This is a genomic window from Sphingomonas sp. R86521 (genome assembly GCF_042466235.1).
In the GTDB taxonomy this organism is placed as follows: Bacteria; Pseudomonadota; Alphaproteobacteria; order Sphingomonadales; family Sphingomonadaceae; genus Sphingomonas.
Genome location: NZ_JAXHBY010000001.1, coordinates 626,075 through 739,720, shown reverse-complemented (window position 1 = coordinate 739,720; position 113,646 = coordinate 626,075). Strand labels below are relative to the sequence as shown.

Sequence of the window (113,646 nt, the reverse complement as noted above, 5' to 3'; positions counted from 1 at the left end):
TGGAGCGCTTCAGCTGCAAGATGGCGATCGCCCCGACCGCGTCGATCAGCATCATCTGCGGCGGCACCAGCGCGTGCATCGAGCCGATCCCGGCGAACATCTACACCCACAAGACGCTGTCGGGCAGCTTCTCGGTCCGCAACCCGTATCTCGAAAAGCTGCTCAGCGAGAAGTCGAAGAACAGCGACGCGGTGTGGAACTCGATCCTCGAACAGGGCGGTTCGGTCCAGCATCTCGACTTCCTCTCGACCGAGGAAAAGGACTGCTACAAGACGTCGTTCGAGATCGACCAGCGTTGGCTCCTGGAACTGGCGGCGGATCGCACCCCGTACATCGACCAGGCGCAGTCGCTGAACCTGTTCATCCCGGCGGACGTCGAGAAATGGGACCTGCTGATGCTCCACTTCCGCGCCTGGGAGCTCGGCATCAAGTCGCTCTATTACCTGCGCTCGAAGAGCGTCCAGCGCGCGGGCTTCGCCGGCGGGGTCGAGGCCGACAACACCATCGACCTGCGCCAGATCGAGGTCGAGTCGAAGGATTACGACGAGTGCCTCGCCTGTCAGTGACACCGCGTTGCGCCAGTAACTGAACGACCGCACGACGGGGCATCTCAGGATGCTCCGTCGTCTGTCGTTGTGCACGATCGCACCCCTGCCTACGGCAGCGCCTCCGATCATGAATTTTACGGCACAAAGGAGAAATTCCGCACCGCCAGCGTAGCTACCCGGGGACCGCGCAAGACCGTGCGCGTCGGCAGAGCTGGAGACTACCGATGACGACGGCAACCAGGGCGGCAACGCCCAAGCCGGGCCATCACCCGAAGCCACCCGGCCACCCGCCGACGCGAACGCTCGATGCGCTCAACTTCTTCCTCGCCGATGTCCGCGACGGCCTCGGCCCCTATCTCGCGATCTACCTGCTCGTCGTCCGCGGCCCGTCGCACGGCTGGAACGAGGCGACCGTAGGGATGGTGCTCACCATCGCCGGGATCGTCGGCCTGTTGTCGCAGACGCCGGCCGGCGGCCTGATCGATCGCAGCAGGAACAAGCCCCGCATCGTCATCGTCGCGGCGTTGCTGGTCACGCTCAGCAGCCTGTCGCTGCCGATCGTCTCGGGCTTCACCATGGTCACGATCACGCAATCGATCGCCGCGGCGGCGGGCGCGATCTTCGCGCCGGCGATATCGGGGATCACGCTGGGCCTGGTCGGGCCGAAGCTGTTCGCCCGGCGGGTCGGCCGAAACGAAGCGTTCAACCATGCCGGCAACGCGGTCTCGGCGGCGATCGCGGGCGTCCTCGCCTGGTCGTTCGGGCCGGTGGTGGTGTTCTGGCTGATGGCGGCGCTGACCGTGGCGAGCATCGTCGTCACGCTTCGCCTGGACAACCGCGACATCGACAACGCGGTGGCGCGCGGGCTCGACTGCGAACCCGACGACGATTGCGAGGAACCGAGCGGCTGGAAGACGCTGATCGAGAACCGCCCGCTGATGATCTTCGCCGCTGCGGCCTTCACCTTCCACCTCGCCAACGCGGCGATGCTCACCTCGGTCAGCCAGCTGCTGGGGCGCACCGTCGGCACCGACAAGGCGACCTCGCTGACCGCGGCGTGCATCGTCGCGGCGCAGCTGGTGATGGTGCCGGTCGCGGTCGTGGTCGGCCGCAACACCGACCGCTGGGGCACCAAGCCGATGTTCCTCGTCGCCTTCGCCGTGCTCGCGGTCCGCGGCGCGCTGTATACGCTGTCGTCCGATCCGTGGTGGCTGGTCGGCGTGCAGGCGCTCGACGGCATCGGCGCAGGGATATTCGGCGCGCTGTTTCCGGTGATCGTCGCGGACCTGACCACCGGGTCGGGCCGGTTCAACGTCAGCCAGGGCGTGGTGTCGAGCGTGTTCGGGCTCGGCGCCGCGCTGTCCGCCTCGCTGGCCGGCGCGATCATCGTCCGCGCCGGCTATACCGCGAACTTCCTGACGCTCGCGGCGATCGCCGTCGCCGGCTTCGTGCTGTACCTCACCGCGATGCGGGAAACCCACAAATGAGCCGGACCCGGGTCGGGAAGCCCCAGTGACGCTCGCGACCTATGCGACTTGGGGCATCTGCGTCGCCGCCACCGCCGCGGTGATCGCGCGGCCGTTTCGCTGGCCGGAGGCGATCTGGGCGGTCGCTGGCGCGATCCTGCTGCCCCTGCTCGGCCTGATGCCGGTCGCCGCCGCGCTCCACGCGATCGGCAAGGGCACCGACGTCTATCTGTTCCTGATCGGGATGATGCTGCTCAGCGAGACCGCCCGCGCGGAGGGGCTGTTCGACTGGGTCGCGGCGACCGCGGCGATCCATGCCCGCGGATCGACCGCGCGGCTGTTCGCGCTGGTCTATGTCACCGGGATCGTCACGACGACGTTCCTGTCGAACGACGCCACCGCGGTCGTGCTGACCCCGGCGGTCTATGCGGCGGCGCGAAAAGCGAAGGCCGACCCGCTGCCGCTGCTGTTCGCCTGCGCGCTGATCGCCAACGCCGCCAGCTTCGTGCTGCCGATCTCGAACCCCGCCAACCTGGTGCTGTACGGCGGCAAGATGCCCCCGCTCGGCCAGTGGTTCGCCTCGTTCGCGCTGCCGTCGGTCGCCGCGATCGTCGTGACCTTCCTCGTGCTGCGCTGGATCGAGCGCAAGCGCCTCGCCGGGGCATGCGTGAGCGATGTCGATCGGACCCCGCTGACCACCGGCGGCAAGGCGGCGTTCGTCGGCATCGTCGCGACCGCGATCGTGTTGCTGGTGGTGTCCGCGCGCGATGCCGAACTCGGCCTGCCGACCGCGATCGCAGGCACCGTCACGACGCTGGCCGTGTCGGCGCTGTCGCGCTCCTCGCCGATCGCACTGGCGCGGCAGATATCGTGGAGCGTCCTGCCGCTGGTCGCCGGGCTGTTCGTGCTGGTCGAGGCGCTCGACCTGACCGGCATGATCGGCCAGGTCGCGCAGGCGATCCGCGTCGCCTCGGCCAACCCGGCACAGGCCTCGGCGGTCGCCGGGACCATCCTCGCGTTCGGGTCGAACCTGATGAACAACCTGCCCGCCGGCCTCGTCGCCAGCACCGCGGTCGCGCAGGCGCAACCGCCGCGGCTGGTCGTCGATGGGCTGCTGATCGGCGTCGACCTCGGTCCCAACCTGTCGATCACCGGCAGCCTCGCGACCATCCTGTGGCTCCAGGCGATCCGTCGCGAAGGCCAGGACGTCGGCTTCTGGCGCTTCCTGAAGGTCGGGGCGATCGCGATGCCGCTGGCGCTGATCGCCGCGCTCGGCGCCCGGATCGCGCTGGGATAAGCCCACGAAAAAGGGGCCCGCCGCAACCGGCGAGCCCCCTTCCGTAAGCGTAGCGATCCGGATCAGAACCGGACGGTAGCGCCCACCGCCAGGTTGCGCCCGAGCGAGTCGTAGCGCGCGGGGATCGTGTTGCTGCGCGCCAGGCTGATCTGGTACGAGTTCGCGAGGATCGGCGGCGACTTGTCGAGCAGGTTGTTCGCGATCAGGCGCAGCGAGAAGTCCTTTGCGACCGCGAAGTTGAACGACAGGTCGAAATAGCTGACCGGCGCGATACGGTAGAAGGTCGAACGGACCTGATCCGGCGTACCGCCGATCGCGGCATCGCCCGAATTGGTGGCGCTGGTCAGCGAACCGACATAGCGCCAGTTGAACGAGGTCCCGAAGAAGCCGTCCGCCGTGGTGTACGTCGCGCGCAGGCCGTGCGACCATTTCGGCAGCAGGTCGTTGCAGCCGTTGCTGTAATAGCCGGCGCAGTTGCGCTTGGGCTGCAGCGGCGAATCCTGGCCACCGGCAAAGGTGGTGAGCGACCCGTTGAAGGTCAGGTCGAGCTTCCCCGCGCCGCCCAAACCGACCGCGTACTGCGCCTGAAAATCGACCCCGCGCGAGATCGACTTGTAATAGTTGGTCGTGCCCTGGCGGATAAAGCCGCTGGTCGGGTTGCCGCCGGCCGCGGCGTACAAGATGCCGGTGCCCGGCTGGCGGACGATGCCCGAGCAGAAGAACGGGTCGCCGTTCGAACGCTGGCAGCCATCGGTGTAGTAGGTGTCCTGGTTGAAGCCGAGCGAGTTGTTGATCCTGATCTGGTAGCGATCGACCGACAGCACCAGCCCGCGGATGAAGCGCGGCTTGACGATCAGGCCGTAGGTCAGCGTGTAGGCGGTCTCCGGATCAGCGGTGAAGCCACCCGACCGAACCGTGCACTGGTTGCCGTCACCCTGCTTGCAGAGCAGAGTCGTGCTGCCATACAGCGCGTCGGAAAGCCCGGTCGCGCGGCAGACGTCGCGCGACGCGATCGGCGAGCCATAGGTGATCTTGCCGGTCGCCGGATCGGTGGTAACGGTCGGCGCGCAGAAGTCACCCTGCGATCCGCCCTGCAGGCCATAGCTGATGTTGCGGGCCTGGCCGACCTCGACCACGGTCGGCGCGCGCTGCGCCTTGTTGTACGATCCGCGGAACGTCAGGTCGCTGACCGGCGCGTACAGCCCCTCGATCTTCCAGGTGTTGAAGGTCTTGGGATTGCTGGTGTATTTCGACACGCGATAGCCGCCATTGACCTGCAGCAGGTGCGCGAACGCACGCTCCTCGATCAGCGGCGCCTGGACTTCGATGTTCGATTCCCAGACCCCCTGCGAGATGCTGGAATCGGTGCCGCCATTCTGGTCGCGGTACGCCTGGTCGGCGGAGCTGCGGAAATTGTCGTGGCGATATTCGACGCCGAGCGCGATCGCGACGCCCTGGTTCGCCAGCGGCGAGGTCACGCCGTACTTGCCGAGATCGCCGGTGACCGACCCGATCACGTTGTACAGCGTGCCGACGCCCTTGGTCGCGCCGCCCGGCATCGTGAACAGATAGCTGGCGAGCGGCGAACCGGCGGTGCCGGCGCTGAACGCGTCGAGCGGCAGACAGCCCGACGCTGCACCGACCGCGCAGGTCGGGACGCCGTTGACGTTGACGACGTTCAGCGCGTTGTTGACGCGGCCGAAGTCGGGGATGTTGCCGGACTGGACGCGCTGGATGTTGCGGGCGAAGACGCCGCCGATGTCATAGGTCCACGCATCGCCCGACTTGCCGCGCAGGCCGGCGGTCGCACGGATGCCCGTGTTCGTGTAGACGTCGGGGATGTCGGCCAGATCGTTGAAGCGATAGCGCAGGTCGATCGGCGCGAACGCGCGGGTGCCGGCCTGCGCGCCGCAGATCGCGGTCGCCTGCGATGCCGACAGATACGGGTTGTTGCAGTTGACCTGGTACGGCGTGGTGCCCTCGCCGTACGCGGTCGAGCTCAGGATGCGCGCCGGATAGGCGTTCTGCGACTTGTCGCGGAACCAGATCCCCGATCCATAGACTTCCATGTCGGGGGCGATGTCGGCGCTGACGAAGCCGCCGGCGTTCCAGCGCTCCGACGCGCGCTGATAGGAATAGCCGTCATACGGGTTGGCGGCGTTGCCCGCGCCGACGCCGTAGGGGACGAAACCGGTGCCACCGTTCGGATCGTTGACCAGCTGCGCGCCGCTGTTCGGACCGCTCTGCGGCACGATATAGCCGCTGCGCGAGTAGGTCGACAGCGAGCACGACAGCGGGCCGTCCTTGCCGGTCTGGATCAGCTGGCACGCCGAGCTCGAACGCGCGTCGTAGGGCACGATGTCGGTGTGGCGATAATTGACGAAACCGGACACCCGCAGCGCGCCGCCGAGCAGCTTCTTGCCCGCGGTCAGCGTGATGTCGGTCCGGCCGCCGTCGTTGGTCAGGCCGGTCGGGCTGCCGAAGCTGTTGGCGCGCGCCAACGGCGACACGATCGTGTCCTTGTTGTTGTGGTTGTAGAAATTATAGTTGCCGTCGATCTGGACGCCTTCGAAATCCTTTTTCAGGATGAAGTTGACCACACCGGCCACCGCGTCCGAACCATAGACCGACGACGCGCCACCGGTCAGCACGTCGACGCGCTCGAGCAGCGACGGCGGGATGATGCCGACGTCCTGGCCGTTCTGGGTGCCCAGGCGCTTGCCGTCGATCAGCACCAGCGTGCGCTCGAAGCCCAGGCTGCGCAGCTTGATGCGCTGGCGCCCGTCCGAATCCTGATAGGTCTGCTGGTTGTCGGGCGAAATCTGCGGCAGCCGATTGAGCACGTCCTCGACGTTGACCGGGGCCTGCGCCCGGATGTCCTGCGCGGTGACCGAGGTGATCGGCGCGGCCGACGTCATGTTCGGACGCTGGATCCGCGATCCGGTGACCACGATGGCGTCGCTCGGGGTATCGTCTGCGCCGGTGGTCGCCGCCGTCGCCGCGTCGGCCTGCACCTTCGATTGCTCGGGAGTGGTCGCATCCTGCTGCGGAACGTCCTGCGCAAAGGCCGGCATGGCCCCGAGGAAGAGCGAACCGGCAAGAGCGATCCGCGACACGGACTGACTGAAGATCATAGCTAAACCCCTTTGCCGGCCGCACACACGCGCTTGATCCGGTCCCGGGCTCGAAATTCTGCAAATCGGTTCGGCGGTCAATACCCAAACAATACCTTTCCAATACATTTGCGATAGTATGTTGCAAAATGGCGTCAGTGCTGGCGGACCGCTTCACGCTGAGATAGCATTGCCGGCATCGAGACCATGACCGGCAGCCAGGGGACCAAAGCGATGACCACCAGACGATCCGTGCTGACCGCGATCGGCGCACTTGGCGCCCTTCCCCTCACCACCGCCGCTGCCCGCGCAGCAAAGCCGGGGGCCGGCAAGCCGACTTCGATCCTGTCGACCTGGGATTTCGGCGCCGCCGCCAATGCCGCGGCGTTCGCGAAGCTGCGCGCGGGCGGGTCGCTGATCGACGCGGTCGAGGCTGGCGCGATGGTGCCCGAAGCCGATCCGACCAACCACAGCGTCGGCTATTCCGGCTATCCCGACCGCGACGGCCACGTTACGCTCGACGCGGTGATCATGGATGATGCCGGCGGTGTCGGCGCAGTCGCCGCGCTGGAAAACACGATGCACGCGATCTCGGTCGCGCGGCGGGTGATGGAGCGGACGCCGCATACCATGCTGGTCGGCGAAGGCGCGACGCGGTTCGCGCGCGACCAGGGCTTCCCGCAGCAGTCGCTGTTGACGCCGGAGTCCGAAAAGGCGTGGCGTGACTGGCTCAAGACCGCGAAATACCAGCCCGAGGCGAACAGCGAGAACCGCATCACCCGGACGCCCGGCGGCGCGCTCGATCACGACACCATCGGGCTGCTCGCGCGCACTGCCGACGGCCGCATGGCCGGCGCCTGCACGACGTCGGGGATGGCGTTCAAGATGCGCGGCCGCGTCGGCGATTCGCCGCAGGTCGGATCGGGCCTGTACGTCGAGGCGGGGATCGGGGGCGCCACCTCGACCGGGCTCGGCGAAGAGGTCACGCGGGTGGCAGGATCGGCGCGCGTCGTCGCTTCGATGCGCACCGGCGCTACCCCGCAACAGGCGTGCGAAGAGGTCGTCCGCCACATCGCCAAGCTGCGCGGCGACGCGATCCGCGGCGTCCAGGTCGGCTTCCTCGCGCTCGACGCCCACGGCGTGATCGGCGCGTTCTGCCTGCTGCCCGGCTTCACCTATGCGGTGACCGACGCCGATGGCATGACGACGGTGCTGAAGGCGCCATCGCTGTTCCAGGCCTGACCATGCATATCCCGCTGGCACTGGAAGTCTGCGTCGAGGACCTCGCCGGTATCGACGCCGCGGTCGCGGGTGACGCCGACCGCATCGAACTGTGCGCGGCGTTGGCGGTCGGGGGACTGACTCCGCCCGCGTCTTTGGCCCGCGCTGCCGCGGATGCACCGCTGCCGGTCCACCTGCTCTGTCGACCACGCGAAGGCGACTTCGTCTACTCGTCGGCGGAACAGGCGCTGATCGCAGACGACATCCGCACCGCCGCGGAGGCCGGACTGGCTGGCGTCGTGATCGGGGCGTGCAACGGCGACGCGCTCGACACCCGATTGCTCGCCCTGCTCGTCGCGCGGGCCCGCGCGGCCGGCGAGGCCCGCGGCACCCCGTTGTCGCTGACGCTGCACCGCGCGTTCGATCTCTGCGCCGATCTTCCGCTGGCGATGGAGGCAGCGATCGGCCTCGGCTTCGATCGCATCCTGACGTCCGGTGGCACGCCCAAGGCGGTCGACGGCGTCGCCATGCTCGCGCGCCTGCACCGCCAGGCCGCGGGCCGGATCGTCATCCTCGCGGGCAGCGGGGTGTCGCCGGCGACGCTTCCTGCGATCGTCGAAACCGGAGTCCGCGAAGTCCATGCCTCGTGCCGACGCCCGGATCCGATGCCCGCGGACCCGGCGGCGCTGCGCTTCGGCTTCGTCTCGCCGGACCATGCCCGAACCGACGCCCATGTCGTCCGGTTATTGGCGGCAGCACTAAAGACCTGACGCGACTTGAGCAGTACCAATTTATAACATAGTACCTATCGGCATCAGCGACCCCGGGTTGCCTCACCGCCAGCACAGCGAGACGACATGATCGACGCCCCCGCCGCCGAAACCACGCTGATGTACAGCGAAGCCGCCGAAGCCGGAACCGCGGTCGCGCGCATGCTCGCCGCCAATGCCCAGATCTTCGCCGAACTCGGCGCAAAGCTGCGCGCCGCGCCCCCCGCGGTCGTCGTCAGCTGTGCGCGCGGGTCGTCGGATCACGCCGCGGTGTACGGCAAGTATCTGATCTGGGCCGGTACCGGCATCCCCGTCGCCGCCGCCGCGCCGTCGATCGTGTCGGTCCGCCGCGCCCGCCTGCGCGCCGAGAACACGCTGTGCATCGCGGTCTCGCAGAGCGGCCGCAGCCCCGACCTGCTCGCGACCGTCGCCGCGATGAAGGCATCGGGCGCGCATGTCGTCGCATTCGTCAACGACGAGTCCTCGCCCCTGGCCGCGATCGCCGACACTCTGGTCGCGCTGAAAGCCGGTCCGGAAAAGTCGGTCGCGGCGACCAAATCCTATATCTGCACGCTCGCCGCCTTCGCCGCGCTGACCGCCGAGTGGACCGAGGACACCGAACTGCGTGATGCCGTCGCCGCGCTGCCGCAGGATCTTGCGCGCGCCTGGGCGCTCGACTGGTCGGCCGCCATCGCGCCGCTCCGCGACAGCACCAACCTGTTCGTCATCGCCCGCGGCGCAGGCTTCGGCGTTGCCAACGAAGCCGCGCTGAAGATGAAGGAAACCTGCGCGCTGCACGCCGAATCGTTCAGCGCGGCGGAAGTCCGGCACGGCCCGATGCAGCTGGTCGAGGACGGCTTCCCGCTGCTCGCACTCGCCACCTCGGATGCGGTCGGCGACGGCGTCCGCGATGCCGCCAGCGAATTCGCGGGCCGCGGTGCCAGCGTTCTGCTGGCGGATTCGCGTGCCGACGGCACCACCCCGGATATCGCCACCGGTGTTGCGCTTCCTGCGCTCGCCGCGCACCCGTCGATCGAACCGATCCTGATGATCCAGAGCTTCTACAAGATGGTCAACGCGCTGTCGGTGGCGCGCGGCTTCAACCCCGACGCCCCGTCCCATCTTAGCAAGGTCACGCGCACGCTATGACGAGCGTCCGGTTTACCAACGGCACGATCGTCACCGCGGCCGGGCTGCTGAGCGCGGCGACGCTGGTCGTCGAACACGGGCGGATCGCGCGGATCGAACCGGATACGACGGGCGACGACACGATCGACCTGGACGGCGGCTGGCTGATGCCCGGCTTCGTCGACACCCAGGTCAATGGCGGCGGCGGCGTGCTGTTCAACGACACGCCCAGTGTCGAGGGCATCGCCGCGATCGGCGCTGCGCATCGCCCGTTCGGCACCACCGCGTTCCTGCCGACACTGATCAGCGACACCCCCGACGTGATCGCGCGCGGCCTCGATGCGGTCGATGCGGCGATCGTGGCGGGCGTCCCCGGCGTGCTCGGCATCCACATCGAGGGCCCGGTGATCAGTCCGGCGCGCAAGGGCATCCACGACCCGGCGCGGTTCCAGGATCTCGACGACGACTTGCTCGCGTTGCTCACCCGCCCGCGTCTAGGCCGGGTCATGGTGACGCTGGCGCCCGAACGCGTGACCGCGGCGCAGATCGCGACGCTGACCGCCGCCGGCGTGCTCGTCAGCATCGGCCATAGCGACGCCGACCACGCCACCACCAGCGCCGGCATCGCCGCCGGGATCACCGGCGTGACGCACCTGTTCAACGCGATGTCGCCACTGGTCCACCGCGCGCCGGGCGTGGTCGGCGCGGTGCTCGACGACCAGGCGGTGTATTGCGGGATCATCGTCGACGGCTTCCATGTCGACGATGCAGTGCTGCGGATTGCCCTGCGCGCCCGCCCGCACGACCGCTTCATGCTGGTATCCGATGCGATGCCGTGCGTCGGTGCGGTCGAGAAGTCGTTCGTGCTGCAGGGCCGCGCGATCCGGGTCGAGGGTGGCCGCTGCGTCGGTGCGGACGGTACGCTGGCGGGGTCCGACCTCGACATGGCGGGCGCGGTCCGCAACACCGTGACGCGGCTCGGCGTGTCGGCGCAGACCGCCGCGGCGATGGCGTCGACCTATCCCGCCGCGTTCCTCGGGCTGTCGGACACCCGCGGCGCGCTGGCGCCGGGGCTGGCGGCCGACTGGGTGCAGTTGACCCGCGACCTGTACCCCGTGAACACCTGGATCGGCGGCGCGTCCGCCACCTGATCCGCCGATTTCGGTATCTGAGGAAGACCCAATGGCCGCCATCACCCTCACCGCCCCGATGCAGGGCTGGGCGATGCCCGTCGCCGATGTCCCCGATGCGGTGTTCTCGGACCGGATGCTCGGCGACGGCGTCGCGATCGACCCGACCGGCGACATGCTGGTCGCGCCCTATGACGGCGTCATCCTCAGCCTGCTCGACAGCGGCCACGCGATCACGCTGCGCACCCCCGAGGGCGTCGAGATCCTGGTCCATATCGGGCTCGACACCGTCGCGCTCGAGGGTCGCGGCTTCACCCCTTGCGTCGCGGTCGGCGACCATGTCGCGGCCGGCACCCGGCTGATCCGCTTCGACCTCGACCTGCTGGTCCGCGAGGCGCGCGCGGTGGTGACGCCGATCATCGTCCTCAACAGCGATGCGTTCACGATCACGCAGTGCGTAACCGGCCGGATGGTCGCGATCGGCGAGCCGCTGCTGACGCTGGAACCGCGGATTGCGGACCAGCCCGCCGAAATCGTCGACATCGAGGCTGGCGAAACCCACAGCCTGACAATCACCGTGCCCCTGCCGCACGGCATCCACGCCCGCCCCGCCGCGCGCATCGCGACGCTGGCGAAGCGCCACGACGCCGCCATCACGATCGGTTGCGGCGACAAGACCAGCGACGCGCGCAGCCCGATCGGCCTGCTCGCACTCGGCGTACGCTGCAACGACACCATTACGGTGTCCGCCCAGGGCCCCGGGTCCGTCGAAGCGGCGACCGCGATCGCGACGCTGATCGGCAGCGGCATGGACGAACCCGCCGAGGCTCCCTCCAAGACCGGGGCCGCCCCCGCCCCATCGCAACCCCGCCCCCTTCCCGCCGGTGCTCTGGCCGGCGTCACCGCCGCCCCCGGACTCGCGATCGGACAGGCGCACTGGTTCCGCCAGCCCGAGATCGAAGTCCCCGAACACGGCGAAGGCATCGCGGTCGAGGAAGCCCGCTTCGCGCAGGCCGTCGCCACGCTGACCGATCGGCTCACCGCGCAGGCCGCCCGCGCCGCCGGACCCGAGCGCGCGATCGTCGAGGCGCATACCGCACTGCTCGGCGACCCCGCACTGCGCGACGCCACCGGTGCGCTGATCGCTGCGGGCAATAGCGCAGGCCATGCCTGGCGCCACGCGATTCGCCCGCTTGCCGACGCGCTGCGCGCCGGGTCCGACCCGCGCCTCGCCGAGCGTGCCGACGACATGCTCGACCTCGAACGGCAGTTGCTGGCGCTGATCGTCGGCGTCGACCTCGCGCCGCCGGTGTTCCCGCCCGACACCATCCTGCTCGCCGACGACCTGCTGCCGTCGCACGTCCTCGCGCTCGACCGCGCCACCATCACCGGGCTGTGCGTCGCACGCGGCGGTCCGACCTCGCACGTCGCGATCCTCGCGGCGACGATGGGGCTGCCCGCTTTGGTCGCGATCGGCGATGCGCTGGCGGGCGTGCGCGACGGCGCGATGCTGGTGCTCGACGCCAGCGACGGGTTCGTCCGGATCGATCCCGACGCCGACACCGTCGCCGCCGCACAGGTCCAGCTGGTCAAGGCGACGGTCCGGCGTGCCGAGGCGCTGGCCCGCGCCGGCGAGCCATGCCGGATGGCGGACGGCACCCGGATCGAGGCGTTCGCCAATCTTGGATCGGTCGGCGACGCCCGGCTTGCGGTCGACAACGGCGCGGAAGGGTCGGGGCTGCTGCGCACCGAATTCCTGTTCCTCGAGCGCGATGCCGCCCCCGATATCGCCGAACAGACCGCCGAGTATCAGGCGATCGCCGATACGCTCGGTGGCCGTCCGCTGATCGTCCGGCTGCTCGACATCGGCGGCGACAAGCCCGCGCCCTATCTGCCGATGGCGGCCGAGGAGAACCCGGCGCTGGGCCTGCGCGGGATCCGCGTCGGGCTCGCGCATCCGACGCTGCTCGAGGGTCAGGTCCGCGCCATCCTCGCGGTCGCACCGCTCGGCCAGTGCCGGATCATGGTGCCGATGATCGCCAGCCTCGGCGAACTCCGCGCCGTCCGCGCCGTGGTCGACCGGGTCGCCGCCGAACTCGGCCTCGCCGATCCGGTCGCGCTCGGCGTGATGATCGAGACCCCCGCCGCCGCCGTCACCGCCGACCTGATCGCCGCCGAAGCCGACTTCCTGTCGGTCGGGACCAACGACCTGACCCAATATGCGCTGGCGATGGACCGCGGCAATCCGGCGGTGGCGGCGGGGATCGACGGGCTTCACCCGGCGGTACTGCGACTGATCGCGCAGACCTGTGAGGGCGGCCGACGTCACGGCCGCTGGACCGGGGTGTGCGGCGGCCTCGCTTCCGACCTGCTCGCGATCCCCATCCTGATCGGGCTCGGCGTCACCGAACTATCGTCGGCGCCGACGATGATCCCCGAGGTCAAGGCGCTGGTCGCGACGCTGACGATGGAGGCGTGCCGCACGCACGCCACCGCCGCGCTCGCGTGCCAATCCGCCGCCGCGGTCCGAACGCTTGCCCGGGAGTTCCACGCATGAAATCGATCCTGGAAGCGCTGCAGCCGCTCGGCCGCGCCTTGATGCTGCCGATCGCGGTGCTGCCGATCGCCGGGCTGCTGCTGCGGCTCGGCCAGCCCGACCTGCTCGACATCGCCTTCCTCAGCGCGGCGGGCGACGCGATCTTCTCGCATCTCGGACTGTTGTTCGCGATCGGCGTCGCGACCGGGTTCGCGCGCGACGGCAACGGCGCAGCGTGTCTCGCCGGCGTGGTCTGCTTCCTGGTCGCGACCGAAGCGGGGAAAGTGTTCCTGGTCGCCCCGCCCGCGGTCGTCGCGGGGCTCACCGGACCCATGGTCGACCTTGCGATAGCGGCGTGGAAGGCCAAGGCGATGGCGCGGCTCGACGTCCCGATCGGCATCCTGTCGGGGCTCGCCGGCGGGCTGCTCTACAATCGCTTCGCGGCGATCGCGCTCCCCGAATATCTCGCCTTCTTCGGCGGACGGCGGTTCGTCCCGATCGTCAGCGGCGTCGCGGGGCTGATACTCGCGCTCGCGTTCGGCCTAGGGTTCGGCGTGCTCAACGCTGGCGTCGACCAGTTCAGCCTCGCGATCAGCGGCAGCGGCGCGGTCGGCCTGTTCCTGTTCGGGCTGCTCAACCGGCTGCTGCTGGTCACCGGCCTGCACCATCTGCTCAACAATTTCGTCTGGTTCGTCGCGGGCGATTATCACGGCGCACACGGCGAGGTGCATCGCTTCTTCGCCGGCGATCCCAGCGCCGGCGGGTTCATGGCAGGGTTCTTCCCGGTAATGATGTTCGGCCTGCCCGCCGCGTGCTTGGCGATGTATCACAGCGCGCGGCCCGACCGGCGCAAGGCGGTCGGCGGCATGCTGTTCAGCCTCGCGCTGACGTCCGCCCTGACCGGCGTCACCGAACCGATCGAGTTCAGCTTCATGTTCCTCGCGCCGGTGCTGTTCGCGGTGCACGCGGTGCTGACCGGCCTTTCGATGGTGCTGATGGACGTGCTGGGCGTGAAGCTCGGCTTCGGCTTCTCCGCCGGGCTGCTCGACTACATCCTCAATTTCGGCAAGGCGACGCGGCCGTTGATGCTGCTGCCGGTCGGCGCGGCCTATTTCGCGATCTATTACGCGCTGTTCCGCTTCTTCATCCGCCGCTTCGATCTGGCGACGCCCGGCCGCGAAGCCGAGACGGTCGCAGCGCCGGTGGCAACGGTCCAGCCCGGCGGTCGCGGCGCAGCGTTTGCGCGCGCACTCGGCGGGGCGGCCAATCTGACCACGGTCAGCGCGTGCACCACCCGGCTGCGGCTGATCGTCGCGGATCAGTCCGCGGTCGACGACGCCGCGCTGAAGGCACTCGGCGCACGCGGCATCCTGCGCCCCTCGAACGCCGCGTTGCAGGTCGTGCTGGGCCCGATCGCGGACGTGGTCGCGGTAGAAATCCGCGACGCCCTCGCGCTCGGCGACGAGCCGGCGCCCGCAGACGAAGTCGCCACGACTTCGCCCGACGTCGCCACGACGACGCTATCAGCCGAAGCCTATGCGGCACTTGGTGGTGCCGCCAACGTCCGCACCGCGAGCCGCCACCCGGGCCGGTTGCGGATCGAGGTCGGCGACGCGGCCTTGGTCGACGACGTCCGCCTCGGCGCGCTCGACCTGCGCGGGATCGTCCGGCCGGCGGCGGGGCAGGTCCATCTGCTCGCCGCCGAAGACAGCCTGGCGCGGCTGGTGCGCGCGGGCTAGCGCGCCCGCGGTTCCAGCGTCACCGGGCCGAGTATCCCCGATGGCGCGCCGTCTGCGGCCTCGACAAGCAGGACGACCGTCCTGGCCCCCGCACCCGCCAGCACTGCCCCGGCGAACGGCGCGATCGCGGCCTCCGCCTTGGTGCCGACCCGCTGGCCATCGATCCACAGCTCCGCCTTGCCAGCGACCGCGGCGAAGCGGATCACCCCGCCCTCCGATCCGACCCGGCGCCACGGCGTCACGCTGGTACGATAGATCCGCCACCGCCCCTCGGCCGCGGGCTGCGCCGGCGTTCCGCTACGCACGAATGCCCAGCTGTTGTTGTCGCCGTCGATCGGCGCCAGCTCAGGATCGGGTCGCGCGGCGAACGCCGGCGACCGCCGCCACTCCCGGATCGCCATCGCCGATACCGTCACCGGCACCTGCTCGCGCGGCGCAAGGTTCGCACGATCGATGACCAGCCGCGCCGGCTTCAAGCCCGCAGCCGCGGCGCGGACGACGATGCGACCCCGCCCGGTCCCCGCCTGCACGACGATCTGCGCCAGGCCATTGAACAGCGACCGCGCACCGCCCTTTTCCGGCTCGTGGCTGTTGGGATCGCCATTGCCGACACCGATGATCGTAGCGCCCTCGACCGTGAAGCGCGTCGCCAGGTTCGCGGTCGGCACGTGGCGCCCCGCGGCGTCGATCGCGTCGATCGTCACCGCTTGCGTATCCTCGTCGTCGCCCGCCATCACGCTGCGCGCCGGGGTCAGCCGCAGCGCGACCGCCGCGCCAACAGTTTCGTGCGCCGCGGTCGCCACCACTCTGCCGCCACGCAGCGCGATCGCCTCGATCCGGCCGGGCGCATAGGGCACGCTCCATTCATTGCCCATGATCCGGTCGACCGCCTGCTCGCCGACGACGCGGCCGTTGAGCTTCAGGACGACGCGCTCGGCGTTGCTCATCACCAGGATCGGCACCGCCTGCCCCTCGCGCCCCGGCCAGCTCCAGTGCGGCGTCAGGCTGACGACGGCGGTATCGTCGACCCAGTGCGCGCGCTTGATATCGAACGCGGTCTTGGCGAATCCGCACAGATCGAGGATCCCGAAAAAGCTCGAGATCGTCGGCCATTCGTGCGGCGTCGGCTCACCGTGATAGTCGAACCCGGTCCACACGAAGCCCCCCGCCACGAACGGCCGGTCGGCGATCTTCTTCCAAGTCGCTCGGTGGGTATCGCCCCAGCTCGCCGCCTCGACGTCGTAAGACGACTGGACGTGCGCCGCGGCGTCGGTCGCGAACGCACCGCGCGTTTCATACGCGCTGGTATCCTCCGAGCTCGTGATCGGCTTGGTCGGGTTGAGCGCGTGGAACTTGTCGTAGTCGCCCTGGTAGTAATTGAACCCGGTGACATCGACGACGCTCGACACGTTGACCGGATCGAAGAACGCACCGTTCATCGCCGCGGTCACCGGCCGGCTGTCGTCGAGCGTCTTCACCGTCTTCGCCATCCGCCGCAGCATCTCGACGCCGGCCTCGGTGCCCTGCATCGGTTCCTCGTTGAACACCGACCACAGGATTACGCTGGGATGGTTGCGGTCGCGCCGGACCATCCAGGCGAGCTGCGCCATGTAATCGGGCGCCGGGTTGAACTGGCGGTTCTCGTCCATCACGACGAAGCCCATCTCGTCGCACAGATCGAGGATTTCGGCGGCGGGTGCGTTGTGCGAACAGCGGATCGCGTTGCACCCCATCGCCTTCAGCCGTTCCAGACGCCAGCGCGCCAGCGCGTCGGGAATCGCGGTGCCGACGCCGGCATGGTCCTGGTGCAGGCACACACCCTTCAGCTTCACGGGCGCATCGTTGAGGAAGAACCCGCGGTCGGCGTCGAACCGGATTTGCCGAAACCCGATCCGCGTCCGCCGCTCGTCGACCACCACGCCCGCGCGCGAAACCCGCGTTACCAGCGTGTACAGCGTCGGCCGCTCGATCGACCACAGCTGCGGCGCGGCGACCGCCAGCCGCATCGTCGCGACCGCGCGGTCGAGCGGCGCCACCGTGCCGACCGCGCTGCCCGTGGCGACCTGCGCACCATCGGGGCCAAGCAGCACCGTCTCGATTGTGACATCCGCCGACACCCGGTCGCTGCTGCCGATCGTCACTTCCACCGGCACGTGCCACCCGTCGGCATCGCGTCGCGGATCGCCGTGGACGCCGTCGGTCACGATCGCCACCGGCGCGCGGCGGATCAGCCAGGCATGGCGGTACAGCCCGGCGCCCTCGTACCACCAGCCCTCCATCGCCTCGGCATCGACCCGCACCGCGATGACATTGTGGTCGTCGCCGAACCGCGCGAACGGCGTCAGGTCGATCTCGACGCTGTTATACGCGGACCAGTTGTGCGCGACGACGCTGCCATTGACCCAGATCGTCGCGTTGGTCGCGATCCCGTCGAACCGCAACAGGATGGTCTTGCCGCGATCCGCCGCCTCGAGGCGCAGCGACCGCCGGTACCAGCCGATGCCCCGCGTGCGAAACCCTTGCGAGATGCTGGCGGTTTCGACGAACGGCTGTTCGGACGCCCAGTCGTGCGGCAGCCGCACCGGGCGCCAGTCCGAATCGTCATACGCCATCGCAGCCGCGCCCAGCGCGTTGCCCGCCTTGACGCTCAGATAGGTCGCATTGTGCCCGACCGGCTTCGGCGCGACGACATCGCCCTCGTTGAACAGCCAGCCGCGCTCGATCAGCATCCGCGACGGGTCCGGATCGAACCGCGCCGGCGGCAGTGCGCGCGACGGTCGCGGCATCGGCAGCGCACCGGCCTCGCCCGACGCGATCGGCGCCGCCTCGCCCGTACCGATCGCCAGGGTCGCGCCGGCACCCGCCGTACCGATGAGAAGCTCGCGACGGTTCATAGGCAATCCCGGTTAGATATCGGCGAGTTCGGCGACGAAGTCATAGGCGTCGCCGCGGTAATAGGACCGCGTGAACTCCGCGGGGCGGCCATCGCGCAGGAACCCGCGGCGCTCGATCAGCAGCCCGGCATGCCCCGCATCGACGCCCAGCATCCGCGCATGCTCGCCACCGAACGGCACCGCACGCAGCCGCTGCAGCGCGCGCACCGGTCGGCTCCCGGCCTTCTCCAGCGCGGCATAGAGCGAGTCCTCGACCACGCCGACCGAGGGCAGGCAATAGCCCGCGATGGTCGAGAATTCGAGCGCCATCGCCTCGTCGTCGGCAAAGCGGATGCGGTTGAAACGGAACACCGGCGCGCCCGGCGAAAGCCCCAGCGCCATCGCCTCCTCGGGATTGACCTGCCCTGCCGAGCGCGAGATCCAGCTGCTGCTCGGCGAACGCCCGCGCGCCGCCATGTCCTCGCTGAACGACGACAGTTTCGAGAAGCTCTTCTCGACGCGGCCCGCGACGAACGTGCCTGCGCCGCGGCGTCGGGTCAGCAGGCCTTCCTCGACCAGTCCGCCGATCGCCTTGCGCACCGTGATCCGCGACACGTCGTACTCGATCGCCAGGTCGCGCTCCGCCGGGATCGCGTTGCCCTGGACCAGGATCGCCTCGCCGATCGCGTTGCGGATCAGGTCCTGCAGCTGGAGATACAGCGGCGACGGATTGTCCGCCCGAAAACGTCCGATCTCGTCGGAAAACGCCATTGTCACTCCCCCAACCGGTCGCCCTCCACGAACGACCCTCCCCATGATAGGATCGAGCCTATCCAATGCGGGGGCAGCGGGCAACCAAGGTGACATTTACCCTAGATTGGTACTTAGTTAATGCCAATTCGCCAAGCCATCGATCAAGGGCGAAACCAAAAACCGGTTGTGCGTGGACCTATATTGGTTACGTTTGTGGGCAACGATCAGAGACAGGGGACGTGACCGTGCGGGATAGTTTGATGGATGCGGCGCGCCTGGCGATCGCCGTCACGATGGCCTGCACGGCGGGCGCCTCGATCGCCGACGCGCAGACCGGCGACCGCCTCCCACTCGTTCCCGCCCCTTCCGCCGTGACCCCCGGCATCGGCAGCTTCGCCATCGCCAGCGGGACCACGATCGCGGTCCCATCGGGCGACGCAGGCGCCACGGCAGCCGCCCGCCTGCTTTCCGCGCATGTTCTCACCGAACGCGGTCTCACGCTGCGCACCGCTAGCAGCGGAACGATCCGCTTCGTGCGCGACGCCGCCATCAAGGGCACGGAAGCCTATCGCCTGACCGTCGCCCAGACCGGCGTGACCATCGCTGCATCCGGAGACGCCGGACTGCTGTACGGCGCGATGTCGCTAGCGCAGCTGACCAGCCCCGACGACCGCTTCGGCCAGCCCGCCCGCGTCCCCGCGATGACGATCGTCGACGCCCCCCGCTTCGGCTGGCGCGGGCTGATGGTCGACACCGCGCGGCACTTCCAGTCGATGCCGTCGCTGTACGCGATCGTCGACCAGATGGCGTCGGTAAAGCTCAACACGCTGCACCTTCATCTGACCGACGACCAGGGCTGGCGGTTCGAGGTGAAAGCCTATCCGAAGCTCACCAGCATCGGCGGCTGGCGCACCCCGCCATCGACCGGCGGCGCGCCCGGCCCGCGCGTCGGCGGCTTCTACACCCAGGACGAACTCCGCAAACTGGTCGCCTATGCGCATGAGCGCGGCATCGTGATCGTCCCCGAGATCAACGTCCCCGGCCACGCCCAGGCGCTGGTCGCCGCCTATCCCGACCTCGGCGTGATCGGCGACGTGCCGCAGGTCAGCAACGAATGGGGCGTGAACCCCTATCTGTTCAACCCGAACGCCAAGGGCATCGCCTTCGTCAAGGCGGTGCTCGACGAGGTCATGGCGGTGTTCCCCGGCAGCTATATCCACCTCGGCGGCGACGAAGCGGTCAAGGACCAGTGGGAGCGCAGCCCGCAGGTCCAGGCACAGATCAAGGCGCTCGGCCTCAAGGACGAGAACGGCCTGCAGAGCTGGATGGTCGATCAGTTCGGCGAATATCTGGCGAGCAAGGGCCGTCGCCTGATCGGCTGGGACGAAATCCTCGAGGGAGGCCTGCCGCCGTCCGCGTCGGTGATGTCGTGGCGCGGCGAAAAAGGCGCGGTCGATGCCGCCAACGCCAACCACGACGTCGTCCTGACGCCGGCCCCGACGCTCTATCTCGACAGCCTGCAGAGCGACCGCAGCGACGAGCCGCCGGGCCGCCTGTCGATCTCGACGCTCAAGGACGTCTACAGCTACGAGCCGATGCCGGCAGGCATCGCCGCGGACAAGGCGCACCATGTGCTCGGCGCGCAGGGCAATGCCTGGGCTGAATACATCGTCACCCCCTATCAGATGCAGCATCTGCTGTTCCCGCGCGCCGCGGCGATCGCGGAGATCACCTGGTCCGCCAAGGCCAAGCGCGATTTCCCCGGCTTTATCGACCGCATTCAGCCGCAGATCCGGCGCTGGCGCCGTTCGGGCGTCGAGGTCGCGGACAGCGCGTTCGCGGTCAACTACACGCTCGGCGGCACACGCGGCGACGCGCTGCGCACCAACCGCACCAGCGTGACGCTGGCGACGCAGGCACCGTACGGCACGATCCGCTACACGCTCGACGGGTCGACCCCGACGGCGAAGTCGCCTGCCTATGCCGCGCCGCTCGCGGTGAAGACCGGCGTCTCGATCCGCGCCGCCGCATTCGATACCGCCGGCCTCCCGGTCGCCGCACCCCGCCTGTTCGACACCGGCCGCCAGGCGCTGTTGCAGCGGACCGCGTCCGAGATGATCGCCTGTCCGAAGGGGTCGCTTGGGCTGCGCGTCCCGCTGACCTCGGAGGCGCAGGCCAACGCGCCGGTGTTCAACGTCAATCTGTTCGACACCTGCACCGCCTATCCGGCCGCGCCGATGGACGTCGCCAAGGGCTTCACGATCGACGTCGCCCGGCTGCCACGCCATTACGGCCTCGCGCACGACTTCAAGGCGGTCCGCCAGCACTACAACGTCACCCCGCATGGCGAGCTGATCGTGCTGGTCGGCTGCACCGTGAAGGACGCCAAGCCGATCGTCGCCGCGACCTTCCCGCTGCCCGATCCGAACACCGCGCCGACGCAGTTCCGCTTCAAGGGCGATCTGCCCGCGCTGACCGGTGATCGCGACATCTGCCTGCAGTTCACCTCGCCGACGTCCGATCCGTTCTACGCGGTCGAGCGCATGCAATTGACGGAGACACGCTGATGCGTCGCTGGTTCGCGCTTCCGCTGATCGCGCTGGCAAGCCCCGCGTTCGCCGCCCCGAAAACCGTCGTCGCGCTCGATTCCGGCTGGCAGGTCCGGATCGACCCGGCCGATCGCGCCGCCACCGCGGCGCACGCGCGCGAGGCGAAATGGCTGGCGGCGACGGTGCCGGGATCGGTCCAGGAGGATCTGATCGCGGCGAAGCGCGTCTCCGATCCGTACCAGGGCACCAACGAGGCTGCGATCCAGTGGGTCGGGCTGACCGGCTGGCAGTATCGCCGCGTGCTCGACGTCACCCCGGCGATGCTCGCGCGCGGCCATCTCGACCTGGTGTTCGACGGGCTCGACACCTTCGCGACCGTCAGCGTCAACGGCCGCGTCCTGCTGCGGACCGACAACGCGCATCGCCGCTGGCGGATCGACGCCAAGTCCGCACTGAAACCCGGCCGCAACGAACTGCTGGTCGCGATCGCCTCGCCGATCCGCACGCTGCAGCCGATGGTGCTCGCCGAAAAGAAGTCGCTGCCCGGCGAATATGATTCCGCGTTCGGCGACGAGCCCAAGGGCCGCCAGACCTCGCCCTATATCCGCAAGCCCAAATACCATTACGGCTGGGACTGGGGCCCGCGCATCGTCGGGATCGGGCTGTGGCGGCCGGCGCGGATCGAGGCATGGGACGATGCCCGCATCGACAGCCTGCGCATCGACCAGGATTCGCTGAGCGACGCCGAAGCGCGACTGACCGCCAAGCTCGACGTGGTCGCCGACACCGACGTCCGCACCACCTTCCGCGCGACGCTGGTCGGACCCGACGGCACCCCGCAGACGATCCAGCGCGACGTCACGCTCGCGGCCGGCCGCAACCTCGTCACGGTGCCGTTGACGGTCGCCCGCCCGCAACGCTGGCAGCCGGTCGGCTACGGCGCGCAGCCGCTCTACCGGGTCGACGCGGCGCTTGGCGGCGACGATGCGGCCTCGCGCACGATCGGCCTGCGCACCGTCGCGCTGATCCGCGACGGCGGCGGGTTCGGCTTCCGCGTCAACGGCACGCCGATCTTTGCCAAGGGCGCGAACCTGATCCCGTTCGACATGTTCCCGAACCGCGTCACCGGCACCTATATGCAGACCATCCTGCAGGGCGCGCGCGACGCCAACATGAACATGATCCGCGTCTGGGGCGGCGGCTATTATCTCGACGACGCGTTCTACGACCTCGCCGATCGCATGGGGCTGATGATCTGGCAGGACTTCATGTTCGGCGGCTCGGTCACCCCGCCCGACGCGGCGTTCCGCGACAACGTCCGGATCGAGGCGGAGGAACAGGTCACCCGGTTGCAGTCGCATCCCTCGGTCGTGCTGTGGGCCGGCGGCAACGAAGTGTTGTCGGGCTGGGAGAACTGGGGCGACCGCAAGGCGTATAAGAAGGCGGTCGGGCCGGACGAGCAGGAACGCGTCGGCACCGGCATGGCGGTGCTGTTCGATCGTGTGTTGCGTGAGGCGGTGACGACGCGGTCGCCCGGCGTACCCTATTGGCCGGGATCGCCCTCGGCCGACTACGAGGCGCCGACCGACACCGACGCCAATGGCGACCGGCATTTCTGGGACGTCTGGTCGGGCTCCAAGCCGGTCGAGCGCTATCTCGACAGCTGCCCGCGCTTCATGTCCGAATACGGCTTCCAGGCGATGCCCGACCTAGCCACCATCCGCGAGTTCGCCGGCAAGGGCGCACTCGCCGCCGACAGTCCGGTGCTGAAGGCGCATCAGAAATTCCTGGCGGGCGAAGGCAATGAGCGCCTGCTGATGTACCTGCGCGACCGGTTGCGCCCGGCACGCGATTTCGCGGACCTCGTCTATTTGACGCAGGTCAACCAGGCCGAGGCGATCCGGCTCGCGGCGCTGCACCACCGCGCCTGCCGGCCGGTGACGATGGGGTCGCTGTTCTGGCAGCTCAACGACGTCTGGCCCTCGATCAGCTGGGCCAGCATCGATCATGCCGGTCGCTGGAAGCTGCTCAACTACGCCGCACGCCGCTTCTTCGCACCCCAAGCGATCGTCGCCGAACACAAGGACGGCGTAACGCGGATCTCGCTGCTGTCCGATGCGACCACGCCGATCGATGCGCGCTGGCGCCTCCGCGTGTTCGACATGGACGGCCGTGTCCTGAAGGACACCAGCACGGCCGCGACGCTGCCGCCGCTGTCGTCGACCCTGGCCGCGACGCTCACCGACGCCGCGCTGTTCGCCGACGCACCGCCGGCTTCCAGCTACGGTGTCGCGGAGCTGCTGGTCGGCGACACCGTCACCAGCCGCGCGATCGTCGAGCGCGGGTTGCCAAAGGACATGGCCTATCCCGATCCCGGCCTAACGGTGCGCTGGCAGGGCAGCGACGCGACCGTCACCGCCACACGCCTCGCCCGCGCGGTGATGCTCGATTTCGGCGCGGTCGCGGCCCAGCCGTCCGACGACGGCTTCGACCTGCTGCCCGGCGAGAGCATCACCGTCCACGTCGCATCCAAGGCGTCCGCCGCGACGCTGCGCAAAGCCCTGACCCTGAGGACCCTGGCGAAATGATCTGGCTGTTGCTCGCCGCCGCCGATCCCGCGGTCGCAGATCCCGTCACCACCGCCGTCGCGGCAATGTCGCTGGAGGAGAAGGCGGCGCAGTTGCAAAGCACCGCGCCCGCCGATCCGAAGGCTGGCCTGCCCGCCTACGACTGGTGGAACGAGGGGCTGCACGGCCTCGCCCGCAACGGCCACGCCACCGTCTTCCCACAGGCGATCGGCATGGCCGCGACCTGGGATACCGCGCTGGTCGCGAAGATCGGCGACGTCGTCGCGACCGAGGCGCGCGCCCGCTTCAACGCGCAGGACGTTGGTGCGAACCGCCGGATCTACGAAGGGCTGACGATCTGGTCGCCCAACATCAACATCTTCCGCGACCCACGCTGGGGCCGCGGCCAGGAAACCTATGGCGAGGACCCCTATCTGACCGGCCGCCTAGGCGTCGCGTTCATCCACGGGCTCCAGGGCCCCGACCCGCTCCACCCGAAAGTCGTCGCCACCCCCAAGCATTTCGCGGTGCACAGCGGCCCCGAGGCCGGGCGCGACAGCTTCGACGTCGATCCCAGTCCCTATGATCTGGAGGCGACCTACTTCCCCGCGTTCCGGCTCGCCGTCACCGAGGGCAAGGCGCAGTCGCTGATGTGCGCCTACAACTCGATCCACGGCGTCCCCGCCTGTGCCTCCGCACCGTTGATGATCGACCGGCTCAGGCGCGACTGGGGGTTCAAGGGCTTCACCGTGTCGGACTGCGATGCGGTGTCGAACATCAGCCTATACCACCACTACCGCCTCGACGCCGCAGGCGCAGCCGCCGCCGCGATCAAGGGCGGCACCGATCTCAACTGCGGCAGCGCCTACGCCGCCCTCCCCGCCGCGGTCCGCCAGGGCCTCGTCACCGAAGCGGAGGTCGACACCGCGCTGATCCGCTCGCTCGAAGCCCGCCGCGCGCTCGGCACGGTATTCGGCGCCGCCAACCCGTGGCGCAGCATCGGCACCGACCAGGTCGACACCCCCGCGCACCGAGCCCTCGCCCTCGACGCCGCGCGGAAATCGATCGTCCTGCTCAAGAACGACGCCAACCGCCTGCCGCTGAAACCCGGCGTTCGGATCGCGGTGATCGGCGCGGACGCCGACGACCTCGGCGTGCTGCAAGGCAATTACCACGGCACCGCGGTTGCCCCCGTCACCCCGCTGGAGGGCATCCGCAAGCAGTTCGGGGCCGCCAACGTCCGGTACGCGCAGGGCTCCTTGCTCGCCGACGGTGCCGCCGTGCCCGTCCCCGAGACCGTCTTCGCGGGCGGCCTGAAGACCGAATATTTCGCCGCACAAGCCGGCGTCGGCGCACCGACGCTCACGCGCACCGATCGCCACATCGACATCGACCACAACCGCGCGAGCCCGGCCCCCGGCCTCGCCAAAACCTTCGGCGTCCGCTGGACCGGGACCTTCACGCCCCCCGCCGCCGGCACCTATCCGCTGGTCGTCGACGTCCCCGCCTGCTGGAAGGACTGCGCGACGCACGACGCGGTCCGGCTCTGGATCGGCGACCGCCAGCTCTCCGCCGGCGAGGTCAAGAAGGGCCGCGTCGAGGTCACGTTGACCAGCGACGGCAAGCCCGTCCCGTTCCGCCTCGAACTCGATCACCGCAGCGACGACGAGGGCATCCGCCTGCTCTGGAGTCCCCCCGCACAGCCGCTGCTCGACCAGGCCGTCGCCACCGCGCGCGACGCCGATGTCGTGGTCGCCGTGATGGGCTTGTCGCCCGATCTCGAAGGCGAAGCACTCTCGGTCAGCGTCCCCGGCTTCGTCGGCGGCGACCGCACCGACATCGGCCTCCCGCTCGCACAGGTCCGCCTGCTCGAAGCGCTAAAGGCCACCGGCAAGCCCATCGTCCTCGTCCTCACCAGCGGCAGCGCCGTCGCGGTCGACCCGACCTCCGCCGACGCGATCCTCGCCGCCTGGTATCCGGGACAAGCCGGCGGCACCGCGATCGCCGAGACGCTGGCCGGGCTCAACAACCCGTCGGGCCGCCTGCCGGTCACCTTCTACAAGACCACCGGCGACCTGCCCGCGTTCACCGACTACACCATGAAGGAGCGCACCTATCGCTACTTCACCGGCACGCCGCTCTGGAGCTTCGGCCACGGCCTGAGCTACACCAGCTTCGCCTACGCCGCGACCAAGCCCGCGCTCAGCGTCGCCGCCGGACAACCGCTCACCGTCACCGCCAAGCTCTCGAACGCGGGCAACCGCGCCGGCGAGGAAGTGGTCCAGGCCTACCTCGTAGCGCCTCCCGCAAAGGCCGGCGGATCGACCACCCCCGTCCTCCAGCGCCAGCTCGTCGGCTTCGGCCGCGTCGCGCTGAAACCCGGCCAGTCGCGCACCGTGCCGATCACGATCGATCCGCGATCGATGAGCAGCGTCGCGCGCGACGGCACGCGGACGATCGTCCCCGGCGCCTACCGCCTCTATATCGGCGGCGGTCAGCCTGGCGACGGCGCGGGCCAGTGGAGCGACCTAACGATCACCGGCGCGACGGTGGAGTTGCCCAAGTGACCGCCTCGACCATGGACCGCCGTACCGTCATGGCCGGCGGCGCAGCCGGCCTCGCGCTCGTCGGCAGCCCAGCCTTCGCCGCCCGCCCCTCGCTGCCCAGCAAGCGCCCCGCGCTCGCCGACCGCAACTTCACCAGCCGCTCGGTCGAGCGCGAGATCGCGCGTGTCTCGGCCCGGATCGGCGACCCGAAACTGCGCTGGATGTTCGGCAACTGCTACCCGAACACGCTCGATACCACCGTCCGGATGTCGACGATCGACGGCGCGCCCGATGCGTTCGTCATCACCGGCGACATCCCCTGCCTGTGGCTCCGCGACTCCTCCGCGCAGGTCCGCCCCTATTTGCACCTGGCGGCACAAGACCCGGCACTGCGCACCCTATTCCGCGGGCTGATCGCGCGGCAGGCGCGCTCGATCCTGATCGATCCCTACGCCAATGCGTTCATGCAGGATCCCGCCGCGCGCACCAACCTCAGCTGGGCGCTGCACGACCAGACCGAGATGAAGCCGGGCGTCGCCGAGCGCAAATGGGAGATCGATTCGCTCTGCTATCCGATGCGCCTCGCGCACGGCTATTGGCAGGCGACCCGCGACCCCGCGCCGTTCGACGCGCGCTGGGCCGCCGCAGCCCGCCTCAGCATCGCGACCTACCGCGAGCAACAGCGCAAGGACGGCCGCGGCCCCTATCGTTTCCTGCGCGCCTCGACCCGCAACATCGAGACGATGCCGCTCGAAGGCTGGGGCAATCCGGCGCGCGCCAACGGCCTGATCCAGAGCGGCTTCCGCCCCTCCGACGATGCGTGCCAATATCCGTATCTGATCCCCGCCAATCTGTTCGCGGTCACGACCTTGCGCGAACTCGCCGTCGTCGCCAGCGAAGCCGCCCACGACACCGCACTCGCCACCGAAGCCACCGCGCTCGCCACCGAAGTCGAGGCCGCCTTGGTCGCGCACGGCCGCATGCGCCTCCGGGACGGCCGCGAAGTCTGGGCGTACGAGGTCGACGGCTTCGGCAACGCGATCTTCATGGACGACGCCAACGTGCCGTCGCTCTCCGCGCTCGCCTATATGGGGTGCGTCGCGCCGACCGATCCGCTGTGGCGCCGCACCGCAGACGCCGCCTGGAGCGACGCCAACCCCTATTTCTTCAAGGGCGCAAAGGCGGAGGGCATCGGCGGACCGCATGTCGGGCTCGGCCAGGTCTGGCCTATGTCGCTGATCATCCGCGCGCTGTCGGCCTCCGACGACGCGACGATCCGCGCGTGCCTGCGGATGATCCGCGACACCGATGCCGACACCGGCTTCATCCACGAAGCCGTCGACCAGGACGATCCCGCGAAATTCACCCGGTCGTGGTTCGCCTGGGCCAACGGGCTGTTCGGCGAACTGATCGTCCACCTCGCCGCCACCCGTCCGTCGCTGCTGGCGGCATCGCTGTGAGGCTGACCCGCCGCAGCCTGCTCGCCTCGACCGGTGCCGTCGCGGTCGCCGGCCTCGCGCCGCCCGCCGCCGCCCGCGCCCCCGCATCGCGCGCCGACCTGTGGATCGGCACCGGCGGCGACGGCCATACCTATCCCGGCGCCACCGTGCCGTTCGGCATGGTCCAGGTCAGCCCGGACACCGATACCGAGAACTGGGCGAACTGCTCGGGCTATCACCGCGGCGACCCGTCGATGATGGGGTTCTCGCATACCCATCTGTCGGGCACCGGCATCGCCGACATGATGGATGTGCTGGTCGTCCCCGGACGCGGACCGGTGCACCTGTTGCCCGGCGACGCCGCCATCCCCGGCAGCGGCTATCGCCAGACCTACGCGCAGGAAACCGCCGAGCCCGGCTATTACGCGGTCACGCTCGGCAACGGCGTCCGCTCCGAACTGACCGCCGAAGCCCGTGTCGGCTGGCAGCGCCACACCTTCCCCAAGGGGCCCGGGCATATCCTGGTCGACCTCGGCAACTACCGCGACAGCCGCCCCGGCGAAGGCCCGCTGATCGACCAGGGGCTGATCGAACTCGACACCGACGGCACCATCCGGGGCAGCCGCCGCACCTTCCGCTGGGCCAAGGGCCGCCGCATCCATTTCGCGCTGCGGGTGACGCCGAAACCCGACCGCATCACGCTCCACACCGGCCTGCAGCAGGTCGACGGCGCGATCGCCAGCGCCGACCGGGTGCGTGCGGTGCTGCATTACGACGATGCCGGCGCCAAGCCGATCGTCGTGCGCACCGCGGTCTCCGCGGTCGACCTCGCCGGCGCGCGCACCAACCTCGCGGCGTCCCTGTCCGCCGATTTCGACACCGCGCGACGCCAGGCGGTCCGCGGCTGGGCCACCGCATTGCGCGCGATCGAGGTCGAGGGTGGTACCGACGCCGCGCATACCATCATCGCGACCGCGCTGTACCATTCGATGCTGGCGCCGACGTTGTTCTCGGATGTCGACAACCGCTACCTCGGGCTCGACGGCGCGATCCACAGCGTCCCCAACGGAGAGGCCGCGTACAGCAGCTATTCGACCTGGGACACGTATCGCGCGCTGCACCCGCTGCTGACGCTGGTCGCACCCGATCGCGCGAAATCGCTGGTCCACGACCTGATCCGCCAGACCCAGCAAAGCCCCTACGGACCACCCTGTTGGCCGCTCCAGGGCGTCGAGACCGGGACGATGATCGGCGCGCATTCGCTCGCGGTGATGGCAGAGGCCGCGGCGAAGGGCATCGACGCCGATTATGCCGCGGCCTGGCCCGCGATCCGCGCGCGCGCGTTCGACCCGTCCGGCCCCGACCTCGCCAACAGCCGCGGCCGCGCAACCTATATCGCACGCGGCTACCTGCCCGCCGACCAGATCGATGAATCGGTCAGCCGGACCCAGGAATACGCCTATGACGATTGGGCGATGGCGAATCTCGCCGATCGCGCCAAGGCGACCGACGACGCCAAACTGTTGCGCGAGCGCAGCCGCAATTACCGCAACGTCCTCGACCCCGCGATCGGCTTTGCGCGGCCGAAACTCGCCGACGGCAGCTGGCTGACGCCCTATGACCCGATCCAGCTCGGCCATACCAAGCGCTACCGCGACTTCACCGAAGCGAACGGCTGGCAGACCAGCTTCCTCAACCAGCACGACATCTACGGCCAGATCGCGCATTTCGGCGGCGACGCGACGTTCGCGACCCGGCTCGACGCGCTGTTCGCGGCGCCATCGACTCTGCCAAAGGATGCGCCGCCGGACATCTCCGGGCTGCTCGGCCAATATGCGCACGGCAACGAGCCCGATCAGCACGTGCCGTATCTCTACGCCTATGTCGGCCAGCCGTGGAAGACGCAGCGGCTGGTCCGCACGCTGCTCGACACGATGTACCACGCCGCGCCCGACGGGATCATCGGCAACGACGATTGCGGGCAGATGAGCGCTTGGTTCGTGCTGTCCGCGCTCGGCTTCTACCCGGTCGATCCGGTCGCGGCGGTCTATGTGTTCGGGTCGCCGCTGTTCACGCGGGCGAAGGTCCGGCTGGGCGGCAAGACGCTGCGGATCGAGGCGCCCGGCAACCGCGCCGACACCCCCTATGTCGCCGCGGTGGAATGGAACGGCCGTCCCTGGACCAGGAGCTGGATCGCGCATGCCGATCTGGTCCGCGGCGGGACGCTGCGCTTCACGATGTCGGCAACCCCCAATCCGGCGTTCGGCGCGAAGCCCGCGGACCGGCCGCCCTCGTTCGGCAAGCCTGCCGAGTGATCCCTTGGAGACGATGATGACCGACGTTTCGCGCCGCCTGCTGCTCGCCTCGGGCATTGCGGCCACCGCCGTTCCCGCGCTCGCCGCTACCCGGGCGACGCCGCCCGAACCGTGGGGCGCGACGCCCTCGAAGCGCCAGCTCGCCTGGCATGCGCGCGAGCAATATGCCTTCGTGCATTTCTCGATCAACACCTTCACCGATCGCGAATGGGGCTTCGGCGACGAGGATCCGAAGCTCTTCGATCCGTCGGACTTCTCGCCCGACCAGATCGTCGCCGCGGCCAAGGCGGGCGGCATGCGCGGGATCATCCTGACCGCCAAGCATCACGACGGCTTCTGCCTTTGGCCGACGATGCTGACCGAACATTGCATCCGCAACAGCCCCTACAAGGGCGGCAAGGGCGATGTCGTCGGCGAGATGGAGCGCGCCACTCGCCGCGCCGGTCTCGATTTCGGCCTCTATCTCTCGCCCTGGGATCGCAACCACGCGGAGTACGGCCGCCCGGCCTATGTCGAGTATTTCCGCAAACAGGTGGTCGAACTCTGCACCCGCTACGGCGCGCTGTTCGAATTCTGGTTCGACGGCGCCAACGGCGGCGACGGCTATTACGGCGGCGCGCGCGAGACGCGAAAGATCGACGCGCCGAAATACTATAACTGGCCGTCGATCATCGCGCTGGTCCACCAGCATCAGCCGATGGCGTGCACCTTCGATCCGCTCGGCGCCGACGTCCGCTGGGTCGGCAACGAGGACGGCGTCGCCGGCGATCCGTGCTGGCCGACGATGCCGAACCATCCCTATGTCCAGACCGAGGGCAATTCGGGGGTGCGCGGCGCGCCGCTCTGGTGGCCGGCCGAGACCGACGTCTCGATCCGCCCCGGCTGGTTCCACCACGCCGACGAGGATTCGAAGGTCAAGACACCCGCGCGCCTGCTGACGCTGTACGACGAATCGATCGGACGCGGCACCAACCTCAACCTCAATCTACCGCCCGATCAGCGTGGCCGGCTTGCAGACATCGACGTCGCGGTGCTGCGGTCGTTCGGCGCCGCGCAGGCCGCGACCTATGCCACCGATCTCGCCCGCGGCGCCGTCGCCAGCGCCAGCCACGTCCGCGGCCCGGGCTTCGTCGCCGCCAACGTCCTCGACGGCGATCCGACCCGCTACTGGTCGTCACCCGACGGCATCACCACCCCCACGCTCACCCTCGACCTGCCGCCGGGCCGCGGGTTCGACCTGATCCGCCTCCGCGAATATCTCCCGCTCGGCCTCCGCGTCACGCGCTTCGCCGTCGACGCGCAAGTGGGTGGCAAGTGGCAGATGCTCGCCGAGAAATCCTGCATCGGCCCGCAGCGCATCATCCGCCTGCCGAAACCGATCGCCGCGCGCCAGCTCCGGCTGCGCATCCTGGAGGGACCGGCCTGCCCCGCGATCAGCGAGATCGCGCTGTTCCGCCAGGTCGCGCCCGCACCCGTCGCCGCGGTCAAGCCGACGGACTCCGGCATGCTGTCCCCCGCGCGCTGGACGATTGCCGCAGCGTCCGCGCCGGGTGCCGAAGCCCTGCTCGACGACGACACCGCCACCGCGTGGAAAGCCCCCGCCCCGACCCCCGGCGCGCCCGCCTCGGTGACGATCGATCTCGGCGCGGCGGAGACGCTCGCCGGGTTCGTCCTGACGCCGTCGCGCGCGGTCATGGCCAACACCGCACCGCCGCGGGGCTACCGCGTCGAGTCCAGTCCGGACGGCAAGGCCTGGCACGCGGTCGCCGCCGGTGAACTCCCCAACATCGCCTACGCGCTTGCCGCCCAGCGAATCGCATTCGGCGCCCCGCTGACCACCCGCTGGCTGCGATTCACCTTCGCCGAGACCGCCGTCCCCGCACAGAAACTGGCGATCGCCGGACTCGGCGCGTTCCGGCCGAAGCCACCCGCCTGATCCTGCCGCCACAAGAACAGGAATAGAACAAAACGAATCGGGGTCGGCGGCTCCAGGCAGTCCGCCACCCTCGACCCCGGATAAAGCCGCTAGCCGATATGGTATCCGTCCCCGCCGACCCACTACTAGCAGTAGTGGCCGGCGCCGACCACTCGTGCGAAAATTCGGAAATACGGGCTAGCGGTACCCCCCGAAACTGCGTAGGAAATAGGGCGTCGCCACTGTGGGATTCCCAGACCCGGATTGACGGTTTTTTCTCGAGCAAGTCGGAGGTGGAGTGTGCAGCGTAGCCAGGATTCCTCGCGTCCGACGCAGGCTCCCGTCCGTCCCGCAACCGCCCGCGACTCGTACGAAAAAGGGCGTCCCGGCATGATCCGGAACGCCCTTGTCGATCTCACCGCCGCAGCGGCGAATGCCCCTCTCCCGACGGAAGAGGGGGCTGGATCAGGCTTCTTCCTCGAACGTCACGGCGACGTCGGCGTTCGCGCTCAGGCGGACCTTGCCGTCCTCGATATCCGCGACCAGGCCGAGCGAGATGTAATGGTGATGCCCTTCATGCTTGCCCGAACCCTCGACGACCTGCGCGCCGGAATCCTTCTTGGTCAGCTTGATGCGGTTGCCCTCGACGTGATCGACGGTGCCGACATGGACGCCGTCTGCGCCGATGACTTCGGCATGTTCCTGGATCTGGCTTGCATCGACCATGGGTCTTCTCCTGTGTTGGTGTCGGGTGCAGAACGCGCGCACGCGGGATTGGTCGCATGACCTGGCAGGTCATGATCATGTTCGCCGTCGCGGGCGTGCTCGGCGTGGTCGGGATAGCATGCCTGGTCCGGCTCGCCTCCCCCCGGGTTACCCAGGGCCAGGTCTATGCGTTCCGGATGATCGGCATCATGCTCACCTCGGGCGCGATCGTCCTCGCGATGTCGGCCGCCGCGATGCACTCCTGGGGTGCACAGCCATGACCGACACGGTGGAAACCATCGCCAAGCTCATGGCCGGCATCGGCGGCCTGATCGCGCTGTTCGGCGGCGCCGGGCTGCTGGTGTTCGGCGACCAGCTGCGCGCGCGCGACCAACGCGCCGGTCGCATCGGCCCCGCCTATCCCACCCGCGAGAAACAGCGGCGCCAAGCTTATATGTTCGTCGGCATCGGTGCCGTCGGCGTTCTCGTCATTACCCTGTTCTGATCCGAAAGGCGTACCCATGTCCCTTCTCGAAGCCCGCAAGCAGTACAAGCCGTTCGAATACCCCTGGGCGTTCGAATTCTGGAAGCGCCAGCAGCAGCTCCACTGGCTCCCCGAGGAAGTGCCCCTGGGCGAGGATTGCCGCGACTGGGCGCAGAAGCTCACCGAGCACGAGCGCAACCTGCTGACGCAGATCTTCCGCTTCTTCACCCAGGCCGACGTCGAGGTGCAGGACTGCTATCACGAGAAATACGGCCGGGTGTTCAAGCCGACCGAGATCAAGATGATGCTGGCCGCGTTCAGCAACATGGAGACGGTGCACATCGCCGCCTACAGCCATCTGCTCGACACCATTGGCATGCCCGAGAGCGAATACGGCGCCTTCCTCGAATATGCCGAGCTGAAGGACAAGCATGACTACATGCAGAGCTTCGGCGTCGACAATGACGAGGATATCGCGCGCACGCTGGCGATGTTCGGCGGCTTCACCGAGGGCGTCCAGCTGTTCGCGTCGTTCGCGATGCTGATGAACTTCCCGCGCTTCAACAAGATGAAGGGCATGGGCCAGATCGTCACCTGGTCGATCCGCGACGAGACGCTGCACTGCGAGGGCATCATCAAGATGTTCCACACCTTCTGCGCCGAGCGCCAGTGCCTGACCAAGGCGGTGAAAGACGACATCGCCGACGTCTGCCAGACCACGATCCGCCTCGAGGACAATTTCATCGATCTCGCGTTCGAGATGGGGCCGGTCAACGGCATGACCCCCAAGGAGATCAAGAAGTACATCCGCTACATCGCCGATTGGCGGATGAACCAGCTTGGCCTCAAGCCGATCTACATGATCGACGAACACCCGCTGCCGTGGCTCGCCCCGATGCTCAACGGCGTCGAGCACGCCAACTTCTTCGAAGCGCGCGCGACCGAATATTCGAAGGCGGCGACCAAGGGCCAGTGGAACGACGTCTGGGACTCCTTCGACAAGCGCCAGACGGCGAAGAAGGGTCCTGCGGCGAACGAGGATCTGGGCGACGGTGGAGACATGTTCTCGTTGGCAGGGGTTGCGGCGGAGTAAGTCGCGCCGCGCGAGGAGTTAGCGCAAGCTAACTCCCGCTCCCGGCGGCGCTACAAGCCGACCGACGACATGGGCTTTGCCCAGCCCTAAAGAACTTGCCGACAATGTCGCGGCCGCAAAGGCAAAGCGGGGACCGCCTAAAAAGGAAAAGCGGGGACCGCCTAAGCAATCCCCGCCAGTTAAAGTGGACGACAAGCCGCCTAGGCGGCCACCGGAAACGCTAGGTCAAGACCGGCGGTAGTAGGACTTGACGCGCTCGATGCGGAATCGTTTGATGCGGTAGTGACCGCTAACAATGCGCTTCACTGGCATGCCCTTTCAGGTTGCCCAGAGCGGCGGAATATGCGAAACGGTGCGTGCAACGGCGGTCCGTTCCGAAGGCGCATATCGTCGCTCGGGGTTGATCTCAGGATGGGCGGCCCTCGGGTCGCCCGTTTTGCGTTATGGCCTAACTCACATTCGCGCCTCCACTCTTAATGTCTCGAACCGGACGGTTGAGGAAAGAGCATCGGAGAATTTGCGGTGCCGACGCCAGTCGCCTCGTCCGTCTTCTCTTCTCGTTCCATTGCCGCGGCCTCGGATGGAGTCGCGTACTTCCCGTTATTTTTAACTACACCGTTGCGCGCCACCATTCTGCCTAAGACCGTGTAGAGGTACTGCGGATTCCGAGCGATTTTCTCATCGAAGTCTTCGTTGCCTTTAAGGCGATCAACGATTTGCTTGGGCGTCAGATATCCTTGGCCTGTCAGCGTCTCCAGTACCAGTTCCGGTGTGGTAGGCTTCCGCGTATCCTGAGCCATCTCCAATGCGGAGATACCAATTCCCCCAGCTTCAACGCGCTCCCTAAAATCGAGCGAGTAAAAGGTATCACCCACCCTCTCAATTTCTCCCCTACTAGTTAGCCGCGAAACGGCGTTGTAAAAGCCATTGGCGTTCCGCGCGAGGCGTTCTGCGAATTCAGTTTCGGCAATCGACGCCTTCAAGGAATGCATCGTTTGCGGACCTGTTGCCTTGGATAGGATCGAGAGAACGAGGTCGGGCCAAGTCTTAGGATTTTCGAGCGCCAGCGCCTTGGCGGTAACTGGGGCAGCGATCTTCTCAACATCAAGGTCGGGGAACATCTCCGAGACCGCCTGTAGCTTTCCGTCTAGTTCGGTCAGCGTTTCTGACAGCACTGCGACCTTAGCGGCGACTATGTCGCGTTCGACTTTCCACTCCCGCACTTTCGAGATGGTAAGCAGTGATTCGGGCGGAGCGGTGACCATGACCTCACCGCTATGCCGCACCGGCCCCCAACGCAAGGGGTAGGGCGGAGGTAGGGGTGAGAAAGACGACTGTGATAGGATGCGGTTTGTTCTCATAAGACGGCACTGCTGGTTAGGCAGTCTCGCTTATCAAGCCCGGCTTGTTGATGTTACCCACCACCTGTAACCGGCCTTGGCCGAGCGAGGAGCGCATCCGGTCATTCCCGGCTCTGCGCGGCGGGGTGGTGGGCCTCGGCGAGCCGGTTATCGGAATAAGGGGCGGGCGGAATGAACTGGAAAGAGGGCACGCGTAGAATATCGATTCTAGTTGCTGCCGCGTGGTTTGGATGCGGCGCTATCTTGACCGCTTTATTATACGCCCGTTGGCGCTACATCTATTCCCGCGAAATCGCGGGCGATATTTTGGGCGTTACCTCCGATGAAACATTCGGAGCTTTCATTTGGTGTGGGGTGCTCGTCGTTACACTCCCCTTAATTGGGGCAGCTGTTGGCTGGGTATCTTACCGTCTCGCAAGATGGATACATCAGGGGTTTCGCGACGATCAGTAATGGGTCAAGCACGTATATAGGCCCCTTTCAGGAAGGGGAGCGATGCCACAGCGTCGTCGCGTATGGTGTCCGACAGCATCCGAGGGGTCCTGGACTCAAGACACCCCCCAAAAAATCCGCTGTCCTACACGCCCGAACGCGCGCAACTGGTCCAGCTTCTCGACCAGATGGAGCGGACCCATGAGAGCGGACAAGATGGCAGCCGGCGAGCGGACCGGTCGCATCGTCACCACCTTCGGCCACGAAGAATATGTCTACGACGACGAGCCGCCGCCCCCGGTCGCTAAACAGGCACCGCGCGAGATCACCGAGAGCGTGGAGATCGTCGAGCTCCGCCGCCGCCACGACGGCTGGACTGCGGCCCGCCAGCGGCTGTTCCTCAACACGCTCGCGAACACCGGCAGCATCTCGACCGCCGCGATCGCCGCCGACATCACACCGCGCTCCGCCTATCGCCTGCGCAACCATCCGAAGGGAGTCGCCTTTGCGCGCGCGTGGGACGCCGCGATGATCCGCGCGGGCGGACGGCTGATGGCGGTTGCGTTCGAACGCGCGACGTCGGGCACGCGCGCCAGATCTGGCGCGAAGGGCGGATCGTCGCGGAATATGCGATCCCCTCGGACCGCATGCTGATGTTCCTGCTGCGCAACCTCAACCCCGCGCTGTTCGATGCCGGCGGCGACATGGCCGCACGCGCCCGCTCGGTCGACGCGGCGCAGGCGGCGTTCGCGCCCGCGATGACCGGGCTGATCGACACCGACGTCGACGCCGACCTGCTCGACGACGACGATTATCGCCCGCATCGACCGACCGAGAACCCCGCCTGACGATAAGAGGGGCCTTCGAAAACACGCCCGCGGGCGTGACCTTTGTGACCTTTCACGCCCGGCCGCACCACCCCGCCCGCTTGCCGCCGGCGTAATCGCGCGCGAGTCCCTCGCCGACCAGCACCGCGCCCAGCGATGTGCCGCCCCGCTCCACCCGCCGCAGCTTCCGGCCATAGCGATCGACGTCGCGCCGGATCGGCACCAGCGTGAACGGCCCGGCGTTGAGCAGCGCCTGCATCCGCAGCGTCGCCGCACGCCCCGCCCGCGCCTCGGAGGCGCACCGCGACGGGTGGGTTTCCGGCGTGTCGATGTCGGCGATGCGGATCTTCTCGCCCGCCATCCAGAAGGTGTCGCCATCGACCACGCAGTCGATCCGCTTGCCCGATCCGCACAGCGTGAACCGCGCGGCGACCGCATCCGGTCCGCCATCGGGCGCGCGGGCTACCGGCGCACTGCCGGTCCGCTCGACCGCCACGACCGCCAACGCGAGCGCCACACCGCCGAGCAACACGCCCCGCGCCTCCCGCAAACTCGTCCGCCAGATACCACGCCGCCCCGCCCGGCCCCCCGCCCGGCTGCGCGTCGAAACGCGAAGGAATTCAATCGGATGCTCCATCGCCGCCGCGCTAGGCGGGAGCGGTTACCGATCGGTGTGCAATGCGACGAAGTGCCCGGCAGGTGAGTCGATCCGTTCCCTCCTCCTTCGGAAGTGGGCGATCGAAGCGTGCCTACCGGCGCTCCCCTCCCTGGAAGGGAGGGGTCGGGGGTGGGTCGGTTCGGGGCGGGCGCTGCGTTCCCACGAGAACAACCCACCCCCAACCCCTCCCTTCCAGGGAGGGGAGAAGGGCGCGCCCTCCCGGCCTGCCAGCTTACGCCTTGACCAACCCGATCTCGACCAGCCGCTGGTGCAAATAATCATGCGCCGTGATCGGCGTCGGATAGCGGTTCGGCCGGTCCGCGGTCACCGTCCCCGGCAGAGTCTCGATCAGGAAGTCGGGCGCCGGATGCAGGAAGAACGGCATCGAATAGCGCGAATGGCCGCGGCGCTCGGGCGGCGGGTTGACGACGCGGTGCGTGGTCGACGGCAGCACGTGGTTGGTCAGCCGCTGCAACATGTCGCCGACATTCACCACCATCGCGCCCTCGGGCGGCTTGATCGCCAGCCACTGCCCGTCGCTGCCGAGCAGCTCGAGCCCGGCCTCCTCGGCGCCGAGCAGCAACGTGATCAGGTTGATGTCCTCATGCGCCCCGGCCCGCACGCCCTCGGCATCGGCGGGGATCGGCGGATAGTGCAGCAGCCGCAGCACGCTGTTGCCATCCTTGACCGCCGGGTCGAACCAGTCCGGTGCCAGCCCGAGGTGCCGCGCGATCGCCGACAGCAACCGGTCGCCGGCGGCATCGAACGCCGCGAACAGCTCGACGAACACCGACTTGAAGCCCTCGGGCCGCTCGGGCCAGATGTTCGGCGCCATCTGGTCGGCATAGCGGTGCCCCCCCGCCAACTCACGGCCGACGTGCCAGAATTCCTTGAGGTCGACGACCTTGGCGTCCTTGGCGATCTCGGTCTTGAACGGCGTATAGCCGCGCGCGCCGCCGCCGCCGGGGACATGGTAGCGCCGCTTCTCGTCCTCGGGCAGCTCGAACAGCAACTTGGTCTCGGCCCAGGCGCGGTCGATCAGCTCGGCAGGGATGCCGTGGTCGGCGATCACCGCAAAGCCGTACCGTTCGAACGACCCGCCGAACGCCGCGGCAAAGCCGTCGGGGTCGCTGTCCTGCATGGCGAGGCTGAGGGTCGGAACCTGGGCGGCGGGGGTATCGAGCATGATGGCGGCGTCCATATCTGGGGAACGCATCATATAGGCGGGCCGCGCGGCCTTTGCCAAACGTCCTCGCGCCGTCATCCACCCACCACGTCCGTCATCCTGTCCACTCTTCGTCATCCTGACGAAAGTCAGGACCCAGAGCCAAGAGCACCGCCGCCCGTAACTCTGGGTCCCGGGTCAAGCCCGGGATGACGGAGGAAGAAGCGGCCGACGGCGGGCCGCAGCGGCGGCCGGCGCCCGCCGCTACGGCGCGGCGCAGCAACGGCAAAGGGTTCCGCACCGCGCCCCGTCTCTGTAAGGCCCGCGCATCATGACCTCTGCCCCCTCTACCGACTCGCCGACGATGCGCGGCGCGCCGATCGGCTTCGTCGAATTCGTCGCGCTCGTCGCCTCGCTGATGTCGCTGACCGCGCTCGGCATCGATTCGATGCTCCCCGCGCTCCCCGCGATCGGCGAGACGCTGGGCGTCGCCAGCGCCAATTCGCGCCAGTTCGTCGTCACTGCCTTCGTGATCGGCTTCGGCGTCGCGCAGCTCGTCCACGGACCGCTCGCCGACCGCTTCGGCCGCCGCACCGTGCTGCTCTGGGCGCTCGCCGCCTATGTCGTCGCCAACCTCGCCTGCGCGATCGCGGGCAGCTTCACGCTGCTGCTGGTCGCCCGCGTGCTGGGCGGCGCGATGATCGCCGCGGCGCGCGTCGCCACCATCGCGCTGGTCCGCGACTGCTATCACGGCCGCGCGATGGCGCGCGTGATGTCGATCGCGTTCATGGTGTTCATGATCGTCCCCATCCTCGCGCCCAGCTTCGGCTGGCTGGTGCTGCAGTTCGGCGACTGGCGGCTGATCTTCGCGACCATCGCCGCGCTGACCACCGCGGTGTGGATCTGGTTCCATATCCGCATGCCGGAGACGCTGGCGCCCGAGAACGTCCTGCCGATCACCCCCGCCCGCATCCTCGCCGACTGGCGCGTCACGCTGACCGACCGCCAGTCGCTCGGCTACATGCTCGCCTCGACCGCGTTGATGGGCGGGCTCTACGGCTATCTGAATTCGATCCAGCAGATCATGGCCGATGTGTTCGCAAAGCCCGCCTTGCTGCCCGTGATCTTCGCCGCCAGCTCGGTGACGATGGCGGTAGCCAATCTGCTCAACTCGCGGATCGTGATGCGGCTCGGCACCCGGCTGATCAGCCACGGTGCGCTGACCGGGCTGATCCTGGTCTCGCTGTTCCACCTCGCCGCGATCCTGCTCGGCTGGGAAAATCTGGTCAGCTTCACCGTCTTCCAGGCGCTGACGCTCGGTTGCTTCGGCCTTGCCACCTCGAATTTCTCGGCGATGGCGATGGAGAATATGGGCCGCATCGCCGGCACCGCCTCCAGCGTCCAAGGCTTCGTCAGCGTCACCGTCGGCGCGGTTGCGGGCGCGCTGATCGGCCAGGCGTTCGACCGCACCACCATCCCGCTGGTACTGGGTTTCCTGATCGCCGGACTGGTCGCGCTGGTCGCAGTCGCGGTCACCGAACGCGGCCGCCTGTTCCGCCCGGCGCAGACTTCCCGCCCGGCCTGACGGAACCGCCGCCGCCCTCGCGCCGTTCGTTTCGCATGGACCCGCATCCCGCGGCCGAGGAGTGAGACATGGGCGGACATCAGGTACCAAGCGCCGGCTCGGGCGACGACGGCTACGACGAAGAAGGCTATGACGAGAGCCAGCGCGCCGAGATCCTCGAGGTTACCGGGAACGGCCCGACCGACGGCGTGATCATGACCAACCTCAATCCCGACATCGGCGACGACGATGCCGAGGACGAGGGTATCGACGACCTCGACATGGATTCCGAGGAGGTCGGCGAAACCGATGCCAGCGTGACCATGGACAAGGACGACCAGGACGAAGACGACGTCCAGGACGAGCTCGACGATGGCAGCATCGACGACGACGACCTCACCGATGCCGACGACGTCGCCCTGAAACCGTAAGAGGGGGGTCTCGCGCCCCCGTCCCACGCGCTTCCGACGTAGGGGAGACGCCATGCGTATCGCGATCATCATCAGCCTGGCGGTACTGACCGACCTGTCGGCCTGCTCGCGTAAGCCGGCCAAGCCTGCCGATGTCACTGCGGTCGCGGCGACCCGGGCAAAGGCCAACATCGACGCATACGCCGCGGCCAAGGCGAAGAAAGTCCGCCCTGTGCCCAAACCGCTGCAACCGTGACCGTCCCAGGATCAAGGCAAAACCTGACGGTTTGCCTTGATTAGGCCGCACGACACTCCGGAAAGCCTTCTCGGTGCCATGGTTCGTTAACTTTGGCGAAAGGAACCGTGACCGATCGGCCACAGCTGGGATTTGTTCCCGTCCGCCGCTGTTTAAGATGCAACATTAGTGTCATTCGCCGGTTTGGAGGTACCTGGACCAGGCGCGGATCGCGACCGGACCACGGAACCGCAGTTTAAAAAAAGGTCATACATCCATGCGTAAGCTATCCCTCGCCGTCGCCCTCGCCGCTGCCACGATCGCGGTCCCCGCGTTCGCCCAGGACACCACGATGCCTGCGCCCGACAACAGCGCACAGCCCGGCGAAGCCGCTGCTCCGGACGGCTCGAAGGCCTTCGGGATCGAGCCGTATGTCGGCATCATGGGCGGTTGGGAGCAGTTCGACAACGAGAGCGGCCATCGCCTGCCCCAGGCTCTGAACGCCGACGGTTCGCTCCGTCGCCACTACAAGCCCGCCGGTGCGCTGGTGCAGGGCGTCGTTGGCGTCAACATTCCGCTCGGCCCGATCTTCGTCGGTGCAGAAGGCAACGTCATCAAGGGCGTCGATGGCAACATCGACTGGGAATACGGCGCAGCCGGCCGTGCGGGCTTCCGCGCTGGCGACAGCGGCCTGTTCTACGCGAAGGCCGGCTACCAGTGGGTCAACTTCGACCATTTCTCGGCACGCTCGACCCGCGGCGGCGACACCGGTCGTGACTATGGCGCAGTGACCTACGGCATCGGCGCAGAAGTCGGTCCGCAGGACATCGGCCTCAAGGGCATCACCGGCAACGCTGGCTTCCGCATCCGCGCCGAAGTCAACACCTGGGGCAAGGCTCAGAGCCTGCGCCCGATGCTCGGCATCATCACGCACTTCTGAGCCTAACAGCTCTCAAATGCCGAAAGGGGCGGGACCGAAAGGCCCCGCCCCTTTTTCGTTGCGTTCAAGTCGGGCGATTGCGCCTCAAGTCCGTCACCCCAGCGTAGGCTGGGGTTTCCCCGTAAAAGGGCGCAGCGCCCGCCCCACAAAGATCCCAGCCTCCGCTGGGATGACGGGCAGTCAGTCGAACCCGTTCTCTAAAAACCGTTCCGCGACCGCACAGTGCATTGCGATGCCATGCGCCATCACCCGCTCGTCGATCGTCATCCGGGTATTATGCAGCGGCGGGTTGGTACGCGGATCGCTGCCCTCGGGCGCCGCACCGATGAACGCCATCGCGCCCGGCAGCTTCTGCAGCACGTACGAGAAATCCTCCGCGCCCATCATCGGCGGCATCACCGCCCAGCCCTTCTCTCCGTTCAGACCGGTCGCACACGCCTTCATCAGCGCGGTCGCACGCGGATCGTTGACGGTGACCGGATAGCCCTCCTCGATCCGCGCCTCGCCGACCGCGCCGTGTGCTGCCGCAATGCCCTCGACCATCCGCGTGAACGCCGCGCGCAGCTGCTCGCGAGTCCGCTCCGACAGCGTCCGCATCGTGCCGAGCATCTCGACGGTCGACGGGATCACGTTATGCGCGGACCCCGCGTTCAGCTTGGTGATCGACAACACCGCGGGATCGGTCACCGCCACCTGCCGCGCGACATAGACCTGCAGCGCGGTCACGATCTCGCACGCGATCGGCAGCGGATCCAGGCAGTCGTGCGGCATCGCCGCATGCCCGCCGCGCCCGGTGATCGTCGCACGCAGCGTATCGGTCGACGCCATCAGCGTCCCCGCGCGGCTGACCACCGTTCCCATCGCCATGTTCGGCGAGATGTGCAGTGCGAACCCGGCCTCGGGCAGCGGATCGTCGAGCAGCCCGTCGGCGATCATGTGCCGCGCGCCATGATGCCCCTCCTCGCCCGGCTGGAACATGAACACCACGGTCCCGGCGAGCGTCTCGCGTCGTGCACACAGAGCCTTGGCCGCGCCGACCAGCATCGCGGTATGCGAATCATGCCCGCACGCATGCATCGCGCCGTCGGTCCTCGACGCAAACGGCAGCCCGGTTTCTTCCTGCATCGGCAGCGCATCCATGTCGCCGCGCAACAACACGGTGCGCCCGTTGCCACCGGCATCGCCGCCCCGACCGCCACGCAGGATCGCGACGAAACCAGTGGTCGATGTTCCCTCACGGATATCGAGCGGCAGGCCGGCCAGCGCCGCCTTGATCTTGTCCGACGTCCGCGGGCAATGCAGCCCGATCTCCGGATCCGCATGGATCGCACGCCGCAGGTCGATCGCCTCGTCGAGCGACGCCTCGCCAACAGCGGCCCAGCCGGTTGCGGTCTCGAAATCCAGGCTCATCACGCACTCCCTGTTTCCCCGCGAAGGCGGGGATCCAGACTGGGCTCCTGCCTTCGCGGGAGAACAATCTTCTCGGTACAGTCTACCCCCGGAACAGCCCCCCTAAAACCCCGCGCAGCACCGTCCCGACCAGACCACCGCTCGCTGACGACCGTCGCCGCGTCGTCCCGAACACCTGCTTGCCGATCTCGTTCGCGACCTGCCGCCCGATCGAAGAACTCGCGGCACGCGTGGCGGAGGTCGCCATCTTGGTCCACGGCGAATTGGCCGCATCGCGCGCCGCTTCGCGGTCCTGCCGATCCGCCTCCTTCTGCTGCGCCGCCTGCTCCCGCGCCGCGACCTTGGCGGCCTGCGCATCGACTTTCGCCTGCGCGGCCTCCGCCTTCTCTGCCTCTGTCGTCGCCTTGGCCGCAGCCGCAGCAGCCCCCGCCGCCTGCGTCTTCGCGGCGAGCAGTTCCTCTGCCGACTCGCGGTCCACCAGCGTGTCGTACTTCGTCCCGATCGCATCGGTCTGGATCATCACGCCCCGCTCCTGCGGCGTGATCGGCCCGACCCGGCTCGCGGGCGGCTTGATCAGCGTGCGTTCGACCGGCGTCGGCGATCCATCCGCCTGCAACAGCGACACCAGCGCTTCGCCGACCTTAAGCTCGGTGATCGCCGTGACGACATCGACGCCCAGATTGGCGCGGAACGTCTCCGCCGCCGACTTCACCGCGGCCTGATCGCGCGGCGTGAACGCCCGCAGCGCATGCTGCACGCGGTTGCCGAGCTGCCCAGCCACCGTGTCCGGAATATCGATCGGGTTCTGCGTGATGAAGTACACGCCCACGCCCTTCGACCGGATCAGCCGGACGACCTGTTCGATCTTGTCGAGCAGCGCCTTGGGCGCGTCGTCGAACAGCAGATGCGCCTCGTCGAAGAAGAAGCAGAGCTTCGGCTTGTCCGGGTCGCCGACCTCGGGAAGCGTCTCGAATAGCTCGCTCATCAGCCACAGCAGGAACGTCGAATACAGCTTCGGGCTCGCCATCAACCGGTCCGCGGCGAGGATGTTGACGATCCCCCGCCCGCGATCGTCGACGCCAATGAAGTCCGCCAGCTCCAGCGCCGGCTCGCCGAAGAAATGCTCCGCGCCCTGGCTGCGGAGCTGCAGCAACGACCGCTGGATCGCGCCGATCGACTGTTTCGACACATTGCCATAGGTCGTCGTCAGTTCGTCCGCGCGGCCCGCACAGTCGACCAGCATCGCCTGTAGGTCGTCGAGATCGAGCAGCAGCAGCCCTTCCTTGTCCGCGACGTGGAAGGCGATCTGCAACACCCCCTCCTGGACGTCGTTCAGGTCCATCAGCCGCGCCAGCAGCAACGGCCCCATCTCGCTGATCGTGGTGCGGATCGGATGCCCCTGTTCGCCGTACAGGTCCCAGAACTGCACCGGGTTGTCGGCATAGACCCAGTCGGTGTCGCCGATCTCCTTGGCGCGAGCGGCAAACGCATCGTGCGTCTTCGCGGTCGGCGATCCCGCCATCGCCAGCCCCGACAGGTCGCCCTTCACGTCGGCGACGAAGCACGGCACGCCGTTCGAGGAAAAGCCCTCGACGATGCCCTGCAACGTCACCGTCTTGCCGGTCCCGGTCGCCCCTGCGATTAGCCCGTGGCGGTTGGCGCGCTTCAGATCGAGGATCTGCGGTTTACCCGCTGCACCAACACTGGCCCCGATAAAGATGCCGTCGCTCATTGCCGTCTCCGTTTGTCTTTACGCGAACCTAGCCCTGCGCGACTGCCCTGCACACAACGAAAAAGGCCGCCGCTTCCTTCCGGAAACGACGGCCCTTGTTCAACCCGATCGGGGTGGATCAGCTCTTGATCTTGATCGGCAGGAACTGCGCCGGACCGCGCCCGCGCTTCACCTGCGCCAGCACCTGCGGACGCCCCGCGGACTTTGCCGCCGCGACCGCCGCCTGGACATCGGCAGCGGTACGCACCGGCGCACCGTTGATCGAGACGATCACGTCGCCGCGCTTCAGCTTGCCTGCAGCGTCGCTGTCGTTCGCGACCGCCGCGATCACGACGCCCTGCGTGGTCGCCTCGACGCCGACCGCCTGCGCGATCGCCGGGGTCAGCGGCTGCACGCTCAGACCCAGGCCACCGCCGGCTGCCGGTGCGACGGTTGCGCCGTCGCCGTCGTTGTCGTCACCGTCGCCGCCAAAGCCCTGCGCATCGCCGCCCAGCGTCGCCGCCAGCTTGTCGGCGCTAGGCCGCGGTGCGACCACGACGTTTGCGACCACCGGCTTGCCGTTGCGCAGGATATCGAGGCGCGCGGTCGCGCCCGGCTTCACGTTCGACACCAGATAGGACAGCGACTGGTCGACCGTGACCTGCTGCCCGTTGACCTTGGTCACGACGTCGCCCGCGCGAACGCCGGCGCGCGCCGACGGGCCGCCCGCGGTCACGTCGTTGATCAGCTCGCCCTGGTTCTTCGGGATGCCCAGCGCTGCCGCGGTATCCTCGTTGATCGTGCCGCCCGGCTGCAGCTGCACGCCGATATAGCCGCGCTCGATCGTGCCGCCCTTCATCAGGGTCGCGATGATCGGCTTCGCGGTCGCCGCGGGGATCGCGAAGCCGATGCCGATATTGCCGCCCGACTGGCTGAAGATCTGCGAATTGACGCCGATCACGTTGCCGTTGAGATCGAACATCGGGCCGCCCGAATTGCCCTGGTTGATCGACGCATCGGTCTGGATGAAGCGGTCATACGCGCCGCCCTGCCCGGTGACGCGGTTGATCGCCGAGATGATCCCGGCGGTAACCGTGCCGCCCAGACCGAACGGCTCGCCGATCGCGACCACCCAGTCGCCGACACGCGCGCCGGCCGAATCGCCGAACTTCACGAACGGCAGGTTGGCCGCATCGATCTTGAGCAGCGCCAGATCGGAATCGGCGTCCTTGCCGATCACCTTGGCGACATATTCCTTCTTGTCGCTGAGCGTGACCGTGATCGAGTCCACCGTAGCGCCCTGCGCACCCGGCGAGATCACGTGGTTGTTAGTCACGACATAGCCGTCCGGCGAGATCAGGAATCCCGACCCCAGCGACGCGCCCTCGCGCTTGACCGGCGCGCCACCCTGGCCGCCGCCACCGCCGAACAGGTCGCCGAACGGCGTGCCTGCGAACGGATTGGCCTGCTGCTTCTGGACGATGGTCTGCTTGGTCGAGATGTTGACGACCGCCGGCTGCAGCTTCGCGACCATGTCGGCAAAGCTCATCGGCGCGCCGGGCTTGGGCGAGACCGCCTGGATCGCGCCGGGCTCGTTCTGCGCGACCTGCGCGGTGCCGGGCTGCAACGCGAGTGTCGCGGTCGCACCGCCTAGAAGAAGCGCACTGGTAATGGCGTAGGCGTAACGCACTGGAATGTTGTCCTCTCGTTTGATCGGTCGAGACATACGGCTGTTCGCCAAGTCATGCTGAACGATACTTGAATATGAACGGGTCGTCAGACGTTCAACGCCCGCGGCCCTCGAATTCCTTGAGGTAAGAATTGTTCGGCGAAAGAATGATCGACGTCGATCCTTCCGGCTTGGTGCCATCGGCGCCGAACGTATGGCGGTACGACTGCATCGCGCGGTAGAAATCGTAGAAGTCGGCGTCCTTGCCAAAGCTCTCGGCATAGATCCGCGCGGAATCGGCATCGGCCTGTGCGCGGACGATCTGCGCCTGCTTCTGGCCCTCGGCACGGATCGTGATCGCCTCCTGCTGGCGCGCGCTCTGCATGCGCTTGAGCGCGCTATCCAGCGGCAGACCGACCGGCAGGTTCGCCTGCTTGATGCGGACGTCGACGATCTCGACGCCGTACTGGCTGGCGACGCGCTGCAGCCCGATCTGGATATTGTCCATCAACTGCCCACGCTCGGGGCTGAGCAGTTCGACGAACTGCCGCTTGCCGAGCTCGTTGCGCAGCGCCGAGCCGAAGATCGGCCGCAGCTGATCGGGGATCCGATCCTCGCTGCCGACCGCGTTGCGCATCTTCCGCGGATCGACGATCCGATACCGCGCATAGGCATCGACCTCGAGCCGCAGCTGGTCGGTCGACAGCACCAGCGTGTTGTCGAGCTCCAGGTCCTGCACGCGCTTGTCGACCCAGACGATCCGATCGATGAACGGGATGCGCGCGATCAGGCCCGCACCGGTCTGGCCGAACGGCACGCCCGGCTGCCAGACGTTGACGGTACGGATCGGCTGGCCGAACCGCAGGATCACCGCCTGCTTGGTCTCCGGCACGATCGCGAAGGTCGCGGCGGCGAGGATCACCAGCACCAGCGCGACGAAGCCCAGCACCACCGGGTTGCGATAGAACGCGGTCACTGGGCTGCTCCCGCCTGGGTCGCGGGTGCGACCTCGGGCTCGGGCAACCGCTTGGCGTTCGACAGCGGCAGATACGGCACGACCCCGCCGGGAGTCTCGACGATCGTCTTGTCGGTCTTGGCCAGCACCGCCTCCATGGTCTCGTAATACATCCGGCGGCGGGTCACTTCGGGCGCAAGCTTGTACTGCTCGTACACCTTGTCGAACGACGCTGCCTCGCCCTGCGCGCGCGCCACGACCTGCTGCGCATAGGAGCGCGACTGGTTGAGGTTGGCGATCGCTTCCTGCTGCGCAGCGGTCACCGCGTTGAAGTCCTCGACGATCCGTGCCGGCGCCGCGGCCTGCTTGATCGCGACGCCCTGTATCCGGACACCCGACTTGTAGTCGTTGAGGATCGCCTGAGTCAGTTCGGCAACGCGCTGTTCGATCACGGTCCGGCCGGTGCCGATCGCCTGGCTCAGCGTCGTCGTCGCAACCACCGCGCGCATCGCGCTCTCGGCGGCGGCGCGCACGGTGTCCTGCGGCTGGGCCAGCTGGAACACGTAATCGCGCGGATCGGCGATGTCCCAGCGTACCGAATACGCCAGGTCGATGATGTTCTGGTCGCCGGTCAGGGTCAGGTTCTCACCCTCGCCGACGGGAAAATTGTCGGTGCGGATCTTCTGCACATCGACCACGTCGACGTCCGCGAACGGTGCCGGCAGCGTCACCCGCAGGCCGGGCTCCAACGTCCCGGCATATTGCCCGAAATAGGTCACGACGCCGCGCTGCTGCGGGCCGATCTGGTGCACCGACGTGAACAGCACCCAGGCGACAAGGATGACCACGACGCCGATCGCCCACAGCGTGCGGGCGTTGGCGCCCGAGGGCAGCCCCCCGAAATTGCCGCCGCCGCCGTTGCCGCCGCCACCGGTGTTGCGCGCCTTGCGCAGGAACTCGTCGAGCGCACTCGGCTTGACCGCACCCTTGCGGCCACCCGGCGGCGTCGCCCAGGGATTGCGCGGGCCGCCCGTACCGCCGCCGTTTCCATCATCGCCGGACCCGCCCCACGGGCCTTTTGGAATTTCTGCGGCAAGGATAGGGGGACGCCGGAACCAGCGCGAGAAGATCGTCATCATGCCTTTATAGGACCGCGGCGGCGGAAAAACAGTGCCAAGCGCGCGCCGCGACCCTATCTGCCGGACCATGATCGACATCGAAGCGGTAAAGGCGGCGATCGCCGCAGTAGCCGGCGCGCGCGCCACGGTCCGTTTGGAGGGTGCCCGGCTGGGCGTCGTCATCGACGCCACCGGGCTCGACCCGCAGGCGCGCGATGCCCTTGAAGCAACCGTGCGCATGGCCGCGACCCAGCCGGGCATCGCCGAGGTCCGCATCGCGATGACCGCCGAACGCAGCACCCGCCGCCTGATCGCGGTCGCCAGCGGCAAGGGCGGCGTTGGCAAATCGACGCTCTCCGCCAATCTTGCGATCGCGCTGTCGAAGGCCGGGCGTCGCGTCGGCCTCGTCGACGCCGACATCTACGGCCCCTCGCAACCCCGGCTGATGGGCGTCGAGGGCACCCGCCCGACTGCCAAGGACAAGGTGCTCGATCCGGTCCCGACCCCGTACGGCGTACCGCTGCTATCGATGGGCCAACTCGTCGAACCCGGCCGCGCACTAGCCTGGCGCGGACCGATGGCGGCCGGCGCGCTCGGCCAGCTGGTCGAGGCGGACTGGGGCGCTGTCGACACCCTGGTGCTCGACCTCCCGCCAGGCACCGGCGACGTCCAGCTGACGATGGTGCAGAAATACCGCCCGGCAGGCGCGGTGATCGTATCCACCCCGCAGGACCTCGCGCTGATCGACGCCCGCCGCGCGATCGACCTGTTCGAGAAAGCGGGCGTGCCGATCATCGGGCTGGTCGAGAACATGGCCGGTTATGTCTGCCCGCATTGCGGCGAATCCTCCGACCCGTTCGGCAACGGCGGCGCGGAAGCGGCGGCCGCCGAACTCGGCATTCCCTTCCTCGGTCGCGTACCCCTGACGATCGCGCTGCGTACCGCATCGGATGCCGGCAAGCCCCCCGCCGCCGAGCCCGGCGATACGGTATTCGCGCCGTTGGCGGCACGGCTCGTCGCATGGCTCGCTACGCTATGAAACCGGACGGGCGGTTCGACGTTCATGGATTACCGGTCGTACCTGACGCGTAGAGTCACGGTACGAGCGGACCAGTTTCCTAGATGGGAGGCATCGATGCCGCTTACCGCCGATGCCGATATCAAGGCGCTGCTCGAAGGCGCCCGCACGATCGCGATGATCGGTGCCTCCGACCGCCCGGACCGCCCCTCCTACGGCGTCATGGCGAGGCTGCAGGCGCACGGCTACCGCGTGATCCCGGTCAATCCACAGATCACCGGCGAGCACGTCCACAGCGAATTCGTTTTCCGCGACCTCTCGCAACTCGGCGATCCGATCGACATCGTCGATATCTTCCGCAATTCGGCCGCGGCAGGCGAGGCCGTCGACCAGGCGATCGCCGCCGGTGCGAAGGCGGTCTGGATGCAGCTCGGCGTCATCAACCAGGAAGCCGCCGCCCGCGCCGAGGCGGCGGGACTGCAGGTCGTGATGGACCGCTGCCCCGCGATCGACATTCCGGCGCTGGGCGTCGCGCCGATCGAACCCGACCGGGAATGATCCCGAAACGCTAATCGCAACTGGCGCTCTTCGCACCGATCGGGCAGCATCGTGGCGTCCGCCGATGCGAGGTACGCGATGCTGCTGTTTCTCTTTGCACTTCAGGCTGACGCCGCCGCGCTGGTGGATACTGCGCGCCGCATGACAAGCGCAGAGAATCGCTGCGTCCTGACCACAGACACTACGGACGTAACCGTCTGCGGCCTCCGCCGTGCCGATCGCTTCCGCGCCCCACTCGTGACTACGCCTTCGCGGCGCGACAACGTCGCCGAACAGCGCGCCACCCTCACCCATGCCCGCACTCCGATGGAGGATATGGGTCCGTTCCTCGTCGGTGGCGGTGCCGCGGGCGTAACCGCGACCGTCGGGGGCGAAGGCGGCGCGAAGTTCGCCGGCATGCGTCCCCCTGCACCGTGATGCTTGTCCTCCTGGCGCTCCTTCAGGCGGCTCCGGCCCCCGCCCCAGCGCCCGAGCGCTTCTCGATCCTGGTCGACCCATGCGCCAGCGCCACCGACGACAAGGGCACCGACGTCATCGTCTGCGGTCGCCCGGACGCGATCACCCCGCGCCTGCCGTTGCGCGACTTTCGCGGCGTACCCGACCGGCCGATGCCGTCGAACCCCGACATGCTCGCCTCGGTCGCGCTGAACGGCAAGCCCGTCGGCAATGAATGCGGCGCGTACGGCGAGGATTGCCCGGTTGGCTTTGGCGGATACGTGCTACCCAAGGCCGTCGATGGTGCAATCGGGTTGGTGAAAAGCGCGCTCGCAAAGAAGCCCGACAAACGCGGCCGCGTGCCGATCCTGCTCGACGATCCGATTCCGCCAAAGCCTTCGCCCTAAGATCGGAAACCATGATGACGAGCTATGTGACCACGAGCGACGGTGCCGAGATCTTTTACAAGGACTGGGGTCCCAAGGATGCCCAGCCGATCATGTTCCATCACGGCTGGCCGCTGTCGTCGGACGACTGGGACGGCCAGATGCTGTTCTTCCTCGCCAACGGGTTCCGCGTCGTCGCGCATGATCGTCGCGGACACGGCCGGTCGAGCCAGATCGGCACCGGCCACGACATGGACCATTATGCCGCCGATGCCGCCGCCGTCGTCGAGCATCTCGACCTGCGCAACGCCGTCCATATCGGTCACTCGACCGGCGGTGGCGAGGTCGCGCGCTATGTCGCGCAGCACGGTCTGCCCGCCGGTCGCGTCGCCAAGGCGGTGCTGGTCAGCTCGGTCCCGCCGATCATGCTCAAGACCGATCGCTACCCGGGCGGCCTGCCGATGGAGGTGTTCGACGGCTTCCGCAACGGCCTCGCCGCCAACCGCGCGCAATTCTACCGCGATGTCGCCGCCGGGCCGTTTTACGGCTTCAACCGCCCCGGTGCGACCGTCAGCGAAGGCGTCATCGGCAATTGGTGGCGTCAGGGCATGATCGGCAGCGCGCTGGCGCATCACGCCGGGATCAAGGCATTCTCGGAGACCGACCAGACCGACGACCTCAAGGCGATCACCGTCCCGACGCTCGTCCTGCAGGGCGACGACGACCAGATCGTACCCTACAAGAACGCCGCCGAACTCCAGGCCGAGCTTCTGCCCAACGCGACCCTGAAAATCTATCCGGGGTTCGGCCACGGCATGCTCACGATCAATCCCGAGGTCCTGAACCCCGATCTGCTCGCCTTCATCCGCAGCTGATCGCCCGACGCCGACGTTCCGCCGCGCTTACTGCGCGCGTGGCGGAACAGGCACCGCGGGCGGTCCGTTGGAGACGCCATACCGTCAGTTCAGGAGCCCTGCATGTCGAAGACCGTGATCGCGGATCTGTTCGCCGAAACGCTGCATCTCGCGGGGGTCGAGCGGATCTACGGCGTGGTCGGCGACAGCCTCAACGGCCTGACCGACAGCCTGCGCCGCCAGGGCAAGATCGACTGGATCCATGTCCGCAACGAGGAAGCCGCAGCCTTCGCCGCCGGCGCCGAAGCGCAGCTGACCGGCAAGCTCGCGGTCTGTGCCGGGTCGTGCGGTCCCGGCAACATGCATCTGATCAACGGGCTCTACGATTGCCACCGCACCCGTGTCCCCGTGCTGGCGATCGCCGCGCAGGTGCCGACCGGCGAGGTCGGCTCGAACTATTTCCAGGAAACCCGGCCGGAAGCGCTGTTCCGCGAATGCAGCGTCTATTGCGAGACGATCTCCGACGCCGACCAGATGCCCCGCACCCTCGACACCGCGATCCGCGCCGCGGTCGGCCAGCGCGGCGTATCGGTGGTGGCGATGTCGGGCGACGTCGCGCTCAGGACCACGACCGGAACGCTCGCACGCAACGCCGGCGCGCTGCTACCCGCGCCTGCGACCATCGTCCCGGATGCGGCGGGGGTCGCGGAGCTCGCGGCGCTGCTCAACAGCTCGGGTCGCGTCACCATCCTCGCCGGCCGCGGCTGCCGCACCGCGCACGCCGCGCTGCTCGATCTCGCCAGGGCGTTGCAGGCGCCGATCGTCCACGCGCTCGGCGGCAAGGAGTTCGTCGAATACGACAACCCCTATGACGTCGGCATGACCGGCCTGATCGGTTTCTCGTCGGGATACGACGCGATGATGGGCTGCGACACGCTGCTGATGCTCGGCACCGACTTCCCCTATCGCCAGTTCCTGCCGACCAAGGCCAAGGTGGCGCAGATCGATATCCGGTCCGAAAATCTCGGCCGCCGCACCGGCATCGATATCGGGCTGATCGGCGATGTCGGCGCGACCATCGCCGCGCTGCTGCCGCACCTGACGATCGCGCGCGACAGCGCCTTCCTGCAGGACTCGCGGGAGGATTACGCGAAGGCCCGCAAGGGTCTCGACGACCTCTCGCACGGCAAGCCCGGCAGCGGTATCATCCACCCCCAGCACGTCGCCCGCGTCCTCAGCGAACAGGCATCGGACGACGCGGTGTTCGCCTGCGACGTCGGGACGCCGACGGTCTGGGCCGCGCGCTACCTCAAGATGAACGGCCGCCGCCGCCTGCTCGGCTCATTCAACCATGGCTCGATGGCCAACGCTTTGCCCCAGGCGATCGGCGCACAGGCGTCCTATCCCGGCCGGCAGGTAGTGACGCTGTCGGGCGACGGCGGCCTCGCTATGCTGATGGGCGAGCTGCTGACGATCAAGCAGCTGAATCTGCCGGTGAAGATCATCGTCTTCAACAACGGCACGCTCGGGTTCGTCGAGATGGAGATGAAGGCGGCAGGGCTGATCGAGACCGGGGTCGAACTCGACAATCCCGACTTCGCGGCGATGGCGCGCGCGATCGGCCTGCACGGCGTCCGCGTCACCGATCCGGGCGAGGTCGAGGCGGGCGTCCGCGACGTCCTCGCGCATCCGGGCCCAGCGCTGCTCGACGCGGTCACCGCGCGCACCGAACTGTCGATGCCGCCGACGATCACGATCGAGCAGATGAAGGGCTTCAGCCTCTACATGGCCAAGGCGATCCTGAGCGGCCGCGGCGATTCGGTGATCGAACTCGGCAAGACCAACGTCGGGCTGCTGAAGCGATTCCTGTAACGCCGTCCGATCATTTGCTTCTTCCGTCATCCTGACGGAAGTCAGGATCCAGAGCCACCAGCGTCACGCTTCGTGGCTCTGGATCCCAGCGTTCGCTGGGATAACGTACGGGTTATGATCGACCGGTTTTCACCTAGCGCTGCCCGCTATAAGCGGGCAGCGCTAGGTGGAACCGGATCGCCACGGCGCGCAGGCTGAACCCCGCACTCGCACCGACCACCGCCGCCCAGGCCGGCGGCAACCCCAGCAAGATCAGCGCGGCATAGGTCGCCGAGGCCAGCGCGGCGGCGGTGACGTACAGCTCTGGCCGCATCAGGATCGACGGCTCGCCCGCCAGCACGTCGCGGATGATTCCGCCGACGCACGCCGTGATCACCCCCATCACCGCCGCGGGCACCGGCGGGATGCCGTACCGCATCGCTTTGGACGCGCCGTACACCGCGTACGCCGCCAACCCGACCGCATCGAACCAGCCGAGCGCCTCGTCCTTCCACCACCGCGCCGGCGTCATCCAGATCAGCAGCGCCATCGCCAGGCATACCGCGGCGGCGCGCGCGTCATGGACCCAGAATACCGGCGCCCCGATCAGCAGGTCGCGCACCGTGCCGCCACCAACCCCGGTGATCAGCGCGAAGAAGGCTAGCGTCACCGCGGTCTGCCCGCGCTTCGCCGCCGCCAGCGCACCCGAGGCGGCGAAGACTGCAAGCCCCGCTAGGTCCGCCCAGGGCGCGGCGACCGGCAGGATCATGTGGGGAAGGATCGGCGTAGGCAACATTCCGGCCTCCTACCCCAGAACGAATGCGCGCGCGACGGAACCCTTTCGCTTCCTGAACGTGCGGTTGTTTCAGGTTCATGCAACCGAGGGTAAACACCCGACGTTACGATCTCAGTTCTTTTCCAAACGGGAGTATATTATGCGTAAGATGATCTTGGCCCTTGGCTGCACCGCGATGGTCCTGCCGACGATGCTGGTCCCGGTTTCGTCCGCCGAAGCACGCCGCGAATGGCGCGGGCGCGATGGCCGCGTCTATTGTAAGAAGAACAACGGCACGACCGGCACGATCATCGGCGGCGTCGGTGGCGCCCTGCTCGGCCGCACGGTCGACACCCGCGGCGACCGCACGGTCGGCACGCTCGGCGGCGCGGTCCTTGGTGGCCTCGCCGGTCGCGCGATCGACAAGGGTTCGAGCAACAACGACCGTCGCTGCCGCTAACCGGCCCAGCCCGGGTCCGCCCGGGCGACGGAACTATCGGGGCACTCGCGACATCAGTCGCGAGTGCCCTTTTCTTTTGGAGAGTTTCCATGACGACACGCAGTGGTTCGGCAAAATACGAAGGCCTTGGCAAGGACGGCAAGGGCCATGTCTCGACGCAGTCGGGCGTTCTCGCCGACAGCCCCTACGGCTTCAACACGCGGTTCGAGAACGAGCCCGGCACCAACCCCGAGGAACTGATCGCCGCCGCACACGCCAGCTGCTTCACGATGGCGCTGAGCTTCGCGCTCGCGGGCAAGGGCTATTCGGCGGGCACGCTGGAGACCAGCGCCAAGGTGACGCTCGACAAGGACGGCGACGGCTTCACGATCACCAAGTCCGCGCTGACGCTGAACGCGCAGGTCGACGGCATCACGCCGGAAGAGTTCGAGGCGATCGCCAAGGACGCCAAGGCGAACTGCCCGGTGTCGAAGGTCCTGAATTGCGAGATCACGCTTGAGCACACGCTCGCCTGACCCCGTATCCGGCCCTCCCCGCCGGGGAGGGCCGGGTTAAATGATCCCGCCGCCCAGCATCAGTCGCAGCGCGAAGATGATTATCAGCACGATATTGAGGTTGCGTCCGGCGTTGCTCGACGACAGCGCGCCCACCGCGGCGCCGACGATCCCGATCGGGATGACCAGCCAGTTCATCCAGCCGAGCAGCGGTATGAACGCGACCAGCCCCAGCGCGAGGGTGACGAAGCCGATGAGGATCGAGACAAGATTGAGCATGCGCGGGATATGGCGCGTGGCTCGGTCGCGAGCAAGTCTCGGGGACTGACCCGGCATCCGCGCCGCGCCGACCACGCAAACGCTTTTTTGACGCCCTTCCCGCTATGGTCGGCGCCATGACCATGATTCGCGCCCTCCCCCTGCTCGCGCTTGCCCTCGTCGCGTGCGGCAAGACGCCCGCCGCCCAGCAGGATCTCAACAGCCTCGACGCCGAACTGACCAACGGTGCGAGCAATGCCCGCGACCCTGCGCTGACCGCGGCGCTCGCCGACCAGATCATGGTCGACCCGACGCTCGCGCAATCCTCCAACGGCAATGCGGTCCGCCCGCCGCCCCGCCCCGTCAGCGGCGCCGTGCCGCCCGACGGGGTCGCCGCACGGACCGACCCGACCGACCCGGCCACGCTGAAGAAGGCGCCGGCCGCCAGCAACGATTGCCCCGAATGCAAGGCCGCCAAGGGCGCGCTGACGCTCGGTGCGCTCGCCGAACGCCAGGCCAATCGCCGCACCGCCGCCTGCGCCGATGCGATCGGCTACAGCGCCGGCTGGGCCAACCGCTTGCCGGCCGACCTGCCGCTCTATCCCGACGCGCGGCTGTCCGAAGCCGCTGGCGCCGACCAGAACGGGTGCCGCCTCCGCGTCGTCAGCTTCGTAAGCAGCGCCAACGTCGATCGCCTGCTCGACTTCTACTACACCAAGGCGAATGCGGCGGGCTATTCGGCCGGCCACCGCACCGACGGCGCGCAGCACGTCCTGGGCGGCACCCGCGGCGAAGACGCCTATGTCGTCTATGTCACGGCCCGCAAGGGCGGCGGCAGCGACGTCGATCTGGTCTCCAACGCCGGGATCTGACGGGAGTCTGGACGCGCGACTTCCGCCGCCGCGCGATTCGCGCTACGGGCGCACCATGTCTCTCCTGTATGTCATGCTCGGCGGTGCCTTTGGCTCCGGCGCGCGTTATCTGACGGGCCGCGCGACGTTGTCGCTGTTCGGACCCGATTTTCCCTATGGCACGCTCGCCGTGAACCTGATCGGCGGCCTGCTGATGGGGGCGCTGGTCGGTGCGCTCGCACGTGCCGCGAACGGCGGCGAGACCTGGCGGCTGCTGCTCGGCGTCGGCGTGCTCGGCGGGTTCACGACGTTCTCGTCGTTCTCGCTCGACGCGGTGACCTTGATCGAACGCGGCCAGCTCACCGTAGCGCTCGGCTATGTGCTGGTCTCCGTGATCGGCTCGATCGCCGCGTTGTTCGCCGGCTTGGCGCTGACGAGGACCGTCGCATGACCGCGGGCAAGAGCGACAGCAAGGACGCCGGCGTCCGCGAATACAATGTCGGGTTCGACGACGACGGCATCCGCCTCGACCGCTGGTTCAAGCGGCACCTGCCCGACACCAGCTTCACCACCGTGGCGATGTGGGCGCGCACCGGCCAGCTCCGCGTCGACGGCGCGCGCGCGACGCCCGGCGACCGCATCGCCGCCGGCCAGATGCTCCGCGTCCCCCCGCCCGAAGCCGACAAAGCCAGCGCCGACGAAGACAAGCCCAAGCGCGTCCGCGAACGCGTGATCCTGTCCGACGAGGAAACCGAACTCGCGCAGGGCATGGTGATCCACAAGGATTTCCAGGCGTTCGTCCTCAACAAGCCCCCCGGCCTCGCGACGCAGGGCGGGACCAAGACCACGCAGCATGTCGACGGCCTGCTCGACGCGCTGCAATACGACAACGAGGGCCGGCCCAAGCTGGTCCACCGCCTCGACAAGGACACCTCGGGCGCATTGCTCGTCGCACGCACCAGCCGCGCCGCGGCATTCTTCGCGAAGGCGTTCTCGGGCCGCACCGCGCGAAAAGTCTATTGGGCGCTGGTGGTCGACGTGCCGTCGATCGAGGACGGCATGATCGAACTGCCGATCGCCAAGCAACCCGGCACCGGCGGCGAGAAGATGCACGTCGACGAGGCCGAGGGCGCACCAGCCCGCACCCGCTACCGCGTGATCGAACGCGCCGGCAATCGTGCCGCGTGGGTCGAGCTGCAGCCGTTCACCGGCCGCACCCACCAGCTGCGCGTGCACATGGCGGCGATCGGCCATCCGATCGTCGGCGACGGCAAATACGGCGGCGCGGCGGCGTTCCTGACCGGCGGCATCTCGCGGAAGATGCATCTGCATGCGCGCCGCATCAAGGTTGACCATCCCGATGGCGGCGGCATCGACGTCACCGCCGGGCTGCCGACGCACTTCGCCGAAAGCCTCGTCCAGCTGGGCTTCGACGAGAAGCTCGGCGACGCGCTGGTGCTCGAGGAAAAGACGCCGATGTCCAAGGATCAGCTGAAGAGCCGCGCCAAGGCGCACTCGAAAGTGATGCGCAAGGAACATCGCGGCGAACGCCGTGGCCGCGGCGCGCAGGACGACAAACCCCGCGCCGGCGCGCGGACCGGTGGCGCGAAGGCGGGCACGCCCGGCGGCGTGAAGCCCAAGGGCGCACCGAAATCAGGCCCCAAGGGTGGGGCCAAGCGCTGATGCATCCCAACCCGGCCTTCCGGGCAGAGAATGACATCCGGTCGCTCGAAGCCGCCGCCGCGATCGGCTTCGCGCACATCGTCGTGGTCACCGATCAGGGGCCGATGGTCGTTCACGCGCCGGTGACACAGGCCGGAAGCCGGCTGCAGTTTCACGTCGCCCGCGGCAATCGCGCGACCGCGCATCTCGACGGCGCCACCGTGCTCGTCAGCGTCGTCGGCGCTCACGGCTATGTCAGCCCCAACTGGTATGTCGACCACACCAATCAGGTGCCGACCTGGAACTATGATGCGATCGAGATCGACGGCGTCGCGCACGCGATCGACGATGCGGCGCTGGTCGAACAGCTCGACGCGCTCGCCCGGTTCCACGAACCCCGCGTCAATCCCGATAACCCCTGGTCGCAGGACAAGATGGACGAGACCGTGTTCGCACGCATGCGCGGCGGCATCCGCGGGTTCGAGGTTGCGGTAACGGCGATCCGCGGCACCACGAAGCTCAGCCAGAACAAGTCCCCGGGGGATCGCATTGGCATCATTGCTGGCTTGAACGCATGCGGCAACACCGACCTCGCCGAGGCGATGGCATGACCCGCCTTGCCGTATTCGATTGCGACGGGACGCTCGTCGACAGCCAGGCGAACATCTGCGTCGCCTGCGAGAGCGCGTTCGAACAGTCCGGGCTCATCCCCCCGCCCCGCGCGGCAATCCGCAGAATCGTCGGGCTGAGCCTGGTCGAGGCGATGTGCGTGCTGCTTCCCGAAGCCGATGACGCGACCCACCGCATGCTCGCCGAGCGCTACAAGGAGATTTTCCGGGCGATGCGCACGGACGGCCGACTGGCCGACGAACCGTTGTTCGACGGCATCGCCGATGTCCTCCGCACGCTGGTCGAAGACGGCTGGGTGCTCGGTGTCGCGACCGGCAAGTCCGATCGCGGGCTCGCGCATATCCTCGAACACCACGCGATCACCGATCGCTTCGTGACGCTGCAGACCGCGGATCGGCACCCATCCAAACCCAACCCGACGATGCTGCGCGCAGCAATGGCCGAGGCCGGGGCCACCGCCGAGGAAACCGCGATGATCGGCGATACGAGTTTCGACATGGCGATGGCCCGGGCAGCCGGCGCGCGTGCAGTCGGTGTCGCCTGGGGCTATCACGGCGTCCACGAACTGTCCGATGCTGGCGCCGATGTCGTTGCACAGGCGGTCTCAGAACTGCCTCGCCTGATGATCCGGCCATGACCGACGACCGGCAGGCACAGGGTCGCTGGCTGGCGCTGGTCGGCGTGCGGATTGCAGGGACGGCGGGCGCGATGCTCGGCCTCGTGCTGATCGCACGCGCCTATGCGTGGCCGCAAAAGGCGCTGGGCGTCGCGATCGTGCTGTCGGCGCTGCTGCTGATCGCGGTGGTGCCAAAGGCGCTCGCGCATCGCTGGCGGACGCCCGACGCATGAAGCGGTTCTGGACCGACGTCGGGATCGACGCCGACCGCATCGTCACGCTCGACGGCAAGCCGGTACGCACCCCCGGCAAGCGGCCGCTCGCGCTCCCGACCGATGCGCTGGCCCAGGCGGTGGCGGAGGAATGGCGTGCGGTCGGCACCGATATCGACCCGCGAACGATGCCGCTGACCGGGCTCGCCAACGCGGCGACCGACCCGATCGCCGCCGAGCCGGTATCCTTCGCAGCGGGCCTCGCGCGTTATGCCGAGAGCGACCTGCTCTGCTACCGCGCCGAGGGACCACCACCGCTGGTCGAGCGGCAGGCCGTCGCCTGGGATCCGATGCTCGACTGGGCCGCGACCCGCTATGACGTCCATTTCGCCGTCACCGCGGGCGTCATGCACGTGGCACAGCCGCCCGCAACGATCGCGCGACTAGGTGCCGCGGCAGCCGCGTTCGATATTTTCGCGCTTGCCGGGCTGTCGACGGTGGTAACGCTGACCGGGTCGCTGGTGATCGCGCTTGCCCTCATCGAGCGGCGGATCGATGCCGACACCGCGTGGAATGCCGCCGGGATCGACGAGGACTGGTCGGTCGAGATGTGGGGCGAGGACTGGCAAGAGGCCCAGTCGCGCGCGGCCAGACGCCGCGAATTCGACTCCGCCGTGACGTTCCTGGAGCTGCTTGCCCGCTAGCCTACCGCGTCAGGCGGCGGATGAACCCGATCAGGCCCTGCTGGCGCGATCGCTTGAGCCGTTCCGCCGCCAGGATCGTCTTCACGCCGCGGATGCAGCTGTCGACGTCGTCGTTGACCAGCACATAGTCATAGCCGTCCCAGTGGCTGACCTCGTTCGCCGCGCGCGCCATGCGTGCCTCGATGACCTCAGTGGTGTCGGTCCCCCGGCTGGTCAGGCGGCGGTGCAACTCTTCCATCGACGGCGGGAAGATGAAGACCCGGACCACGTCGGCCCCGGAAATCTGGAAAAGCTGCTGCGCACCCTGCCAATCGATGTCGAACAGCACGTCTTTCCCGGCCGCCAGCATCGCCTCGACTTGGCCCTTGGGCGTCCCGTAGCGGTGGTTGAAGACGTGCGCCCATTCCAGGAACTCATCCTCGGCGACCAGGCGACGGAATTCCTCCAGGTCGACGAAGTGGTAGTCCTTGCCCTCGACCTCGCCGGGTCGCATCGGGCGCGTCGTCGCCGACACCGACATCGCGAGTTCGGGTTCGTCGGCGAGCAATCTGCGCGCGATCGTCGACTTGCCGGCGCCGGACGGCGAGGACAGGACGAACAACACACCGCGGCGGCGAAAGCCATGGAGATCGGACTGAATGCTATGGGGCATGCGCGCCTTTGCCGCGGGCCGCCCATGGGCGTCAACCCATCGACGGCCCGTCAGTCTTTCCTAAAGTGAATCAATACCCGTTCTTGCGCGCCTTGTTGCGATCATACGCCTTCTTCGCCGCATACCCGCCGCCCAGCAGCAGGCCGAGCGGGCCCATACGCCGCATCGCGCTCATCGCGACAACGCCGGCGATCGCACCCTTGGTGCCGCTGCCACCTTCGCGGCGGCCCATTTCGCGACCGACCAATGCGCTGATAATCCGTCCGATCATGCCTTCACCTCGCCAAAAACCTGGTCCTTGAGTTCCGCGGCGCCGCGCAGAACGGCCCAGCCGATCGCATAGGTCACCGCCATCGGCACCACGATCTTCAGCACATTGGCGGTAATCGCGCCGATGATCGCGCCGTCGGCGTTGCCGTCGTCGCCGCTCATCGAATCGATCCCTGCGCCGATCAGCGCCCCTATCGTCGTCGCACCCATGTCGAACTCCCTTTTTGCGTTGCCACCAGAAGCGATCGGCGAGCAAATCCGTTCCGACCAATCCTCCCCTTCCAGGGGAGGTGGCTGGCGTAGCCAGACGGAGGGGTGTCGCCCTATCGACGGTGGATCACCCCTCCGTCAGTCCTACGGACTGCCACCTCCCCTCGAAGGGAAGGATTTAGCGCCCCAGCATATCCTCCGGCCTGACCACACGGTCGAACGTCTCCGCATAGACCAACCCGAGCGCCAGCCCCGCCTCCTTCAGCGTCAGACCCTCGGCATGCGCATGCTTGGCGATCTTCGCCGCGTTGTCATACCCGATCTCCGGCGCCAGCGCGGTGACCAGCATCAGCGACCGATCCACCAGTTCGGCGATCCGCGCCCGGTTCGGCTCGATCCCGTCGACGCAACGCTCCGCGAACGACTCCATCGCGACGCTCAGCAGATCGATCGACCGCAGCACGTTCGCGCCGATCAACGGCTTGAAGACGTTGAGCTCCAGATGCCCCTGCATGCCGCCGACGGTGATCGCCATGGTGTTGCCGATCACCTGGCCTGCGACCATCGTCAGCATCTCGCACTGCGTCGGGTTGACCTTGCCCGGCATGATCGAACTGCCGGGTTCGTTGGCGGGCAGGTCGAGTTCGCCCAACCCCGACCGCGGACCCGAGCCCAGCAAGCGGATGTCGTTGGCGATCTTGGTCAGCGCGACCGCCAAGCTGTTCAGTCGTCCCGAGAAATCGACCAGCGTGTCGTTGCTCGCCAGCGCCTCGAACTTGTTCGGCGCGGTCTCGAACGCGAACCCCGTCAGTGCGCTGATCTCCTTTGCGAACGCCTCGCCGAACCCCGCTGGCGCGTTCAGCCCGGTGCCGACCGCGGTGCCACCCTGCGCCAGCCGCGCCAGCGCGTGGCTGACGAACGGTTCGATCCGCACCCGTGCCAGTTTCAGTTGCGCGCCATAGCCCGAAAACTCCTGCCCCAGCGTCAGCGGCGTCGCGTCCTGCAGATGCGTCCGGCCGATCTTGACAATGTCGTCCCACGCAGCCGCCTTGGCGAACAGCGCGTCCTCCAGCCGTTGCAGTGCCGGCAACAGCCGGTGCGTCGCCGCCAGCGCCGCTGCGACATGCAGCGCGGTCGGGAAGCTGTCGTTCGACGACTGGCTCATGTTGACGTCGTCGTTGGGATGGACCGGCGACTTGCCGCCGCGCGCACCGGTGAGCACTTCGTTGGCGCGTCCGGCGATCACCTCGTTGACGTTCATGTTCGACTGGGTGCCACTGCCGGTCTGCCAGATCACCAGTGGGAACTGGTCGTCGAGCGTCCCCGCGACGATCTCTGCCGCTGCCGATTCGATCGCGTCGGCCTTGTCTGCGGACAGCCCATGCGCGCGGTTCACGCGCGACGCCGCCTGCTTCACCAGCGCCAGCGCGTGGACGATCTCGATCGGCATCCGCTCTCGCGCGCCGAACGGGAAATTCTCGATGCTGCGCTCGGTCTGCGCGCCCCAATAGGCGTCGGAGGGGACTTCGATCGGGCCGAGCGAGTCGGTTTCGGTGCGGGTGTTGGTCATAAATGAGGAACCGCCGGGGCGGCGTTAGGGTCCATCTCACCCCCTTCGTCATCCCGGGCTCGTCCCGGGATCCAGGGTCGAATGCGTTGCGCTCCGTAACCCTGGATCCCGGGACGACGACGGGGGCTGTCTCCCTCCCGTCAGGAAAGAACTATTTCTTCCGCTTGAAGTCGACCGACACCACGTTCGAACCATCCTCGGCCGGCGTCACCGTCGGCCCGTCATTCTCCGCCGCATCATGACCGCCGGGGCCATCGTCCGGACCCTCCTGCGCCTGGAAGCGCAGCTCGAAGCTGACCGCGGGATCCTGGAACCCGGTGATCGCCGAATACGGAATCACCAGCTTCGACGGCACCTGGTTGAACGACAGCCCGATCGAGAACCGCTCGTCGTCGACCACCAGATCCCAATAGCGGTTCTGCATCACGATCGTCATCTCGTCGGGAAACCGCTCCATCAGCCGCTTGGGGATGTCGACGCCGGGCGCCTGGGTCTTGAACGTGATGTAGAAATGATGCTCGCCGGGCAGGCCACCGGCCTCCGCAACCGACCCGAGCACGCGGCCGACCACGGCACGCAGGGCTTCCTGGACGATCTCGTCGTACGGAATCAGACTATCGGTAAGGCCTTCATTCATGCGCCTTGGGTAGCGCCATTCGGAGGAGGGTCAAGATTGCATGCGCCGACGCGTGCGTTATGGGGGAGTCATGCGCACCGCCACGATCTCCCGCTCCACCGCCGAGACGGCGATCGACGTCACCGTCAACCTCGACGGCACCGGCGTCTACGACGTCTCGACCGGCGTCGGCTTCTTCGATCACATGCTCGAACAGCTCTCGCGGCATTCGCTGATCGATCTCACCGTCCGCACCAAGGGCGACCTGCACATCGACGAGCACCACACCGTCGAGGACACCGGAATCGCGATCGGCCAGGCGTTCGCGCAGGCGCTCGGCGACAAGCGTGGCATCACCCGGTACGGCGACGCGCTGTCGCCGATGGACGAGACGCTGACCCGTGTCGCGCTCGATATCTCGGGCCGGCCGTGGCTGGTCTGGCGCGGCGGATTCTCGCAGCCGCGCCTCGGCGGCATGGACACCGAGATGTTCGAGCATTTCTTCCACAGCTTCGCGCAGGCCGCCGGGATCACGCTGCACGTCGAGACGCTGTACGGCACCAACAACCACCACATCGCCGAAGCCGCATTCAAGGGTGTCGCGCGCGCGCTGCGCACCGCGATCGAGATCGACCCGCGCAAGGCCGACGCGATCCCGTCGACGAAGGGGATCCTTTGACCCTCGCGCTGATCGATTACGGCGCAGGCAACCTCCACTCGGTCGAGAACGCGCTGCGCACCGCGGGCTGCACCGATCTGGTTGTGACCGCCGACGCCGATGTCGTCGCGAAGGCCGACCGCATCGTCCTGCCCGGCGTCGGCGCGTACGGCGCCTGCGCCGCAGCCCTGCGCGCGGTGCCCGGCATGGTCGAGGCGCTGAACCGCCGCGTCCGCACCGATGGCACGCCGTTCCTCGGCATCTGCGTCGGCATGCAGCTGATGGCGGACGCCGGCGAGGAAATGGGCACGCACGCCGGACTCGGCTGGATCCATGGCCGCGTCCGGCGGCTCGAACCCGGCACGGTGGATGCGAAGGTCCCGCACATGGGCTGGAACGACGTCGTGCCCCGTACCGCGCACGCGCTGATCGAACCCGGCGAGGCCTATTTCCTCCACAGCTTCGCATTCGAGGGAAGCGATGTCATCGCGACCACCGACCATGCCGGCGCGGTCACCGCGGCGATCGGCCGCGACACCATGATCGGCGTGCAGTTCCACCCTGAGAAGAGCCAGCGCTACGGCCTGGCCCTGCTCGAACGTTTTCTGGAGTGGCGCCCGTGAGCCTCATCGTCTTCCCCGCCATCGACCTCAAGGGCGGCCAGGTCGTCCGCCTCGCCGAGGGCGATATGGACCGCGCGACCGTCTATGGCGACGATCCCGCCGCGCAGGCGATGCTGTTCGCCGAACAGGGCGCCGGGCATCTCCACGTCGTCGATCTCGACGGTGCGTTCGCCGGCGCCTCGGTCAACGGCGATGCGGTCCGCGCGATCGTCGCACAGTTCCCCGGCCATGTGCAGCTCGGCGGCGGCATCCGCACGCGCGCCAGCGTCGAGGGCTGGTTCGACCTAGGCGTGTCGCGCGTCGTGATCGGCACCGCGGCGCTGGAGGACCCCGATTTCGTCCGCGGCGTCGCAAAGGATTTCCCAGGCGGCATCGTCGTCGCGGTCGACGCCAAGGACGGCATGGTCGCGACCAAGGGCTGGGCCGACGTCTCGACCACCAGCGCGGTCGACCTCGCGCGGCGCTTCGAGGATGCGGGCGTGGCATCGTTGCTGTTCACCGACGTCGGCCGCGACGGCATGCTCAAGGGCTGCAACGTCGAGGCGACCGTCGACCTGGCACGATCGGTCGACATCCCCGTGATCGCCAGCGGCGGCGTCAAGGGCATCGCGGAGATCCACGTCCTCGCGCTGCATGCGAGGGACGGCATCGAAGGCGTCATCACCGGCCGTGCGCTCTACGATGGCCGCTTGGACCTTGCCGCCGCGCTGAGCGTGGCGTCAGCGGCATGAGGGTTCACGCGGAGGCGCGGAGACGCGGAGATAGTGATTGTGCGCACAGCCGCGGAGCACGTGGACTAGAGTGCGGCGCCGCAGGCAGGAACATGATCACGCAAAGGCGCAAAGGCGCGAAGAGTGAGAAGAGCGTAGGTCAAACCGATCTTCTGCTCACTCTTCGCGCCTTTGCGCCTTTGCGTGAATCATTCTTAGCGGCTCCGCCGCGTCTCCGCGTATCCGCGCCTCCGCGTGAAAACCTCTTCTGGACCCACACATGACCGTCCGAGCCCGCGTCATCCCTTGCCTCGACGTCGCCGACGGCCGCGTCGTGAAGGGCGTGAACTTCGTCGAACTGCGCGACGCCGGCGACCCGGTCGAACAGGCCCGCGCCTATGACGCAGCCGGCGCCGACGAACTATGCTTCCTGGATATCGGCGCCAGCCACGAAGGCCGCGGCACGATCCTGGACGTGGTCAGCCGGACCGCCGCGGTATGCTTCATGCCGCTGACGGTCGGCGGTGGCGTGCGCACCGCGGAGGACGCCCGCGCGCTGCTGCTGGCCGGCGCGGACAAGGTCGCGGTCAATTCCGCCGCGGTCGAGCGCCCCGAACTCGTGGCCGACATCGCCGAACGGTTCGGCAGCCAATGCTGCGTCGCTTCGGTCGACGCCCGCCGGGTTGCCAATGGCTGGGAGGTCTTCACGCATGGCGGCCGGCGCGCGACCGGGATCGACGCCGTCGCCCACGCGCTGCGACTTGCAGACCTCGGCGCTGGCGAACTGCTCGTCACCTCGATGGACCGCGACGGCACCCGTAGCGGCTACGACCTCGACCTGATCCGCGCGATCGCCGATCGTGTCAGCGTTCCGGTCGTCGCCAGTGGCGGCGTCGGTGGGCTCGACGATCTGGTTGCCGGCATCCGCGACGGCCATGCGAGCGCGGTGCTCGCGGCATCGATCTTCCATTTCGGCCAGGCCTCGATCGGCGACGCACATGCTGCGCTGGCCGCCGCGGGAATTCCGGTACGCCGGCCGCTACGCGCCGCCTGACCATCTTCACGTCGCATCGGGGAGTTGGCGTGCCCAATTCGCACGCCTAGGGTCGCGCGAACCAGGGAGACCCCGATGCCGTTCGCGATCATCATGCCGGGGCTCACCCCGCTCGCCCAAGCGGCCAGTCGGACCCCGATCTCCACGGCGAGACACCGCTGACCATGGCCGCCGTCATCGGCAAGGGTCGGATCGAGGCGTTCAGCGACGGCGTCATCGCGATCATCATCACGATCATGGTCCTGGAACTGAAGGTCCCGCACGGCGCCGGGTTTCCCGACCTGCTCCCGATCGCGCCGATGCTGCTGAGCTACGTGCTCAGCTTCGCCTATGTCGGGATCTACTGGAACAACCATCATCATCTGTTCCAGGCGGCCCGCGGGGTGACCGGGCCGATCATGTGGGCGAACCTGCATTTGCTGTTCTGGATGTCGCTGATCCCGTTCGTCACCGGCTGGATCGATGAGACGCACAGCGCCGTCGCCCCGGTCGCGAGCTATGGCGCGATCCTGCTGATGACCGCGATCGCCTATCAGCTGCTCGCGACATTGCTCGCGCGCCACGACGGTCCGGGCTCACCCTTGGCCGACGCACTCGGACGCGATCGCAAGGGCAAGGCCTCGATCATATTGTATATGCTCGGCATCGCGGTGTCGTTCGTCGAACCCTATGCTGCGATCGCCATCTATGTCGCGGTCGCGCTGCTGTGGTTCGTGCCGGACCGCCGGGTGGAACGCGCGCTATCGGCCTGACACTCTTGTGTTGCCCAAATACAACACTACCTCCTAGGCCATTGGCTGACAGGAAACTGGCATGAACATCGACAAATTCACCGACCGGGCGAAGGGCTTCCTGCAATCCGCCCAGACCGTCGCGATCCGGATGAACCATCAGCGGATCGCCCCGGAGCATCTGCTGAAGGCGCTGCTAGAGGACGAGCAGGGCATGGCCGCGGGGCTGATCACCGCCGCCGGTGGCGATCCCAAGCGCGCGGTGGCGGAAACCGACCTCGCGCTCGCGAAAATCCCGGCCGTGTCGGGATCGGGCGCGCAGACCACGCCGGGAATCGACAACGACGCCGTGCGCATCCTCGACCAGGCCGAGCAGATCGCGACCAAGGCAGGCGACAGCTTCGTCACCGTCGAGCGCCTGCTGGTCGCGCTCGCGCTGTCGCTCAACACCCATGCCGGCAAGGCGATCAAGGCCAGCGGCGCGACGCCCGAGGGGCTCAACACCGCGATCAACGGGCTGCGCCAGGGCCGCACCGCCGACAGCGCCGGCGCCGAGGACCGCTACGACGCGCTGAAGAAGTTCGCGCGCGACCTCACCCAGGCGGCCCGCGACGGCAAGCTCGACCCCGTGATCGGCCGCGACGAGGAAATCCGCCGCACCATCCAGATCCTCGCGCGCCGCACCAAGAACAACCCGGTGCTCATCGGCGAACCCGGCGTCGGCAAGACCGCGATCGCCGAAGGCCTAGCGCTGCGGATCGCCAATGGCGACGTCCCCGATACGCTGAAGGACCGCCGGCTGATGTCGCTCGACCTCGGTTCGCTGATCGCCGGCGCCAAATATCGCGGCGAATTCGAGGAGCGGCTGAAGGGCGTGCTCGACGAGGTCAAGGCGGCCGAGGGCGACATCGTCCTGTTCATCGACGAGATGCACCAGCTGATCGGCGCCGGCAAAAGCGAAGGCGCGATGGATGCGGGCAATCTGCTCAAGCCCGCCCTCGCGCGCGGCGAACTGCACTGCGTCGGCGCCACCACGCTCGACGAATACCGCAAATATGTCGAGAAGGACGCCGCGTTGCAGCGCCGGTTCCAGCCGGTCTTCGTCGGTGAACCGACCGTCGAGGACACCATCAGCATCCTGCGCGGGCTGAAGGAGAAATACGAACTCCATCACGGCGTCCGCATCACCGACGGCGCGATCGTCGCTGCCTCGACCCTGTCGAACCGCTACATCACCGACCGCTTCCTGCCCGACAAGGCGATCGACCTGATGGACGAGGCCGCATCGCGAATCCGCATGGAGGTGGAGTCGAAGCCCGAGGAGATCGAGGCGCTCGACCGCCGCATCCTGCGCCTCAAGATCGAGCGCGAAGGGCTGAAGCGCGAGACCGACGACGCCTCGCAGGACCGGCTCGCCAACATCGAGGGCGAACTTGCCAATCTGGAAGAGCAGTCGTCGGCGCTGACGACCCGCTGGCAGGCCGAGAAGGACAAGATCGCGGGCGGCGCCAAGCTCAAGGAACGGCTCGACGCCGCGCGGCTCGAACTCGAACAGGCGCAGCGCTCGGGCGACCTCGCGCGCGCGGGCGAGTTGTCCTACGGCACCATTCCGTCGCTACAGCGCCAGCTCGAAGAGGCGGAGTTGCAGACGCAGGGCGCGATGTTGCGCGAGGAGGTCACCGCCGACGACATCGCCGGCGTGGTCAGCCGCTGGACCGGAATCCCGGTCGACCGGATGCTGTCGGGTGAGCGCGAGAAGCTGCTCGCGATGGAGGCGACGATCGGCAAGCGCGTGATTGGCCAGGCCGACGCGGTGCGCGCAGTGTCGACCGCGGTCCGCCGCGCGCGGGCGGGTCTGCAGGACCCGAACCGGCCGCTCGGCTCGTTCCTGTTCCTCGGGCCCACCGGCGTCGGCAAGACCGAACTGACCAAGGCGCTTGCGGAATTCCTGTTCGACGATCCCGCCGCGATGGTGCGGATCGACATGAGCGAGTTCATGGAAAAGCACGCGGTCTCGCGGCTGATCGGCGCCCCCCCGGGCTATGTCGGCTATGAAGAGGGCGGCGTGCTTACCGAGGCGGTGCGGCGGCGGCCATACCAGGTGATCCTGTTCGACGAGGTCGAGAAGGCGCATTCGGACGTCTTCAACGTGCTGCTCCAGGTGCTCGACGACGGCCGGCTGACCGACGGCCAAGGGCGCACGGTGGATTTCAGCAACACGCTGATCATCCTCACCAGCAACCTCGGCAGCCAGTATCTCGCCAACATGGAGGGCGAGGACGTCTCTGCGGTCGAGCCGCAGGTGATGGAGATCGTGAGGTCGCATTTCCGCCCGGAATTTCTCAACCGGCTGGACGAGATCATCCTCTTCCACCGCCTCGGCATGGCGCAGATGGCACCGATCGTCGACATCCAGGTCGCCCGCGTCGACAAGCTGCTGGCGGATCGCAAGATCGTCCTCGACCTGACCGATGCCGCACGCGCCTGGCTCGGCCGCGTCGGCTACGACCCGGTCTACGGCGCGCGACCGCTGAAGCGCGCGGTCCAGCGCTATCTGCAGGATCCGCTCGCCGACCTGATCCTGCGCGGCGACGTCAGGGACGGCGCGACGGTGCGGGTCGACGAAGGCGACGGCAAGCTGGCGCTGACCGTTGCCTGACACGCCGCGTATGACCCGCCCCCCGGCGAAGGCCGGGGCCCAGCCGGGAAAGCCGACGTAACGGCCGGCCACGCACCGTTACGTCCGTTTCCCTAGCTGGCTCCGGCCTTCGCCGGGGTAGGTTAGGTACCGAAGATGCACGTCCCCGGTATGCCTCGGTGACGGTTTCGTAACTCGCTTCTTCACGCACAAAAAAAGGGTGGGTCCCGAAGGACCCGCCCCGATTTCGTCGGCGTGGTTCGGCTTAGAAGCCGAACTTCACGCCTGCACGGTACTGACGACCGAAGATGCCGTCGCCGCCCTGCACGGCGTTGTACAGATACGCGCCGTAGGTGACGGTATCGACCGGCGGCAGGCGATCGAACAGGTTCAGCGCGTTGACGTAGAAGCTGAACTGATCGTTGACCTTGAAGTTCACGTTCGCATCGACCGTGACGTAGCTCTTCACGTGGCAGTCGTTGTAGACCGCTGCACGACCGCAACCCTTGTACGTGTCGCCCTGATCGGTCGCCGACAGATCGTAGCCCGACGTGTAGTTGACGGTGCCGGTGAGTGCGAAGTTACCGAAGTCGAAGGTGTTGAGCCAGTTGCCCTTCCACTCGAACGTGCCCGAACCTGCGGTCAGGTTGAAGTTGCCGAGCGTACCCTCGTAGCGCTGCTTCACGCCATCGACCGTCGTGCTCAGCTCGATGATGTAGCTGGCGTTCAGGTTCGAGGTCCACTTGACCGGACCGAAGTCGTACGCACCGTTGATGCCGAAATCGATGCCCGACGAATTGATCGTGTCGGCATTGATCAGCTGCGAGCGGACGAAGGCGATACGCGGACGGGCACCCGGATTGTTGGTGTCGACCGCGTCGGCGATGACCTCGAACCCAGCGGGGATTGCAGCGCCCGCATAATAGGCCGCGATTGCCGGCGAGTTGTCGGCGGTGGTGATCGCACCGGTCTTCTTGATGTTGTAGTAATCGACCGTCAGCGAGATGCTGCGGATCGGATCGATCTTGATCCCGCCGGTGAAGCTGCGCGACTTCTCAGGCTTCAGGTTCGGCGATGCCAGCGTGGTCTGGCCGATCGAGTAGGACGTCAGGTAGGTCGGGCAGCCGTTCGGCGTGCCGACCGTGCAGCCTGCGCCATATTGCGCCAGGAACGCGGCCGGGATGCCCGAGATCGACTGGGTCACATACCCGGTCGTCGGCAGCGCGTTCGCTTCGCCGAAGCTCGGGATACGGAAGCCGCGCGAATAGGTACCGCGGACCGTGACCTGCTTCACTGGCGTGAAGATCGCGCCGACCTTCGGCGAGAAGTTGCTCTGGCCGGTCGAATAGTGATCGTAGCGACCCGAACCGTTCAGCGTCAGCACGTCGAGGATCGGCGCGTTGATTTCGGCGAACGCCGAGCTGACCGTACGGTTACCCTTGGTGCCGAACGCGTTGAGCGTGAAGTAGCGCTGCGTCGCACCGTTATAGTCGTCGTTGGCGCTGGGTGCGTCGACCGCTTCGTAAAAGATCGACCCACCGACCGCGAGGCGCAGGTCGCCGCCGGGCAGCGTCGCGAGCGACTTCTGCAGCGTCAGCTGTGCCTGGTACAGATCGGACGTCGTGTCGGTGATGTTCTCGGGCGACAGGTAATCGCGCACAGCCTGGGTGTTCAGGCCCGGGTTGACGAAATTGTAGCTGCCGTCGGCGACCACGTCGAGCAGATGCTGGATGTACACGTAGCCCTTGGTCTTGAGACGCAGGTCGGTGTGCATCGCGGTCGCATTGAAGTCGTAATCGACGTCGTTGAGGACCGTGCCCTTGAGGCCGAACGCCGCACGATATACGCGGCTGCGGGTCGAGTTCTCGGTGACGGTGTCGGGGAGCGCGCCAACGAGGCGAGCGACCTGGCCCTGTGCCGCGAACGGGTTGTTCGGGTTGAGCGTACCGTTTGCCGCGGTGCAGTTCACGCGCGCCGCGCAGACATAGACCGGCAGCGCCAGGACTGCGGAACCCGCGGCCAGCGATGCGTTCGCTGCCTGCGAGGTCGAGAACTGCGGGAAGAGGATGCCCGCCGGTGCGTTGCCGCGGATGGCGGCGGGACGACCCGTGTAGTTGCTCGACGACTGCTGGAAGTTGACCAGCAGGTACGCCTCAGAGCTGTCGCCGACCTTCGCGGTGATGCGCGCCGAGCCACCGAAGCGCTCGAGGTTCGGGGTCACCGCGTCATACTTGTTGGTGTTGTCGACCTGGCAGACCACGCTCGGCGTCGTCGCGTTCGCGGCGGTTGCAAGCTGTGCCGCGGTCGGGCTGTACGCCGTACCGTTGAGGCAGCCCGCTGCCTGGTTCAGCAGCTGGTAGCGACCCGATGCGACCGTGTTCGCGGCGTTGGCCGGACGGACGTAGAAGTTGCCCGTGCCGATGATGAAGCCGTTGAGGTTGCCGTTGGCGTCCAGGCCGTTCGAGATGTTGTTCGGGCCGCACTGCGTCGTGCCGGTACGGTTCGAACAGATCCCGGTCTCGTTGTCCGAGTTGAACGGTGCCGGCAGGTCGCGCTGGTACACCGCTTCGCTGCGGTAGTAGAAGCCGCTGATATAGGCGTTGAAGCCCTTCTCATCGAGGTCGCCGGTGCCCGCGGTCAGCGTCAGGCGCTGGTTGGCGTTGACGCCGTCTTCCGAGATGCCGGCTTCGGCGCGACCCGAAATGCCGTTGAACTTGCGCTTGGTGATCACGTTGACCACGCCGGCGATGGCGTCTGCGCCGTAGCTCGACGATGCACCGTCGCGCAGCACGTCGACGCGCTCGACGATGTCGTCGGGGATGGTGTTCAGATCGACGAAGTTGCGCGAACCGTCATCCGACAGCGGATAATAGGCGGCGCGCAGGCCGTCGAACAGCACCAGGGTCGAGTTGGTCGACAGGCCGCGCAGCGACACCGACGATGCACCGGCGGCGAACGCGCCGTTGGCGGTGAACGAGTTGGTCAGCGCCGGGCCGTTGTTCGACGACAGCGCCTGAATGCCGGCCTGCACCGTGTTGATGCCGCGCGAATCGAGGTTCTCGGTGGTCAGTGTGGTGACCGGCGAGATACCGGTATCGGTGCCGCGGATGATCGAACCGGTGACGACGACTTCGTCGCCGGTGTTCTGGTTCTGCTCGGTTACGTCGCCCGACCGAACGCCGTTCTGCTCGGGCGGGGTGGCCTGCTGCGCGAATGCCGGCGTCGCCATGGCGAACGCGAACGGGGTCGCAGCCGCAAGCAGAAGCGCCTTCTTGGTCAACGAAATGCTGGTCATCATGATCCCTCGCTTGAACCCGGCCGCCCACATCGCGGTGCGCCGGGTGATGCTTCATCCCCTTTAATCGCGCCGAAACGCGACCCCGAAGGACATGTCGATGGGATGGAGGCGCTGTCGCATCCTGTAAAGATTACATTCAGGAACGCGGCACGCTTTCGTTCCAGCCTGTAGCGAAAATGACACAAGACCAGTCAGTACCGATGTTTCGATGCGCGATTGAAAGGCACCGACACCGGCTCACGCACGATAATTAGGCAACAGCGTTATCGCATCGCGCCCGTGATCAGCATCGGATCGAGCTTCGCGTCGCGCCATCGCAACGACCAGTGGAGGTGCGGGCCGGTGGCCCTGCCGGTGCGGCCGACGGCGCCGATCGGCTGGCCCTGGCGGACATGGTCGCCGACCTTCACGTCGATTCGCGACAGGTGGAGAAACGCGCTGTTCAGGCCCATGCCGTGGTCGATCATCAGCAAATTGCCCTCGAGCGTGAAGGGATGGTCGGCTGCCAGGATCACGACGCCGTCGGCGGGCGCGGTCACGACGGTACCGGTCGGCCGCGCGACGTCGACGCCCGAATGATACGACCCCGCCTCGCCGTTCGCATAGATGCGCTGCGAACCGAACAGCGTCGAGATCCGCCCGGTGACCGGCCAGGCGAAACGCTGTCGCCAGCCATCCGAAGTCGCGCCGATCGCGCGCGCCGCGGCGATCTGCGCCAGTTCGGGCGGCCGGACGCGGGCGAACTCCGCATCCGGCACCGGAATCTTGGGGAGCGTCGGCAGCCGAGAGATCGACCAGCCGCGCGGCGCGACGACGACGGTATCGCGGACGACCCGGCCGTCGCCCAGCGTAGCCACAAGGACCGCCGCCGCCTTGGCGTCGCGGTCGAATCCGACGATGAAACGGCCATCCCGCGCCACCGCGACCGGCGCACCATCCAGCGTCAGCAGCCGCGTACCCGCCGGCGCGGTACCCAGGATCAGCCCGCCCTGGCTCGGCGTACCGGTCCAGCGGAACGGCGACGCCGCGACCGCGGCAGTTTGGGGCGCGGCCGGGGCAACGCCCGCCATACCGACGAGCATCGCTGCGGCCAGCGCCTTCATCGCGGCGCCAGTGCCTCGCTGGAGAGCGTCGCAGTGGCATAGGCCGCCTGCTGCGCCACGCTCCAGTAGCGCAAATCCTCAAGCGCGATCCGCACCCCCGACGTGGCGCAGACGACATGATCGCCGGGACTGAGCACCCGGAACCCGTTCGCCATGTAATGGAGCCGCGCCTGGCGGTCGGTGTTGGACATCAGCATTTCAGGTCTCTCAAAGCAGCGAAGGCTGTTCGGCCACGCTCTTGTCATAGGTTTTGGATGGCGCCCGCTCAACCCGGGCATCGACTTCGCCGTCGCGGAACAACAGCGTGATCGCGCCCGCCGATCGCACGCTCTTGGCCGATGCGAGCGTCTCGCCGCCCGGTCGAGCGGTGATCCGCGCATAGCCGCGATCAAGGATATTATCGGGATTGAGCGACTGGACCAGACGCCAGGTCGCCTTGAGCTGTTCGCGCTTGGCCTCGAGCTTGCGCTCCAGCGTCGCCGGCCTCAGCGCCCCCGCCGACCGGTCGAGGCTACCCCGAGCCAGCGTCAGCCGCCGTTCGAGTCCGCGGTCCAGCCGTTGCCCGAGATCGTCCGCGCGCTGGCGCTGGGGCCCGAGCAGCTGGTCGCGCTTCGGCAGATGCCGCGCGATCGCCGTCAGATGCTCGCGCCCGCGCTCGACATAGCGCCGCGCGCACCGCTCGGTCCGGTTGCCGAACCCCGCGATCGTCAGGCGCAGGTCGGCCAGCACCGGCACCGCGATCTCGGCCGCAGCGGTCGGCGTCGGCGCGCGCAGGTCGGCGGCGTAGTCGCACAGCGTGGTGTCGGTCTCGTGCCCGACCGCGGAGATGATCGGGATCGAGCAGCCGGCGACCGCGCGGACCACGACCTCTTCGTTGAACGACCACAGATCCTCGACCGATCCGCCGCCGCGCGCGACGATCACCAGGTCGGGGCGCGGCACCGGTCCGCCGGCCACGATCGCGTCGAACCCGCGCACCGCCGCGGCGATCTCGTTCGCGGAGCCATCGCCCTGCACCTTGACCGGCCACACGATGACATGCGTCGGACAGCGATCCTCGAGCCGGTGGAGGATGTCGCGGATCACCGCACCGGTGCCCGACGTCACTACGCCGATCACCTGCGGCATGAACGGCAGGCGCTTCTTGGAGGCGGCATCGAACAGCCCCTCGCCCGCCAGCTTCGCCTTCAGCTTTTCGAGCAACGCCATCAGCGCGCCCGCGCCCGCCAGCTCCATCCGCTCGATCACGATCTGGTATTTCGACCGCCCCGGATAGGTCGTCAGCTTGCCGGTCGCGATCACCTCGATGCCGTCCTGCGGTACGAACGCCAGGCTGGCGGCGTTGCCCTTCCAGATCACGCCGTCGATCACCGCCTGGTCGTCCTTCAGGCTCATGTAGCAATGGCCCGATGCGACCCGCTTCCAGCCCGAAATTTCGCCGCGCAGGCGGACATGGCCGAACTCGCCCTCGACCATGCGCTTCAGCTTGAACGCGAGTTCGCCGACCGAGACGGTCAGGGCGTTGTCGCCCGGCACCGGCTCGGCTACCAGCCGCGCGTCATCGAAAAGGGGATCGGGCATGAACGTCCTGCTGCTGGGCTCGGGAGGGCGCGAACATGCGCTCGCGTGGAAACTGGTGCAATCGAGCGGTCTCGATACGCTCTATGCCGCGCCGGGCAACCCCGGGATCGCCGGGCTTGCGACCTGCGTCGCGCTGGATGCGACGGATCACGCCGCGGTCGTGCAGTTCGCGCGCGATCACGCGATCGGGCTGGTCGTGATCGGCCCGGAAGCGCCGCTGGTCGACGGTCTCGCCGACACGCTGATCGCCGCCGACGTGCCGGTGTTCGGCCCCACCCGCGCCGCCGCGCAACTCGAAGGCTCCAAGGGCTTCACCAAGGACCTGTGTACGCGCGCCGGCATTCCGACCGCCGCCTATGCCCGAGTCCGCAGCCGTGCCGAAGCGGACGCCGCGATCGCAACCTTCTCGCTCCCCGTCGTGATCAAGGCCGATGGCCTCGCCGCCGGCAAGGGTGTCGTGATCGCGATGTCGTCGGCCGAAGTCAGCGCCGCGCTCGACGCACTCTATGACGACGAGCCCGCCGCGGAGGCGGTGATCGAGGAATTCCTCGACGGCGAAGAGGCCAGCCTGTTCGTCCTCACCGATGGCAAGACGCTGATGCCGTTCGGCTCGGCGCAGGATCACAAGCGCGTCGGCGACGGCGACATCGGCCCCAACACCGGCGGGATGGGCGCCTACAGCCCGGCGCTGGTCCTCACCCCAGAGCTCGAGGCGCGCGCGATCGCGGAGATCATCGAACCCACGGTCAGGGCGATGGCGGCGGAGGGCATCCCGTTTTCGGGCGTGCTCTACGCCGGTCTGATGCTCACTGCGCAGGGCCCCAAGCTCATCGAATACAATGCCCGGTTCGGCGATCCGGAAGCGCAGGTGCTGATGCCACGCTTCAAGGGCGACCTGCTCGCGACGATGCTCGCGGTCGCCGAGGGCAGGCTGGCGACGATGCCGCCCGCGGCCTTTTCCGACGACACCGCGCTGACCGTGGTGATGGCGGCGCAGGGCTATCCCGGCACGCCGATGGCGGGCGGCGCGATCGTCGGGATCGATTCGGCGCGCGCGGCAGGCGGCACGGTGTTCCAGGCGGGGACGCGGATCGAGGATGGCGGGCTGGTCGCGGCAGGCGGCCGGGTGCTCGCGGTCACCGCGACCGGCGACGACGTCCGCGATGCGCAGGCGAAAGCGTATCGCGCAGCCGCGGCGATCGACTTCCCGACCGGCTTCTACCGCCACGACATCGGCTGGCGGGAAGTCGCGCGCGGCGATTAACGCTCGAATCGGGACGATAGCGTCGCTACGGTGCGGCCATGAACGATACGCAGACATCCGCCTCGGGCCTCAGCCTGTTGCCCGAAGGCACCGGCGCGATCACGACGATCCACCTCGCGCTCATCGCGGTGCTGGCGGTGCTCGCCATCCTCGGCATCCTGTGGGGCATCCGCCAGAAGCGCGCGCGGACGAAGGCGGCACGCGACGTCGTCGAGCATGCCGAGCAAGCCGGTGTCGCACCCGAACCAGCGGCACCGCCCGCCCCTTCGCGCGCGATACCGCCGGAACCGGCCAGCCAGTCGCAATCGCAGGTCCAGAGCGCGCCCGCGCCGACACCCGCTCCCGCACCGGTCCCCGTCGCTCTGGCAACCCCGCCGATCGCAGACTTGCCGGTCGTGGACACGCCGATCGCCGATACCCCGGAGCCGATCGCCGACGAACCGATCGCCGCCAGCTTCGACGCCAGCCCCGCCACCGAGCTCGCGCCCCCCGCGCCCGTTACGGCGGCACCCACACCCGCAGCCGCCGACTACGCCAGCGAGCCGGTCACCCAGCTGAAGGGCCTCGGCCCCAAGGTCGCAGGCCGCCTCGCCGAACTCGGCGTAACGACGATCGGCCAGATGGCGGCGCTGTCGACCGACCAGGCCGAATCGATCGACGCCCAGCTCGGCGCCTTCACCGGCCGCATGGGCCGCGACCGCTGGATCGAACAGGCGCGGCTCCTCGCTGCGGGTGACAAGGCCGGCTTCGAGGCGGTGTTCGGGAAGCTCTGACCCACAAGCAACGCGCATCAGTTTATGCATCATCGAAGTCACTGACTTCGCAGCTTCTCGCCGGTGATGCGAAACGCCTGATTTTTCGCATCAGGTGTTAACGATGGGTTTCTTGCTACTACGGATTGCCGCTCCGCACGCCAGCGAGCAAAGCTTTGGTTGCGGCGCATAGATCGCCTGACAAAACGGTACCGGGCATTGCTCGATAAGCGCGCCTGCCATCCTTTGTCGAATTATCCAGTTCCAGGCCGAGAGTAACTATTCCCGTTACCAAGCCTCCGTGTTCATACCAAACGATCCATTTGTTTTGAACGTGATACGCCCTGATAAAGCGCCGCGTTGGAACGGAACCATCGACAACATCTGTACCGTTGTATGGGCCATTCGCCTCTGAGATACCGCCACCAGATTTAGAAAATCTGGCCAATTCTACCGACACCTCTTTAGGAAGGCTGGCGATAGAATCCGCGATATCAGCCTGATTTCCAAGGTCGCATGCCGGTAAAATCGGCATGTCCGGGTGGTTTCTCTCCTTCCACGTTTCAGGCGGAAGAGGATTGACCTGCAACATCGCTATACTGAGCAGTAAGAACATAATAACATCCTCCTATCTAACACGACAAGCAGGCCCGTATGTCTTCGGCAACGTTTGGCGTTTGCATCAATGCTATAAGGCACGGTACTCGGTCATGTGGCGCTTACTGCGGCAAGGTTACCTGTAACCCGGTATAGCCGGTATAGGCGGCATCTCGCCAATGACCTGTTTGCCGACCGGGCCCTTTAGTCGGGTCGCAGGGGAGACGGTCGGGTTTGAGGGATAACTATGCCCGTCGAAACGAAGCCGCGCTTCGTAGCCGGAAATGATTCCGCCGCCCGAAACCAATACGCCCAGATCATGCCAGCCATACGTGATAGTGGGCAACACGCGGATGGGAGGGCGGGTGATCGATATATCTGTCACTTGACGATAGCCGGTCGCAGTAAGCGACAGCACATAGAGATCACATCCACCGCTACCACAGAGATTTGCTGGGCCTCTATCGGCAGTCGACATTGCGTAGATCAACGCCTCTGGTCGGTTGTCGCTATTCAAGTCCACCAGCGCGACGCTGTAGCGTGTCAGGTGATGATCCTGCACGAAGGCGGCGACGCCTTGAGGCGGCTCTGCGCTTGATGCCGCAATGGCGGAGGGCAGCATGATCGTAGCTATCGCTGCCCACGTTCTCGAATACTTCAAACACCGTCTCCCGACAGTGGCAACGACATTCGTATACGACGCCACAACCGATACTATGCCGTCGCGTCAGTTACGTTTTTGCTGACGGGAGGATGAAATCGACTCCCCCTGACGATCTCTATCCGGTCGTTCTTGATGACAGCCCTCAGACCGCGCTCACCAGCATCTTGTCGATCCGCCGCCCGTCCAGGTCCACCACCTCGAACCGCCAGCCCTGCTCCACGAAGCTCTCGCCCTCGCCCGGCAGATGGCGGAACACCGCCAGCGCCAGCCCGGCCACCGTCGCGTAATCCCGGTCCTCGGGGAGGTCGATGCCGAGGCGGTCGGCCAGCGCGTCCGCTGCCATCGTCCCCGCGACCAGCAGCGATCCGTCGTCGCGGACCACCACCGACGGCGCGTCCGATGGGTCGGCATCCGACTTGAACTCGCCGGCGATCGCCGCGAGCAGGTCGGCGGGGGTCACGATGCCCTCGAAATGCCCGTATTCGTCGTGGATCAGCGCCATCGGCACCTCGGCCTCGCGCAGTGCCATCAGCGCGTCCATCGCGTCGATCTGGTCGATCACCACCGGCGCCTTCCGCATCAGCGCGCGCAGGTCGAGCGGATCGCCGCGGAACAGCGCCGCAGCTATGTCGCGCGCCTGAACCACGCCCGCGACCTTGTCGATCGATCCGTCGCCGACCGGCAACCGGGTATGCGCACTGGCAAGCAGGGTATCGCGGATCTCGTCCGGCCCCCAGTTGCAGTCGAGCCAGTCGATATCGGTCCGCGGCGTCATCACCTCGCGCACCGGCCGGTCCGCCAGCCGCACCACGCCGGAGATGATCGAGCGCTCATGCTCCTCGATCACGCCCGATTTCGACGCCTCGGCGACGATCATGTGCAGTTCCTCGGCGGTGACGTGCTCCTCCGATTCGCGATCGAGCCGCAGCAGCTTGAAGATCAGCGCGCTGGTCGCGTTGAGCAGCCAGCCGAGCGGCGCGGTCGCAATCGCGATCCAGCGCATCACCGGTGCCATCAGCGCGGCGATCGGCTCGGGCGAGCGCAGCGCGAACTGCTTCGGCACCAGCTCGCCGATGATCAGCGATGCAAAGGTCGTCAGCCCGATGACGATCGCGAACCCGATCGTCTCCGCGCTCTCATGCGCCAGCCCCAGCATCTCGAGCCGTGCCGCGGTCGGCGTGCCCAGGCTCGCCCCCGAATAGGCGCCGGCCAGGATGCCGATCAGCGTGATTCCGATCTGCACCGTCGACAGGAATTTGCCCGGATCGGACGCCAGCAGCAGCGCCGCGCGCGCGCCGCGCTTGCCGCTGCGCGCCATCGCCTCGAGCCGCGCTTTCCGCGCGGAGACGATGGCGAGTTCGCTCATCGCGAACACACCGTTCAACGCGACCAGCGCGAGGATGATCAGGACGTCGATCCAGGGGAAGGGAGGAAGCGGTGCCATTGGCTCCGCCCTTATTGGCGTATGATGCGGCACTTCACAACCGCCGCGTCGGCGGGCATTCAATCCGCAACCGGAACAATCGCCCGCAAACCAGGGTTTGAGCGCGAAGACCTAAAGGGATGACGCAGATGAAGACCAGCTTTCTCGCCGCCGCCGCACTCTCGGCCCTCGTCCTCACCAGCGGGTGCGTGACCGATCCCGAGACCGGTCGCCAGACGATCTCGAAGACCGCGCTGGGCGGCATCGGCGGCGCGCTCGGCGGCTATCTGCTCGGCGACGTCGTCGGCGGCCGCCACGACCGCACCGAGAAGCTGCTGGGCGCGGGCATCGGCGGCCTCGCCGGCGCCGGCATCGGATCATACATGGACAAGCAGGAGCGCGAACTGCGCGCGCGGACCGCGGGCACCGACGTGCAGGTGATCCGCCAGGGCGACGACCTGGTGCTCAACATCCCGTCGGGAATTACCTTCGCCTACGACAGCGCCAACGTGCAGCCGCAGTTCCAGCGCACGCTCGACCAGGTCGCGCAGACGCTCGGCCAGTACAACCAGACCTATATCGACGTGTACGGCCACACCGATGCGACCGGCAGCGACCAGTACAACCAGGCGCTGTCCGAGCGCCGCGCGACCGCGGTGGCGGACTATCTGTCGGGCCACGGCGTCCAGGCGGCACGGATCGGCACCCGCGGCTACGGCAAGACCCAGCCGATCGCGTCGAACGACACCGACGCCGGCCGCGCCGCAAACCGCCGCGTCGAAGTGAAGATCGTCCCGATCACGCAGAACGACATGCGGTAAGAGGCGAGAAGCGGCCCGCGCTGCCTTGCCGACGGGCGCCGTCCCTAACGACGCACTCCGCCCCAATATCCGTCATCCCAGCGAAGGCTGGGATCTCCCCGGGGCGGGTGTTGCGCCCGCCACGGGAGATGCCAGCCTTCGCTGGCATGACGGTCGTGTGTGGGAGCCGAAGGCCCCCTAACGCCGCCCTGCAAAGAAATTCCGCAACAGCCCCGCGGCCTCGCTCTCGGCGATCCCGGCATAGACCTCCGGCCGATGATGACACGTCGGTTGCCCGAAGAACCGCGGCCCATGCTCGACCGCGCCGCCCTTCGCATCCGGCGCCGCATAATACAGCCGCGCGATCCGCGCATGCGCGATCGCCCCTGCGCACATCGCGCAGGGCTCCAGCGTCACCCACAGATCGCAATCTTCCAACCGATCACGCCCTAACCGCTCGGCGGCGGCGCGGATCGCCAAAATCTCGGCATGCGCGGTGGGATCGCTCAGCCGCCGCGGCGCATTCGCCGCCACCGCGATCACCTCGCCCCTTAAAATGACGACGGCGCCCACCGGCACTTCACCGGCCAGCGCCGCATCGCGTGCCGCATCGAGCGCGCGGCGCATAGGGTCGGGAACCGGGAACATGCCCTGCCCTGCCCCGCCTTACGATATTCGTAAAGGGAGCGCCCCGCCGCCACGCCGTCATCCTGACGAAAGTCAGGACCCAGGGTCACAGGCGTTGCGCGTCGTAATCCTGGGTCCTGACTTTCGTCAGGATGACGGGAGTCAGACTCAGTTCGGCGCCTGCGCGTTCGCCTGAGCCCCCGGCTTCTCGACCGAGATAGTCGGCACCGCCACCGTCTTGTTCTCGGTCCCCAGCGTCACCTTGGCGACGTCTGCCTGGAACTTCGGTGCCTGCACCACCGCCTGCTGGGTCTGGTCGATGTTGATGATCCCGAAATACATCAGCGCGACCACAACCAGCACCGCGATCGCCAACAAACTCAGAATCGTACGCATAAGTTTCCCCTTTACCGGTTCGATAGCGTAACAACGTCGCCAACGCCGCGCGAGTTGCACGGTGCCCATGAACACGATGACCTCGAACGCCACGAACCCGTGAATCGGTTGACGCGCTGCCCCTCGCGGGGTATCGGCGCGCCTTTCCGGGGGTCATCCCGAAACTTATAGGTAGACAGATGTCGCGCATTTGCGAACTGACCGGCAAGGGCCGGATGGTCGGGAACAACGTATCCCACGCCAACAACAAGACCAAGCGTACCTTCCTGCCGAATCTGCAGAACGTCACGCTGCTGTCCGATTCGCTCGAAAAGGGTGTTCGCCTGCGCGTCTCGACGCACGGCCTGCGTTCGGTCGAGCATAACGGCGGGCTGGACAACTGGCTGGTCAAGACCTCGGACGACAAGCTCTCGCTGCGCGTGCGCCGCCTGAAGCGCGAAATCGTCAAGAAGCTCGCAGTCGCCGCCTAACGCGGTTTGCGTGTTACGGCCGGCCCGCCCCGCACCCGCGGGGCGGGCCGCTGTCGTTTGTGTCGACGGCGCTCGATCAGCCGTTCAGGCGGAACTTAAGCAGCAACGTGCGCTCCAGCACGATCTGGTTGTCGTCTGACACCAGCCATAGCATCGTCGCGCCCGCTTCGCGCGTCGCCGCCACCCCCTCGAAATTGTCGTGGATCAGCGGCGGCGCCAGCGTCGCGATCGCGCGTCCGGTGACGCGTGCGCCCTCGCGGATCTCGCGCGGATCGATCAGCACCAGGATATTGGTGAACACGAACGGCAGCCCGAACGCACGGTTCAGCACCAGCAGCCGGCCATCGGGCAGCTCGGTTGCGTCCGACGGATCATAGCCGTTGGGCGGCATATAGGTGAAGCGCACCGCCGGCCGGCCGTCCTTCAGCGGATCGCCGGCGAATATCAGCGCCTGTCGTCCGCGCCGCAGCGGCACCGCCACCCGGGGGCCGCGCGTCGTCTCGGCGATCACCAGGAACCGTCCGTCGCGCAACCGCACCAGCGATTCGGCCCCGCCATTGGAATCCCATTTCGCCATCGCCGGCGGTGCGACGCGCCCCTCGGCATAGGCGAACCCGGGTGCGTACCGCCAGATCGCGTTCGCCCTCTCGAACCCGACCCAGATCTTGCCGGTGCGCGGATCGACCGCCATCGATTCGCTGTCACGGTCGGCCTTCTGCCATCCCTCACCGGGACCGCCCGGCAGGTTGCGGAAGCGAATCGCGGACAGCCGCCAGTCGGCGCTCATCCGAAACCCGACGGCATTGCCGCCGTCGCTGAGCAACATGAACCGATCGCCGCGCACCGCCAGCGACGAATAGCCGCCGAACGCCGGATCGCGGCTAGCCAAATGCACGCCCCCCAGGAACGTCAGCGCGCCGACCCTGGTCCGCCGGGCGTCGTCTGGATCCAGCGCCACGCGGGTCGCAGACAGGTTCGCACGGCGCCCGAGCAGCGGCAGGCGCACCTCTCCGGTCCAGCCTGGGGCGATCGCGAGCACGGTGCCGACGACGAGCAGCAGGGTGATCGGGCGACGCATCCCTGCCTCTTAGGGGCGCGGCGTGCATGAACAATGGATAACGAGCGCATTCAGGCTTCGCTCAACGCGAATCGTCCAGAAGGGCGTCATCGAGGATCGAAGGGCCGCCGACGCGGTGCCCGAAATCCCAACCGGGAGACGCTCAATGTTCAAGACTTTCACCCTCGCCGCCAGCGCCCTCGCGATGACCGCCACCGCGCTGGTCCCGGTTGCCGCCGATGCGCAGCGCTATCGCGGCGGCTACGAGCGCGGCTACGACAATCGCGGCGGGTATGACCGTGGCGGTTACGATCGCGGCGGCTACCGCGACTATCGCGGCGACGACCGGCGCTATTCGAACCGCCGCCGCGGCGGTGGTTGCGACAACAGCGGCGGCACCATCGTCGGCGCGCTTGCCGGCGGCCTGCTCGGCCACACCGTAGCCGGCCGCGGCGACCGCACCCTGGGCGCAGTCCTCGGTGCAGCAGGCGGCGCCCTTGCCGGCCGCGCGATCGATAAGTCGGATAACCCAGGGTATTGCCGCCGCTAAGGCGCGGCGACGCCAAGCGGCGGCACGGCCGGCGGGTCGGCCCCAGGCCGGTCCCGTCCGACGAAAGACGGCGGCTTTGCCGACGTCCGCCGCAAGCCCCAACAGTTCCCCAGTTCCCTCGCGTAGCGTATCGAGGGCAGAGGCCGGTTTCCGCAAGGAGGCCGGCCTCTTGTTCGTCCGGCTTTCCGCGGAGCAAGCAACCGGACATCGGCGCCCGCAGCGAACGCCATCATCGCCTGTGAAGCGGCAATGCCCCGCGGTTCAGGTTAAAGCGGCGATGCCGGATCGGTCAGGATGCCGCACGCGGCAGCGGCCTTGGCGACCTCGAGCGGCACCTTCGGATCCTTGACCTGTCCCGAGACGCGGACGAAGTCGCTGACGGTCAGGCGCCCCGGCGTGGTGTCCCCTTCCCGCGACGCCTTGGCCGCGCGACCGAGTTGCTGGAGCTGGCCAAGCGCCAGGTTCGCCTCGAGCCGGTCGCCGACGCATTGCGACTGCGCAGGCTGGAAGCCATACCCCTCGAGCGAGGTCGCGATCCTCGCCGATGGATTGACGCATGCCGCGAGCGACAGGGTCGTCATGCCGACAGCCAAGAGCCCGGCGATTTTCGAGAAACCAAGATGCTGTGTCATGGACGCCCCATTCTTCACGGGGTCACACAGTAAGGCCGGACTGGCCCACGATCCAATGATCCCTCGCTCCAAACCAGTCGGTTCAGGCAAAGGTTGCTAGTCTTGCAGGCGACTTGGCAGGTACGAACCTACTACGGTCCTGGACTGTTGCGATCGGCACTCGAACAGCGGAGCCCCTCCGCGATGTTGGCTCTCGCCGCCTAGCCTCGCGACGTGACCCTTCCGATCTCCACCAAGACACGACGCCGGCAAAGCCGCCGTCCGTCGTCGGACGGGATCGACCGCAGGCCGACCCGCCGGCCGTGCCGGGCGCTGCTCGGCCGCCTTGCGGCCTTGCATCGGCGCGGGCGTTGCCGCGCCTGCGCCCGTCAGTACATGTGCTGCCCGCCGTTGATGCTCAGCGTCGACCCGGTCACGAACCCGCTCTCCTCGGCACACAAAAACGCCACGCCGCGCGCGATCTCGCTCGCCTGGCCCAGCCGCCCGGTCGGAATCCGCGCGACGATCTTTTCCAGCACGTCGGCCGGCACGGCCGCGACCATGCCGGTGTCGATATAGCCGGGCGCGATCGCGTTCACCGTCACGCCGACCCGCGCGCCTTCCTGCGCCAGCGCCTTGGTGAAACCGTGGATACCCGATTTCGCCGCGGCGTAATTGACTTGCCCGTATTGCCCGGCCTGGCCGTTGATCGATCCGATATTGACGATCCGCCCCCATTTCCGCGCACGCATGCCGGGGAACACCGCCTTGGTCATGTTGAAACAACCGCCCAAATTGGTGTCGATCACCGCCTTCCAATCCTCATAGCTCATGTTGAGGATGGTGCCGTCGCGGGTGATGCCGGCGTTGTTCACGACGATATCGACATCACCCAGCGCGGCCGCGACCAGCGCGCATCCGGTCTGGCACGCCTCGTAATCGCCGACGTCCCAGCGATAGGCGGGGATGCCGGTACGCGCGGCGAAGTCCCGTGCGCCATCTTCGTTGCTGGCGTAGTTGGCAGCGACCACGATGCCCATGTCCTGCAACGCCAGGCTGATCGCCTCGCCGATGCCGCGCGTGCCGCCGGTCACGATTGCGACGCGTGCCATGTCTCTCTCCCGTCCGTTTCGACGACCGCTAACCGCGCGCCACCCATCCTTCAAGCTCCCGCGCTAACAGCGTCTGCAGCATCGCGATGCCGACCGCGCTGTCGTTCAGGCACGGCAGATAGGCAAAGTCGGTGCCGCCGGCCTCCTCGAAGCTCTCGCGCCCGCGGATCGACAATTCCTCCAGCGTCTCCAGGCAATCCGCCGAGAAACCCGGCGCGAAGATCGCGACCTTCTTCTTGCCGGCCTGCGCCAGTGCGACCAGCGTATCGTCGGTCGCCGGCCCCAGCCATTTCGCCGGCCCGAACCGCGACTGGAACGCGACCGTCAGTTCCCGGCCCATCGCTTCGCCCAGCAACCGCGCGGTCTTGCGGCAATGGCAATGATACGGATCGCCGAGTTGCAGCGTCCGCTTCGGCATCCCGTGAAAGCTCGCGACGATCGCATCGGGGACAAAATCGAGCGCCGCCAGCCCGGCCTCCAGCGACTGTTTCAGCGCATCGATATACGCCGGGTCGTCGTAATAGGGCGGCAGCGTGCGGATCGCCGGCTGCCAGCGCAGCCCTGCCAGATGCCCGAACGCCTTGTCGTTGGCGGTCGCGGTCGTCGCCGCACAATATTGCGGATACAGTGGCGCCAGCAGGATGCGCTCGCAGCCGGCATCCTTCATCGCCTGCAACCGCCCGGCGATATCCGGATTGCCGTACCGCATTGCCCAATCGACCAGCACGCCCGGCCCGAAGGAATCCTTCAGCGCGGCGGCCTGCAACCGCGTGATCGCGGCCAGCGGCGATCCGTCCTCGCGCCACACCAGGCCGTAGGCATGCGCGGACTTTTTCGGCCGGGTGTTGAGGATGATGCCGCGCAGGATCGGCTGCCACGCGATCGCCGGCAGTTCGACGACGCGCCGGTCGGACAGAAACTCGCCGAGATAGCGTTTCACCGACTTCGCATCGGGGCCGTCGGGGGTGCCGAGATTCATCAGCAGCACGCCGATCCGGGGCTTGGGTATCGACGGATGGTCGGGGGGCAGGATCATGAAATCGTATTTAGGGGCAAATTGCGGATGCGATAGCCCGTCGCCGAATGAAGCGCGTTGGCGATCGCCGGCGCGACCGCGGGGACGCCGAGTTCGCCGACCCCGCCCGGCGCCTCGTCGCTGCGAATCATCTCGACGGTGATGTCGGGCGTATCGGCCAGTCGCGGGATCGTCATCGCGTCGAACCCGCGCACGTCGGCCAGCCCCCGCGTGAACCCGGTCGCCGCGCCCAGCGCATTCCCCATCCCGAATATCAGACCGGCCTCGATCTGCTGGCGGACCAGGTCGGGGTTGATCTGCGCGCCGCAATCGACCGCGGCGACCAGCCGTTCGACCACCGGACGCCGGTCGTCGCCCATGTGTGCCTCGGCCAGCACCGCGATATAGCTGCGGCGAAAGGCGTGGGCGGCGATCCCCTGCCCGCTGCCCGGCACGCCGCCGTCCCAGCCACCCAGCGCCGCCGCGGTCGACAGGCAGCGCGCGAGCCGCGGGTTGCCGCCGAGCATGCCGATCCGGAACGACATCGGCTCCGAATGCGCGAGCTTGACCAGTTCGTCGAGGAAGCATTCGGTGAAGAACGCGGTGTAGCCATGCGCGCCGCTGCGGACATGCCCCGTTGCCACCCCGATATCGGCGTTGTGATAGTCGATCGCGAGCGCCGGGATCCGGTACGGCGGCATCGCCCCCGCGACGGCATAGCGATCCCCCGTCGCGACGCGGATCGCGGCTTCGGTCGCGACGCCGGGCATCAACCGCCGGGCCAGTTCGGCACCGGTCGCGGGCGCGGCGATCTTCGCGCGCCATCCCAGGATCGCGCCGTTCGGCGCCACGCGCGCCGCCATCCGCGCCGCGGCGGCCGGGCGATACCGATCGTGCAGGGTAGCCTCGCCCCGCGACCAGGTCAGGCTGACGGGCCGCTTCAGCTTCACCGCCAGCACCGCCGCCTGCTCGGCGACGCCGTGCTCCAGCGCGCCGCCGAACGATCCGCCGATCAGCATGGGATGCACCGTCACCGCGCTGTCCGACAGCCCCGCGGCCCGCGCCGCCGCGACCTGCGCGAGCCCCGGCGCCTGCGTCGCCAGCCAGAGTTCGAGCCGCCCGTCGCGGTACGCCGCCGTCGCGCTCGGCGTCTCGATCGCGGCATGGAGGCCAAGGCCAGCCCGGTACTCGGCAGTGACCAGCGGTGCGCCCTTGAACACCGTCTCGACGTCGCCGACCTTCGCCATCGACGCGCCCGGCGCTGCCAGTGCCGCGGTCAACGCGGCGTCGATCGACGCGCTGTCGACCGCCCGCCCGCCTTCGAACCGCGGCGCCAGCGCATCCAGCGCCTGCTGCGCCGCCCACCAGGTGGTCGCGACCGCCGCGACCCAATGCGGGTTCTCGACCACCGAAAGCACGCCGTCGATGCGATCCGCCGCGGCCCGATCGACTTTCGCGAGCCGGCTGCCCGCGGGTCCCTGCCGGATCGCGGCGTGCACCATGTCGGCCAGCCGCACATCGCCGGCGAAGTTCGCCGACCCATCGACCTTCGCCGGCACGTCGATCCGCGGCACCGACGTGCCCGTCAGCTTGCCCGCGCCCTGCATCCCGAGCGGCAGCGGATCGGGAACCGTTCCCTTCGCCGCATCCTCGGCCAGTTCGGCAAAGCGCAGGCGTTTCGCGCCGTGCACGACGAACCCCGCCTCGACCCTGGTCTGCGTCCAGTCGACGTCCCAGCGCTTCGCCGCCGCCATGCACAGCAACGCGCGCGCCGCCGCGCCTGCCGCGCGACACGCGGTCTCGAACATCCGGATCGAACTGGATCCCCCGGTCAGCATCGGCGCGTCCACCGGCAGCGCCGCGAACAGTCCCTCGAACAGGTCGCCGACGCCGATCGGGTTGGCATAGAGCGGGTTCAGCGGCGCCGGCTCGACGCCCACCGTCCGCCAGTCCGCGCCCAGCTCGTCGGCGACGATCTGCGCCAGCGCGGTATAGACGCCCTGGCCATGCTCGGCCTGCGGCACCGCGACGGTGACATGGCCATCGCTACCGATCTTCAGCCACGCACCGAACAGCGCCTCGCCCGGATTCGCGACGAGGTTCGGCGCATAGCTGCGCGGCCACAGGCCCCACGCGACGATCAGCCCGATGCCCGCGCCACCGCCGACCAGAATCCTGCGCCTGTTGATCCCGTTCGCCATGAGGTGGCTCTATCCTTGGCGACCGGGTGAGGAAATCCCCCCATCCGTCATCCCGGCGAAAGCCGGGACCCAGGGTAACAGGGCGCGGCGCTCGTAACCCTGGGTCCTGACGTTCGTCAGGATGACGGCGGCAGGTTACACCTTCGCCAGCGCGCGGTACGCCGCCCTCAGCGAAACCTTGTCGATCTTCTCGGTCCCCAGCCGCGGCAGCGGCGCGTCGGCGATCCAGATCCGCTGCGGCACCTTGAACGCCGCGATATGCTCCGCCAGGAACGCGCCCAGCCCGCCCTCTTCCACGGAAATGCCGGGGCGCAGGAACACCACAGCGCCGGGCACCTCGCCGAACTTCTCGTCCGCCAGCCCGAACACCGCCGCCTCGGCAACCGCGGGATGCTCGTACAGCACCGCCTCGACCTCCTGGCAGCTGATGTTTTCGCCACCGCGGATGATGATGTCCTTCTTGCGGTCGACGATGAACAGATAGCGGTCCTCGTCCAGATACCCGACGTCGCCGGTCAGGAAATAGCCGTCGGCGGTGAACGCCGCTGCGGTGGCCTCGGGCCGGTTCCAATATTCGCGGAAATTGGCGATCGACCGGATCCCGACCTCGCCGCGCTCGCCCTGCGGCATTGGGCGGCCATCGTCGTCGAGGATCGCGAGGTCGATCAGCGGTGCCGACGCCCGCCCCGCCGAATTGGGCTTCGCGGTATAGTTGCTGCGCCAGTTGCCGGTGCCGGTCGCGTTGGTCTCGGTCAGCCCATACCCGATCAGCGGCGCGCTTCCCCCCATCTCCGCCTCGATCCGGCGGACATGATCGACCGGCCGCGGCGCACCGCCGCACGCGAAGTCGGTGACGCTCGACAGGTCGTAATCGCCGCGATCCGGGTGCGTCAGGATCTCGAAGCTCATCAGCGGCACGCCGACGAAATAGCTGATCTTCTCCGCCTCGATCAGCCGCATCGCCTCGCGTGCATCCCATTTCGCCATCATCACGACCTTCCGGCCCATCGCGATGCTCTGCAGCAGCACGGTGATCTCGGCGGTGACGTGGAACAGCGGGATCGTCAGCAGAGTCGATGGCTGCCCGGTCGGCGCGGTCCCCTGCGCGGTCGCGATCCCGAGCATCATCAGCGTCTGCGCCAGGTAGTTGTACACCCCCTGCATCACCCCGCGATGATCCGACAGCGCGCCCTTGGACAGCCCGGTCGACCCGCTCGTGAACAGGATCGTCGCGGCATCGTCGGGGCCGATGATAGGCAGCTCGACACCATCGTCGTCCGCCGCGAACAGCGCCGCCAGCGCGACCTCGATCCGCGCCTGGTCGTCGATCGCGACCACCTCGGCGGCCAGCGCGGGGATCCCCGCCAGCCGCTTCACCCTCGGCGGATCCGCGAACACCAGCCGGCAATCGACCTCCGCGATCGCCGCCTCCAGCTCCTCGGTCTGCCACCAGCCGTTGAGCAAGGTCGCGATCCCGCCGGCCATCACGATGCCCATGTAGAGGATGATCCACGACGGCGAGTTGCGCATCGCGATCCCGATCCGCTCGCCCGTCCGCACCCCGTGCGCGCCGACCAGCGCCCGCGCCACGCGTCCGGCGGCGGCATGGACCTGCGCGAACGTCAGCCGCTCGTCGCCCGAGACCAGGAAGACCAGGTCGCCGTGCTGGTTCGCATAATGCGCGAAATAATAGGGCAAGGCCGGCGGTGCGGTCGCGATCGTCGGCAACGTCGTTCCGAACCGTTCGATAGACCCCAGTGCCAGCTGTCCTTCGACCGCCGTCAGTGCGGCCATGGTCGCATCCATCGCCTGGTCCAGTTCGGTCCGCATATCGCTCTCCGCTTGGTCTTATCGTTGGCCGCCTTTATGCAGATGCGAACCCTTGGGGAAAAGCCTTTGATACCAACCATCCTCGCGGCGGCCGCCACCGCCGCTGCCGGCACCGCCGATACGCACATCCATTTCGCGGACCTTCCGCTACGGCCGGAGGTGTTCACGCTCGGCTTCTTCACGCTGCGCTGGTATTCGATCGCGTATATCGCGGGGATCCTGGTCGGCTGGTGGTATCTGCTGAAGCTGCTGGCCCAGCCGGGTGCGCCGATGGCCCGCCGCCATGCCGACGACCTCGTCTTCTACGCGACGCTCGGCATCATCCTCGGTGGGCGGATCGGCTATGTCGTGTTCTACGCGCCCGAAATGTTCCTGCATCCCTTGCGAATCCTGCGGCTGTGGGATGGCGGCATGTCGTTCCACGGTGGGGTCATCGGCACCTCGCTCGGGCTCATCCTGTTCGCGCGAAAACATCAGCTCAACTGGTTGCGGGTCCACGATTATATCGCGTGCTGCGTGCCCTTCGGACTGTTCTTCGGGCGGCTCGCCAACTTCGTCAACGGCGAGCTCTGGGGCAAGCCGACCGACGTCGCCTGGGGCATCGTGTTCGAACGCACCGTCGCGTTCGGCCTCATCGAGCCAGCGCGCCATCCGAGCCAGCTCTACGAAGCCGGGCTCGAGGGTATCGCATTGTTCGCGCTGCTCTGGTTCGCGTTCTGGAAGACCAAAGCGCGCTACGACCCGGGCAAGCTCGTCGGGCTGTTCGTGCTCGGCTACGGCCTCGCGCGCTTCACCGTCGAATTCTTCCGCGAACCCGATTCGCAGCTGCGCGCCTTCGCCGAGCGCACCGGCCTGCACATGGGCCAGTGGCTCTGCGTGCCGATGATTCTCGGCGGCCTGTACCTGATCCTCACCGCCGCCGGCCGCCGGGTAAGGGTCGAACCGATCGCCGGCTCGCAGAGCGTAGCCTGACACGCGACGACATTACCAATTCCACCCCGGCGAAGGCCGGGGCCCAATTGGAACGTCCATCCTGATGTGCGTTGCGCTTCGTTACAGCGACCTTTCCAATTGGACCCCGGCCTTCGCCGGGGAGGTACTCTTATGAACGACTCTCTCCCCACCGAACCCGCCCTCCCAGCACGCCTCGCCCGCGCGATCGCGCTAGCCGGCCCGATCTCGATCGCGCAGTACATGGCGGCGGCCAACGCGCACTATTACGCCACCCGCGACCCCCTCGGCACCGCCGGCGACTTCGTCACCGCGCCCGAGATCAGCCAGATGTTCGGTGAACTCGTCGGCCTGTGGTGCGCAGACCTCTGGGACCGCGCCGGCCGCCCCGAGATCGCCTGGGTCGAGCTCGGCCCCGGCCGCGGCACGCTCGCCGCCGACGCAGCGCGTGCGATGGCCAAGGCCGGCCTCGTCCCCGCGATCCACTTCGTCGAGACCAGCCCGGTCCTTCGCGCGGCACAAGAGCGTGCCGTCCCCGGCGCGACCTTCCACGACACCATCGACACGCTCCCTGCCGACCGCCCGCTGGTCGTCGTCGCCAACGAATTCTTCGACGCGCTGCCGATCCGCCAGCTGGTCAAGCGCGGCCAGTGGCACGAACGCCTCGTCGCCGCGCAGGACACGCTGTTCCTGCCGATCGCGGGCAAGGCGCTGCCCGACACCGTGATCCCCGAACCGTTGCGCGATGCGCCCGCCGGCTCGGTCCTCGAAACGTCGCCCGCCGCGGTCGCCATCGTCCGCGCACTCGCCGACCGCATCGTCGCCCAGGGGGGCGCGCTGCTCGCGATCGATTACGGCCATGAAGGTCCCGCGCTCGGCGACACCCTGCAGGCGGTTCGCGGCCACGCCTTCGCCAACCCGTTCGAGGCACCCGGCGAGCATGATCTGACCGCGCATGTCGACTTCACCACGCTCGCCGCCGCCGCGCAGGCACAGGATGCGGTCGCTTGGGGTCCTGTAACGCAGCGCGACCTGCTCGGCGGGCTCGGCATCGATTCGCGGACCACCAGCCTCGCCCGCGCCGCGCCCGATCGCGCCGATCAGCTGATGGCCGACCGCCAACGGCTGATGGACGACATGGGCACGCTGTTCAAAGCCCTCGCGATCACCGCGCCAGCCTGGCCCAACCCGGCGGCATTTGCGGGAGCGGGTACATGATCACCTATCGCGACGCGACCCCCGCCGACGGCCCCGCGCTCGATGCGATGGCGCGCGAAATCTGGATCGCCACCTTCGGCCATTCCGCCCCCGCCGCCGACATCACCGCCTATGTCGCAAAGGCGTACGGCCCCGACGGCGCGCTGCTCCGCGACCTCGTCGACCCCGCGATCCACTTCCGCCTCGCTGTCGAAGCCGACCGCATCGTCGGCTACGCCAAGCTCACCCAGCCCTGGCTGGTCGAAGCCGCCAACCAACGGGGCGCGCTCCAGCTCAGCCAGCTCTACGTCGTCGCCGACCGCCACGGCCACGGCATCGCGCAGGCGCTGATGGACTGGACCATCGCCACCGCACGCCAGCGCGGCGCACCCGCGTTGTTCCTCACCGTGTGGGAAGAGAATGCCAGAGCGCGGCGCTTCTATGAGCGCTATGGGTTCGTCCATGTCGGCTACTATGCGTTCCACACCGGATCGCAGATCGACCGCGACGAAGTCATGAGGTTGATGCTGTGAACCAGATTGAGGTGATCCGCGCCCGCGCACTGGACGGTGTCGCGCACGGCTTTCTCGGACGCCGCGGCGGCCTGTCGAGCGGGATCTACGCCGGCCTCAACGTCGGCATCGGCTCGGGCGACGATATCGCCGCGGTGACCCGCAACCGCGTGCTCGCTGCCGAAGCGGTGCTGCCGGGCGCGCCGCTCCAGACGGTCTATCAAATCCATTCGGCCGAGGCCGTGACCATCCTCGCGCCGCTCGAGGACGGCGTCCGCCCGCGCGCCGACGCGCTCGTGACCAACCTGCCCGGTCTGGCGCTCGGCATCCTCACCGCGGATTGCGCACCGGTACTGTTCGCCGACGTCGCGGCCGGCATCGTCGGCGCCGCGCATGCCGGCTGGAAGGGTGCGCTCGGCGGCGTCACCGATGCGACGATCCTCGCGATGGAGGCGATCGGCGCGGACCGCTCGCGCATCGTCGCCGCGGTCGGGCCCTGCATCGCGCGGGCCAGCTACGAGGTCGATTCCGGCTTCCTGCGCCGCTTCTGCGAGGACGATCCGGCCAACGAACGCTTCTTCGCCGACGGCAAGGCGGACCATCACCAGTTCGACCTCGAATCCTATGTCGTCGCGCGCCTCGCCACCGCGGGGATCGGCCGGATCGAGGCGCTGGGGCTCGACACCTATGCCGACGAGGACCGCTTCTTCAGCTTCCGCCGCGCGACTCACCGCGGCGAGGCTGCATACGGTCGCCAGATCAGCATCATCGGGCTGTAATCCCGATCTTCGGCCTGTCCTACACGCCGGTTCTGTGATCCTGTCATCGGCATGGCGAGTTGCAACCGTCGCGCCCGACCAGACGCCCCCGGCCAAACGGGGAAACACCGCGTCGGGTGTGACTTTTGGGACTTTCCGCGCCGTCCGGTCGTTCGGATTGGCAGCACTAGGAGCATGATATGACTGAACCCACGGAAACCGAAGCCGACCTCACCGGCGTTCCAGCCCGCGTCGCCCCCAAGCCACAGGTCGGCGAGATCAACGGCCGGAAACTGAAGCCGTCGACGCTGATGATGGGCCACGGCTACGACCCCGCACTGTCCGAAGGCTCGCTGAAGCCGCCGATCTTCCTCACCTCGACCTTCGTCTTCCCCAACGCCGCAGCCGGCAAGCGCCATTTCGAGGGCGTCACCGGCAAGCGTCCGGGCGGCGCCGAAGGCCTGGTCTATTCGCGCTTCAACGGCCCCAACCAGGAGATTCTCGAGGATCGCCTCGGCGTCTGGGAAGAGGCCGAGGACGCGCTCGCCTTCTCGTCGGGCATGTCGGCGATCGCGACGCTGTTCCTCGCGATGGTCAAGCCCGGCGACACCATCGTCCATTCGGGCCCGCTCTATGCGGCGACCGAAACGCTGATCGGCCGCGTGCTCGGCAAGTTCGGGGTCAAGTGGCTCGACTTCCCGGCGGGCGCCACCCGCGAGGAAATCGACGCGGTGATGACCGAGGCCGCCAAGGGCGAGGTCGCGCTGATCTATCTCGAAAGCCCGGCCAACCCGACCAACGCGCTGGTCGACATCCAGGCGGTCGCCGCCAGCCGCGACGCGATCTTCGGTGAGAACAAGCCGCCGATCGCGATCGACAACACCTTCCTCGGCCCGATCTGGCTCCAGCCGCTCAAGCACGGCGCCGACATCGTGGTCTATTCGCTGACCAAATATGCCGGCGGCCACAGCGATCTGGTCGCGGGCGGCGTGCTGGGGTCGAAGGCGCACATCAACACGATCCGGTCGATGCGCAACACCATCGGCACGATCACCGATCCCAACACCGCTTGGATGCTGCTGCGCAGCTTGGAGACGCTCGAACTGCGGATGAACCGTGCCGGCGAGAATGCGGTCAAGGTCTGCGGCTTCCTGCGCGGCCATCCCAAGGTCGAGCGGGTCGGCTATCTCGGCTTCCTCGCCGACGAGCCGGGCATGGAGCGCCAGGCCGACATCTATCGCCGCCACTGCATCGGCGCCGGGTCGACCTTCTCGCTGTTCCTGAAGGGCGGCGAGGCAGAAAGCTTCGCATTCCTCGACGCGCTCAAGATCGCCAAACTCGCGGTCAGCCTCGGCGGCACCGAGACGCTCGCCAGCCATCCGGCATCGATGACGCATCTCTCGGTCCCCGACGCCCGCAAACAGGCGCTCGGTATCACCGACAGCCTGGTGCGGATCTCGATCGGCGTCGAGGACCCCGACGACCTGATCGCCGACTTCACCCAGGCGCTCGACGCGATCTGATCGTCCTGCCCGTCTTCGTCATCCTGACGAAAGTCAGGATCCAGGGTTTCAGGCGCTACGCCTGAAACCCTGGATCCTGGGTCGAGCCCAGGATGACGAGATCCTGAGGCTGGCTGTAAACAACCCAAACCGGTAGCTTCCGCCCTATGCCGATCTTTACCCCGATCCCCCAGGGCGAGTTCGTCGCCGCCGTCCACACGCTAGCGGCGCAACTCACCGCTGACACCTGGAAGCCCGATTTCATAATCGGCGTCGGCCGCGGCGGTCTCGTTCCCGCGGTATTCCTCAGCCACGCGACCGGGCTACCGACCCTGTCGGTCGACTATTCGAGCCAGGTCAAGGACTTCGCCGACGCGCCACTGGTCAAGCTGGCCGAACGGACCATCGCCGGCGAACGCCTGCTGTTCCTCGACGACATCAACGATTCGGGCCGCACGATCACCCATCTCCGCCGCGCCCTCGTCGACGCCGGTGCGGTCGACGGGTCGGTGCGGTTCGCGATGCTGATCGACAATATCAGCTCGGCCGAACGCATCGACTACAGCGCGCGCCGGATAGATCGTACCGTGACCAAGGATTGGTTCATCTTCCCGTGGGAAGCCGTCGCCCCGGCTGCCGCGATCGAACTCGACGCCGCCGCGGTACCCGACCGCATCGCCTGACCGTCAGTCGTCGTGCATAGCCAGCTCGCGGTACCGCGGGCGGATATTGCCGAGATAGCTCTCGAGTTTGCGGTGTGTCTCGGTCGTCAGCCGGAACGCCTTGGGCGCCTCGGCACGCGGATTGCGATATTCGAGTTCTAGGACGTTATGCTGTATCAGCGCCCGGACCCAGCGGTCGATGGTCGCCGGCGCATGGCCCAGTCTGGTCGCCAGCGTCACAATATTGACCGCGCGACCTTCGGCTTCGGCGACATAGGCGGCCAGCACCGCATCCCAGCCGGGGTCGGAGAACAGCGAGCGGTCGCACACCAGTTCGCGGTCTCGGCGCCCCCTGATCAGCAGCCGCGCCACGTCGAGCAGGATCGCAGGGTTGCCAACGGCATCCTGTTCCGCGACCGGTTCGATCGTGCCGACCACCATCGCCGCGCGGCTGCCATCCATCGTGATCGAAACCGAATTGCGGACCCAGACCAGTGATCCATCACAGCGGATCAAGCGCTTGACGATCGCAAACGGCCGCTGCGTCTCGAGCAGGGTCTCGATGGCCTTCGCGCATTCCTGTCGATCGGCCGGTGCGGTCAGGTCCATCACGGACCGCCCCCGAACTCCATCGGGATCGCACCGCATTATGTCGCAGAACGCGGCATCGACATCGAGCAGCTTGCCGTCCGTCCCGATCAGCACATGTCCTGCGTTCGGCATACCGCTCAATTCCCTGCTACCAGCCGATCACGACACTCGTACTATATTGATACAGATTTGAACGCGTCGATGAACATATAGGTTTCGTGTGGCGGGACTTTGGATGGCGTAAATACCAACCGGATAGTCTTGCGGTTCCAATTGAATCGTTGGCAGTCGACAAAAAAAGGGGCTATATTATCGGCTCACCCAGGCGCTGGAGTATTCGATACCCATGCCCGAACGACACAAACGGCTTTGCGCCATGCGCGACCAGTTGGTCCCTGTGCTGACATCGCTGGACGCGTGCGAAGAACATCATGTCGCGGCCATAATTTCGATGGCAATCACGACGCTGGAGACGCGTATCGCCGACGGTCGCCCACCGGGCAGCGCATCGGGCCTGGGCGGCTGAGCACTATTCAGCCGCCAGGAGATCAGCCGTCGCTGGCGCGCTCGATATCCGCGCCGACCGCGCTCAACTTCTCTTCGAGCCGCTCATAGCCGCGGTCTAAGTGATAGACCCGACCGACCGACGTCTCGCCGTCCGCCGCCAACCCTGCCAGGATCAGGCTCATCGATGCGCGCAGGTCGGTCGCCATCACCGGGGCACCGACCAGCTTGTCGACACCGCGCACCACCGCGGTCCGGCCCCGCACCTGGATATCCGCCCCCATCCGCGCCAGCTCGGGCACGTGCATGTAGCGGTTCTCGAAGATCGTCTCGGTCAGCATGCTGGCGCCGTCCGCCTTGCACAGCATCGCCATGAACTGTGCCTGCATGTCGGTCGCGAAGCCAGGGTACGGCGCGGTCGACAGCGTCAGCGGCTTCAACGTGTCGCCTGCCTCGACCCGCACGCCGTCCTTGATCGGCGTGATCGACACGCCGGCCTCGACCAGCGCGTCGAACGTCGCACCCATCGTCTCCGACGTCACGCCGATCAGGTCGAGCGACCCGCCGGTGATCGCCGCGGCACACGCATAGCTGCCCGCTTCGATGCGGTCGGGCATCACCGCATAGGTCGCGCCGTGCAGCTTGTCGCGGCCCTCGATCGTCAGCGTCTCGGTACCGATCCCGTCGATCGACGCACCCATCGCGACCAAGCAGTTGCACAGGTCGACGATCTCGGGCTCGCGCGCCGCGTTCTCGATCACGCTGGTGCCCTTGGCGAGCACTGCGGCCATCACGACGTTCTCGGTCGCGCCGACCGACACGATCGGGAAGCGGTAACGCCCGCCAGCTAGGCGGCCGCCGGGCGCGATCGCCTTCACATAACCCGCCGCCATCTCCAGCTCGGCGCCGATCGCCTCCAGCGCGCGCAGGTGCAGGTCGATCGGGCGATTACCGATCGCGCAGCCGCCGGGCAGCGATACCGTCGCCTCGCCGCCCCGCCCGAGCAACGGCCCCAGCACCAGGATCGACGCGCGCATCTTTCGCACGATGTCGTACGGCGCTTCGGTCGAGGTCAGCTTGCCGGCGCGGATCGTCATCACGCGGCCGAACTCCTGCGGGTTCGTGCCCTCGATGCTGGTCGACGCGCCGAGCTGGTTGAGCAGGTGGCCGAAGCCGTCGACATCGGCCAGCCGCGGCAGGTTGCGCAGCGTCAGCGGCTCGTCGGTCAGCAGCGCGCACGGCATCAGCGTCAGTGCAGCGTTCTTCGCGCCGGAAATGGGCAGGCGCCCGGACAGGCGGTTGCCGCCACGAATGAGAATGCGATCCATCGGGGGTATCTACGCGCGTCCACAATTCGCGCAAGACCAGTGCTGCGTCACCGCGTCCGATCGTTCAAGGGATGCGCTCAGGCCTTTTCCAGCGTGCATTGCAGCGGATGCTGGTTCTGCCGGGCGAAATCCATCACCTGGCTGACCTTGGTTTCCGCCACTTCATAGCTGAACGTGCCACACACCCCGACGCCCTTCTGGTGGACGTGAAGCATCACCCGGGTCGCGGCTTCCATATCCATGCGGAAGAAGCGCTGCAGGCACAGCACGACGAACTCCATCGGGGTGTAGTCGTCGTTGAGCATCAGCACGCGGTAGGGCGTCGGCTGCTTTGTCCGCGTGCGAGTCTTGGTCGCGACGCCTGCGCCGGTACCGCGATCGTTGCCGCCATCGGCGCCATCGTCGTCGCGCCGCTCGGCCATCTGTGGGGGTGTCGTCAGCATTGATGACAAAATATGGCATGCCGGGGGGCAAGGGCAAGGGGCCGCTACGCAAAAGCGCGCATGCCGGCATAAGGCCGTCGTATCGCTACCGCGCGCGGCGATCCGGAATGGTCAGCGCGCCAAGACGTACAGCCCCGGTGCGTCGCCAAGTGCGGGCAGCGCGCCCTCTCCCGGCTGCCGCGCGCCGGTCGCCGTAACCGTGTCGGCGTCGATCGCCCGGACCCAGTCGATCCAGTCCGGCCACCAGCTCCCCTCGGTCTCGACCGCACCCGCGACGAAGTCCGCAAACGTCTCGGCCGAGGCCGGGTTCGTCCAATATTGATATCTGCCCGACGCCGGCGGATTGACGACCCCGGCGATATGCCCCGACCCGGCCAGCACGAACTTCATCGGCCCGGCGAACGCCTGGGTCAGTTTCCACACGCTTTCGGCCGGCGCGATGTGATCCTCGCGCCCCGCCTGGACATAGCTGGGCGTCGTCACATTCGTCAGGTCGATCGGCGTCCCGTCGATCCGGATCCCCCCCGGCTGGACCAGCAGGTTGTCGCGGTACAGGTCGGTGAGATAGCGCAGATGCCATTTCGCCGGCAGGTTGGTGGTGTCGCCGTTCCAGTGCAGCAGGTCGAACGGCACCGGATCCTGTCCCAGCAGATACTTCTGCGTGACGTAGTTCCAGATCAGGTCGCGCCCGCGCAGCAGGTTGAACGTCGTCGCCATGTAGCGTCCGTCCAGGAAACCCTCCGGCGACAGCTGCGCCAGCATCGCCAGCTGGTCGTCGTCGACGAAATGCTGCAGGTCGCCCGCCGCGGAGAAGTCGACCTGCGCGGTCAGGAAGGTGGCGCTCGCGACCGTATCCGCCTGCCCTCGCGCCGCGCGCAACGCCAGCGTCGCGGCCAGCGTCGTACCCGCCACGCAATAGCCGATCGTGTGCACCGACGGCATGTCGAGCAGCGCGCGCACGGTGTCGATCGCGTCCAGCTGCGCCGCGACGTAATCGTCCCAGGTCACGTCCTTCATGCTCGCGTCCGCGGACTTCCACGACACCATGAACACGCTCACCCCCTGCGCCACCACCCAGCGCACGAAGCTCTTCTCAGGCGTAAGATCGAGGATGTAGAAGCGGTTTATCCAAGGCGGAAAGATCACGAGCGGGGTGGCGAGCACCGACTCCGTGGTCGGCGCATAGTGGATCAGTTCGTAGAGCGGCGTGCGTTTGACGACCTTGCCCGGCGCCGTCGCCAGGGTGCGACCGACCGCGAACGCGCCCTGCGGAGTATGGGTCAGCTGCCCGCGCGCCAGATCCGCGAGCATCGCTTCCAGCCCTTTCAGCAGGTTCGCGCCACCGGTCTCGATCGTCTTCTCGATCACCTGCGGGTTGGTCAGCGGAAAGTTGGTCGGGCTCATCGCGTCGAGGACACCGCGGGTCGCGAACCGCAGCTGCGCGCGTTGCTTGTCCGACACGCCCTCCACCGCGTCGACGCCGCGCAGCAGGTGCTCGCCGATCATCTCGTAACTCTGCCGGATCACCTCGAACACCGGCTCGCGCCATTCCGCGCCATTGAACCGCTTGTCGGCATTCGGCCGGACCTCGGCGTCGTATTCGGGATCGAGGACACGCTGCCACAGCGTCATGCTCTCCGCCCAGAGGTCGATAGCGCCGGGAGCAACCGCCAGCGCGTCGGGTCTGGCGTGGAGCAGCGCCTGCCCCTGTTCCATCATGATCTGCTGCGCGCGGCCCAGCACCCACGTCCAATGCTGCAGATCCGGCAAGCTGGGCGTATCGGCCATCGCGTCCTCTTCGTTGCGACGACCATAGCGCGCTGGCCGGATTTCCCCAATCGGCGAAGGCGTCGCGATCCACGACCGACGCAATCTCGCGGATCACCGGTTCCACCGGCGCCGCACGTGCGGTACACCGGCCGCGAACAACGAGGCCCGCCATGTCCGAAGACTTCTACCGCATCAAACGCCTGCCGCCCTACATCATCGCCGAAGTCAACGCGATGCGGGCGGCGGCGCGGGCGAGCGGCGAGGACATCATCGACCTCGGCATGGGCAACCCCGATCTGCCGCCCCCGCCGCACGTCATCGAAAAACTGGTCGAGGTCGCGCAGAAACCCGACGCGCACGGCTATTCGCAGTCGAAGGGCATTCCCGGCTTGCGGAAAGCCCAGGCGAATTATTACGGCCGCCGCTTCGGCGTCGACATCGATCCCGAGACCGAGGTCGTCGTGACGATGGGGTCGAAGGAGGGCCTCGCCAGCCTGGCCACCGCGATCACCGCGCCGGGCGACGTCGTGCTCGCGCCCAACCCGTCCTACCCGATCCACACCTTCGGCTTCATCATCGCCGGCGCGACCATCCGCGCGGTGCCGACCACGCCTGACGAGGCGTATTTCGAGAGTCTCGAGCGCGCGATGGCGTTCACCGTGCCGCGCCCGTCGATCCTGGTCGTCAACTATCCGTCCAACCCGACCGCGGAGGCGGTCGACCTCGCCTTCTACGAACGCCTGGTCGCGTGGGCGAAGGACAACAAGGTCTGGATCATCTCCGACCTCGCCTATTCGGAGCTCTATTACGACGGCAATCCGACACCCTCGATTCTGCAGGTGCCGGGCGCCAAGGACGTCGCGATCGAGTTCACCTCGCTCAGCAAGACCTATTCGATGGCGGGCTGGCGGATCGGTTTCGCGGTCGGCAACACCACGCTGATCGCGGCGATGAGCCGGGTGAAATCCTATCTCGATTACGGTGCGTTCACGCCGATCCAGGCCGCCGCCTGCGCCGCGCTCAACGGTCCGCAGGACATCGTCGCCCGCAACCGCGAACTGTATCACAAGCGCCGCGACGTGCTGGTCGACAGCTTCGGCCGCGCCGGCTGGGACATCCCGTCCCCCCGCGCGTCGATGTTCGCCTGGGCGCCGCTGCCCCCCGCGCTCGCGCATCTCGGCAGCCTCGAATTCTCCAAGCAGCTGCTCCAGCACGCGAAGGTCGCGGTCGCGCCCGGCGTCGGGTACGGCGAGAACGGCGAAGGCTATGTCCGCATCGCAATGGTCGAGAACGAACAGCGGCTGCGTCAGGCGGCGCGCAACGTGAAGCGCTATCTGCAAAGCATGGGCGTCAACATCCCCGCACAAGGCGCGGGCTGACAGCCCAACTCCGTCGTCCCGGTGGAGGACGCTAACCGGACTCCATTCCGTCCGTCATCCCGGGCTCGTCCCGGGATCCAGGGTTTCAGGCGTCGTCGCCGATAACTCTGGATGCCGGGACGAGCCCGGCATGACGGAAGGGGAGCGACGTCCAACCAAGATCCGTCACCCCAGCGAAGGCTGGGGTCTCCCGTGGCTGAGCGATGCAACCGCCGCGGGAAGATGCCAGCCTTCGCTGGCATGACGGGAGGCGCGCGCGTTTGACAGACAAGGTCACGACGCCCGATTTGCCCCAACAGCCCATACCCGGTTAGGAGCAACCGTCCCCCACAACCGGAGCAGCATCCTGGAAACCGTCTCGATCGTCCTCGTCCTGCTGCTCGCCGTCGTCGTCAGCGCCGCCATCGCGCGCATGCTGCCCGTCGCCGTCCCCGCGCCGCTGGTGCAGATCGCGCTCGGTGCAGTCATCGGTCTCGGCGTTCATCTGAAGGTCGAGCTCGACCCCGAGCTGTTCCTGCTGCTGTTCCTGCCGCCGCTGCTGTTCCTCGATGGCTGGCGCATTCCCAAGGACGAACTGCTCAAGGACATCTCGACCGTCGCCGAGCTCGCGCTCGGGCTGGTGCTGCTGACGGTCGTCGGGGTCGGCTTCTTCATTCACTGGATGATCCCGGCGATGCCGCTGGCGGTCGCGTTCGCGCTTGCCGCCGTGGTGTCGCCGACCGATCCGATCGCGGTGTCGGCGATCGCGTCGCGCGTCTCGATCCCGCGGCGGATGATGCACATTCTCGAAGGCGAATCGCTGCTCAACGACGCGTCGGGTCTGGTCTGCCTGCGCTTTGCGATCGCTGCCGCACTCACCGGCACCTTCTCGCCGTCCGAAGCCGCGCTGAACTTCCTGTGGGTCGCAGCGGGCGGGATCGCGGTCGGCGTCGCGGTCACGCTCGCGGTCACCCGCGCGAAAGCCTGGGTGTCGAACCGCTTCGGCGAGGAGACCGGGTCGCAGATCCTGATCAGCCTGCTGATCCCGTTCGGCTCGTACCTGCTCGCCGAGCATCTCCACTGCTCGGGGATTCTCGCCGCGGTGGCCGCTGGCGTGACGATGAGCTTCGCCGAAATCTCGCGCCAGGCACTTGCGACCACGCGGATGCGGCGCAATTCGGTGTGGGACACCATCCAGTTCGCCGCCAACGGCATCATCTTCGTGCTGCTCGGCGAGCAATTGCCCGACATCATCGCGAACGCCGGCGAGACCGTCCGCCTGTCCGGCCATGTCGAACCCTGGTGGCTGGGCGTTTACGTGATCGCGATCACCCTAGCCCTGGCGCTCTTGCGCTTCCTGTGGGTGTGGGCCTCGTTCCGGCTGACGCTGTTCCGCCGCCGCAACGACGGCACGCCGCCACGGAAGATCGCCAAGCGGCTGCTCGCGGCGATGTCGTTCGCGGGCGTGCGCGGCGCGATCACGCTGGCCGGCGTGCTGACGCTGCCGCTGACGATGAACGACGGCACCCCGTTCCCCGCTCGCGACCTTGCGATCTTCCTGGCGGCGGGCGTCATCATCGTCTCGCTGCTCGCGGCGAGCATCGCGCTGCCACTGCTGCTGCGCGGACTGACGATGCCCAGCGAACCCTCCCAACAGGTCGCCGAAGACCGCGCCCGCGTCGCCGCGGCCAAGGCCGCGATCTGCGCCGTCGAGCGCGTCCAGCACGCGCTGGCCGACGGCCGCGGCGACGCCGATGTCTATGCCAGCGCCGGCACCCGAATCATGGACACCTACCGCGAGCGCATCGAACGCCGTACCAAGCGCGGAGAGGCGGCAGCGCAGGCCCGCCGTGATGGCCGCATCGAACGCGACCTGCGGCTTGCGGCGCTCAACGCGGAACGCGACGAAATCTTCCGGATTGCCCGCGACCGCGAGGTCGGCAGCGAGACCGCCAAGAAACTCATCCGCGAGATCGACCTGGCCGAGGCGCGCTACCGCGTCTGACGGCTTGGCGAGACCGTCCGTTTCGGGTCTAAAGCCTTTCCCTCTTCAGAGAAAGGCACACGATGCTGATCCGCGCCGGCTATGATATCGCGTTCGAGACGACCCAGGCGGTGCCGATGCTCGCCAATCTCAGCATTCATTCGTCGCGCAACAAGGATCTGCGCACGGCGCAGCGGATCATGACCACCCCCGACGTGCCGATCTATGATTACGTCGATTCGTTCGGCAACGTCTGCACGCGCCTCACCATCCCGGCGGGCGGCATCACCATCTCGTGCGGCTTCGTGATCGAGGATCCGTTCACGCCCGACGCCGTCAACCCGGCCGCGCGCGCCACCCCGGTCGAGGCGCTGCCCGACGACGTCATGCTGTACCTGCTCGGCAGCCGCTATTGCGAGACCGACCGGCTGTCCGACGCCGCCTGGGCGCTTTTCGGCAGCTACGCGCCGGGCTGGGAGATGGTCCAGGCGATCGTCGCCTACGCCCACGAACGCATCCGCTTCGACTATCAGACCGCGCGCCCGACCAAGACCGCGTGGGACGCGCACGAAGAGCGCCAGGGCGTGTGCCGCGACTTCGCGCATCTCGCGATCACGCTGTGCCGCTGCATGAACATCCCGGCGCGCTACTGCACCGGATACATGGGCGACATGGACCTGCCGGCGGTTGTCGGAGAGATGGACTTCTCGGCGTGGTTCGACGCCTATCTGGACGGCACGTGGTACACGTTCGACGCGCGCCACAATTACCCGCGTGCCGGCCGTATCCTGATGGCGCGTGGCCGGGACGCCACCGATGCCGCGCTGACCAACACGTTCGGGCCTGTCGTGCTGACCCGGTTCGACGTCTACACCGACGAAAATCGCGTCCCGCTGTAAGGCCGTCGGCACCATATCGTCGTTCGTCCGTTACGCCCGCGTAGCAATTCGAAAGGAACGACCATGAACAGCACGACTCTGAAGGGCGACGGCCAGAACATCGGTGGCCAGATCAAGGAAACCGTCGGCGACGTGACCGGCAACCGCTCGCTCCAGGGCGAAGGCGTCGTCGATCAGATCACCGGCAACGCCACCAAGGCGGTCGGCGCAGCGCGCGACGCGGTCGGCCCGCTGACCGACAAGGCGACGACCTTCGCTAAGACCCGTCCGTACGCGACCGCCGCACTGGTCGGCGTGATCGGCCTTGCGGTTCTGAACACGCTCCGCGGCAAGTAAGATACTCGTCGGCCGCACGCGGCCGACGAGCTCCTGACGACCCTGTTCCCCCGCGAAAGCGGCGGAACAGGCGTTGCCGATGCAGCGATGCACGCGCCGGTCGCCCGATCGGCCGGGCGGCGCGCGCCTGTTTCATTCATATCCGCTTCATCCGATCGCATCAAAGGTCCGTCTTTGTCTAAGGCGAACCATGACACGGGCGACAATTCTCGATTCAATCGTCCCCGCGGCGCCGCCAGTTTCCGCCTCTATCGATACGCCGCAACGCCGCTCGACCGGTCGCGCCGCGATCGCTACTGCCGTCTTCAGCGCCGCTGTGCTCGCGCTGCTGATGCGAAGCGCCGAACTGACCCTCGATCCGTTGGCGCGCAGCAACGCCCCCTATTATCTTGTCGGCCTGATCGCGCTGATGCTGCGGTTCGGCCTGACCCGATCGTCGTGGCGCCACGCCCGTGCGGTCGGCGACTTTGCGGAATATTGCGCGCTGTTCACGCTGGCGTCGCTGATGGGTGCGGTCGCCAGTTACCCGGTCGCGGCGCTGACCCACGGCTATCACGACGCGGACCTGCAGCGGATCGACGTTGCACTGGGGTTCGACTGGCTGACCTGGTACCGCGCCGTCGCAGCATCGCCGGTGCTCCAGCAACTCGGCCTCGCCGCCTATCGCAGCATCTATTTCACGCCGGTTATCCTGTTCGGCTGGTTCGCCGCGACCGGCCAGCGCGCGTCCGCCTACCGCTTCATGGCGGCGTTCTGGGTGGCCGCGGTCGCGACGCTGCTGCTCTACAGCATCATGCCAGCGGTCGGGCCGTTCTCGTATCTCTGGCACCAGTCGATCGTCTATATGCCCGAAAGCGAACTGTGGCAGCCGGGGTTGATCCCGATGCTGCGCACGCACGTCGTGCACGTCGTCGACCTCGGAACGTTGCGCGGCATCGTCTCCGCGCCCAGCTTCCACGCCGCGGCGGCAACGCTGTATATCGTCACGGCGTGGCGGATTCCGCGGTTGCGCTGGCCGCTGCTGTCGGTCAACGCCGCGATGCTGGTGGCGACGCCGGTCGAGGGCACGCATTACCTCACCGACATCCTGCTGGGCGCCGCCGTTTCGCTGGTCGCGATCGCGGTCGTCGACCGGGCCGCCGCGGCGCTGGGACGCGATCGGGAACCTTGCGCCACCCCCCCGGTTTTTCCGTGATGACCCTGCATTCATCACGCCGCCGCTCGCCCGCATGAGCAAACCGCACGTGCCGCCGGCACCCCCCGCGACGCTCGTCATCTTCGGCGCGATGGGGGACCTGACGCGCAGGCTGCTGGTCCCGGCGCTGGTCAACATGACGCGACTGGGGCTGGTCGGCGATGGCCTGCAGGTGCTCGGCGTAGGCATCGACCCGGGCGACGACGCCACGCTCAGGCAGGCGCTCGACGACTTCAAGCCGGAGACCGGTGGCGAGGGCGCGGCCGAAAAGGATGCGGCGTGGACGCGCCTGCGGGACCGGGTCCATTATCTCGAAGGCGACTTCACGCAGGACGCGGTCTACGACGCGCTGAAGGCACGGCTGACCGGCAACGCCGCCTTCTACCTCGCGGTGCCGCCACGGTTCTTCGGCGACATCGTCGACAAGCTCGCCGAGCACGGTCTGACCACCGAGACGCCCACCGCATTCCGCCGGATCGCGATCGAAAAGCCGTTCGGCCACGACCTCACATCCGCGCAGGCACTCAACCAGCGCATCCTGGCCCGCATCGGCGAGCCGCAAATCTATCGGCTCGACCATTTCCTCGGCAAGGAAACCGTCCAGAACATCATGACCGCGCGCTTTGCGAACATGATGATCGAACGGGTCTGGAACGCCGACTGCATCGCGCATGTCCAGATCACCGCCGCCGAGACCGTCGATGTCGGCACCCGCGGCAAATTCTACGATTCGACCGGCGCGTTGCGCGATATGGTCCCCAACCACCTCTTCCAGCTGCTGGCGATGGTGGCGATGGAACCACCCGCGAGCTTCGATGCCGAAGCGATCCGCAACGAAAAGGGCAAGGTGCTGAAGGCGGTTCGCGCCTGGTCCCCCGCCAAGGCCAAACGCAACGGCGTCCGCGGGGTCTATACCGCAGGCCAGATCGGCGATCGCGTCGTCCCCGGTTACACCGAATCGCCCGACATCGCGCCCGACACCCGCACCGAGACGTTCGCCGCGTTGAAGTTGATGGTCGACACCTGGCGCTGGGCGGGCGTGCCGTTCTACCTGCGCACGGGCAAGGCGATGACGTGCCGCGATACCGAGATCGTCATCACCTTCAAGCCGGTCCCGTTCGCGTCGTTCCACCGCGCCAATGCCGAGCGCCTGCCGCCCAACCGGCTGATCATCCAGATCCAGCCCGACGAGGGCCTCAGCATGGACCTGCTGATCAAGCGTCCGGGGCTGGAGGTCGACACCGTGCCGATCGCGCTCGATTTCCGCTATGCCGACCGCTTCGATATCGGTCACCTGACCGGGTATGAATCGCTGATCTACGACATGTTCATGGGCGACCAGACGCTGTTCCAGCGCGCCGACGCGATCGAGGCCGGGTGGGCCGCGGTGCAGCCGTTCCTCGACCTGTGGGCCGCCGAGGGCACGCCCGATCCCTATGTCGCGGGCAGCCTGGGTCCGGCAGCGGCCGACGCCTTGCTCGAACGCGACGGGCACAGCTGGCACAAGCTGGCCATCGCGGGCCATTCCGAACCCTAGCCGCGGGCGCGGTGGCCGCTCATCTCCGAACCGGCATCGGCGGCAAAGCGCATGTTCCAGATCGTCGCCGCCGCCGACACCGCGGTGACGACCAGGAACGCCACCGTGAAGTCGGCGAGTTCGGGTCGCGTCCGCCCCGTGCCGAGCATCCCGACATGCAACGCCGCCGCCCCCACGCAGATGCCGAGCGACAGCATCAGCTGCTGGAAGGTCGCGTAGAAGCTGGTCGCGCCGCTCATCCGCGCCTTCGGAATCTCGTCATAGGCGATCGTGTTGTACGCCGAGAACTGGAACGACATGAAGAACCCCGCGCTCATCAGCACCGCGAATAGCAGCGGGATCGGCCAGTCGGGGCGGAACGCGCCGCAGATCGCATAGCCCAGGCTGCCGCCGAGACCCCCGACGATCAGGCTGCGACGAAACCCGAACCGCCGCAGGATCCGCGGCGCGAGGCCCTTCATCGCCAGCGACCCGATCGCGCCCGCGACGGTGATCGCGCCGCTGGCCGCGGCGGTCATCCCGAACCCCAGTTGCAGCATCATCGGCAACAGGAACGGCTGCGCCCCCTGCGTGATGCGGGTCAGCGATCCTCCGATCAGCGACAGCCGGAACGACGTGTAGCGCAGCAGCGAAAGGTCGAGGATCGGATCGCTCCGCCGCCTGGCATGCGCGATATAAGCGATGCCCGAGACCAGCCCGATCGCGATCAGGACCAGGGCGTGGACGAACTCGCCCGACCGGCTGGTCATCTCGAACCCGAACAACAGGCAGCCGAGCGAGACGCCGGACAGCACGAAGCCCGGGACGTCGAACCGCACCGGCCGCTCGCCGCGAACCTCGCCGATATAGCGCGTCACCAGCACCACGCCGAGCAGACCGATCGGCAGGTTGAGCCAGAAGATCCAGCGCCAGTCCAGATAGGTGACGATCAGGCCCCCCACCGGCGGGCCCATGATCGGCCCGATCAGCGCAGGCATGATCAGCCACGACATCGCCGAAACCATGTCCTCCTTGGCGACGCTGCGCAGCAGCACCAGCCGCCCGATCGGGATCATCATCGCCCCGCCCAGCCCCTGGACGAACCGCGCCGCCATCATGAACGGCAGGCTGGTCGCCTGCCCGCACAGCAGCGACCCGCCGACGAAGATCAGGATCGCCGCACGAAAGATCGCGCGCGAACCGAACTTGTCCGCAAGCACGCCGCTGGCCGGGATGAAGATCGCGAGCGCCAGCAGGTACGATGTCAGCGCCGAACTCATGCTGGTCGCGGGCACGCCGAAATCGCGCGCCATCGTCGGCAGCGCGGTGGCGAGCACGGTCGCGTCCATCTGCTCCATGAACAGCGCGCAGGCGATGATCAGCGCGGTGACGCGGTAGCTGCGCGGCGTCGCCAGCGTCGCAGTGGCGCGCGGTACCGAGGAGATCCGGTTCGCGGCAGGCAGGATGCCGTCGCGGATTTCGGAGTAGATCGAAGCAAGCCCGCGCCGCCCGAACCTCACGCTCCAGTCCCAGCACGCGAGGCGGTGTCAGGCGGCACGAACACGCGCGCCTGGTTGATGCGATACCGGTAGGACGTCATTGCTGTCCTAGGTAGTCGCGCAAGATTAGCCTGCAAGTCCGGATTGGGGATTGGACGATCAGGACAATCCCTACCACCCGACACACTCCCGTCCCCCGCCTTCGCGCCCTACCGTTCTCCTGCGAAAGCAGGAGCCCAGGTTCAAGCAGCGCCGCGATCGTGACTCCTGGACCCCCGCGCGGGAGCGGTATGCGGCAAGGGCGACACCTCATGAACGACACCACCCCGGCGAAGGCCGGGGCCCAATTGGGAGATATCGCCAACGAAGGGCTATCCTCCGTTACATCGACCTTCCCAATTGGGCCCCGGCCTTCGCCGGGGTGGACCGGGAGGCTTGGCTACTGAGCGCCAAGCCTCCGCAAGCCAGAAGTTACGCCGCCGGCGCGGTCGCGTTGCCAGCAGCCTGAACGGGCACCGGCGCAGTCGCAGGCGCAGTCGCCCCGACCGGTGCCGCACCTGCGGGCGGCGGCGGCGGGGCACGATCAGGGCCAGCACCTGGACCACGATCCGGACCGCGATCGGGACCACCTGGACCACCCGGCCGGCCGGGACCGTCCGGCCCGCCCCGGTCATGCGGCGGGCGACCGAGCGGGCCAAGCGCCTTCACCTTGCCATCGGCGCCGACCAGGAACGCGGCATGGACCGATCCGTCGTCGAAATGGCCCTGCACGGTCACCGGCTGGCCGATCCGGACCAGCGTGCCGTCCTCGCCTTCACGACCGGTGTCGACCAGCGCACGGCCGCTGCCGTCGGCCATCACGAACTTGTTGCCATAGATTTCGGCGACGCGGCCGCGGACCGTGACGATGGCGTCGCGGTCGTTCGTCAGCGTGCGGATCGCGACCGGTGTTGCCGGCGCCATCGTCACGCTGGGGCGGGTGGCCTCGACCGCAAGCGCACCGGCGCCGCCGCCGACGACCAGCAGGCCAAGGGCTGCGGCAAGGATCACGGGGCGTTGGCGGGACAGGATATTCGGCATGGGAACGTCTCCATTTGGTGTTGCGATGCGCTGTCTCTAGCGTGGCACCCCCACCCCCGCGCTGAACCGCGCCGTTCAGATTCGGTTTGGCTAGCGCAATTAGGAAGACGCGATGCGGGTATTGCTGGTCGAGGATGATGAGACGCTGGCGGCGGGCATCGCGCGAGCGCTGCGCGCGGAGAATTTCGCGGTCGATGTCGCCGTCAACGGCGAGGATGGCGGCCATCTGGGCGCGACCGAACTCTATGATGCCGCCGTGCTCGACCTCGGGCTCCCGCTGCGCGACGGGCTGTCGGTGCTGCGCGACTGGCGTGCGGCGGGCCGCGACCTGCCGGTGCTGATCCTGACCGCGCGCGACGGCTGGTCGGAAAAGGTCGCAGGCTTCAAGGCCGGCGCGGACGATTATCTGGTCAAGCCGTTCCGCGTCGAAGAGGTCATCATGCGGCTGCGTGCGCTGGTCCGTCGCGCCGCCGGTCACGCCGCCGCGCTGGTGACCTGCGGCCCGCTGGTGTTCGACGCGCAGCTCGGCACGTTCGAGCTCGACGGCCTGCCGCTGAAACTCACCGCGTTCGAATGGCGCGTGCTGTCGACGCTGATGCTGCGCCGCGAAGTCGTGGTCGAACGCACCGACCTGATCGAGCGCGTCTATGAGGGCGACGCCGACGTCGATTCCAATTCGGTCGAGGTGATCATCGGGCGGTTGCGCCGGAAAATCGGCGCCACCCTGATCGAGACGGTGCGCGGCCGCGGCTATCGACTGACGGCTGGCACGTGAGACTGCTCCCGCGATCCTTGTTCGGGCGCCTACTCGCGGTGGCAACGCTGGCGACGCTGGCCGCGCTGCTGATCGCGAGCCTCGCGATCGGCAACGTCCTCGAACGATCCGTCATGCGCGGGTTCGACGACCGGCTCGACGCGCAGACCACGGTCCTCGCGCGGGCGGTGGACGGACGCGGACGGCTGGACACGGCGCGCGTAATCGACCTGCCGGGGTTCGACGAGGCGGGATCGGGCTGGGTCTGGCAGGTTCGCAGCGCGGATGGGCACGCATGGCGCAACAGCCCCGACACGCTTCCGACCCCGCTCGCTATGCCCGAGCCGCGCCCGGACGGTCCCCGGCCGCATCCTGGGGAAGGTCGTGGGCGATCGGGCGAGCGACTGCATTTCCGCACCCTGACGCTCGCGCGCGCCGGCGGCCCGGTCACGATCACCGCGAGCGGACCCCGCCGCGTGGTCGAAGCCCCGCTGCACGAAGCGATGCTGCCGCTGCTCGGGTCGCTCGCCTTGCTGGGCGCGGCGCTGACGGCGGCGACGCTGGTCCAGCTGCGGATCGGGTTGCGACCGCTGCGCACGCTGCAGGCGTCGCTCGCCGCGGTGATCGCAGGTCGGCAGCGTCACGTACCCACCGACCTGCCGGTCGAACTCGCGCCGCTCGCTGCCGAACTCAACACACTGATCGACCAGAACGCCGAGGGGCTGGCGCATGCACGCCGCCATGTCGCAAACCTTGCGCACGGGCTGAAGACCCCGCTTGCCGCTCTCGGCCTCGAACTCGCCGACCGCGATCCGGACGGGCGGTTGGCCGCAATGCTCGCGGACATCGACCGGCGCGTCAGCCATCACCTGCGCCGCGCCCGCGCCGCCACGCCCGGCGCCTCCGGCCGCACCGCGATCGCCCTCGCGCCGGCGACCGCGGACCTGGTCGGCGTGCTGCGCCGCGTCCATGCCGATCGCGCGATCGCGGTCGAGATCGCGGTCGACGCGGGCATTACGGTCGGCGTCGACGCGCAGGATCTGGACGAAATGATTGGCAATCTGCTCGACAACGCCTGGCGCCACGCCGCGAGCGCGATCGGGATCACGGCTGTGGTCGACGCCGGCAAGGTTGCGATAACCATCGACGACGACGGTGCGGGACTCACTACAGCCGAGCGCGCGGAAGCACTGGTGCCCGGCCGACGCCTCGACGAAGCGGGACCGGGCCATGGTTTCGGGCTGCCGATCACGCAGGAACTGGCCGAACTGAACGGCGGCGGTCTGGTGCTGGAGTCCTCCCCAAAACTCGGAGGCCT

105 protein-coding genes (2 of these 105 only partly in view) are annotated in these 113,646 nt (G+C 67.7%); 65 read left to right on the top strand and 40 right to left on the bottom strand.

Annotation, left to right across the window (positions count from 1 at the left end; translation table 11 throughout):
* The 3 genes from SJY20_RS03575 to SJY20_RS03565 all read left to right on the top strand — a co-directional run.
* Window positions 1–566, top strand: partial view of a ribonucleoside-diphosphate reductase subunit alpha gene (locus SJY20_RS03575; RefSeq protein ID WP_380785229.1) — the final stretch only. 1,369 nt of this gene lie to the left of the window's left edge; 566 of the gene's 1,935 nt are visible here — the last part of the coding sequence; the start codon falls outside the window, past its left edge; the stop codon is at window positions 564–566.
* A gap of 206 nt (window positions 567–772) precedes the next feature.
* Window positions 773–2,035, top strand: a complete 1,263-nt coding sequence (locus SJY20_RS03570) for an MFS transporter (RefSeq protein WP_380785228.1) — start codon at window positions 773–775, stop codon at window positions 2,033–2,035.
* Between the two features lie 25 nt (window positions 2,036–2,060).
* Complete coding sequence (locus tag SJY20_RS03565) at window positions 2,061–3,311, top strand: arsenic transporter (RefSeq protein WP_380785227.1); 1,251 nt, start codon at window positions 2,061–2,063, stop codon at window positions 3,309–3,311.
* Window positions 3,312–3,373: 62 nt separating this feature from the next.
* Here the strand turns inward: SJY20_RS03565 and SJY20_RS03560 are convergent, their stop codons facing one another.
* Window positions 3,374–6,445 carry a TonB-dependent receptor domain-containing protein gene (locus SJY20_RS03560; RefSeq protein ID WP_380785226.1) on the bottom strand — a complete coding sequence of 1,024 codons (3,072 nt, stop codon included), beginning with the start codon at window positions 6,443–6,445 and terminating at the stop codon, window positions 3,374–3,376.
* 186 nt (window positions 6,446–6,631) lie between these two features.
* Here SJY20_RS03560 and SJY20_RS03555 point away from each other — a divergent pair, with 186 nt between their 5' ends.
* The 6 genes from SJY20_RS03555 to nagE all read left to right on the top strand — a co-directional run bounded on the left by SJY20_RS03555 (window position 6,632) and on the right by nagE (window position 14,948).
* Window positions 6,632–7,666, top strand: coding sequence for a N(4)-(beta-N-acetylglucosaminyl)-L-asparaginase (locus SJY20_RS03555; protein ID WP_380785225.1), 1,035 nt, complete (start codon window positions 6,632–6,634; stop codon window positions 7,664–7,666).
* A gap of 2 nt (window positions 7,667–7,668) precedes the next feature.
* Window positions 7,669–8,415, top strand: coding sequence for a copper homeostasis protein CutC (locus tag SJY20_RS03550; protein WP_380785224.1), 747 nt, complete (start codon window positions 7,669–7,671; stop codon window positions 8,413–8,415).
* An 87-nt stretch (window positions 8,416–8,502) separates the two neighbouring features.
* The gene (locus SJY20_RS03545) at window positions 8,503–9,564 is read left to right on the top strand and encodes an SIS domain-containing protein (protein ID WP_380785223.1); all 1,062 of its coding nucleotides are present in this window, start codon (window positions 8,503–8,505) and stop codon (window positions 9,562–9,564) included.
* Complete coding sequence (gene nagA / locus SJY20_RS03540; RefSeq protein WP_380785222.1) at window positions 9,561–10,694, top strand: N-acetylglucosamine-6-phosphate deacetylase; 1,134 nt, start codon at window positions 9,561–9,563, stop codon at window positions 10,692–10,694. Before SJY20_RS03545 ends, nagA begins: the two co-directional genes overlap by 4 nt.
* 31 nt (window positions 10,695–10,725) lie before the next feature.
* Window positions 10,726–13,230, top strand: a complete 2,505-nt coding sequence (ptsP, locus tag SJY20_RS03535; RefSeq protein WP_380785221.1) for a phosphoenolpyruvate--protein phosphotransferase — start codon at window positions 10,726–10,728, stop codon at window positions 13,228–13,230.
* Window positions 13,227–14,948 carry an N-acetylglucosamine-specific PTS transporter subunit IIBC gene (gene nagE / locus SJY20_RS03530; protein WP_380785220.1) on the top strand — a complete coding sequence of 574 codons (1,722 nt, stop codon included), beginning with the start codon at window positions 13,227–13,229 and terminating at the stop codon, window positions 14,946–14,948. Before ptsP ends, nagE begins: the two co-directional genes overlap by 4 nt.
* Here nagE and galA read toward each other — a convergent pair.
* Together galA and SJY20_RS03520 are read right to left on the bottom strand one after the other, a co-directional pair.
* Window positions 14,945–17,842: a beta-galactosidase GalA gene (gene galA / locus SJY20_RS03525; protein ID WP_380785219.1), complete on the bottom strand. Its 2,898-nt coding sequence runs from the start codon at window positions 17,840–17,842 to the stop codon at window positions 14,945–14,947. The genes nagE and galA overlap by 4 nt on opposite strands.
* Before the next feature lie 12 nt (window positions 17,843–17,854).
* Window positions 17,855–18,592 (bottom strand): GntR family transcriptional regulator, encoded by a 738-nt coding sequence (locus SJY20_RS03520; protein WP_380785218.1) that lies wholly within the window; start codon window positions 18,590–18,592, stop codon window positions 17,855–17,857.
* A 242-nt stretch (window positions 18,593–18,834) separates the two neighbouring features.
* Here SJY20_RS03520 and SJY20_RS03515 point away from each other — a divergent pair, with 242 nt between their 5' ends.
* The 6 genes from SJY20_RS03515 to SJY20_RS03490 are packed head-to-tail and all read left to right on the top strand — an operon-like array spanning window position 18,835 to window position 31,926.
* A complete protein-coding gene (locus SJY20_RS03515; RefSeq protein WP_380785217.1) occupies window positions 18,835–21,141 on the top strand; it encodes a beta-N-acetylhexosaminidase in 2,307 nt (768 codons plus the stop codon).
* Window positions 21,141–23,711, top strand: coding sequence for a glycoside hydrolase family 2 protein (locus tag SJY20_RS03510; protein ID WP_380785216.1), 2,571 nt, complete (start codon window positions 21,141–21,143; stop codon window positions 23,709–23,711). The genes SJY20_RS03515 and SJY20_RS03510 overlap by 1 nt, the downstream gene beginning before the upstream one ends.
* A complete protein-coding gene (locus SJY20_RS03505) occupies window positions 23,708–26,257 on the top strand; it encodes a glycoside hydrolase family 3 C-terminal domain-containing protein (RefSeq protein ID WP_380785215.1) in 2,550 nt (849 codons plus the stop codon). Before SJY20_RS03510 ends, SJY20_RS03505 begins: the two co-directional genes overlap by 4 nt.
* 29 nt (window positions 26,258–26,286) lie before the next feature.
* Window positions 26,287–27,696, top strand: coding sequence for a glycoside hydrolase family 125 protein (locus tag SJY20_RS03500; protein ID WP_380788548.1), 1,410 nt, complete (start codon window positions 26,287–26,289; stop codon window positions 27,694–27,696).
* Entirely contained in the window at window positions 27,693–29,990 is a 2,298-nt protein-coding gene (locus SJY20_RS03495; RefSeq protein ID WP_380785214.1) for a GH92 family glycosyl hydrolase, read from the top strand. The genes SJY20_RS03500 and SJY20_RS03495 overlap by 4 nt, the downstream gene beginning before the upstream one ends.
* 16 nt (window positions 29,991–30,006) lie before the next feature.
* On the top strand, window positions 30,007–31,926 hold the full coding sequence (locus tag SJY20_RS03490; protein ID WP_380785213.1) for an alpha-L-fucosidase: 1,920 nt from the start codon (window positions 30,007–30,009) through the stop codon (window positions 31,924–31,926).
* Between the two features lie 444 nt (window positions 31,927–32,370).
* Here SJY20_RS03490 and SJY20_RS03485 read toward each other — a convergent pair whose 3' ends face one another.
* Complete coding sequence (locus SJY20_RS03485) at window positions 32,371–32,631, bottom strand: DUF2171 domain-containing protein (RefSeq protein WP_380785212.1); 261 nt, start codon at window positions 32,629–32,631, stop codon at window positions 32,371–32,373.
* Between the two features lie 56 nt (window positions 32,632–32,687).
* Here SJY20_RS03485 and SJY20_RS03480 point away from each other — a divergent pair, with 56 nt between their 5' ends.
* Genes SJY20_RS03480 through SJY20_RS03470 form a run of 3 tightly spaced genes read left to right on the top strand, consistent with a single transcriptional unit; the run spans window position 32,688 to window position 34,187 of the window.
* Complete coding sequence (locus tag SJY20_RS03480) at window positions 32,688–32,891, top strand: hypothetical protein (protein WP_380785211.1); 204 nt, start codon at window positions 32,688–32,690, stop codon at window positions 32,889–32,891.
* The gene (locus SJY20_RS03475; protein ID WP_380785210.1) at window positions 32,888–33,115 is read left to right on the top strand and encodes a hypothetical protein; all 228 of its coding nucleotides are present in this window, start codon (window positions 32,888–32,890) and stop codon (window positions 33,113–33,115) included. The genes SJY20_RS03480 and SJY20_RS03475 overlap by 4 nt, the downstream gene beginning before the upstream one ends.
* Before the next feature lie 16 nt (window positions 33,116–33,131).
* On the top strand, window positions 33,132–34,187 hold the full coding sequence (locus SJY20_RS03470) for a ribonucleotide-diphosphate reductase subunit beta (protein ID WP_380785209.1): 1,056 nt from the start codon (window positions 33,132–33,134) through the stop codon (window positions 34,185–34,187).
* A gap of 473 nt (window positions 34,188–34,660) precedes the next feature.
* On the opposite strand, the gene SJY20_RS03465 is transcribed toward SJY20_RS03470, so the two are convergent.
* On the bottom strand, window positions 34,661–35,452 hold the full coding sequence (locus SJY20_RS03465; RefSeq protein WP_380785208.1) for a hypothetical protein: 792 nt from the start codon (window positions 35,450–35,452) through the stop codon (window positions 34,661–34,663).
* A 729-nt stretch (window positions 35,453–36,181) separates the two neighbouring features.
* Between SJY20_RS03465 and SJY20_RS03460 the strand changes: the two genes are divergently transcribed.
* Both SJY20_RS03460 and SJY20_RS03455 read left to right on the top strand, forming a co-directional pair.
* Window positions 36,182–36,634 carry a hypothetical protein gene (locus SJY20_RS03460; RefSeq protein ID WP_380785207.1) on the top strand — a complete coding sequence of 151 codons (453 nt, stop codon included), beginning with the start codon at window positions 36,182–36,184 and terminating at the stop codon, window positions 36,632–36,634.
* Window positions 36,634–36,828 carry a hypothetical protein gene (locus tag SJY20_RS03455; RefSeq protein ID WP_380785206.1) on the top strand — a complete coding sequence of 65 codons (195 nt, stop codon included), beginning with the start codon at window positions 36,634–36,636 and terminating at the stop codon, window positions 36,826–36,828. Before SJY20_RS03460 ends, SJY20_RS03455 begins: the two co-directional genes overlap by 1 nt.
* A gap of 52 nt (window positions 36,829–36,880) precedes the next feature.
* On the opposite strand, the gene SJY20_RS03450 is transcribed toward SJY20_RS03455, so the two are convergent.
* Entirely contained in the window at window positions 36,881–37,339 is a 459-nt protein-coding gene (locus tag SJY20_RS03450) for a thermonuclease family protein (protein WP_380785205.1), read from the bottom strand.
* 358 nt (window positions 37,340–37,697) lie between these two features.
* On the bottom strand, window positions 37,698–38,651 hold the full coding sequence (locus SJY20_RS03445; RefSeq protein WP_380785204.1) for an isopenicillin N synthase family dioxygenase: 954 nt from the start codon (window positions 38,649–38,651) through the stop codon (window positions 37,698–37,700).
* 310 nt (window positions 38,652–38,961) lie between these two features.
* On the opposite strand from SJY20_RS03445, the gene SJY20_RS03440 reads away from it, so the two are divergent.
* The 4 genes from SJY20_RS03440 (at window position 38,962) to SJY20_RS03425 (ending at window position 41,779) form a co-directional block, all read left to right on the top strand.
* The gene (locus tag SJY20_RS03440) at window positions 38,962–40,215 is read left to right on the top strand and encodes a multidrug effflux MFS transporter (protein ID WP_380785203.1); all 1,254 of its coding nucleotides are present in this window, start codon (window positions 38,962–38,964) and stop codon (window positions 40,213–40,215) included.
* Window positions 40,216–40,283: 68 nt separating this feature from the next.
* Complete coding sequence (locus SJY20_RS03435; protein ID WP_380785202.1) at window positions 40,284–40,625, top strand: DNA primase; 342 nt, start codon at window positions 40,284–40,286, stop codon at window positions 40,623–40,625.
* Window positions 40,626–40,677: 52 nt separating this feature from the next.
* Window positions 40,678–40,860, top strand: coding sequence for a hypothetical protein (locus tag SJY20_RS03430; RefSeq protein ID WP_380785201.1), 183 nt, complete (start codon window positions 40,678–40,680; stop codon window positions 40,858–40,860).
* Window positions 40,861–41,116: 256 nt separating this feature from the next.
* Window positions 41,117–41,779, top strand: coding sequence for an outer membrane protein (locus SJY20_RS03425; protein ID WP_380785200.1), 663 nt, complete (start codon window positions 41,117–41,119; stop codon window positions 41,777–41,779).
* Between the two features lie 180 nt (window positions 41,780–41,959).
* Here the strand turns inward: SJY20_RS03425 and SJY20_RS03420 are convergent, their stop codons facing one another.
* The 5 genes from SJY20_RS03420 to hflK all read right to left on the bottom strand — a co-directional run bounded on the left by SJY20_RS03420 (window position 41,960) and on the right by hflK (window position 48,660).
* Window positions 41,960–43,189 carry a M20 family metallopeptidase gene (locus SJY20_RS03420; RefSeq protein WP_380785198.1) on the bottom strand — a complete coding sequence of 410 codons (1,230 nt, stop codon included), beginning with the start codon at window positions 43,187–43,189 and terminating at the stop codon, window positions 41,960–41,962.
* 82 nt (window positions 43,190–43,271) lie between these two features.
* A complete protein-coding gene (locus SJY20_RS03415) occupies window positions 43,272–44,921 on the bottom strand; it encodes a helicase HerA-like domain-containing protein (RefSeq protein WP_380785197.1) in 1,650 nt (549 codons plus the stop codon).
* Window positions 44,922–45,039: 118 nt separating this feature from the next.
* Window positions 45,040–46,590, bottom strand: coding sequence for a Do family serine endopeptidase (locus SJY20_RS03410; protein ID WP_380785196.1), 1,551 nt, complete (start codon window positions 46,588–46,590; stop codon window positions 45,040–45,042).
* Window positions 46,591–46,684: 94 nt separating this feature from the next.
* A complete protein-coding gene (gene hflC / locus SJY20_RS03405) occupies window positions 46,685–47,545 on the bottom strand; it encodes a protease modulator HflC (protein WP_380785195.1) in 861 nt (286 codons plus the stop codon).
* The gene (gene hflK, locus SJY20_RS03400; protein ID WP_380788546.1) at window positions 47,542–48,660 is read right to left on the bottom strand and encodes a protease modulator HflK; all 1,119 of its coding nucleotides are present in this window, start codon (window positions 48,658–48,660) and stop codon (window positions 47,542–47,544) included. Before hflK ends, hflC begins: the two co-directional genes overlap by 4 nt.
* A gap of 70 nt (window positions 48,661–48,730) precedes the next feature.
* Here hflK and SJY20_RS03395 point away from each other — a divergent pair, with 70 nt between their 5' ends.
* The 6 genes from SJY20_RS03395 to poxB all read left to right on the top strand — a co-directional run bounded on the left by SJY20_RS03395 (window position 48,731) and on the right by poxB (window position 53,765).
* Window positions 48,731–49,681 carry an Mrp/NBP35 family ATP-binding protein gene (locus SJY20_RS03395; RefSeq protein WP_380785194.1) on the top strand — a complete coding sequence of 317 codons (951 nt, stop codon included), beginning with the start codon at window positions 48,731–48,733 and terminating at the stop codon, window positions 49,679–49,681.
* 96 nt (window positions 49,682–49,777) lie between these two features.
* A complete protein-coding gene (locus SJY20_RS03390; protein ID WP_380785193.1) occupies window positions 49,778–50,218 on the top strand; it encodes a CoA-binding protein in 441 nt (146 codons plus the stop codon).
* A 78-nt stretch (window positions 50,219–50,296) separates the two neighbouring features.
* On the top strand, window positions 50,297–50,635 hold the full coding sequence (locus tag SJY20_RS03385; protein WP_380785192.1) for a hypothetical protein: 339 nt from the start codon (window positions 50,297–50,299) through the stop codon (window positions 50,633–50,635).
* Window positions 50,635–51,060 (top strand): hypothetical protein, encoded by a 426-nt coding sequence (locus SJY20_RS03380; RefSeq protein ID WP_380788544.1) that lies wholly within the window; start codon window positions 50,635–50,637, stop codon window positions 51,058–51,060. Before SJY20_RS03385 ends, SJY20_RS03380 begins: the two co-directional genes overlap by 1 nt.
* 14 nt (window positions 51,061–51,074) lie before the next feature.
* Window positions 51,075–51,914: an alpha/beta fold hydrolase gene (locus SJY20_RS03375; protein ID WP_380788542.1), complete on the top strand. Its 840-nt coding sequence runs from the start codon at window positions 51,075–51,077 to the stop codon at window positions 51,912–51,914.
* 102 nt (window positions 51,915–52,016) lie between these two features.
* A complete protein-coding gene (poxB, locus tag SJY20_RS03370) occupies window positions 52,017–53,765 on the top strand; it encodes a ubiquinone-dependent pyruvate dehydrogenase (protein WP_380785191.1) in 1,749 nt (582 codons plus the stop codon).
* 133 nt (window positions 53,766–53,898) lie between these two features.
* Here the strand turns inward: poxB and SJY20_RS03365 are convergent, their stop codons facing one another.
* Window positions 53,899–54,540 (bottom strand): trimeric intracellular cation channel family protein, encoded by a 642-nt coding sequence (locus tag SJY20_RS03365; RefSeq protein WP_380785190.1) that lies wholly within the window; start codon window positions 54,538–54,540, stop codon window positions 53,899–53,901.
* A 139-nt stretch (window positions 54,541–54,679) separates the two neighbouring features.
* On the opposite strand from SJY20_RS03365, the gene SJY20_RS03360 reads away from it, so the two are divergent.
* Together SJY20_RS03360 and SJY20_RS03355 are read left to right on the top strand one after the other, a co-directional pair.
* Entirely contained in the window at window positions 54,680–54,979 is a 300-nt protein-coding gene (locus tag SJY20_RS03360; RefSeq protein WP_380785189.1) for a glycine zipper 2TM domain-containing protein, read from the top strand.
* An 89-nt stretch (window positions 54,980–55,068) separates the two neighbouring features.
* On the top strand, window positions 55,069–55,494 hold the full coding sequence (locus tag SJY20_RS03355; protein ID WP_380785188.1) for an OsmC family protein: 426 nt from the start codon (window positions 55,069–55,071) through the stop codon (window positions 55,492–55,494).
* Window positions 55,495–55,530: 36 nt separating this feature from the next.
* Here SJY20_RS03355 and SJY20_RS03350 read toward each other — a convergent pair whose 3' ends face one another.
* On the bottom strand, window positions 55,531–55,752 hold the full coding sequence (locus SJY20_RS03350; RefSeq protein WP_380785187.1) for a hypothetical protein: 222 nt from the start codon (window positions 55,750–55,752) through the stop codon (window positions 55,531–55,533).
* 122 nt (window positions 55,753–55,874) lie between these two features.
* On the opposite strand from SJY20_RS03350, the gene SJY20_RS03345 reads away from it, so the two are divergent.
* The 7 genes from SJY20_RS03345 to SJY20_RS03315 are packed head-to-tail and all read left to right on the top strand — an operon-like array spanning window position 55,875 to window position 60,406.
* Window positions 55,875–56,603: a hypothetical protein gene (locus tag SJY20_RS03345; protein WP_380785186.1), complete on the top strand. Its 729-nt coding sequence runs from the start codon at window positions 55,875–55,877 to the stop codon at window positions 56,601–56,603.
* A gap of 55 nt (window positions 56,604–56,658) precedes the next feature.
* Window positions 56,659–57,033, top strand: coding sequence for a fluoride efflux transporter CrcB (gene crcB / locus SJY20_RS03340; RefSeq protein WP_380785185.1), 375 nt, complete (start codon window positions 56,659–56,661; stop codon window positions 57,031–57,033).
* The gene (locus SJY20_RS03335) at window positions 57,030–58,265 is read left to right on the top strand and encodes a pseudouridine synthase (protein WP_380785184.1); all 1,236 of its coding nucleotides are present in this window, start codon (window positions 57,030–57,032) and stop codon (window positions 58,263–58,265) included. The genes crcB and SJY20_RS03335 overlap by 4 nt, the downstream gene beginning before the upstream one ends.
* A complete protein-coding gene (locus SJY20_RS03330; RefSeq protein ID WP_380785183.1) occupies window positions 58,265–58,855 on the top strand; it encodes an FMN-binding negative transcriptional regulator in 591 nt (196 codons plus the stop codon). Before SJY20_RS03335 ends, SJY20_RS03330 begins: the two co-directional genes overlap by 1 nt.
* Complete coding sequence (locus SJY20_RS03325) at window positions 58,852–59,511, top strand: HAD-IA family hydrolase (RefSeq protein ID WP_380785182.1); 660 nt, start codon at window positions 58,852–58,854, stop codon at window positions 59,509–59,511. The genes SJY20_RS03330 and SJY20_RS03325 overlap by 4 nt, the downstream gene beginning before the upstream one ends.
* The gene (locus SJY20_RS03320; protein WP_380785181.1) at window positions 59,508–59,723 is read left to right on the top strand and encodes a hypothetical protein; all 216 of its coding nucleotides are present in this window, start codon (window positions 59,508–59,510) and stop codon (window positions 59,721–59,723) included. Before SJY20_RS03325 ends, SJY20_RS03320 begins: the two co-directional genes overlap by 4 nt.
* Window positions 59,720–60,406 carry an ATP12 family chaperone protein gene (locus tag SJY20_RS03315; RefSeq protein WP_380785180.1) on the top strand — a complete coding sequence of 229 codons (687 nt, stop codon included), beginning with the start codon at window positions 59,720–59,722 and terminating at the stop codon, window positions 60,404–60,406. Before SJY20_RS03320 ends, SJY20_RS03315 begins: the two co-directional genes overlap by 4 nt.
* A 1-nt stretch (window position 60,407) precedes the next feature.
* Here SJY20_RS03315 and gmk read toward each other — a convergent pair whose 3' ends face one another.
* From gmk to SJY20_RS03290, 5 genes are all read right to left on the bottom strand, one after another.
* Window positions 60,408–61,058 (bottom strand): guanylate kinase, encoded by a 651-nt coding sequence (gene gmk, locus SJY20_RS03310; protein ID WP_380785179.1) that lies wholly within the window; start codon window positions 61,056–61,058, stop codon window positions 60,408–60,410.
* Between the two features lie 70 nt (window positions 61,059–61,128).
* On the bottom strand, window positions 61,129–61,329 hold the full coding sequence (locus tag SJY20_RS03305; RefSeq protein ID WP_380785178.1) for a hypothetical protein: 201 nt from the start codon (window positions 61,327–61,329) through the stop codon (window positions 61,129–61,131).
* Window positions 61,326–61,538: a hypothetical protein gene (locus tag SJY20_RS03300; RefSeq protein ID WP_380785177.1), complete on the bottom strand. Its 213-nt coding sequence runs from the start codon at window positions 61,536–61,538 to the stop codon at window positions 61,326–61,328. The genes SJY20_RS03305 and SJY20_RS03300 overlap by 4 nt, the downstream gene beginning before the upstream one ends.
* 178 nt (window positions 61,539–61,716) lie before the next feature.
* Entirely contained in the window at window positions 61,717–63,108 is a 1,392-nt protein-coding gene (fumC, locus tag SJY20_RS03295; RefSeq protein ID WP_380785176.1) for a class II fumarate hydratase, read from the bottom strand.
* 151 nt (window positions 63,109–63,259) lie between these two features.
* Window positions 63,260–63,745 carry an SspB family protein gene (locus SJY20_RS03290; protein ID WP_380785175.1) on the bottom strand — a complete coding sequence of 162 codons (486 nt, stop codon included), beginning with the start codon at window positions 63,743–63,745 and terminating at the stop codon, window positions 63,260–63,262.
* Window positions 63,746–63,815: 70 nt separating this feature from the next.
* Between SJY20_RS03290 and hisB the strand changes: the two genes are divergently transcribed.
* From hisB to clpB, 6 genes are all read left to right on the top strand, one after another.
* Window positions 63,816–64,403, top strand: a complete 588-nt coding sequence (gene hisB / locus SJY20_RS03285) for an imidazoleglycerol-phosphate dehydratase HisB (protein ID WP_380785174.1) — start codon at window positions 63,816–63,818, stop codon at window positions 64,401–64,403.
* Window positions 64,400–65,005: an imidazole glycerol phosphate synthase subunit HisH gene (gene hisH, locus SJY20_RS03280; protein ID WP_380785173.1), complete on the top strand. Its 606-nt coding sequence runs from the start codon at window positions 64,400–64,402 to the stop codon at window positions 65,003–65,005. The genes hisB and hisH overlap by 4 nt, the downstream gene beginning before the upstream one ends.
* A complete protein-coding gene (hisA, locus tag SJY20_RS03275; RefSeq protein WP_380785172.1) occupies window positions 65,002–65,736 on the top strand; it encodes a 1-(5-phosphoribosyl)-5-[(5-phosphoribosylamino)methylideneamino]imidazole-4-carboxamide isomerase in 735 nt (244 codons plus the stop codon). The genes hisH and hisA overlap by 4 nt, the downstream gene beginning before the upstream one ends.
* A gap of 259 nt (window positions 65,737–65,995) precedes the next feature.
* Window positions 65,996–66,769, top strand: coding sequence for an imidazole glycerol phosphate synthase subunit HisF (hisF, locus tag SJY20_RS03270; RefSeq protein WP_380785171.1), 774 nt, complete (start codon window positions 65,996–65,998; stop codon window positions 66,767–66,769).
* A 164-nt stretch (window positions 66,770–66,933) separates the two neighbouring features.
* On the top strand, window positions 66,934–67,521 hold the full coding sequence (locus SJY20_RS03265) for a TMEM175 family protein (RefSeq protein WP_380785170.1): 588 nt from the start codon (window positions 66,934–66,936) through the stop codon (window positions 67,519–67,521).
* Between the two features lie 61 nt (window positions 67,522–67,582).
* The gene (clpB, locus tag SJY20_RS03260) at window positions 67,583–70,159 is read left to right on the top strand and encodes an ATP-dependent chaperone ClpB (protein WP_380785169.1); all 2,577 of its coding nucleotides are present in this window, start codon (window positions 67,583–67,585) and stop codon (window positions 70,157–70,159) included.
* A gap of 244 nt (window positions 70,160–70,403) precedes the next feature.
* Here the strand turns inward: clpB and SJY20_RS03255 are convergent, their stop codons facing one another.
* The 4 genes from SJY20_RS03255 to xseA all read right to left on the bottom strand — a co-directional run bounded on the left by SJY20_RS03255 (window position 70,404) and on the right by xseA (window position 76,120).
* A complete protein-coding gene (locus SJY20_RS03255; protein WP_380785168.1) occupies window positions 70,404–73,436 on the bottom strand; it encodes a TonB-dependent receptor domain-containing protein in 3,033 nt (1,010 codons plus the stop codon).
* 263 nt (window positions 73,437–73,699) lie between these two features.
* Entirely contained in the window at window positions 73,700–74,539 is an 840-nt protein-coding gene (locus tag SJY20_RS03250) for a M23 family metallopeptidase (protein WP_380785167.1), read from the bottom strand.
* Window positions 74,536–74,736: a DUF2093 domain-containing protein gene (locus tag SJY20_RS03245; protein ID WP_380785166.1), complete on the bottom strand. Its 201-nt coding sequence runs from the start codon at window positions 74,734–74,736 to the stop codon at window positions 74,536–74,538. Before SJY20_RS03245 ends, SJY20_RS03250 begins: the two co-directional genes overlap by 4 nt.
* 10 nt (window positions 74,737–74,746) lie before the next feature.
* Entirely contained in the window at window positions 74,747–76,120 is a 1,374-nt protein-coding gene (xseA, locus tag SJY20_RS03240) for an exodeoxyribonuclease VII large subunit (RefSeq protein WP_380785165.1), read from the bottom strand.
* Here xseA and purD point away from each other — a divergent pair.
* Both purD and SJY20_RS03230 read left to right on the top strand, forming a co-directional pair.
* Complete coding sequence (gene purD, locus SJY20_RS03235; RefSeq protein WP_380785164.1) at window positions 76,119–77,384, top strand: phosphoribosylamine--glycine ligase; 1,266 nt, start codon at window positions 76,119–76,121, stop codon at window positions 77,382–77,384. The two genes, xseA and purD, sit on opposite strands and share 2 nt — an antisense overlap.
* 38 nt (window positions 77,385–77,422) lie before the next feature.
* Entirely contained in the window at window positions 77,423–78,157 is a 735-nt protein-coding gene (locus SJY20_RS03230; RefSeq protein ID WP_380785163.1) for a hypothetical protein, read from the top strand.
* Between the two features lie 118 nt (window positions 78,158–78,275).
* On the opposite strand, the gene SJY20_RS03225 is transcribed toward SJY20_RS03230, so the two are convergent.
* From SJY20_RS03225 to SJY20_RS03215, 3 genes are all read right to left on the bottom strand, one after another.
* Window positions 78,276–78,752, bottom strand: coding sequence for a hypothetical protein (locus SJY20_RS03225; protein WP_380785162.1), 477 nt, complete (start codon window positions 78,750–78,752; stop codon window positions 78,276–78,278).
* Window positions 78,753–78,869: 117 nt separating this feature from the next.
* Window positions 78,870–79,355 carry a hypothetical protein gene (locus SJY20_RS03220; protein ID WP_380785161.1) on the bottom strand — a complete coding sequence of 162 codons (486 nt, stop codon included), beginning with the start codon at window positions 79,353–79,355 and terminating at the stop codon, window positions 78,870–78,872.
* Window positions 79,356–79,539: 184 nt separating this feature from the next.
* On the bottom strand, window positions 79,540–80,841 hold the full coding sequence (locus SJY20_RS03215; protein ID WP_380785160.1) for a hemolysin family protein: 1,302 nt from the start codon (window positions 80,839–80,841) through the stop codon (window positions 79,540–79,542).
* Between the two features lie 128 nt (window positions 80,842–80,969).
* Here SJY20_RS03215 and SJY20_RS03210 point away from each other — a divergent pair, with 128 nt between their 5' ends.
* Window positions 80,970–81,641, top strand: a complete 672-nt coding sequence (locus tag SJY20_RS03210; protein ID WP_380785159.1) for an OmpA family protein — start codon at window positions 80,970–80,972, stop codon at window positions 81,639–81,641.
* Window positions 81,642–81,818: 177 nt separating this feature from the next.
* Here SJY20_RS03210 and SJY20_RS03205 read toward each other — a convergent pair whose 3' ends face one another.
* The gene (locus SJY20_RS03205; protein WP_380788540.1) at window positions 81,819–82,247 is read right to left on the bottom strand and encodes a nucleoside deaminase; all 429 of its coding nucleotides are present in this window, start codon (window positions 82,245–82,247) and stop codon (window positions 81,819–81,821) included.
* Between the two features lie 168 nt (window positions 82,248–82,415).
* Window positions 82,416–82,643 carry a hypothetical protein gene (locus SJY20_RS03200; protein ID WP_380785158.1) on the bottom strand — a complete coding sequence of 76 codons (228 nt, stop codon included), beginning with the start codon at window positions 82,641–82,643 and terminating at the stop codon, window positions 82,416–82,418.
* Between the two features lie 179 nt (window positions 82,644–82,822).
* Between SJY20_RS03200 and rpmB the strand changes: the two genes are divergently transcribed.
* A complete protein-coding gene (gene rpmB / locus SJY20_RS03195) occupies window positions 82,823–83,113 on the top strand; it encodes a 50S ribosomal protein L28 (protein ID WP_332782177.1) in 291 nt (96 codons plus the stop codon).
* Window positions 83,114–83,189: 76 nt separating this feature from the next.
* On the opposite strand, the gene SJY20_RS03190 is transcribed toward rpmB, so the two are convergent.
* A complete protein-coding gene (locus SJY20_RS03190) occupies window positions 83,190–84,191 on the bottom strand; it encodes an esterase-like activity of phytase family protein (protein WP_380785157.1) in 1,002 nt (333 codons plus the stop codon).
* A 145-nt stretch (window positions 84,192–84,336) separates the two neighbouring features.
* On the opposite strand from SJY20_RS03190, the gene SJY20_RS03185 reads away from it, so the two are divergent.
* A complete protein-coding gene (locus SJY20_RS03185; protein WP_380785156.1) occupies window positions 84,337–84,720 on the top strand; it encodes a glycine zipper 2TM domain-containing protein in 384 nt (127 codons plus the stop codon).
* A gap of 266 nt (window positions 84,721–84,986) precedes the next feature.
* Here SJY20_RS03185 and SJY20_RS03180 read toward each other — a convergent pair whose 3' ends face one another.
* The 5 genes from SJY20_RS03180 to SJY20_RS03160 all read right to left on the bottom strand — a co-directional run bounded on the left by SJY20_RS03180 (window position 84,987) and on the right by SJY20_RS03160 (window position 91,489).
* Entirely contained in the window at window positions 84,987–85,352 is a 366-nt protein-coding gene (locus SJY20_RS03180) for a hypothetical protein (RefSeq protein WP_380785155.1), read from the bottom strand.
* A 368-nt stretch (window positions 85,353–85,720) separates the two neighbouring features.
* Window positions 85,721–86,443, bottom strand: coding sequence for an acetoacetyl-CoA reductase (gene phbB, locus SJY20_RS03175; protein ID WP_380785154.1), 723 nt, complete (start codon window positions 86,441–86,443; stop codon window positions 85,721–85,723).
* Window positions 86,444–86,471: 28 nt separating this feature from the next.
* On the bottom strand, window positions 86,472–87,479 hold the full coding sequence (gene hemH / locus SJY20_RS03170) for a ferrochelatase (RefSeq protein ID WP_380785153.1): 1,008 nt from the start codon (window positions 87,477–87,479) through the stop codon (window positions 86,472–86,474).
* Window positions 87,476–89,659 carry a molybdopterin cofactor-binding domain-containing protein gene (locus tag SJY20_RS03165; protein ID WP_380785152.1) on the bottom strand — a complete coding sequence of 728 codons (2,184 nt, stop codon included), beginning with the start codon at window positions 89,657–89,659 and terminating at the stop codon, window positions 87,476–87,478. Before SJY20_RS03165 ends, hemH begins: the two co-directional genes overlap by 4 nt.
* Before the next feature lie 135 nt (window positions 89,660–89,794).
* Window positions 89,795–91,489 carry a class I adenylate-forming enzyme family protein gene (locus SJY20_RS03160; protein ID WP_380785151.1) on the bottom strand — a complete coding sequence of 565 codons (1,695 nt, stop codon included), beginning with the start codon at window positions 91,487–91,489 and terminating at the stop codon, window positions 89,795–89,797.
* Window positions 91,490–91,555: 66 nt separating this feature from the next.
* Between SJY20_RS03160 and lgt the strand changes: the two genes are divergently transcribed.
* From lgt to SJY20_RS03130, 6 genes are all read left to right on the top strand, one after another.
* Window positions 91,556–92,461, top strand: coding sequence for a prolipoprotein diacylglyceryl transferase (lgt, locus tag SJY20_RS03155; RefSeq protein WP_380785150.1), 906 nt, complete (start codon window positions 91,556–91,558; stop codon window positions 92,459–92,461).
* 132 nt (window positions 92,462–92,593) lie between these two features.
* Window positions 92,594–93,658, top strand: a complete 1,065-nt coding sequence (locus SJY20_RS03150; protein WP_380785149.1) for a class I SAM-dependent methyltransferase — start codon at window positions 92,594–92,596, stop codon at window positions 93,656–93,658.
* On the top strand, window positions 93,655–94,170 hold the full coding sequence (locus tag SJY20_RS03145; protein WP_380785148.1) for a GNAT family N-acetyltransferase: 516 nt from the start codon (window positions 93,655–93,657) through the stop codon (window positions 94,168–94,170). Before SJY20_RS03150 ends, SJY20_RS03145 begins: the two co-directional genes overlap by 4 nt.
* The gene (pgeF, locus tag SJY20_RS03140; RefSeq protein WP_380785147.1) at window positions 94,167–94,928 is read left to right on the top strand and encodes a peptidoglycan editing factor PgeF; all 762 of its coding nucleotides are present in this window, start codon (window positions 94,167–94,169) and stop codon (window positions 94,926–94,928) included. Before SJY20_RS03145 ends, pgeF begins: the two co-directional genes overlap by 4 nt.
* 179 nt (window positions 94,929–95,107) lie before the next feature.
* On the top strand, window positions 95,108–96,430 hold the full coding sequence (locus SJY20_RS03135) for a cystathionine gamma-synthase family protein (RefSeq protein WP_380785146.1): 1,323 nt from the start codon (window positions 95,108–95,110) through the stop codon (window positions 96,428–96,430).
* Between the two features lie 146 nt (window positions 96,431–96,576).
* Entirely contained in the window at window positions 96,577–97,092 is a 516-nt protein-coding gene (locus SJY20_RS03130; protein ID WP_380785145.1) for a phosphoribosyltransferase, read from the top strand.
* Between the two features lie 3 nt (window positions 97,093–97,095).
* On the opposite strand, the gene SJY20_RS03125 is transcribed toward SJY20_RS03130, so the two are convergent.
* Complete coding sequence (locus SJY20_RS03125) at window positions 97,096–97,794, bottom strand: PAS domain S-box protein (RefSeq protein ID WP_380785144.1); 699 nt, start codon at window positions 97,792–97,794, stop codon at window positions 97,096–97,098.
* A gap of 244 nt (window positions 97,795–98,038) precedes the next feature.
* Here SJY20_RS03125 and SJY20_RS03120 point away from each other — a divergent pair, with 244 nt between their 5' ends.
* Window positions 98,039–98,188, top strand: coding sequence for a hypothetical protein (locus SJY20_RS03120; protein WP_380785143.1), 150 nt, complete (start codon window positions 98,039–98,041; stop codon window positions 98,186–98,188).
* 22 nt (window positions 98,189–98,210) lie between these two features.
* Here SJY20_RS03120 and murA read toward each other — a convergent pair whose 3' ends face one another.
* The 3 genes from murA to SJY20_RS03105 all read right to left on the bottom strand — a co-directional run bounded on the left by murA (window position 98,211) and on the right by SJY20_RS03105 (window position 101,725).
* Window positions 98,211–99,494: a UDP-N-acetylglucosamine 1-carboxyvinyltransferase gene (murA, locus tag SJY20_RS03115; protein WP_380785142.1), complete on the bottom strand. Its 1,284-nt coding sequence runs from the start codon at window positions 99,492–99,494 to the stop codon at window positions 98,211–98,213.
* Between the two features lie 77 nt (window positions 99,495–99,571).
* On the bottom strand, window positions 99,572–99,916 hold the full coding sequence (gene clpS / locus SJY20_RS03110) for an ATP-dependent Clp protease adapter ClpS (protein ID WP_380788538.1): 345 nt from the start codon (window positions 99,914–99,916) through the stop codon (window positions 99,572–99,574).
* 132 nt (window positions 99,917–100,048) lie between these two features.
* A complete protein-coding gene (locus SJY20_RS03105; RefSeq protein WP_380785140.1) occupies window positions 100,049–101,725 on the bottom strand; it encodes a PHA/PHB synthase family protein in 1,677 nt (558 codons plus the stop codon).
* A gap of 152 nt (window positions 101,726–101,877) precedes the next feature.
* Here SJY20_RS03105 and SJY20_RS03100 point away from each other — a divergent pair, with 152 nt between their 5' ends.
* The 6 genes from SJY20_RS03100 to zwf all read left to right on the top strand — a co-directional run bounded on the left by SJY20_RS03100 (window position 101,878) and on the right by zwf (window position 109,016).
* The gene (locus SJY20_RS03100; protein WP_380785139.1) at window positions 101,878–103,086 is read left to right on the top strand and encodes an LL-diaminopimelate aminotransferase; all 1,209 of its coding nucleotides are present in this window, start codon (window positions 101,878–101,880) and stop codon (window positions 103,084–103,086) included.
* 346 nt (window positions 103,087–103,432) lie between these two features.
* The gene (locus SJY20_RS03095) at window positions 103,433–105,070 is read left to right on the top strand and encodes a Na+/H+ antiporter (RefSeq protein WP_380788536.1); all 1,638 of its coding nucleotides are present in this window, start codon (window positions 103,433–103,435) and stop codon (window positions 105,068–105,070) included.
* 62 nt (window positions 105,071–105,132) lie between these two features.
* A complete protein-coding gene (locus tag SJY20_RS03090; RefSeq protein WP_380785138.1) occupies window positions 105,133–105,948 on the top strand; it encodes a transglutaminase family protein in 816 nt (271 codons plus the stop codon).
* Between the two features lie 63 nt (window positions 105,949–106,011).
* Window positions 106,012–106,284, top strand: a complete 273-nt coding sequence (locus SJY20_RS03085) for a CsbD family protein (RefSeq protein ID WP_380785137.1) — start codon at window positions 106,012–106,014, stop codon at window positions 106,282–106,284.
* Between the two features lie 190 nt (window positions 106,285–106,474).
* On the top strand, window positions 106,475–107,479 hold the full coding sequence (locus SJY20_RS03080; protein WP_380785136.1) for a phosphatase PAP2 family protein: 1,005 nt from the start codon (window positions 106,475–106,477) through the stop codon (window positions 107,477–107,479).
* Between the two features lie 34 nt (window positions 107,480–107,513).
* Window positions 107,514–109,016: a glucose-6-phosphate dehydrogenase gene (gene zwf, locus SJY20_RS03075; protein ID WP_380785135.1), complete on the top strand. Its 1,503-nt coding sequence runs from the start codon at window positions 107,514–107,516 to the stop codon at window positions 109,014–109,016.
* On the opposite strand, the gene SJY20_RS03070 is transcribed toward zwf, so the two are convergent.
* Both SJY20_RS03070 and SJY20_RS03065 read right to left on the bottom strand, forming a co-directional pair.
* Complete coding sequence (locus SJY20_RS03070; protein ID WP_380785134.1) at window positions 109,013–110,515, bottom strand: MFS transporter; 1,503 nt, start codon at window positions 110,513–110,515, stop codon at window positions 109,013–109,015. The two genes, zwf and SJY20_RS03070, sit on opposite strands and share 4 nt — an antisense overlap.
* Window positions 110,516–110,965: 450 nt before the next feature.
* Window positions 110,966–111,574: a hypothetical protein gene (locus SJY20_RS03065; RefSeq protein ID WP_380785133.1), complete on the bottom strand. Its 609-nt coding sequence runs from the start codon at window positions 111,572–111,574 to the stop codon at window positions 110,966–110,968.
* A gap of 112 nt (window positions 111,575–111,686) precedes the next feature.
* On the opposite strand from SJY20_RS03065, the gene SJY20_RS03060 reads away from it, so the two are divergent.
* Both SJY20_RS03060 and SJY20_RS03055 read left to right on the top strand, forming a co-directional pair.
* Window positions 111,687–112,349 carry a response regulator gene (locus tag SJY20_RS03060; protein WP_380785132.1) on the top strand — a complete coding sequence of 221 codons (663 nt, stop codon included), beginning with the start codon at window positions 111,687–111,689 and terminating at the stop codon, window positions 112,347–112,349.
* 17 nt (window positions 112,350–112,366) lie between these two features.
* Window positions 112,367–113,646 carry the 5' portion of a sensor histidine kinase gene (locus tag SJY20_RS03055; protein WP_380785131.1) on the top strand. It continues 28 nt past the right edge of the window, so 1,280 of the gene's 1,308 nt are visible here — the first part of the coding sequence; it begins with the start codon at window positions 112,367–112,369; its stop codon lies off the right edge, out of view.

Bases quoted from the DNA above. Each gene is read 5' to 3' on its own strand.
- nagE (WP_380785220.1), top strand. From the start codon at position 13,227: ATGAAATCGATCCTGGAAGCGCTGCAGCCGCTCGGCCGCGCCTTGATG.
- SJY20_RS03290 (WP_380785175.1), bottom strand. From the start codon at position 63,745: ATGAATGAAGGCCTTACCGATAGTCTGATTCCGTACGACGAGATCGTC.
- SJY20_RS03520 (WP_380785218.1), bottom strand. From the start codon at position 18,592: ATGGCGTTTTCCGACGAGATCGGACGTTTTCGGGCGGACAATCCGTCG.
- SJY20_RS03305 (WP_380785178.1), bottom strand. From the start codon at position 61,329: ATGATCGGACGGATTATCAGCGCATTGGTCGGTCGCGAAATGGGCCGC.
- SJY20_RS03550 (WP_380785224.1), top strand. From the start codon at position 7,669: ATGCATATCCCGCTGGCACTGGAAGTCTGCGTCGAGGACCTCGCCGGT.
- SJY20_RS03255 (WP_380785168.1), bottom strand. From the start codon at position 73,436: ATGATGACCAGCATTTCGTTGACCAAGAAGGCGCTTCTGCTTGCGGCT.
- SJY20_RS03165 (WP_380785152.1), bottom strand. From the start codon at position 89,659: ATGGCGAACGGGATCAACAGGCGCAGGATTCTGGTCGGCGGTGGCGCG.
- SJY20_RS03345 (WP_380785186.1), top strand. From the start codon at position 55,875: ATGATTCGCGCCCTCCCCCTGCTCGCGCTTGCCCTCGTCGCGTGCGGC.
- SJY20_RS03090 (WP_380785138.1), top strand. From the start codon at position 105,133: ATGCTGATCCGCGCCGGCTATGATATCGCGTTCGAGACGACCCAGGCG.
- gmk (WP_380785179.1), bottom strand. From the start codon at position 61,058: ATGCCCCATAGCATTCAGTCCGATCTCCATGGCTTTCGCCGCCGCGGT.
- SJY20_RS03215 (WP_380785160.1), bottom strand. From the start codon at position 80,841: ATGGCACCGCTTCCTCCCTTCCCCTGGATCGACGTCCTGATCATCCTC.
- SJY20_RS03185 (WP_380785156.1), top strand. From the start codon at position 84,337: ATGTTCAAGACTTTCACCCTCGCCGCCAGCGCCCTCGCGATGACCGCC.
- SJY20_RS03415 (WP_380785197.1), bottom strand. From the start codon at position 44,921: ATGAGCGACGGCATCTTTATCGGGGCCAGTGTTGGTGCAGCGGGTAAA.
- SJY20_RS03135 (WP_380785146.1), top strand. From the start codon at position 95,108: ATGACTGAACCCACGGAAACCGAAGCCGACCTCACCGGCGTTCCAGCC.
- SJY20_RS03505 (WP_380785215.1), top strand. From the start codon at position 23,708: ATGATCTGGCTGTTGCTCGCCGCCGCCGATCCCGCGGTCGCAGATCCC.
- SJY20_RS03385 (WP_380785192.1), top strand. From the start codon at position 50,297: ATGCTGCTGTTTCTCTTTGCACTTCAGGCTGACGCCGCCGCGCTGGTG.
- SJY20_RS03315 (WP_380785180.1), top strand. From the start codon at position 59,720: ATGAAGCGGTTCTGGACCGACGTCGGGATCGACGCCGACCGCATCGTC.
- SJY20_RS03470 (WP_380785209.1), top strand. From the start codon at position 33,132: ATGTCCCTTCTCGAAGCCCGCAAGCAGTACAAGCCGTTCGAATACCCC.
- SJY20_RS03325 (WP_380785182.1), top strand. From the start codon at position 58,852: ATGACCCGCCTTGCCGTATTCGATTGCGACGGGACGCTCGTCGACAGC.
- SJY20_RS03125 (WP_380785144.1), bottom strand. From the start codon at position 97,794: ATGCCGAACGCAGGACATGTGCTGATCGGGACGGACGGCAAGCTGCTC.
- SJY20_RS03220 (WP_380785161.1), bottom strand. From the start codon at position 79,355: ATGCTGCCCTCCGCCATTGCGGCATCAAGCGCAGAGCCGCCTCAAGGC.
- SJY20_RS03150 (WP_380785149.1), top strand. From the start codon at position 92,594: ATGAACGACTCTCTCCCCACCGAACCCGCCCTCCCAGCACGCCTCGCC.
- SJY20_RS03335 (WP_380785184.1), top strand. From the start codon at position 57,030: ATGACCGCGGGCAAGAGCGACAGCAAGGACGCCGGCGTCCGCGAATAC.
- SJY20_RS03360 (WP_380785189.1), top strand. From the start codon at position 54,680: ATGCGTAAGATGATCTTGGCCCTTGGCTGCACCGCGATGGTCCTGCCG.
- SJY20_RS03355 (WP_380785188.1), top strand. From the start codon at position 55,069: ATGACGACACGCAGTGGTTCGGCAAAATACGAAGGCCTTGGCAAGGAC.
- SJY20_RS03250 (WP_380785167.1), bottom strand. From the start codon at position 74,539: ATGAAGGCGCTGGCCGCAGCGATGCTCGTCGGTATGGCGGGCGTTGCC.
- SJY20_RS03445 (WP_380785204.1), bottom strand. From the start codon at position 38,651: ATGCTCGATACCCCCGCCGCCCAGGTTCCGACCCTCAGCCTCGCCATG.
- SJY20_RS03485 (WP_380785212.1), bottom strand. From the start codon at position 32,631: ATGGTCGATGCAAGCCAGATCCAGGAACATGCCGAAGTCATCGGCGCA.
- SJY20_RS03200 (WP_380785158.1), bottom strand. From the start codon at position 82,643: ATGCGTACGATTCTGAGTTTGTTGGCGATCGCGGTGCTGGTTGTGGTC.
- SJY20_RS03080 (WP_380785136.1), top strand. From the start codon at position 106,475: ATGACACGGGCGACAATTCTCGATTCAATCGTCCCCGCGGCGCCGCCA.
- SJY20_RS03330 (WP_380785183.1), top strand. From the start codon at position 58,265: ATGCATCCCAACCCGGCCTTCCGGGCAGAGAATGACATCCGGTCGCTC.
- SJY20_RS03160 (WP_380785151.1), bottom strand. From the start codon at position 91,489: ATGCGGACCGAACTGGACCAGGCGATGGATGCGACCATGGCCGCACTG.
- SJY20_RS03430 (WP_380785201.1), top strand. From the start codon at position 40,678: ATGCGTATCGCGATCATCATCAGCCTGGCGGTACTGACCGACCTGTCG.
- SJY20_RS03500 (WP_380788548.1), top strand. From the start codon at position 26,287: ATGGCCGGCGGCGCAGCCGGCCTCGCGCTCGTCGGCAGCCCAGCCTTC.
- SJY20_RS03190 (WP_380785157.1), bottom strand. From the start codon at position 84,191: ATGCGTCGCCCGATCACCCTGCTGCTCGTCGTCGGCACCGTGCTCGCG.
- SJY20_RS03425 (WP_380785200.1), top strand. From the start codon at position 41,117: ATGCGTAAGCTATCCCTCGCCGTCGCCCTCGCCGCTGCCACGATCGCG.
- SJY20_RS03440 (WP_380785203.1), top strand. From the start codon at position 38,962: ATGACCTCTGCCCCCTCTACCGACTCGCCGACGATGCGCGGCGCGCCG.
- fumC (WP_380785176.1), bottom strand. From the start codon at position 63,108: ATGACCAACACCCGCACCGAAACCGACTCGCTCGGCCCGATCGAAGTC.
- SJY20_RS03480 (WP_380785211.1), top strand. From the start codon at position 32,688: ATGACCTGGCAGGTCATGATCATGTTCGCCGTCGCGGGCGTGCTCGGC.
- SJY20_RS03300 (WP_380785177.1), bottom strand. From the start codon at position 61,538: ATGGGTGCGACGACGATAGGGGCGCTGATCGGCGCAGGGATCGATTCG.
- rpmB (WP_332782177.1), top strand. From the start codon at position 82,823: ATGTCGCGCATTTGCGAACTGACCGGCAAGGGCCGGATGGTCGGGAAC.
- poxB (WP_380785191.1), top strand. From the start codon at position 52,017: ATGTCGAAGACCGTGATCGCGGATCTGTTCGCCGAAACGCTGCATCTC.
- nagA (WP_380785222.1), top strand. From the start codon at position 9,561: ATGACGAGCGTCCGGTTTACCAACGGCACGATCGTCACCGCGGCCGGG.
- SJY20_RS03245 (WP_380785166.1), bottom strand. From the start codon at position 74,736: ATGCTGATGTCCAACACCGACCGCCAGGCGCGGCTCCATTACATGGCG.
- SJY20_RS03510 (WP_380785216.1), top strand. From the start codon at position 21,141: ATGCGTCGCTGGTTCGCGCTTCCGCTGATCGCGCTGGCAAGCCCCGCG.
- galA (WP_380785219.1), bottom strand. From the start codon at position 17,842: ATGAACCGTCGCGAGCTTCTCATCGGTACGGCGGGTGCCGGCGCGACC.
- SJY20_RS03515 (WP_380785217.1), top strand. From the start codon at position 18,835: ATGGATGCGGCGCGCCTGGCGATCGCCGTCACGATGGCCTGCACGGCG.
- phbB (WP_380785154.1), bottom strand. From the start codon at position 86,443: ATGGCACGCGTCGCAATCGTGACCGGCGGCACGCGCGGCATCGGCGAG.
- xseA (WP_380785165.1), bottom strand. From the start codon at position 76,120: ATGCCCGATCCCCTTTTCGATGACGCGCGGCTGGTAGCCGAGCCGGTG.
- SJY20_RS03180 (WP_380785155.1), bottom strand. From the start codon at position 85,352: ATGACACAGCATCTTGGTTTCTCGAAAATCGCCGGGCTCTTGGCTGTC.
- hemH (WP_380785153.1), bottom strand. From the start codon at position 87,479: ATGATCCTGCCCCCCGACCATCCGTCGATACCCAAGCCCCGGATCGGC.
- SJY20_RS03465 (WP_380785208.1), bottom strand. From the start codon at position 35,452: ATGGTCACCGCTCCGCCCGAATCACTGCTTACCATCTCGAAAGTGCGG.
- SJY20_RS03420 (WP_380785198.1), bottom strand. From the start codon at position 43,189: ATGAGCCTGGATTTCGAGACCGCAACCGGCTGGGCCGCTGTTGGCGAG.
- hisB (WP_380785174.1), top strand. From the start codon at position 63,816: ATGCGCACCGCCACGATCTCCCGCTCCACCGCCGAGACGGCGATCGAC.
- SJY20_RS03560 (WP_380785226.1), bottom strand. From the start codon at position 6,445: ATGATCTTCAGTCAGTCCGTGTCGCGGATCGCTCTTGCCGGTTCGCTC.
- SJY20_RS03475 (WP_380785210.1), top strand. From the start codon at position 32,888: ATGACCGACACGGTGGAAACCATCGCCAAGCTCATGGCCGGCATCGGC.
- clpS (WP_380788538.1), bottom strand. From the start codon at position 99,916: ATGGCCGAGCGGCGCGACGACGATGGCGCCGATGGCGGCAACGATCGC.
- SJY20_RS03225 (WP_380785162.1), bottom strand. From the start codon at position 78,752: ATGTTCTTACTGCTCAGTATAGCGATGTTGCAGGTCAATCCTCTTCCG.
- SJY20_RS03390 (WP_380785193.1), top strand. From the start codon at position 49,778: ATGCCGCTTACCGCCGATGCCGATATCAAGGCGCTGCTCGAAGGCGCC.
- SJY20_RS03570 (WP_380785228.1), top strand. From the start codon at position 773: ATGACGACGGCAACCAGGGCGGCAACGCCCAAGCCGGGCCATCACCCG.
- SJY20_RS03230 (WP_380785163.1), top strand. From the start codon at position 77,423: ATGAACGATACGCAGACATCCGCCTCGGGCCTCAGCCTGTTGCCCGAA.
- SJY20_RS03375 (WP_380788542.1), top strand. From the start codon at position 51,075: ATGACGAGCTATGTGACCACGAGCGACGGTGCCGAGATCTTTTACAAG.
- SJY20_RS03435 (WP_380785202.1), top strand. From the start codon at position 40,284: ATGGGCGGACATCAGGTACCAAGCGCCGGCTCGGGCGACGACGGCTAC.
- SJY20_RS03455 (WP_380785206.1), top strand. From the start codon at position 36,634: ATGTTCCTGCTGCGCAACCTCAACCCCGCGCTGTTCGATGCCGGCGGC.
- SJY20_RS03120 (WP_380785143.1), top strand. From the start codon at position 98,039: ATGCGCGACCAGTTGGTCCCTGTGCTGACATCGCTGGACGCGTGCGAA.
- murA (WP_380785142.1), bottom strand. From the start codon at position 99,494: ATGGATCGCATTCTCATTCGTGGCGGCAACCGCCTGTCCGGGCGCCTG.
- SJY20_RS03105 (WP_380785140.1), bottom strand. From the start codon at position 101,725: ATGGCCGATACGCCCAGCTTGCCGGATCTGCAGCATTGGACGTGGGTG.
- clpB (WP_380785169.1), top strand. From the start codon at position 67,583: ATGAACATCGACAAATTCACCGACCGGGCGAAGGGCTTCCTGCAATCC.
- SJY20_RS03545 (WP_380785223.1), top strand. From the start codon at position 8,503: ATGATCGACGCCCCCGCCGCCGAAACCACGCTGATGTACAGCGAAGCC.
- SJY20_RS03320 (WP_380785181.1), top strand. From the start codon at position 59,508: ATGACCGACGACCGGCAGGCACAGGGTCGCTGGCTGGCGCTGGTCGGC.
- hflK (WP_380788546.1), bottom strand. From the start codon at position 48,660: ATGACGATCTTCTCGCGCTGGTTCCGGCGTCCCCCTATCCTTGCCGCA.
- SJY20_RS03365 (WP_380785190.1), bottom strand. From the start codon at position 54,540: ATGTTGCCTACGCCGATCCTTCCCCACATGATCCTGCCGGTCGCCGCG.
- SJY20_RS03555 (WP_380785225.1), top strand. From the start codon at position 6,632: ATGACCGGCAGCCAGGGGACCAAAGCGATGACCACCAGACGATCCGTG.
- SJY20_RS03085 (WP_380785137.1), top strand. From the start codon at position 106,012: ATGAACAGCACGACTCTGAAGGGCGACGGCCAGAACATCGGTGGCCAG.
- SJY20_RS03380 (WP_380788544.1), top strand. From the start codon at position 50,635: ATGCTTGTCCTCCTGGCGCTCCTTCAGGCGGCTCCGGCCCCCGCCCCA.
- SJY20_RS03130 (WP_380785145.1), top strand. From the start codon at position 96,577: ATGCCGATCTTTACCCCGATCCCCCAGGGCGAGTTCGTCGCCGCCGTC.
- ptsP (WP_380785221.1), top strand. From the start codon at position 10,726: ATGGCCGCCATCACCCTCACCGCCCCGATGCAGGGCTGGGCGATGCCC.
- SJY20_RS03460 (WP_380785207.1), top strand. From the start codon at position 36,182: ATGAGAGCGGACAAGATGGCAGCCGGCGAGCGGACCGGTCGCATCGTC.
- SJY20_RS03060 (WP_380785132.1), top strand. From the start codon at position 111,687: ATGCGGGTATTGCTGGTCGAGGATGATGAGACGCTGGCGGCGGGCATC.
- SJY20_RS03395 (WP_380785194.1), top strand. From the start codon at position 48,731: ATGATCGACATCGAAGCGGTAAAGGCGGCGATCGCCGCAGTAGCCGGC.
- SJY20_RS03210 (WP_380785159.1), top strand. From the start codon at position 80,970: ATGAAGACCAGCTTTCTCGCCGCCGCCGCACTCTCGGCCCTCGTCCTC.
- hisF (WP_380785171.1), top strand. From the start codon at position 65,996: ATGACCGTCCGAGCCCGCGTCATCCCTTGCCTCGACGTCGCCGACGGC.
- purD (WP_380785164.1), top strand. From the start codon at position 76,119: ATGAACGTCCTGCTGCTGGGCTCGGGAGGGCGCGAACATGCGCTCGCG.
- crcB (WP_380785185.1), top strand. From the start codon at position 56,659: ATGTCTCTCCTGTATGTCATGCTCGGCGGTGCCTTTGGCTCCGGCGCG.
- SJY20_RS03265 (WP_380785170.1), top strand. From the start codon at position 66,934: ATGGCCGCCGTCATCGGCAAGGGTCGGATCGAGGCGTTCAGCGACGGC.
- zwf (WP_380785135.1), top strand. From the start codon at position 107,514: ATGAGCAAACCGCACGTGCCGCCGGCACCCCCCGCGACGCTCGTCATC.
- SJY20_RS03145 (WP_380785148.1), top strand. From the start codon at position 93,655: ATGATCACCTATCGCGACGCGACCCCCGCCGACGGCCCCGCGCTCGAT.
- SJY20_RS03350 (WP_380785187.1), bottom strand. From the start codon at position 55,752: ATGCTCAATCTTGTCTCGATCCTCATCGGCTTCGTCACCCTCGCGCTG.
- SJY20_RS03490 (WP_380785213.1), top strand. From the start codon at position 30,007: ATGACCGACGTTTCGCGCCGCCTGCTGCTCGCCTCGGGCATTGCGGCC.
- SJY20_RS03205 (WP_380788540.1), bottom strand. From the start codon at position 82,247: ATGCGCCGCGCGCTCGATGCGGCACGCGATGCGGCGCTGGCCGGTGAA.
- SJY20_RS03065 (WP_380785133.1), bottom strand. From the start codon at position 111,574: ATGCCGAATATCCTGTCCCGCCAACGCCCCGTGATCCTTGCCGCAGCC.
- SJY20_RS03100 (WP_380785139.1), top strand. From the start codon at position 101,878: ATGTCCGAAGACTTCTACCGCATCAAACGCCTGCCGCCCTACATCATC.